109 protein-coding genes and 1 other annotated feature (2 of these 110 cut by a window edge) are annotated in these 115,343 nt (G+C 58.9%); of the genes, 29 read left to right on the top strand and 80 right to left on the bottom strand.

Translation table 11 applies throughout. The features are described 5' to 3' along the window. A protein-coding gene (locus GT019_RS21540; protein WP_161745253.1) for a carbon-nitrogen family hydrolase crosses the window boundary here: on the bottom strand, positions 1-525 show its 5' portion. 273 nt of this gene lie to the left of the window's left edge; only the first 525 of its 798 coding nucleotides appear in the window; its start codon is at positions 523-525; its stop codon lies off the left edge, out of view. Between the two features lie 156 nt (positions 526-681). Here GT019_RS21540 and GT019_RS21535 point away from each other — a divergent pair, with 156 nt between their 5' ends. The 8 genes from GT019_RS21535 to mtnB all read left to right on the top strand — a co-directional run bounded on the left by GT019_RS21535 (position 682) and on the right by mtnB (position 8,767). Further along, positions 682-1,131, top strand: coding sequence for a hypothetical protein (locus tag GT019_RS21535; RefSeq protein ID WP_161745252.1), 450 nt, complete (start codon positions 682-684; stop codon positions 1,129-1,131). A gap of 84 nt (positions 1,132-1,215) precedes the next feature. Further along, positions 1,216-2,406: a pyridoxal phosphate-dependent aminotransferase gene (locus GT019_RS21530; RefSeq protein ID WP_161745251.1), complete on the top strand. Its 1,191-nt coding sequence runs from the start codon at positions 1,216-1,218 to the stop codon at positions 2,404-2,406. A gap of 399 nt (positions 2,407-2,805) precedes the next feature. Beyond that, positions 2,806-3,921, top strand: coding sequence for a glutamate 5-kinase (gene proB / locus GT019_RS21525; protein ID WP_161745250.1), 1,116 nt, complete (start codon positions 2,806-2,808; stop codon positions 3,919-3,921). 24 nt (positions 3,922-3,945) lie between these two features. Further along, positions 3,946-5,193, top strand: a complete 1,248-nt coding sequence (locus tag GT019_RS21520) for a glutamate-5-semialdehyde dehydrogenase (RefSeq protein WP_161745249.1) — start codon at positions 3,946-3,948, stop codon at positions 5,191-5,193. Positions 5,194-5,322: 129 nt separating this feature from the next. Beyond that, positions 5,323-6,204 (top strand): pyrroline-5-carboxylate reductase, encoded by an 882-nt coding sequence (gene proC, locus GT019_RS21515; protein WP_161745248.1) that lies wholly within the window; start codon positions 5,323-5,325, stop codon positions 6,202-6,204. Beyond that, positions 6,201-7,430, top strand: coding sequence for a 2,3-diketo-5-methylthiopentyl-1-phosphate enolase (locus GT019_RS21510; protein ID WP_161745247.1), 1,230 nt, complete (start codon positions 6,201-6,203; stop codon positions 7,428-7,430). Before proC ends, GT019_RS21510 begins: the two co-directional genes overlap by 4 nt. 23 nt (positions 7,431-7,453) lie before the next feature. After that, positions 7,454-8,119, top strand: coding sequence for a 2-hydroxy-3-keto-5-methylthiopentenyl-1-phosphate phosphatase (locus GT019_RS21505; protein WP_161745246.1), 666 nt, complete (start codon positions 7,454-7,456; stop codon positions 8,117-8,119). A 3-nt stretch (positions 8,120-8,122) separates the two neighbouring features. After that, positions 8,123-8,767: a methylthioribulose 1-phosphate dehydratase gene (mtnB, locus tag GT019_RS21500; RefSeq protein WP_161745245.1), complete on the top strand. Its 645-nt coding sequence runs from the start codon at positions 8,123-8,125 to the stop codon at positions 8,765-8,767. Between the two features lie 56 nt (positions 8,768-8,823). Here the strand turns inward: mtnB and GT019_RS21495 are convergent, their stop codons facing one another. Beyond that, a complete protein-coding gene (locus tag GT019_RS21495; protein WP_161745244.1) occupies positions 8,824-10,146 on the bottom strand; it encodes a DUF2515 family protein in 1,323 nt (440 codons plus the stop codon). A gap of 136 nt (positions 10,147-10,282) precedes the next feature. Between GT019_RS21495 and GT019_RS21490 the strand changes: the two genes are divergently transcribed. Then, positions 10,283-10,963 (top strand): SOS response-associated peptidase, encoded by a 681-nt coding sequence (locus GT019_RS21490; RefSeq protein WP_161745243.1) that lies wholly within the window; start codon positions 10,283-10,285, stop codon positions 10,961-10,963. A 31-nt stretch (positions 10,964-10,994) separates the two neighbouring features. Here the strand turns inward: GT019_RS21490 and GT019_RS21485 are convergent, their stop codons facing one another. The 5 genes from GT019_RS21485 to GT019_RS21465 form a co-directional block, all read right to left on the bottom strand. Continuing rightward, complete coding sequence (locus tag GT019_RS21485) at positions 10,995-11,282, bottom strand: stage VI sporulation protein F (protein WP_161745242.1); 288 nt, start codon at positions 11,280-11,282, stop codon at positions 10,995-10,997. Positions 11,283-11,394: 112 nt separating this feature from the next. Further along, positions 11,395-13,443, bottom strand: coding sequence for an ATP-dependent DNA helicase RecG (gene recG, locus GT019_RS21480; RefSeq protein ID WP_161745294.1), 2,049 nt, complete (start codon positions 13,441-13,443; stop codon positions 11,395-11,397). A gap of 10 nt (positions 13,444-13,453) precedes the next feature. Next, a complete protein-coding gene (locus tag GT019_RS21475) occupies positions 13,454-14,308 on the bottom strand; it encodes a DegV family protein (RefSeq protein WP_161745241.1) in 855 nt (284 codons plus the stop codon). Positions 14,309-14,319: 11 nt separating this feature from the next. Next, positions 14,320-16,125 (bottom strand): DAK2 domain-containing protein, encoded by a 1,806-nt coding sequence (locus GT019_RS21470; protein WP_201755503.1) that lies wholly within the window; start codon positions 16,123-16,125, stop codon positions 14,320-14,322. A gap of 55 nt (positions 16,126-16,180) precedes the next feature. Further along, positions 16,181-16,540, bottom strand: a complete 360-nt coding sequence (locus tag GT019_RS21465; RefSeq protein WP_161745239.1) for an Asp23/Gls24 family envelope stress response protein — start codon at positions 16,538-16,540, stop codon at positions 16,181-16,183. A gap of 220 nt (positions 16,541-16,760) precedes the next feature. Between GT019_RS21465 and rpmB the strand changes: the two genes are divergently transcribed. Further along, a complete protein-coding gene (gene rpmB / locus GT019_RS21460) occupies positions 16,761-16,949 on the top strand; it encodes a 50S ribosomal protein L28 (protein WP_161745238.1) in 189 nt (62 codons plus the stop codon). A gap of 152 nt (positions 16,950-17,101) precedes the next feature. Here the strand turns inward: rpmB and spoVM are convergent, their stop codons facing one another. The 21 genes from spoVM to GT019_RS21355 all read right to left on the bottom strand — a co-directional run bounded on the left by spoVM (position 17,102) and on the right by GT019_RS21355 (position 39,740). Continuing rightward, positions 17,102-17,182 carry a stage V sporulation protein SpoVM gene (gene spoVM / locus GT019_RS21455; protein WP_040711006.1) on the bottom strand — a complete coding sequence of 27 codons (81 nt, stop codon included), beginning with the start codon at positions 17,180-17,182 and terminating at the stop codon, positions 17,102-17,104. Positions 17,183-17,397: 215 nt separating this feature from the next. Further along, a complete protein-coding gene (locus GT019_RS21450) occupies positions 17,398-17,664 on the bottom strand; it encodes a hypothetical protein (protein ID WP_161745237.1) in 267 nt (88 codons plus the stop codon). A 12-nt stretch (positions 17,665-17,676) separates the two neighbouring features. Further along, a complete protein-coding gene (gene rpe / locus GT019_RS21445) occupies positions 17,677-18,321 on the bottom strand; it encodes a ribulose-phosphate 3-epimerase (RefSeq protein ID WP_161745236.1) in 645 nt (214 codons plus the stop codon). 2 nt (positions 18,322-18,323) lie between these two features. Continuing rightward, positions 18,324-19,259, bottom strand: coding sequence for a ribosome small subunit-dependent GTPase A (rsgA, locus tag GT019_RS21440; RefSeq protein WP_161745291.1), 936 nt, complete (start codon positions 19,257-19,259; stop codon positions 18,324-18,326). Continuing rightward, positions 19,240-21,435, bottom strand: coding sequence for a Stk1 family PASTA domain-containing Ser/Thr kinase (gene pknB, locus GT019_RS21435; RefSeq protein ID WP_161745235.1), 2,196 nt, complete (start codon positions 21,433-21,435; stop codon positions 19,240-19,242). The genes rsgA and pknB overlap by 20 nt, the downstream gene beginning before the upstream one ends. A gap of 5 nt (positions 21,436-21,440) precedes the next feature. After that, positions 21,441-22,190, bottom strand: coding sequence for a Stp1/IreP family PP2C-type Ser/Thr phosphatase (locus tag GT019_RS21430; RefSeq protein WP_161745234.1), 750 nt, complete (start codon positions 22,188-22,190; stop codon positions 21,441-21,443). A 12-nt stretch (positions 22,191-22,202) separates the two neighbouring features. Next, a complete protein-coding gene (gene rlmN / locus GT019_RS21425; RefSeq protein ID WP_161745233.1) occupies positions 22,203-23,249 on the bottom strand; it encodes a 23S rRNA (adenine(2503)-C(2))-methyltransferase RlmN in 1,047 nt (348 codons plus the stop codon). Between the two features lie 147 nt (positions 23,250-23,396). After that, a complete protein-coding gene (rsmB, locus tag GT019_RS21420; RefSeq protein WP_328804015.1) occupies positions 23,397-24,950 on the bottom strand; it encodes a 16S rRNA (cytosine(967)-C(5))-methyltransferase RsmB in 1,554 nt (517 codons plus the stop codon). Beyond that, a complete protein-coding gene (gene fmt / locus GT019_RS21415; RefSeq protein WP_161745231.1) occupies positions 24,947-25,894 on the bottom strand; it encodes a methionyl-tRNA formyltransferase in 948 nt (315 codons plus the stop codon). The genes rsmB and fmt overlap by 4 nt, the downstream gene beginning before the upstream one ends. 4 nt (positions 25,895-25,898) lie before the next feature. After that, a complete protein-coding gene (def, locus tag GT019_RS21410) occupies positions 25,899-26,384 on the bottom strand; it encodes a peptide deformylase (RefSeq protein ID WP_161745230.1) in 486 nt (161 codons plus the stop codon). A gap of 42 nt (positions 26,385-26,426) precedes the next feature. Then, complete coding sequence (priA, locus tag GT019_RS21405) at positions 26,427-28,955, bottom strand: primosomal protein N' (protein ID WP_161745229.1); 2,529 nt, start codon at positions 28,953-28,955, stop codon at positions 26,427-26,429. Beyond that, positions 28,952-30,172, bottom strand: coding sequence for a bifunctional phosphopantothenoylcysteine decarboxylase/phosphopantothenate--cysteine ligase CoaBC (gene coaBC, locus GT019_RS21400; protein WP_161745228.1), 1,221 nt, complete (start codon positions 30,170-30,172; stop codon positions 28,952-28,954). Before coaBC ends, priA begins: the two co-directional genes overlap by 4 nt. Positions 30,173-30,306: 134 nt before the next feature. Next, positions 30,307-30,519 (bottom strand): DNA-directed RNA polymerase subunit omega, encoded by a 213-nt coding sequence (gene rpoZ, locus GT019_RS21395; protein ID WP_161745227.1) that lies wholly within the window; start codon positions 30,517-30,519, stop codon positions 30,307-30,309. Positions 30,520-30,535: 16 nt separating this feature from the next. Beyond that, positions 30,536-31,153: a guanylate kinase gene (gmk, locus tag GT019_RS21390; protein WP_161745226.1), complete on the bottom strand. Its 618-nt coding sequence runs from the start codon at positions 31,151-31,153 to the stop codon at positions 30,536-30,538. 14 nt (positions 31,154-31,167) lie between these two features. After that, complete coding sequence (remA, locus tag GT019_RS21385) at positions 31,168-31,428, bottom strand: extracellular matrix/biofilm regulator RemA (RefSeq protein ID WP_020615370.1); 261 nt, start codon at positions 31,426-31,428, stop codon at positions 31,168-31,170. A gap of 286 nt (positions 31,429-31,714) precedes the next feature. Continuing rightward, positions 31,715-33,580: a bifunctional homocysteine S-methyltransferase/methylenetetrahydrofolate reductase gene (locus tag GT019_RS21380; protein WP_161745225.1), complete on the bottom strand. Its 1,866-nt coding sequence runs from the start codon at positions 33,578-33,580 to the stop codon at positions 31,715-31,717. A gap of 24 nt (positions 33,581-33,604) precedes the next feature. Then, positions 33,605-34,435, bottom strand: a complete 831-nt coding sequence (dapF, locus tag GT019_RS21375; RefSeq protein ID WP_161745224.1) for a diaminopimelate epimerase — start codon at positions 34,433-34,435, stop codon at positions 33,605-33,607. A 599-nt stretch (positions 34,436-35,034) separates the two neighbouring features. Next, entirely contained in the window at positions 35,035-35,736 is a 702-nt protein-coding gene (locus GT019_RS21370; RefSeq protein ID WP_161745223.1) for a class I SAM-dependent methyltransferase, read from the bottom strand. Positions 35,737-35,798: 62 nt separating this feature from the next. Continuing rightward, the gene (locus GT019_RS21365; RefSeq protein WP_161745222.1) at positions 35,799-36,452 is read right to left on the bottom strand and encodes a class I SAM-dependent methyltransferase; all 654 of its coding nucleotides are present in this window, start codon (positions 36,450-36,452) and stop codon (positions 35,799-35,801) included. Continuing rightward, positions 36,440-36,802 (bottom strand): MerR family transcriptional regulator, encoded by a 363-nt coding sequence (locus tag GT019_RS21360; RefSeq protein ID WP_268896076.1) that lies wholly within the window; start codon positions 36,800-36,802, stop codon positions 36,440-36,442. The genes GT019_RS21365 and GT019_RS21360 overlap by 13 nt, the downstream gene beginning before the upstream one ends. A 139-nt stretch (positions 36,803-36,941) precedes the next feature. Further along, on the bottom strand, positions 36,942-39,740 hold the full coding sequence (locus GT019_RS21355; protein WP_161745220.1) for a calcium-translocating P-type ATPase, SERCA-type: 2,799 nt from the start codon (positions 39,738-39,740) through the stop codon (positions 36,942-36,944). 159 nt (positions 39,741-39,899) lie between these two features. Between GT019_RS21355 and GT019_RS21350 the strand changes: the two genes are divergently transcribed. Beyond that, on the top strand, positions 39,900-41,753 hold the full coding sequence (locus tag GT019_RS21350) for an Rqc2 family fibronectin-binding protein (RefSeq protein ID WP_161745219.1): 1,854 nt from the start codon (positions 39,900-39,902) through the stop codon (positions 41,751-41,753). Positions 41,754-41,819: 66 nt separating this feature from the next. Here the strand turns inward: GT019_RS21350 and GT019_RS21345 are convergent, their stop codons facing one another. From GT019_RS21345 to GT019_RS21305, 9 genes are all read right to left on the bottom strand, one after another. After that, entirely contained in the window at positions 41,820-42,677 is an 858-nt protein-coding gene (locus GT019_RS21345; RefSeq protein WP_161745218.1) for a PHP domain-containing protein, read from the bottom strand. After that, a complete protein-coding gene (locus GT019_RS21340) occupies positions 42,668-43,579 on the bottom strand; it encodes a selenium metabolism-associated LysR family transcriptional regulator (RefSeq protein WP_161745217.1) in 912 nt (303 codons plus the stop codon). The genes GT019_RS21345 and GT019_RS21340 overlap by 10 nt, the downstream gene beginning before the upstream one ends. A gap of 117 nt (positions 43,580-43,696) precedes the next feature. After that, the gene (locus tag GT019_RS21335) at positions 43,697-44,134 is read right to left on the bottom strand and encodes a hypothetical protein (protein ID WP_161745216.1); all 438 of its coding nucleotides are present in this window, start codon (positions 44,132-44,134) and stop codon (positions 43,697-43,699) included. 180 nt (positions 44,135-44,314) lie between these two features. Beyond that, positions 44,315-44,578 carry a YlbG family protein gene (locus GT019_RS21330; protein WP_161745215.1) on the bottom strand — a complete coding sequence of 88 codons (264 nt, stop codon included), beginning with the start codon at positions 44,576-44,578 and terminating at the stop codon, positions 44,315-44,317. A gap of 24 nt (positions 44,579-44,602) precedes the next feature. Continuing rightward, the gene (locus tag GT019_RS21325; protein WP_235948881.1) at positions 44,603-45,028 is read right to left on the bottom strand and encodes a YlbF family regulator; all 426 of its coding nucleotides are present in this window, start codon (positions 45,026-45,028) and stop codon (positions 44,603-44,605) included. Between the two features lie 193 nt (positions 45,029-45,221). Further along, positions 45,222-47,078, bottom strand: coding sequence for a helicase-associated domain-containing protein (locus GT019_RS32515; RefSeq protein WP_161745213.1), 1,857 nt, complete (start codon positions 47,076-47,078; stop codon positions 45,222-45,224). Then, positions 47,075-48,802, bottom strand: coding sequence for a DNA repair helicase XPB (locus tag GT019_RS21315; protein WP_161745212.1), 1,728 nt, complete (start codon positions 48,800-48,802; stop codon positions 47,075-47,077). The genes GT019_RS32515 and GT019_RS21315 overlap by 4 nt, the downstream gene beginning before the upstream one ends. Before the next feature lie 146 nt (positions 48,803-48,948). After that, positions 48,949-49,392, bottom strand: coding sequence for a CBS domain-containing protein (locus GT019_RS21310; protein ID WP_161745211.1), 444 nt, complete (start codon positions 49,390-49,392; stop codon positions 48,949-48,951). Positions 49,393-49,505: 113 nt separating this feature from the next. Continuing rightward, positions 49,506-50,648 (bottom strand): M20 family metallopeptidase, encoded by a 1,143-nt coding sequence (locus GT019_RS21305; protein WP_161745289.1) that lies wholly within the window; start codon positions 50,646-50,648, stop codon positions 49,506-49,508. 271 nt (positions 50,649-50,919) lie between these two features. Between GT019_RS21305 and GT019_RS21300 the strand changes: the two genes are divergently transcribed. Then, the gene (locus GT019_RS21300; protein WP_161745210.1) at positions 50,920-51,264 is read left to right on the top strand and encodes a YugN family protein; all 345 of its coding nucleotides are present in this window, start codon (positions 50,920-50,922) and stop codon (positions 51,262-51,264) included. An 18-nt stretch (positions 51,265-51,282) separates the two neighbouring features. Beyond that, entirely contained in the window at positions 51,283-52,470 is a 1,188-nt protein-coding gene (ftsW, locus tag GT019_RS21295; protein WP_161745209.1) for a putative lipid II flippase FtsW, read from the top strand. A 42-nt stretch (positions 52,471-52,512) separates the two neighbouring features. Here ftsW and GT019_RS21290 read toward each other — a convergent pair whose 3' ends face one another. Continuing rightward, complete coding sequence (locus GT019_RS21290) at positions 52,513-52,896, bottom strand: Asp23/Gls24 family envelope stress response protein (protein ID WP_161745208.1); 384 nt, start codon at positions 52,894-52,896, stop codon at positions 52,513-52,515. 164 nt (positions 52,897-53,060) lie between these two features. Here GT019_RS21290 and cax point away from each other — a divergent pair, with 164 nt between their 5' ends. Continuing rightward, positions 53,061-54,122 carry a calcium/proton exchanger gene (gene cax / locus GT019_RS21285; protein WP_235948833.1) on the top strand — a complete coding sequence of 354 codons (1,062 nt, stop codon included), beginning with the start codon at positions 53,061-53,063 and terminating at the stop codon, positions 54,120-54,122. A gap of 97 nt (positions 54,123-54,219) precedes the next feature. Here the strand turns inward: cax and GT019_RS21280 are convergent, their stop codons facing one another. The 5 genes from GT019_RS21280 to GT019_RS21260 form a co-directional block, all read right to left on the bottom strand. Continuing rightward, positions 54,220-54,501, bottom strand: a complete 282-nt coding sequence (locus GT019_RS21280) for a YlaN family protein (protein ID WP_161745206.1) — start codon at positions 54,499-54,501, stop codon at positions 54,220-54,222. Between the two features lie 142 nt (positions 54,502-54,643). Next, the gene (locus GT019_RS21275; RefSeq protein ID WP_161745205.1) at positions 54,644-54,883 is read right to left on the bottom strand and encodes an HPr family phosphocarrier protein; all 240 of its coding nucleotides are present in this window, start codon (positions 54,881-54,883) and stop codon (positions 54,644-54,646) included. A gap of 78 nt (positions 54,884-54,961) precedes the next feature. Then, positions 54,962-56,077: an aminopeptidase gene (locus GT019_RS21270; RefSeq protein ID WP_161745204.1), complete on the bottom strand. Its 1,116-nt coding sequence runs from the start codon at positions 56,075-56,077 to the stop codon at positions 54,962-54,964. An 80-nt stretch (positions 56,078-56,157) separates the two neighbouring features. Next, a complete protein-coding gene (locus GT019_RS21265; protein ID WP_161745203.1) occupies positions 56,158-56,877 on the bottom strand; it encodes a hypothetical protein in 720 nt (239 codons plus the stop codon). A 127-nt stretch (positions 56,878-57,004) separates the two neighbouring features. Continuing rightward, positions 57,005-58,786: a sensor domain-containing diguanylate cyclase gene (locus tag GT019_RS21260; protein WP_235948830.1), complete on the bottom strand. Its 1,782-nt coding sequence runs from the start codon at positions 58,784-58,786 to the stop codon at positions 57,005-57,007. A gap of 470 nt (positions 58,787-59,256) precedes the next feature. On the opposite strand from GT019_RS21260, the gene rpsD reads away from it, so the two are divergent. Next, positions 59,257-59,856, top strand: a complete 600-nt coding sequence (rpsD, locus tag GT019_RS21255; RefSeq protein WP_161745287.1) for a 30S ribosomal protein S4 — start codon at positions 59,257-59,259, stop codon at positions 59,854-59,856. Positions 59,857-59,930: 74 nt separating this feature from the next. Here rpsD and GT019_RS21250 read toward each other — a convergent pair whose 3' ends face one another. Next, positions 59,931-61,034 carry a glycoside hydrolase family 172 protein gene (locus GT019_RS21250; protein ID WP_161745201.1) on the bottom strand — a complete coding sequence of 368 codons (1,104 nt, stop codon included), beginning with the start codon at positions 61,032-61,034 and terminating at the stop codon, positions 59,931-59,933. Between the two features lie 121 nt (positions 61,035-61,155). Here GT019_RS21250 and GT019_RS21245 point away from each other — a divergent pair, with 121 nt between their 5' ends. Beyond that, a complete protein-coding gene (locus GT019_RS21245) occupies positions 61,156-62,031 on the top strand; it encodes a helix-turn-helix transcriptional regulator (protein ID WP_161745200.1) in 876 nt (291 codons plus the stop codon). On the opposite strand, the gene GT019_RS21240 is transcribed toward GT019_RS21245, so the two are convergent. From GT019_RS21240 to tyrS, 5 genes are all read right to left on the bottom strand, one after another. Beyond that, a complete protein-coding gene (locus GT019_RS21240) occupies positions 62,007-62,843 on the bottom strand; it encodes a phytanoyl-CoA dioxygenase family protein (RefSeq protein WP_161745199.1) in 837 nt (278 codons plus the stop codon). The genes GT019_RS21245 and GT019_RS21240 overlap by 25 nt on opposite strands. A gap of 134 nt (positions 62,844-62,977) precedes the next feature. Next, a complete protein-coding gene (locus GT019_RS21235; protein WP_161745198.1) occupies positions 62,978-63,751 on the bottom strand; it encodes an AraC family transcriptional regulator in 774 nt (257 codons plus the stop codon). A 230-nt stretch (positions 63,752-63,981) separates the two neighbouring features. Beyond that, entirely contained in the window at positions 63,982-65,517 is a 1,536-nt protein-coding gene (locus GT019_RS21230; RefSeq protein WP_161745197.1) for a flotillin family protein, read from the bottom strand. A gap of 27 nt (positions 65,518-65,544) precedes the next feature. Next, positions 65,545-66,072 carry an NfeD family protein gene (locus GT019_RS21225; RefSeq protein WP_161745196.1) on the bottom strand — a complete coding sequence of 176 codons (528 nt, stop codon included), beginning with the start codon at positions 66,070-66,072 and terminating at the stop codon, positions 65,545-65,547. Positions 66,073-66,261: 189 nt separating this feature from the next. Then, positions 66,262-67,515 carry a tyrosine--tRNA ligase gene (gene tyrS / locus GT019_RS21220; protein ID WP_161745285.1) on the bottom strand — a complete coding sequence of 418 codons (1,254 nt, stop codon included), beginning with the start codon at positions 67,513-67,515 and terminating at the stop codon, positions 66,262-66,264. Positions 67,516-67,565: 50 nt separating this feature from the next. Then, positions 67,566-67,853, bottom strand: a binding site (T-box leader). A gap of 185 nt (positions 67,854-68,038) precedes the next feature. On the opposite strand from tyrS, the gene GT019_RS21215 reads away from it, so the two are divergent. Further along, positions 68,039-71,146, top strand: a complete 3,108-nt coding sequence (locus GT019_RS21215; RefSeq protein WP_161745195.1) for a transglycosylase domain-containing protein — start codon at positions 68,039-68,041, stop codon at positions 71,144-71,146. Positions 71,147-71,215: 69 nt separating this feature from the next. Here GT019_RS21215 and acsA read toward each other — a convergent pair whose 3' ends face one another. Next, positions 71,216-72,940: an acetate--CoA ligase gene (acsA, locus tag GT019_RS21210; protein ID WP_161745194.1), complete on the bottom strand. Its 1,725-nt coding sequence runs from the start codon at positions 72,938-72,940 to the stop codon at positions 71,216-71,218. 264 nt (positions 72,941-73,204) lie between these two features. Here acsA and GT019_RS21205 point away from each other — a divergent pair, with 264 nt between their 5' ends. Together GT019_RS21205 and GT019_RS21200 are read left to right on the top strand one after the other, a co-directional pair. Then, complete coding sequence (locus GT019_RS21205) at positions 73,205-73,837, top strand: GNAT family N-acetyltransferase (RefSeq protein WP_161745193.1); 633 nt, start codon at positions 73,205-73,207, stop codon at positions 73,835-73,837. Between the two features lie 38 nt (positions 73,838-73,875). Beyond that, a complete protein-coding gene (locus GT019_RS21200) occupies positions 73,876-75,054 on the top strand; it encodes an acetoin utilization protein AcuC (protein WP_161745283.1) in 1,179 nt (392 codons plus the stop codon). Positions 75,055-75,138: 84 nt separating this feature from the next. On the opposite strand, the gene GT019_RS21195 is transcribed toward GT019_RS21200, so the two are convergent. The 4 genes from GT019_RS21195 to GT019_RS21180 all read right to left on the bottom strand — a co-directional run bounded on the left by GT019_RS21195 (position 75,139) and on the right by GT019_RS21180 (position 77,710). Further along, positions 75,139-75,843 carry a 5'-methylthioadenosine/adenosylhomocysteine nucleosidase gene (locus GT019_RS21195; RefSeq protein WP_161745192.1) on the bottom strand — a complete coding sequence of 235 codons (705 nt, stop codon included), beginning with the start codon at positions 75,841-75,843 and terminating at the stop codon, positions 75,139-75,141. After that, positions 75,840-76,847 (bottom strand): catabolite control protein A, encoded by a 1,008-nt coding sequence (ccpA, locus tag GT019_RS21190; RefSeq protein ID WP_161745191.1) that lies wholly within the window; start codon positions 76,845-76,847, stop codon positions 75,840-75,842. The genes GT019_RS21195 and ccpA overlap by 4 nt, the downstream gene beginning before the upstream one ends. Positions 76,848-76,920: 73 nt before the next feature. Further along, positions 76,921-77,277, bottom strand: coding sequence for a bacillithiol system redox-active protein YtxJ (ytxJ, locus tag GT019_RS21185; RefSeq protein WP_161745190.1), 357 nt, complete (start codon positions 77,275-77,277; stop codon positions 76,921-76,923). A gap of 16 nt (positions 77,278-77,293) precedes the next feature. Continuing rightward, positions 77,294-77,710, bottom strand: coding sequence for a hypothetical protein (locus GT019_RS21180; RefSeq protein ID WP_161745189.1), 417 nt, complete (start codon positions 77,708-77,710; stop codon positions 77,294-77,296). Positions 77,711-77,960: 250 nt separating this feature from the next. Between GT019_RS21180 and GT019_RS21175 the strand changes: the two genes are divergently transcribed. After that, entirely contained in the window at positions 77,961-78,482 is a 522-nt protein-coding gene (locus tag GT019_RS21175; protein ID WP_161745188.1) for a type 1 glutamine amidotransferase domain-containing protein, read from the top strand. Positions 78,483-78,563: 81 nt separating this feature from the next. On the opposite strand, the gene ptsP is transcribed toward GT019_RS21175, so the two are convergent. The 6 genes from ptsP to GT019_RS21145 all read right to left on the bottom strand — a co-directional run bounded on the left by ptsP (position 78,564) and on the right by GT019_RS21145 (position 85,553). Continuing rightward, on the bottom strand, positions 78,564-80,324 hold the full coding sequence (gene ptsP / locus GT019_RS21170; protein ID WP_161745187.1) for a phosphoenolpyruvate--protein phosphotransferase: 1,761 nt from the start codon (positions 80,322-80,324) through the stop codon (positions 78,564-78,566). Continuing rightward, complete coding sequence (locus tag GT019_RS21165; protein WP_161745186.1) at positions 80,321-82,204, bottom strand: glucose PTS transporter subunit IIA; 1,884 nt, start codon at positions 82,202-82,204, stop codon at positions 80,321-80,323. Before GT019_RS21165 ends, ptsP begins: the two co-directional genes overlap by 4 nt. Positions 82,205-82,361: 157 nt before the next feature. Continuing rightward, positions 82,362-83,087 (bottom strand): hypothetical protein, encoded by a 726-nt coding sequence (locus GT019_RS21160; protein WP_161745185.1) that lies wholly within the window; start codon positions 83,085-83,087, stop codon positions 82,362-82,364. Between the two features lie 114 nt (positions 83,088-83,201). Then, positions 83,202-83,636 (bottom strand): CoA-binding protein, encoded by a 435-nt coding sequence (locus tag GT019_RS21155; RefSeq protein ID WP_161745184.1) that lies wholly within the window; start codon positions 83,634-83,636, stop codon positions 83,202-83,204. A gap of 56 nt (positions 83,637-83,692) precedes the next feature. Continuing rightward, positions 83,693-84,991, bottom strand: coding sequence for a 3-phosphoshikimate 1-carboxyvinyltransferase (aroA, locus tag GT019_RS21150; protein WP_161745183.1), 1,299 nt, complete (start codon positions 84,989-84,991; stop codon positions 83,693-83,695). Positions 84,992-85,010: 19 nt separating this feature from the next. Continuing rightward, the gene (locus GT019_RS21145; RefSeq protein WP_161745182.1) at positions 85,011-85,553 is read right to left on the bottom strand and encodes a shikimate kinase; all 543 of its coding nucleotides are present in this window, start codon (positions 85,551-85,553) and stop codon (positions 85,011-85,013) included. 144 nt (positions 85,554-85,697) lie between these two features. Between GT019_RS21145 and GT019_RS21140 the strand changes: the two genes are divergently transcribed. Continuing rightward, positions 85,698-85,997 carry a hypothetical protein gene (locus tag GT019_RS21140; protein WP_161745181.1) on the top strand — a complete coding sequence of 100 codons (300 nt, stop codon included), beginning with the start codon at positions 85,698-85,700 and terminating at the stop codon, positions 85,995-85,997. On the opposite strand, the gene gndA is transcribed toward GT019_RS21140, so the two are convergent. The 4 genes from gndA to GT019_RS21120 all read right to left on the bottom strand — a co-directional run bounded on the left by gndA (position 85,978) and on the right by GT019_RS21120 (position 89,228). Further along, the gene (gndA, locus tag GT019_RS21135) at positions 85,978-87,390 is read right to left on the bottom strand and encodes an NADP-dependent phosphogluconate dehydrogenase (protein ID WP_161745180.1); all 1,413 of its coding nucleotides are present in this window, start codon (positions 87,388-87,390) and stop codon (positions 85,978-85,980) included. The two genes, GT019_RS21140 and gndA, sit on opposite strands and share 20 nt — an antisense overlap. 213 nt (positions 87,391-87,603) lie before the next feature. Then, the gene (locus tag GT019_RS21130) at positions 87,604-88,200 is read right to left on the bottom strand and encodes a hypothetical protein (RefSeq protein WP_161745179.1); all 597 of its coding nucleotides are present in this window, start codon (positions 88,198-88,200) and stop codon (positions 87,604-87,606) included. 280 nt (positions 88,201-88,480) lie between these two features. Then, positions 88,481-88,681, bottom strand: coding sequence for a hypothetical protein (locus tag GT019_RS21125; protein WP_161745178.1), 201 nt, complete (start codon positions 88,679-88,681; stop codon positions 88,481-88,483). A 121-nt stretch (positions 88,682-88,802) separates the two neighbouring features. After that, a complete protein-coding gene (locus tag GT019_RS21120; RefSeq protein WP_161745177.1) occupies positions 88,803-89,228 on the bottom strand; it encodes a hypothetical protein in 426 nt (141 codons plus the stop codon). 153 nt (positions 89,229-89,381) lie between these two features. Here GT019_RS21120 and GT019_RS21115 point away from each other — a divergent pair, with 153 nt between their 5' ends. Genes GT019_RS21115 through GT019_RS21095 form a run of 5 tightly spaced genes read left to right on the top strand, consistent with a single transcriptional unit; the run spans position 89,382 to position 91,488 of the window. Next, positions 89,382-89,618, top strand: a complete 237-nt coding sequence (locus tag GT019_RS21115; RefSeq protein WP_161745176.1) for a spore germination protein — start codon at positions 89,382-89,384, stop codon at positions 89,616-89,618. Then, positions 89,618-89,818, top strand: coding sequence for a spore germination protein GerPB (locus tag GT019_RS21110; RefSeq protein ID WP_161745175.1), 201 nt, complete (start codon positions 89,618-89,620; stop codon positions 89,816-89,818). Before GT019_RS21115 ends, GT019_RS21110 begins: the two co-directional genes overlap by 1 nt. An 18-nt stretch (positions 89,819-89,836) precedes the next feature. Then, a complete protein-coding gene (gerPC, locus tag GT019_RS21105) occupies positions 89,837-90,709 on the top strand; it encodes a spore germination protein GerPC (protein WP_161745174.1) in 873 nt (290 codons plus the stop codon). 18 nt (positions 90,710-90,727) lie between these two features. Next, the gene (locus GT019_RS21100) at positions 90,728-90,982 is read left to right on the top strand and encodes a hypothetical protein (protein WP_161745173.1); all 255 of its coding nucleotides are present in this window, start codon (positions 90,728-90,730) and stop codon (positions 90,980-90,982) included. Next, the gene (locus GT019_RS21095; protein WP_161745172.1) at positions 90,979-91,488 is read left to right on the top strand and encodes a spore germination protein GerPE; all 510 of its coding nucleotides are present in this window, start codon (positions 90,979-90,981) and stop codon (positions 91,486-91,488) included. Before GT019_RS21100 ends, GT019_RS21095 begins: the two co-directional genes overlap by 4 nt. Before the next feature lie 340 nt (positions 91,489-91,828). Here GT019_RS21095 and GT019_RS21090 read toward each other — a convergent pair whose 3' ends face one another. From GT019_RS21090 to GT019_RS21055, 8 genes are all read right to left on the bottom strand, one after another. Continuing rightward, positions 91,829-92,278: a GyrI-like domain-containing protein gene (locus GT019_RS21090; protein ID WP_328804017.1), complete on the bottom strand. Its 450-nt coding sequence runs from the start codon at positions 92,276-92,278 to the stop codon at positions 91,829-91,831. Positions 92,279-92,423: 145 nt separating this feature from the next. Next, on the bottom strand, positions 92,424-94,343 hold the full coding sequence (gene thrS, locus GT019_RS21085) for a threonine--tRNA ligase (RefSeq protein WP_161745170.1): 1,920 nt from the start codon (positions 94,341-94,343) through the stop codon (positions 92,424-92,426). A gap of 894 nt (positions 94,344-95,237) precedes the next feature. Continuing rightward, positions 95,238-97,223 carry a glycoside hydrolase family 15 protein gene (locus GT019_RS21080; protein ID WP_161745169.1) on the bottom strand — a complete coding sequence of 662 codons (1,986 nt, stop codon included), beginning with the start codon at positions 97,221-97,223 and terminating at the stop codon, positions 95,238-95,240. Beyond that, positions 97,205-98,668: a glycogen synthase GlgA gene (gene glgA / locus GT019_RS21075; RefSeq protein ID WP_161745168.1), complete on the bottom strand. Its 1,464-nt coding sequence runs from the start codon at positions 98,666-98,668 to the stop codon at positions 97,205-97,207. The genes GT019_RS21080 and glgA overlap by 19 nt, the downstream gene beginning before the upstream one ends. Positions 98,669-98,733: 65 nt before the next feature. Beyond that, positions 98,734-99,846, bottom strand: coding sequence for a glucose-1-phosphate adenylyltransferase subunit GlgD (gene glgD / locus GT019_RS21070; RefSeq protein WP_201755488.1), 1,113 nt, complete (start codon positions 99,844-99,846; stop codon positions 98,734-98,736). After that, entirely contained in the window at positions 99,843-101,009 is a 1,167-nt protein-coding gene (locus GT019_RS21065; RefSeq protein WP_161745167.1) for a glucose-1-phosphate adenylyltransferase, read from the bottom strand. The genes glgD and GT019_RS21065 overlap by 4 nt, the downstream gene beginning before the upstream one ends. 54 nt (positions 101,010-101,063) lie before the next feature. Then, a complete protein-coding gene (gene glgB / locus GT019_RS21060) occupies positions 101,064-103,013 on the bottom strand; it encodes a 1,4-alpha-glucan branching protein GlgB (RefSeq protein ID WP_161745166.1) in 1,950 nt (649 codons plus the stop codon). A 148-nt stretch (positions 103,014-103,161) separates the two neighbouring features. Further along, a complete protein-coding gene (locus GT019_RS21055) occupies positions 103,162-103,635 on the bottom strand; it encodes a MarR family winged helix-turn-helix transcriptional regulator (protein ID WP_161745165.1) in 474 nt (157 codons plus the stop codon). Between the two features lie 222 nt (positions 103,636-103,857). On the opposite strand from GT019_RS21055, the gene GT019_RS21050 reads away from it, so the two are divergent. Next, positions 103,858-105,024, top strand: coding sequence for an iron-containing alcohol dehydrogenase (locus GT019_RS21050; protein WP_161745164.1), 1,167 nt, complete (start codon positions 103,858-103,860; stop codon positions 105,022-105,024). 102 nt (positions 105,025-105,126) lie between these two features. On the opposite strand, the gene GT019_RS32510 is transcribed toward GT019_RS21050, so the two are convergent. The 6 genes from GT019_RS32510 to nrdI all read right to left on the bottom strand — a co-directional run bounded on the left by GT019_RS32510 (position 105,127) and on the right by nrdI (position 110,853). Then, on the bottom strand, positions 105,127-105,414 hold the full coding sequence (locus tag GT019_RS32510) for a hypothetical protein (RefSeq protein ID WP_328804011.1): 288 nt from the start codon (positions 105,412-105,414) through the stop codon (positions 105,127-105,129). Positions 105,415-105,419: 5 nt separating this feature from the next. After that, positions 105,420-106,433, bottom strand: a complete 1,014-nt coding sequence (locus GT019_RS21045; RefSeq protein WP_328804010.1) for a UDP-N-acetylglucosamine 1-carboxyvinyltransferase — start codon at positions 106,431-106,433, stop codon at positions 105,420-105,422. Continuing rightward, positions 106,420-107,232 carry a DeoR/GlpR family DNA-binding transcription regulator gene (locus GT019_RS21040; protein WP_161745163.1) on the bottom strand — a complete coding sequence of 271 codons (813 nt, stop codon included), beginning with the start codon at positions 107,230-107,232 and terminating at the stop codon, positions 106,420-106,422. The genes GT019_RS21045 and GT019_RS21040 overlap by 14 nt, the downstream gene beginning before the upstream one ends. 187 nt (positions 107,233-107,419) lie before the next feature. After that, positions 107,420-108,382 (bottom strand): class 1b ribonucleoside-diphosphate reductase subunit beta, encoded by a 963-nt coding sequence (gene nrdF, locus GT019_RS21035; protein ID WP_161745279.1) that lies wholly within the window; start codon positions 108,380-108,382, stop codon positions 107,420-107,422. Between the two features lie 40 nt (positions 108,383-108,422). Next, positions 108,423-110,507, bottom strand: coding sequence for a class 1b ribonucleoside-diphosphate reductase subunit alpha (nrdE, locus tag GT019_RS21030; RefSeq protein WP_161745162.1), 2,085 nt, complete (start codon positions 110,505-110,507; stop codon positions 108,423-108,425). Beyond that, positions 110,494-110,853 (bottom strand): class Ib ribonucleoside-diphosphate reductase assembly flavoprotein NrdI, encoded by a 360-nt coding sequence (gene nrdI / locus GT019_RS21025; RefSeq protein WP_161745161.1) that lies wholly within the window; start codon positions 110,851-110,853, stop codon positions 110,494-110,496. Before nrdI ends, nrdE begins: the two co-directional genes overlap by 14 nt. A gap of 417 nt (positions 110,854-111,270) precedes the next feature. On the opposite strand from nrdI, the gene GT019_RS21020 reads away from it, so the two are divergent. Continuing rightward, positions 111,271-112,095 (top strand): DUF2332 domain-containing protein, encoded by an 825-nt coding sequence (locus tag GT019_RS21020; RefSeq protein ID WP_161745160.1) that lies wholly within the window; start codon positions 111,271-111,273, stop codon positions 112,093-112,095. An 83-nt stretch (positions 112,096-112,178) separates the two neighbouring features. Here the strand turns inward: GT019_RS21020 and GT019_RS21015 are convergent, their stop codons facing one another. Continuing rightward, complete coding sequence (locus tag GT019_RS21015; RefSeq protein ID WP_161745159.1) at positions 112,179-113,072, bottom strand: helix-turn-helix domain-containing protein; 894 nt, start codon at positions 113,070-113,072, stop codon at positions 112,179-112,181. 267 nt (positions 113,073-113,339) lie between these two features. On the opposite strand from GT019_RS21015, the gene cysC reads away from it, so the two are divergent. Beyond that, a complete protein-coding gene (gene cysC / locus GT019_RS21010) occupies positions 113,340-113,951 on the top strand; it encodes an adenylyl-sulfate kinase (protein ID WP_328804008.1) in 612 nt (203 codons plus the stop codon). 69 nt (positions 113,952-114,020) lie between these two features. On the opposite strand, the gene GT019_RS21005 is transcribed toward cysC, so the two are convergent. Then, on the bottom strand, positions 114,021-115,343 hold the 3' portion of the coding sequence (locus GT019_RS21005; protein ID WP_161745158.1) for an ABC transporter ATP-binding protein. It continues 480 nt past the right edge of the window; 1,323 of the gene's 1,803 nt are visible here — the last part of the coding sequence; the start codon falls outside the window, past its right edge; the stop codon is at positions 114,021-114,023.

The raw sequence follows: 115,343 nt of genomic DNA, 5'->3' as shown, positions 1-115,343 counted from the left end.
GGCGGGAACGAACAGCGCCTGCGCCCCGTTCAAGGCAAGCTTGCGGGCAAGCTCCGGGAACCGGATATCGTAGCAGATCATCATGCCGGCCTGTATTCCCCCCGCGGTCAACGTCCCGAGCCGTTCCCCCGCTTGCAGGTATTTCTCTTCGTCCATCAGCCGAAACAGATGGATTTTGGAATAATCGTCCGTCAATTCCCCGCATTCGTTGAACGCATGAATCGTATTGTAAACGCCGCCCGCCCGTTTCTCCGCGATAGAGCCGCCGATGACTTGCACGCCGTGCTTCCGCGCGAAACCGGACAACAGCGCTTTCGCGCGCTCCCCTTCGGGATCCGCGATCGATTCGATTTCCTCAAGGGCGTAGCCCGTATTCCACATTTCCGGCAGCATGATCAGATCCGGCTTCGTTTCGCCCGCGACCGCTTCCGCGAGCCGCTCCTCCAGCCGTTCGAAATTCGCTTCCGGATATCCCGCGTCCACGTGCATCTGCACCAACGCCAACCGCAATTTATTTCCGCTCATTCCAATGCCTCCCGTTTCTCATGGCGGCAACCGCCGCAACGGCGCGCGTATCCCTGATCTGCGCAGTTTTACCTAATCATAACGTCTCATGCTCGGCTGTCAAGATGGGCAACGTAAGTACGAAACGAATCCATTCCCATCAAAGGAGCCCATGAGATGAAAATACGGAGCATTAATATTATCGCCGCTTTCGCACTTCTGCTTTATTTGTTGATTCCGACGTCCGCCAACGCGGCAGCCATTAACGACCATCACCAAGCGGATCAGCGGCCGGTTCAGGCCTTTGACGTCGTCGAAGGCAAAGTCGTCAAAACGATCCCCAATAGCCCGCAATTCCAGGATTACGCCAAGGCTTGGCTTAAAGGCGTAACCGGCTTGTCGCCCAAGCTGCAGGCGGAAGATAAATGCGGCTACGTATTCCGCATCCCGCTCGATCAGCCGACCGCGGTCAAAGCAGGTTCCGAGCAGGTCATGACCCAGGACGTATTCTTGTTCTACTGCCCGAAAAAACCGCAGCTGCTGCTTATTTTCGACGAAAACCGCAAACCTTATTTACTGAAATTCAAAGCCAACATCAAACCGTTCCTGAAGGCGATGGATCTGTAGCCCAAAAGGCCGCGCCAGCCAACGCTCGACACTTATTCGGTCATTATGCTACATTTAGGCAGAGAATAAGGGTGGAGGCTTACGATGGAACGCATACGATCATTTCAAATCAATCCGGCGGCCCGCATGACGGGTTTGCCGGCTCAATTTTTCGCCGCCCTCGTGCGCAAAGCGAACGCGCAGGCGGCCAAAGGACGCGACGTCATCAATTTGGGGCAAGGGAATCCGGATCGGCCGACGCCGTCCCATATCGTCGAAGCGCTGCAAGAGGCCGCGCCGAATCCGCTTTACCACAAGTATCCCCCGTTCAGCGGCTTTCCGTTTCTGAAGGAGGCCGCCGCGCGGCGGTACAAGGAAGATTACGGCGTGGAGCTCGACCCCGAGAAGGAAGTCGCGATCTTGTTCGGCGGCAAGACCGGTTTGATCGAAATCAGCCAATGCCTGCTGAACCCGGGCGATGTCTGCCTCGTGCCGGATCCCGGCTATCCGGATTACTGGTCCGGCGTCGCGCTGGCGGGCGGCGTCATGGAATACATGCCGCTCAAGGAAGGCAACAACTTCCTGCCGGACTACGATGCCGTCTCCGCGGATGCCGCGAATAAAGCGAAGCTGATGTTCGTCAATTACCCGAACAACCCGACGGGCGCGACGGCCGGACCCGAATTCTACGCGAAAACGGTCGAGTTCGCGGCGAAGCACGGCATCGTCGTCGCGAGCGATTTCGCTTACGGCGCGATTGGCTTCGACGGCAACGCGCCGGTCAGCTTCCTGCAGACGCCGGGAGCCAAGGAAGTCGGCGTCGAATTTTACACGCTGTCCAAAACGTACAACATGGCCGGCTGGCGTGTCGGCTTCGCGCTCGGCAACCCGGAAGTCGTGTCGCTGATCAACTTGATTCAGGATCACTACTACTGCAGCTTGTTCGGCGGCATCCAAGCCGCGGCCGCGACGGCTTTGACCGGTCCCCAGCAATGCGTCGCGGAGCTGACGGCCGCTTACGAGAGCCGCCGCGACGCGCTCTTCGCCGCGATGGGCGAGATCGGCTGGGAAAGTCCGAAGCCGAGCGGCTCCTTCTTCTGCTGGCTTCCCGTGCCGAAAGGACATACATCCATATCGTTTGCGGACCACGTCCTGGAGCATGCGGATGTCGTCCTGGCCCCGGGCGCGGGCTTCGGGACGCATGGCGAAGGATATGTAAGACTTGGACTGCTGGCTCCGGAGGAAAGGCTTCAGGAAGCGATCCACCGCATCGGCAAGCTGCATTTATTCGGTTAACCTGCGCCCTATCGGCCCGCAAAGTCCGTCTTTGCGGGCCTTCGCTTGCTTTACAGCGCGGCGCCGAACATGGTATGCTTGCAGTAATTGAACACGAGCAACGTCTTGACGGGGCTAAGTATGCAATCCGCGACGCGACCAGAGAGTAAATTCGTACGCTGCGAGAATTTACCGCGTTCGCTGCAGAAACCCACCCCTGAACGGCCGGCGACGAGTCGGACAGCGGCCTGCTGTTATCAGGTCTTTAAGCCGAACGGCATGCGTCCAGTCTTACTGGAACGGCATGGCGTTAATAAAGGTGGTACCGCGGAAGTCGAACTTTCGTCCTTTGTTTCTATGACAAGGACGGAAGTTTTTTTATTTGCCCGTTGTCCAATCAGGGGAAAGGTTGAGCGCGACATGACAGATACCATTGTAGTCAAAATCGGCAGCAGCTCGCTGACGTCGGAAGAAGGCGGACTGAACCGCGAGCGCATCGCTTTCTTCGCGCACGAGTTGGCGGCCCTGCACGAGTCCGGCCATCAAGTGCTCCTCGTCACGTCCGGCGCCGTTGCGGCCGGGTTCCGGAAAATCGGCTATGCGGCCCGGCCGAAGATCGTGCACGAGAAGCAAGCGGCGGCCGCGGTCGGCCAGGCTTTGCTGATGCAGGCGTACCAGGAGGCGTTCGCGGCCTACGGCAGCCGGGGCGGCGTGGGCGTCGCGCAGATCCTGCTCACGCGGGCGGACTTCTCCAATCGCAAGCGGATCCAGAACGCGCAGATGACCATCGAGGAGCTGCTGAAGCAGCGCATGGTGCCGATCATCAACGAGAACGACACGGTGGCGACGGACGAATTGAAGTTCGGCGACAATGACACCTTGTCGGCGCTCGTCAGCAACATGGTGAAAGCGAAGCGTCTGGTGATCATTACCGACATGGACGGGCTTTATACGGAAGATCCGCGGGTTAACCCGAATGCCCGCCGGATCGATCGGGTCGATCAAATCTCGGACGATATACTGAGCATTGCCGGCGGGGCCGGATCCTCGGTCGGGACGGGCGGGATGCGATCCAAGATCGAAGCGGCCCGAATCGCGATGCGAGGCGGCATCCCGGCGTTCATCGGCAGAGTCCTCGAGCCGGGCGATCTGATTCACGCCGTCCGCGGCGACGGCAGAGGCACCTATTTCGACACGAGCCTGCATAACCTGCCCATGAAGAAGCAGTGGCTGGGCTTTCATTCCATGCCGCAGGGCCGCATCGTCGTCGACGAAGGCGCGGAGCGTGCGCTCCTGCAGGGCGGCAAGAGTCTCCTTCCCGCCGGCATCCGGTCGATCGAGGGCGATTTCCACCCCGGCGACGTCGTGGAGGTATTCAATTTGCAGGGGCAGACGCTCGGCCGCGGCGTCGTCAATTATGCGGCGTGGCAGGCGCAAGCGGCGGCGGGACTCAGCTCGGAGGAAGTGCGCAAACGGGTCGAGGTCGCACGCATGGAAGTCATACACCGGGACGAATGGGTTTCGCTAAAAGCATGAATGATACAGAAAGAAGGGGTAACGATGAGCGAAGCACGCGAGAAAGCCGCGCTGGCCAAGCAAGCCGCGCAAATCATGAACCGCATGACGACGGAACAAAAGAATCAAGCCCTGCTCGCCATGGCCGAAGCGCTGATCGAACAGCAGGAATCGATCATCGCCGCCAATGCGCTCGATATCGAGCGCGGCAGAAGCAACGGGACGAGCGAATCGCTGCTTGACCGGTTGAAGCTGACGCCGGCGCGGATCCAAGGCATCGCCGAGGGCTTGCGCCAGGTCGAAGCGCTGCCGGATCCGACCGGTCTGACGCTGGAGTCGTTCCAGCGGCCGAACGGCTTGCGCGTCGAAAAAATCGCGGTACCTCTCGGCGTCATCGGCATGATCTACGAGGCGCGTCCGAACGTCACGGTGGACGCCGCCGGACTTTGCCTCAAGACGGGCAACGCCGTCGTCCTGCGCGGCGGATCCGCGGCGCTGGAATCCAATCGCCGGATCGTCGAGGTGCTCCGCGGCACCTTGGCGGGCTCTTCCCTTCCGGCGGACGCGCTGCAGCTGATCGAGGACCCGTCCCGCGCATCCGTCGACGAGATGCTGAAATTAAACGGCCTGCTCGACGTCGTTATTCCGCGAGGCGGGGCTTCGCTTATCCGCACCGTCGTCGAGAACGCGACGGTGCCGGTCATCGAGACCGGCGCCGGCATCTGCCACACTTTCGTTGACGAAAGCGCCGGCTACGATATGGCTGCCGACATCGCCTTCAACGCGAAGGTGCAGCGTCCGTCGGTTTGCAATTCCATGGAGACGCTGCTGATGCACGAAACGTTCGCGGGCAAGCATTTGCGGGCATTGGCGGACCGTTTCCTGGCGGCGGGCGTCGAACTTCGCGGCTGCGAACGAACCCGCGCGATCGTCCCGGAAGCCGCCGCCGCAACGGAAGCCGATTACGCCACGGAATACAGCGATTATATCTTGAACATCCGCGTGGTTGATCATCTCGACGAAGCCTTGGAGCATATCGCCCGGTACGGGACGATGCATTCCGAGTGCATCGTGACCGAGGACGACGGGAATGCCGCCGCGTTCATGCAGCGCGTCGACGCCGCCGCGGTCTACCGCAATGCGTCTACCCGCTTCACCGACGGGTTCGAATTCGGCTTCGGCGCCGAGATCGGCATCAGCACCCAAAAGCTTCACGCGCGCGGTCCGATGGGACTGCCCGCGCTGACGACAACCAAATTCCGCGTATTCGGCAACGGCCAAATCCGCGGTTAAACGCGGATTGGTTTGCATGCGAAGCCAAAGCTCCGCATGCAGCATTCCGCGACACACGCGGATTGGTTTGCGTGCGAAGCCAAAGCTTCGCATGCAGCATACCGCGATCAGAAGGAGGCTCACGGCACTATGACTACCCTATCATCTTCCGGAACGGCGCCGGAAATCGCTTCGCTTAACATTTGCTTCTACGGCGCCGGTTCCATGGCGGAGGCGCTCGTGCGCGGCCTGCTCGACCGGGGCTTGACGGAGCCGGGACGGATCGGCATGATGAACCGCCAGAACGCGGAGCGAATGAACGAGCTGTCCGGCCGGTACGGCATTAACGGCGCGCTGAACGACGCGGACAAAGAAACGATGCTTCGCGAGGCCGACATCATCTTCCTGGCCATGAAGCCGAAGGATGCCGCTAAGGCGATCAAGCGCCTGCGGGACCTGCTGCACCCCGGCCAAATGATCGTCTCGCTCATTGCCGGCATGACGATCGCCACGCTGGAAACGCTGCTCGGCGTGCCGATGCCGATCGTGCGCACGATGCCGAACACGTCCAGCACGATCGGTCTCGGCGTTACGGGCATCAGCTTCTCGGCAAACGTGAGCGCCGATCGCCGTGCGCTCGCGGACGCGATCTTCCAAGCCGTCGGCTTGACGACGATCGTCGAGGAGCCGATGCTTGAAGTCGTGACCGGCCTCTCCGGCAGCGGACCGGCTTATATTTATTACATGATGGAAGCCATGATCGCCGCAGGCGCCAAGCTCGGCCTGACCGAGGACGCCGCGCGCGAGCTGACGATCCAAACGGTACTGGGCGCCGCCCACATGGTAAAAGCTACGGGTGAAGATCCGGCCGAGCTCCGACGCAAAGTCACTTCGCCGAACGGCTCCACCCAGGCAGCCATCGAGAAACTCGACGCTTACCGATTCACGGACGCCGTCCTGAGCGCCATCACGCGCTCCGCCGAACGCGCCGTGGAAATGGGAGCCGAAATCGAAAGGAATGCGAAATCATGAGTCAAGCGGTATGCACGGCCACTTATCGGAGCTACGACGATAAAGCCGATTTTCAGAAAAAAGCGCTCGGCATCGCGGTCGGCTTGACCGTCGGGAGCTGGACCGACCTGCCCGAAGCCCGCAAAGCCGAGATGGAGAAGCATCTGGGACGCGTCGTGTCCGTCGATGTACACGAAGGCACGGAACCGGGCACGCGTTATGCGGATATCGTGATCGCCTACCCGGACGTGAATTTCAGCCGCGATATTCCCGCCCTGCTCGTCACCGTGTTCGGCAAGCTGTCGATGGACGGCAGGATCAAGCTGCTCGACCTCGACTTCTCGTCGGACTTCCTGTCCGCATTCCCGGGACCGAAGTTCGGCATGGCAGGCATCCGCGATCTGCTCGGGGTCCAGGATCGCCCGCTTCTGATGAGCATATTCAAATCCGTCATCGGGCATGACCTTCCCAACCTGCGCGATCAGTTTTACAAGCAAGCGCTCGGCGGCGTCGATCTGATCAAGGACGACGAAATCCTCTTCGAGAATCCGCTCACGCCGCTGCAAAAGCGCGTCGAAGCGTGCATGGAAGCCGCCCGCCAAGCGGAAGCCGAGACCGGCCAGAAGCTGCTCTACGCCGTCAATCTGACCGGCCCGACCTCGAAGCTCGCTTCGCAGGCGAAGCTGGCCATCGCGGCAGGCGCCAACGCCCTGCTCTTCAACGTGCTCGCGTACGGCTTCGACGTGCTTCACGAGCTGAGCAGCGATCCCGAGATCACGATTCCGATCGCCGCGCACCCCGCCATGGCCGGCGCATTCTATCCGTCGCCGCACTACGGCATCGCCGCTCCGCTGCTGCTCGGCAAGCTGATGCGGCTGGCCGGCGCGGATCTGGCGCTCTTCCCGTCGCCGTACGGCTCCGTCGTCATGCCGCGCGAAGAGAACCTGGCCGTGCAGGCCGCCTTGATCGATCCTGCCCTGCCCGTTCGCCCGAGCTTCTCCGTTCCCTCGGCCGGCATTCATCCGGGTCTCGTGCCGCTCATCCTTCGCGACTTCGGCACGGACGTCGTCGTCAACGCGGGCGGCGGCATCCACGGCCATCCGATGGGCACGGCCGCCGGCGGACAAGCGTTCCGTCAGGCGATCGACGCGACGCTGAACGGCATTTCCCTGCCGGATGCGGCCGCGCAGCCCGGGCATGAAGCGCTCCGGGCGGCAATCGACAGCTGGGGGTTCAAACAGCCATGACCGACAACGAGGTACAGACAACCATGAAGAAGCAGAGAGTCATCTTTTGCGATTTTGACGGGACCATTACCGAGAACGACAATATCGTCGCGATCATTCGTCATTTTAACCCGCCCGGCTGGGAAGCCATCGTGAACGCGATCGTCAGCCAGAACAAACCGATCAAGCAAGGCGTAGGCGAGCTGTTCCGCCTTCTCCCGACGTCGCGGAAACGGGAGGTCGTCGATTACGCGATCTCCAATGCCCGCATTCGCGAAGGCTTCGCGGATATGCTGGCGTATTGCAAGGACAACGACATCCAGTTCTACGTCACGAGCGGCGGCATCGACTTTTTCGTATTCCCGCTGCTCGCGCCGTTCGGCATTCCGGAAGACCATATTTACTGCAACGGCAGCGATTTCTCGGGTGAATCCATCGAGATCACTTGGCCGCATCCTTGCGACGGCGAATGCCAAAACGACTGCGGCATGTGCAAGACGACGATCATTCGCAGGTTCCCCGCCGAGCGGTACGAACGGATCCTGATCGGAGACAGCGTGACGGACTTCGAAGGCGCGAAGCTGGCCGACGTCGTCTTCGCCCGCTCGCACCTGACGCTGAAATGCGCGGAGCTCGGGCTGCCGTTCCATGAATACGCGACGTTCCACGACGTCATCCACCAATTGAAGCTCCAGGAGGCGAAATCATAACCGATGACCTTTGCACAAATTCCATTAGAGCATAAACAACGGGCGCTCGCGGAGCTCACGGACGTCAAGCGCCTCTTCGCGAACCGCGGCTGGTTCCAGGGCACGAGCGGCAACCTGTCCATTCGCGTCGGCGATTACGCGCCGGACGATTTTCATTTCGCCATCACGGCGAGCGGCAAGGACAAATCGTTGTCCACGCCGGAGGATTTCCTGTTCGTCGACCGGGAAGGCAAGCCCAGCGAGCCGACGATGCTGAAGCCATCCGCCGAGACGCTGATCCACTGCGAGATTTACAAGCAAACGGGCTGCGGGGCGATTTTCCACGTGCACACGGTGTTCAACAACTTGGTATCCGAGCTGTTCTGGGAGCGCAAATCGATCCCCGTGGACGGCGTCGAGCTGATCAAGGCGTTCAACATCTGGGACGAGGAAGCGCAGATCGACATTCCGATCGTATCCAATTTCGCCCATATCCCGAGCATCGTCCCGGAAGTGACGGAACGCTTGGATAAACGGATTCCGGGCATCATGCTGCGCAAGCACGGCATCTACGCTTGGGGAGCCAACGCGTTCGAGGCGAAGCGCCATCTGGAAGCGTTCGAATTCCTGTTCGAGTACGTGTACCGCTGGGAGCTGCTGAAGCGCTGAGTATCCCCGCGAGAATACGATAAAAGGCGATAACCCGGCCGATCGCTCAGCCGGCGTTATCGCCTTTTTCCGTTGAGTCCGCCGAAGCGCTGCTTCGCCTGTACGGCAAGCTCCAGCTTGTTGAACGCCATGCAGTGCTCGAACGTGATCTCGAAGATCTCCGGCAGCGGCAGCGCTTCGAAATACGGCAGGATGGATGGCGCATCCTCCAGCCAATCGATGCGCTCCGGCAGCTCCGCGGGCACATCCGCCCAGGCGGCCGCGAGCTCGGGGCTGAGCAGCTTCTTGGCGCCTGTCAGCAGACTGCAGCCCTCGAGCCGCTCCTTGTAAGGAGCGCCGCCCGCGCCTTGCGCGCCTTCCCGTTCCTTCGTGAACAAATGCGGCGCATAATCCGCCCGCGAGCCGGTGTGATGCACCCCTTTGACGAAAGCCGTGACGCCCGCCAATACTTCCGGCACGCGGAGCAGGATCGCGTAGAGCCGTTTGCCGAACTCGATGCGTTCATGAAGGCTGCTGAAATGCTCCAGCACCAAGCCGGCCAGCATCATATCCCCTCCGTTGACCTGCGGCGCGCCGTACGGCATGACGACCGTGTTCGTTTGCAGCGGGATTTGGAGCAGGAACGGCGTCTTTTTCAGCACATGCGCCTTAAAGTACTCGCTTTGCACGAGCGGCTGCTCGATGACATGCTGTTCGTTCACGATCAGCGCCGTCGTCAGCATAATCGCGTCCCGGCGCTGCCAGAACTGCGACCAGACCGGGAGCATAAAACGCGATACGCCGAAGCTTGGCAGCAGCGCCGACAGATCCCGCCCTTCCTTCCGGGACGCTTCGTAGAGCAGCAATTGCGGGTAGGCGTCATGGAAAATAAGCGCGTTGATGCGCTCCAGCAGGATAAAAGCATGCAGGCGGCTTTCCTCGTCCATCAGCTCGGGCAGCAGCTCGCCCTGCAGGTCCGTCATGTTCCAGCCGCCGTTCCGGGAGACGAGATGGGCCAGCAACGCCCACTGGAGCTCCGGACACCGGTAGTATACGGCGCGGTAAGCCTCCGTGCGCGTGACGTTGTTCCGGTTCGCGGTCTCCGTCTCGTGGCGGATACGGTGGATGAGCGCGCGTTCGCGCTCGGCGCGTTCCGCGGAGGTCCTGGCGTGCGCCTCCCCGCCGGGCGCGGCGTCGCCTTGCGCTTCGGACTGCAGCGCCGCGAACAGCTCGTGCACGAGTTCTTGGCGCATGGAGGCGGGCAGCGCATGCTCGGCCAGCTCATGCGACGCTTTTCTGGCATCCCTCTTATGAACCGCGTAATTCCGCACGAACCGAAACGCATGCAGCAGCCAGCCCAGCAAAGAAGGCCTGCCGCGGTCTTTGCCCCTCTGCGACATGTCCGTTTTCCCTCCTTCATCGCGACGTAAACCAGTATCATTTAGTATCGTCATCTCTACCTTCGATTAGCCGCTGTAGTATACTATAGCTAATGCAAGATAGCCTGATTTCGGAACTCGAGGAGGCATGATGGCCATGTGCGGCCGCTATACGATTACCGTGACTTTGGAGGAATTGATGCTGCATTACTGGGTCGCCGAGACGAACGTCCCGTTCCAGCAGCCCAAATACAACGTGGCCCCCGGCCAAATGATCCTGGCGGTCATCAACGACGGCGAGAAAAATCGGCTGGGCGAGCTCAAATGGGGGTTGGTCCCTTCCTGGGCGGAGACGATGAAGCTCGGCGCCAAAATGATCAATGCGCGATCCGAAACGGTGTGGGACAAGCCCGCCTTTCGCAAATTGATCGACCGCAAGCGCTGCATTGTCCCGGCCGACGGCTTTTATGAATGGCAGCAGGAAGAGCACCGCAAGCAGCCGATGCGCATCGTCAAACGCGACCGCAAGCTGTTCAGCATGGCGGGACTGTACGATACGTGGACATCCCCGGAGGGGATCAAGCTCAGCACCTGCACGATCTTGACCACCGCCCCCAACGCGTTGATGGAACCGATCCATAACCGGATGCCGGTCATCCTGCAGCCCGAGGACGAGGCGGCGTGGCTGGACCGCTCCCTGCGCGATCCTGTCCGGCTGAACCGGCTGCTCCAGCCTTTCCCGTCCGAGCTGCTGGAAGCCTACCCGGTCGCCGGCGCTGTCGGAAACGTCGCCAAAGACGACGAATCCTGCATCGCCCCACTCCGGGCGAACGGCTGAACAAGGCAAAAAAAACGCCGATCCCGGAGGATCAGCGGAACATCGCCCAGAGGCGGATTAAATGGAGCGTATTGTTGGGGTCGATCTTTTGCGCGATCACGAACGCGATCAGCTGCTCTTCCTGCTGTTCCGTCAGATTCTCCTGCATGATGCCGGCCGACATGCGGACGAGCTTGCGCACCTTCGCGCGATCCTGCAGGTCGTATTTGTTGACGCCGTTCAGCAGCATTTTGACCCGGTCTTTCACGACCGGATTTTTCATTTTCGCTTTGACGCGCTCGACCAGCTCGGGCCGAATGCCGAATTTGGTGTAGCTCATTCCGGTTATAGCACCTCCGTCCGGCTTTAAGAGGCCATGGCTATCCGAAAATAGGGCTGACCTCGAAACCATCCTCTAGATGTACTATATGCCGGGCACTCGGCTTTAAAAACTAGTCCAGAAGCTCCCCTTGAAAAAGTTGCTCCTTCCGCAGCATGTCCCGCAGGCGCGCGTAGGCAGCCTCGCTCCAAAAATCCGCATTGGCCGTGATCTCCGCCGCGTCGTCCCGCGCCTCTTCCAGCACCGCGAAATCCACGGCCATGTCGGCCAGCTTGAAGTCCGGCACCCCGCTCTGCTTCGTGCCGAAGAAATCGCCAGGCCCGCGCAGCTCCAAGTCTCTTCGCGATACCTCGAAGCCGTCATCGGTCTCGGTCATGATGCGCATCCGCTCCCGGCCGATGTCCGACTTCGGATCCGCGATGAGCACGCAGTAGGACTGATGTCCGCCGCGACCCACGCGTCCGCGCAGCTGATGCAGCTGCGACAAGCCGAAGCGCTCCGCGTCCATGATGATCATCAAGGTGGCGTTCGGCACGTCGACGCCGACCTCCACGACCGTGGTCGCAACCAGCACGTGCACCTCGTTCGCGCCGAAGGCGCGCATGACCTCGTCCTTCTCCGCCGCGGAAAGCCTGCCATGCAGCAGCCCCACGCGCAAGTCCGGGAACGCCTGCTGCATCTGGATATGCAGGTCGATGGCATTTTGCACGTCCAGCTTGTCCGATTCTTCGATGAGCGGACAGATGAAGTAGCACTGCCTGCCCGCTTCCACCTCGCGGCGGATGAAGCCGAGCACGCGTTCCAGCATGTTGTGCTTCACCCAATTCGTCTGGATCGGCTTGCGTCCATGCGGACGCTCCTTGAGCGTGGACACGTCCAGATCGCCGAAGGCCGTGATCGCCAGCGTGCGCGGGATCGGCGTCGCCGTCATCGTGAGCACGTCCGGGTTCAATCCTTTGCGCCGCAGCACGCTGCGCTGATTGACGCCGAAGCGATGCTGCTCGTCGGTTACGACGAGGCCGAGGCTGCGGAAGAACACGCCGTCTTGAATGATCGCCTGCGTGCCGACCACGACGTCGATCAAGCCCATTTGCAGCCCGGCGAGCAGCTCGCGGCGCTTCTTCTCGCTCACGCTGCCCGTGAGCAGCGCGACCTGCATGCCAGCGGCCCCCAGAAGCTTCTCCAGCGAACGGTAATGCTGCTCCGCCAGTATCTCGGTCGGCACCATCAGCGCGCCCTGGTGGCCCGCTTTGAAGGTCGCGAACAGCGCTATGGCGGCCACGACCGTCTTGCCGGAGCCGACGTCCCCTTGCAGCAGCCGGTTCATGCAAGCAGGAGACCGCATGTCGATCAGGATTTCATTGACGACTTTCTTCTGCGAATCCGTCAGCTCGAAGGGCAGCGTCCGCGAGAAAGCGCGAATCGATTCGGCGTCCACGACATGGGCGATGCCGTCCATCCGTTTGCGGTTGAGCGAGCGGTAAGCCTGCAGCTTCAACTGGAAGAGGAAGAGTTCCTCGTACACCAGCCTGCGCCGCGCCGCCTGTCCTTGCGCGATGTCCTCCGGCTGATGGATGTGCCGCACGGCCTCCCGCCGGAGCATGAAGCCGTACTTGTCCATCAGCTCGACCGGCAATATTTCTTCCACCATCGTCCCGTATTGCAGCAGCGCCTGCGCGATCGTCTTGCGCATCCACGGCTGCGTGACGCTGCCGCCGACGGAATAGACGGACTGGAGGGTTCCGGACCGGGACGTCCCTTTATCGGGAAATTCCGACTCCGATACCGTGATTTGCAGCCGGTGCTGCTCCCATTTGCCGGTCAGCACGATATCCCGCCCGGGCACGAGCTGCTCCTGCAGAAAATGCCGGTTGAACCAGACCGCCGTCACGAGCACGCCGTCCACGGCTACCTTGCAGGTCAATCTCGTCTTCGCCCGGCCGTAGCGCTGCAGCAGCGGATTGCCCATGATTTTGCCTTCTACGGTCGCTTTCTCGCCGTCTTTCGCTTCCCCCAGGCTCCGAATGCGATAGTCCTCGTATCGAAACGGAAAATAGTCCAGCAAATCCGCGATCGTTTGAACGCCAAAGGCGTGAAGCTCCAATTCCTTCTGAGCGCTCACGCCTTTCATTTGCCGGACCGGTAGTTGATCCAGCTTCATATCCATTACCTCACACCCGCGTTATAAATAATGCCGCTGCTCCGGGACCGGCATGCGTGCCGATCACGGCGCCGATCTCCGTCTGCCTGATATTGCGCACGTTCAGCTGCCCCTGCGCCAGCGCGGCCAGTTCCAGCGCGAGCTCGCGCTTGCGCGTCCAGCCGACCGTCATATCGAGCGGATCGCTGCCGTATTCGTCCTTCAACAGGTCGATTATGCGCTGCATCGCCTTCTTGGTGCCGCGCACCTTGTCGACGGCGGATACCTCGCCCTCGGGGTCGATCGTCAGAATCGGCTTGATGTTCAAGATCGAGCCGAACAACGCCGCGGCTTTGCCGATCCGTCCGCCCTTCTGCAAATACTCGAGCGTATCGACGAGGAAATAAATCTTCTTATCCCGCGCCATCGCTTCGACGGCCGCGACGATCTCGTCTTTCGAGGCGCCTGCGGCAGCCATCTCCGCGGCTTTGACCACGAGCATCCCGAGGCCGTACGACACGGTCTTCGAATCGAGGACGGTCACGTCGCCCTGCTCCTCCATCAGCGTCGAACCGAGAACCGCCGATTGATACGTCCCGCTGAGCGCGGATGAGATATGAATGGATAGGATGGGCGAATCCGGATATTGCTTGCTCAGGCGTTGGTAGGTTTCCGTAAATTCCATCGGCGAAGGCTGCGAAGTCGTCGGCAGCGTGGCCGAGGATACCAGCCTGCCGTAAAATTGATCATTGGTCAGCGATATGCCGTCCAAGTACGATTCTTCTCCGAACATGACCTTCAACGGAATCATTTCGATGCCGTATTGCTCTCTCACGCGTTTCGGGATATCTGCCGTACTGTCCGTAACGATTTTAACTCCGCTCATCTCCGCACCCCCTATTCGACCGCGATTAAGTATGGATACAGCGGCTGACCGCCCGCATGAACCTCGAACTCCGCATCCGGGAACGCTTCCCGGGCCCAAGCCGTCAATTCCGCGGTATCCGACGATTTCGCCTGTTCGCCGGTCAGCACGGTGACGAGCTCGCCGCCGTCCTCCAGCATCCGCGCGAGCAGCTCCCGGCAGGTTTCCTGAAGGCTCGCGGAAGCGGTGACGATCGTCTTCTCCAGAATGCCGATATAATCGCCTTCTTGGATGGTGATGCCGTCGATCGACGTATTGCGCACCGCGCTCGTCACTTGGCCGGAGCGCACCTGCAGCACGGCATCGTTCATGGCCTGCGCGTTGACGTCCGCCGACTCTTCTTCCCGGAAAGCCAATACGGCTGCGAGGCCCTGCGGAATGTTGCGCGTGCCGATGACGGTTACGCTGCGCCCGCTCAACTCCGCCGCCTGCTGGGCCGCCAAAATAATGTTGCTGTTATTCGGGAGCACGAAGATATGTTCCGCGGGCAGCGTCTCGATCGCGTTGACGAAATCCTCCGTCGACGGATTCATCGTCTGTCCGCCCGACAAGACGACATCGACGTTGTTGTCGAGGAAGATCGACCGAATCCCCTCTCCCATGGCCACGGCGATCAGTCCGAAGGCCGCCCATTCATGGGCGTGCTCCGCGGACAAGGCATCCGCCGGCGTCCCCGTGAGCACTTCGGATACGGCGAGGCCGAGCGCGGCCTCTTCCACGACCGCCGTCTCCGGCAGTTCTTCGGCGGATCCGATCGGAACCGCGCCCGCGATCGCCGCGCCTTGTTCCTCCTGCAGCAGCTCGCGATGCTGCTCGCGCATGTTCAGGATATGGATTTCCGTCAGCTCGCCGTACGGCAGCGCGTAATTGAGCACGTCGCCGGGCTTGCGCGTGTGGACGTGCACCTTGACGATGTCGTCGTCCACGATCACGAGGATGGAATCGCCGTCCCTGGCCAGCATGCCTTTGAACAACGCTTCGTCGAAACGAAGACCCGTCCGACCGGTCTGCTTGCGGTTGATGAAGAACTCCATGTCGTACAAGAACTCGATATGCTCCGTCTCGAGCTTGGATTGGGCGCTGACGGGCTGAAACGCGGCAGCTCGCTGCGGCGGCCCGACCGCCGCGCTCGGTGCCGACGGGAACACGCCGGCAACTGCCGATTCCGCGCCGATATGATTCTCGGCCGCGCTTCCGCGCTCATCCGCCAAGGCGCTCAGGAATCCCTCGTAGATGCAGACAAGCCCTTGTCCGCCCGAATCCACGACGCCGACCTGCTTGAGCACCGGAAGCAAATCCGGCGTGCGCGCCAGCGACTCGTTCGCCCGGGCAACCACCTCCTGCACGAGCTGAACGATGTCGTTGTTGCGCTTGGCAAAGGCCACGGCATGCTTCGCCGTATCTTTGGCGACCGTCAGGATCGTGCCTTCCACGGGTTTCACGACCGCCTTGTAGGCCATATCGACGCCGTGCTGCAGCGCCGCGGCGAACTGCGGGGCGTCGATCTGCTCCTGGCTCGCGATGCTTTTGGAAAACCCGCGGAACAGCTGCGACAAAATAACGCCGGAATTGCCGCGCGCCCCCATCAGCAAGCCTTTAGAAAGCGCTTCCGCAACTTTGCCCACTGCTTGGCCCTGGTTTTTCTGAAGCTCACGCTTTCCGGAGGTCATCGTTAAATTCATATTGGATCCCGTGTCTCCGTCCGGAACCGGGAATACATTCAATGCGTTGATGCGCGATTCGTTTCGCTGCAAGCTTTCCGCTCCGCTCAGGACCATGCTGGAGAAATCCGGGCCGTTTATAAAGCGTTTGATCAAGCTAGATTACCCCTTCCTACCGAGATACCCGTACGCCTTGGACAAAAATATTGACAACGTCAACCTTGACGCCGACGACCTCATTCATCACATATTTCACTTTTGACTGGATATTATGAGCGACCTCGGATATTTTCGTGCCGTAGCTTACGATGATGTACAAATCAATGTGCAAGTAATCGTTCTCTCGGTGGACTTCGACACCGCGCGACAGATTATCACGACCCAGCAGCTCGGCGATGCCGTCCTTGAGCTGCTTCCTTGTAGCCATTCCTACCAGTCCATAACAATCCATCGCTGCTGACCCGGCAAGGACGGAGATCACATGATCGGTTATATGTACGCTTCCGAATTCGGATTGAATCTGCAGAGGCATGGAAAACCACTCCTTCACCGTTTTATTATGGACTAATGCACATTGTACTATAAATTTGAACGATTTTGAAGTCCAGAGGCCTATTCCCGACTATTTTCACGCTTTTTTAAGCGCTAGCCCGCGATAACGGCGATTGACAAACCCTTGATGAATGCCCAGACATATGCTATTATATTGTAGTCTGTTTGTTTGGAGCGATTCTTAAAGGGAGGTGTATTTCATGTCTCGCAAATGTTTCATCACGGGCAAAGGTCCCGGCACAGGTAACAACGTTTCGCACGCTAACAACAAAACCCGCCGCACTTGGGGCGTTAACGTTCAGAAAGTAAGAATTCTGGTTAACGGCAAACCGAAACGCGTCTATGTCAGCACGAAAGCTCTTAAATCCGGAGCCGTTACTCGCGTATAAGGGCATTGAGCCATGGACAAAAAGCACCTGATGTGATCAGGTGCTTTTTTGCATGCCGAAACGCGGAAGACCATCGCTGCTTCGTGCGTTCTTCCGTGCTCGGAAACCTTCTTGCCGCGGGGCCGTTCCAGGGGCAGCCGGTCGCAATTGTGTCAGCTCTTCTGAAACGTATTTAAGATGGCTTTCACGAAACCACCCAAAAACTTCGGCAGCTTGATCGTATAGAATTTCATGCTCCACCCCTCCTAAGAGTTTGCTGGTACTTCTTTGAAAGAGCTTCTGCAGGCAGAAAACTCAAGCATAAACATCCGTAACGGTTCCGCGCCTCGAAAGTGCCCACAAAAAAAGGCTACAGGAACGTTCGTTCATGTAACCATCCTATGCATCGCAAGACTGTCCTATTCCAAACCTCCCGGAGCCGGGGCAACGCCATTTCTCCCGGCGCTGCCTATGCGCCTACGGTCCCATTCCGCGCGGCCGTGATCACCGCGTACACCAGCACGAAAAACAGAAATCCGAGAATCGCCAGCACGACGAACGCGATTCGCGAGCGGAGCGAGGAGAACAGCTTGAAATAATGAATCGCGATGAGAATCGCCAGCAAGGAAAACAACAGGTTCGCCGGACTTTTGACGATCGTGAACACGGTCAGCATCAGCCCGCATCCGGCACTGTACACAAGCAGCAATAACCCTTTCTTCAGACGCTGGCCCATACCGTCCGCCCCTTAACGCAAAGCAGCGATCGCCGCGGCCCTGTCCTTCTCGTTGAAAACGGCATTCCCCGCGACGAATACGTCAGCTCCCGCTTCCCTGATCAGCGGGGCGGTCTCCGCGTTAACGCCGCCGTCCACTTGGATCAGCATGCCTTCGCGTCCGCGTTCCGCGAGCATCGCGCGCGTTTGACGGATCTTGTGCAGCGACTGCGGAATGAATTTCTGGCCGCCGAAGCCGGGATTGACGGTCATGATCAGGATCATGTCGATATCGTCCAGCACGTTCTCCAGCGCGCCGACCGGCGTCGCCGGATTAAGCGCCACCCCCGCGGGCAGGCCGGCTTCCTTGATCTGATGGATAACGCGGTGCAGGTGCGTGCATGCTTCCGCGTGGACGGTGATCCGGTCCGCTCCCGCCGAGACATAGTTCGGTATATGCAGCTCCGGCCGTTCGATCATCAGATGCACGTCGTAGACCAGCTTCGATGCAGGCCTCACGGCTTGAATGATCTGCGGACCGAACGTCAGCGTCGGCACGAAATGGCCGTCCATGACGTCGATATGAATCCAATCCGCGCCGGCACGGTCCACGTCTTGTATTTCTTCTCCGAGCGCCGCGAAATTCGCGGACAGGATCGATGGTGCAATGATAGACATTTTCAGTACCTCCGCTTCTTCTCTTTCATTTCCGCCATGAACAACACGTAGTTGGCATGCCGGCTCGGCGCGATCTCGCCGTTCGCGAGCGCCGCCAGCACCGCGCATTCCGGTTCATGGATATGCGTGCAGCCGCGGAATTTGCAGGAGGAAGACAGCGCCCGCATTTCCTTGAAGCAGCTTCCCAGCTCTTCGATGCCGAGCTCCGCGAAATCGAGCTGGCTGAACCCCGGCGTATCCGCCACGAAGCCGCCGCCGATATCGATCAACTCGACATGCCGCGTCGTATGTTTCCCCCGTCCGAGCCGGTTGCTGATTTCGTTCGTTTCGAGCGTAAGCCCCGGAACGAGGGCGTTCAGGAGCGACGATTTCCCGACGCCGGATTGCCCGGCGAACACCGCCAAATGCCCCTGAAGCCGTTCCTTGAGCGCCGAAGTGCCCGCTCCCCGCTTCGAGCTGGTCACGAGCACTTCATACCCGATCGGCTCATAGATGCGCACGACCTCGTTCATCGCCTGCTCCGCTTCCGCCGATTCCTCGCCGTTTTCCGCCAAATCCTGCTTACTTAAGCATAGTATCGCGTCGATGCCGGCATGCTCGATATGCACAAGAAATTTGTCGAGCAGCTGCAGATTGAGCGCGGGCTCCGTCACGGAGAAGACCAGCACGGCCAGATCCACGTTCGCCACCGGCGGACGGATCAGCTCGGTGCTTCGGGACATGAGCGCGTTGACGGCGCCTTCGCCGTTCTCGGTCTCCTCGAACTCGACGACGTCGCCGACCAGAGGCGATTCGCCCCGTTTCTTGAAGATGCCGCGTCCCCTGCACTGAATGTCCGCCGCTCCCGGAGGCGCATCGAACGGACGCACGTAATAATAGCCGCTGAGCGCCTTGACGATTCGTCCGGACTTCGCGTCCTTATTGCCCGGCTGCGTCATCGGTGTTTGTGTCCGCGTTCGTACTGCCATTCGTTGGATTCTCCTCGGTGTTTGCTGGTAGATCGGCAGGCGGCGGATCCAAGCCCGGCACGTTCTCCGGCGTTGAATCGGCGCCCGATTTCACGTCGTCGTACGTCTTCGAGAACGTATCGGTATCTTGTCCGTCCCGGAAGATCTTGACCCTGGCTTCCGTATTGGGCGCGAGGATGACCTTTACCGGGAACGTCTGCGTATCCTTGATCGTCCGTTTGCCCCAATCGATGTCTTCCCCGGTCGCGTCGGTATACGTAATCCGAATCTCGCTCGATTTGCCCGCCTGCGCCGGCGATATCACGATATTAAAGGTGTATTCCAGCGCGTCGTCCGGCAGGCCGGAGCTGACGGTAAGCGTAATCGCCGCGCCTTTGGCCACCTGCGCGTCGGGATCGTACGGATATTGGGCGACGACCTCGCCGGTCGGCTTGTAGCCCGGTTCGCGGACGATGTCGGCCTCGTTGATGACGAGCCCTTTGGAACGCAGCAGGGCAATGGCTTCGCTTTCCTTCATGCCGATAACCTTCGGCATCTTGAACGTTTCCTTGCCTTGGCTGACCGTGAAGGCGAACTCGGCTTTCTTCGGATCGAACTCGGCGCCCGCCTCCGGCGTCTGATCGAGAATCGTTCCCGGCGGTTCGTCGCTGTAGTCGTCTTTCTTGGAAATACGGTCCTCGCCCACGCCCAGGGCGACGAGCGCGGCGACGGTATCCTCGTAAGACTTGCCGACGTAGCTGTCGGCCTTCTCCAACTTCGGCCCCGTGCTGACGTACAGCTTGATGAACGACCCCACCTTCACCCGTTGGTTGGGCTTCGACTGCTCGTAGACGATGTTTTTGGCAACGCCTTCCTTGTCCATGTATACCGGCGGATCTTCCACCTTCAGACCCGCCTTCTCCAACGTGCTGCGGGCGTCGGTCTCGTTCATGTTGACGACGTATGGCACGTCGACCTCTTCGATGTCGAACCAGCCGAGCACGGTCATGGCGCCCCAATAGACGAGCGCGATCACGATCAGCGTCGAGGCGACCGTCACGACGGGCTTGACCCATCTGCGCCTGCGCTTCTCCTCCATGCCGCTTGCGTCCCAGCGGTCTTCCGGCTCGTCCGGCGCCTCCGCTTCCGCGGCGGCCGCGGAAGCGGTCTGACGAGCGGGGGCTTGCCTCTCCCGCTCGGAGCGATCGGCGATCGGGACCGATTTGTCGGCTCTGCCCGCAATCGTCGAATCGTTCAGCGTGCCCGCGATGCTGCCGCGAATGGCGGGCATGACGCGCGTCTCGTCGAGATCGGGATTATTGAACTCGATTTTGGGCTCCGTCAACCGGTCGGGATGCAGGCAGGTTTCGAGATCCTTCAGCATCTCGGCCGCCGAGCGGTAACGCTCGTTCGGATTTTTGCGCATCGCCTTCAGAATCACGTTCTCGACGCTCTGCGGTATGTACGGATTGAGCTCGCGCGGTTCCTCGAAATTCTCCTGCAGATGCTTCAGCGCGATGCTGATGGGGCTTTCGCCGAGAAACGGCAGCTTGCCCGTAAGCATCTGATAGAGCACGATGCCGAGCGAATACAGATCCGACTTCTCGCCGGTCGCGGTTCCCTTCGCGTGCTCGGGCGAGAAATAATGCACCGAGCCTACCATGGAACCGGTTTGCGTGATCGTCGACGACGTCACCGCGCGCGCGATGCCGAAATCCGTCACCTTCACGCGTCCGTTCTTGCCGATGAGAATATTATGCGGCTTAATATCGCGATGAATGATTTGATTATGATGCGCGTGCTCCAGAGCGTCGCATATCTGGACCGCGATCCTGACCGCTTCCTCGGCCTGCAGCGGCGCGCGTTCCTTAATGATTTCGTTCAAATTGTGGCCTTCGACGTATTCCATGACGATATAGTGCGTATCGTCCTCCTGGCCCACGTCGTAGATGCTGACGACGTTGGGATGCGAAAGTGCCGCCGCGGACTGCGCTTCCCGTCTGAACCGCCGAATGAATTCTTCGTCATGCACGAATTGCTGGCGAAGCACTTTGACCGCGACGAACCGGTTCAGCAGCACGTCATGCGCCTTGTAGACGAGCGCCATGCCGCCGCCGCCGATGCGCGTGATGATTTCGTACCTTCCGCCAAGTTCATGTCCTATCATGTCGATCACCTCTCAAGCTCTGTGTCTTCGGCATGATGCAGCAGCACGACGGTAATATTGTCGTCCCCGCCGGCCTGCAGCGCGAGTTGAACGAGCCTGTCCGCCTTCTGGTCCAAATCCAGCTCGCTTTGCTGCAGCGTCTCGACGATCGCGGCCGCGCTGATCATGCTGGAAAGACCGTCGCTGCAAATCAGCAGCAAGTCGTCCTTCATCCAGGAAATGCCCCTGATGTCGACCTCCACTTGCTCGTCCGTGCCCAACGCCCGCGTCAGGACGTTGCGGCGCGGGTGCCGCTCGGCTTCCTCCGGCGTGATTTGGCCGGATTTGACCAGTTCGTTCACGAGCGTATGGTCTTCCGTCAACTGCGTCAAGCTGCCGTCCCGCCATTGATAGGCGCGGCTGTCCCCGATATGGCCGATGACGCCGTTGTCCTCGGTCAGCAGCGCCGCCACGACCGTCGTGCCCATATTATGGTACTGCTCGTTATTGGATGCCGTGTCGAACACGACTTCATTGGCCTGCAGAATCGCTTGACTGATCAGCGTCCTGCGCTCTTCCAGCGTAAGGGCCTTCGTCGTGCCCTGCAACGCTTCGCGAAACGTATCGACGGCAAGCTTGCTTGCCACGTCGCCAGCCTGGTGGCCGCCCATGCCGTCGGCCACGATGGCAACGACAAGACCGGGTTCCAGTTCCTCGGACCAGCCCCGGTCTTCATTTACGAGTCGAATTCTTCCGATGTCACTCCGCAAAGCCATTTTCAAGACTCATCACCCCGCCGTAGACTCCATATGTTTAGCGCGTAGTTGTCCGCAAGCCGCTGCGATGTCGTGACCCTGTTCTCTGCGGATGGTGGCATTGATTTTGTTTTTCTCCAGTATGCGATGGAACTCGAAAATTTGCTCGCGCGGCGTACGCACGTAATCCCGCTCCGGCACATGGTTGACCGGAATCAGGTTGACGTGGCACAGCATCCCTTTCAGTACCTGCGCCAGCTCTTCCGCGTGCTCGTTCTGGTCGTTCACGCCGCCGATCAAGGCGTATTCGAACGTAATCCGGCGTCCCGTCTTCGCGATGTAATTCCGGCAAGCCTCCATCACTTCCTCGAACGGGAAGCGGCGGTTGACCGGCATCAGCTTGGAGCGAAGCTTGTCGTTGGGCGCATGGATCGAGATCGCCAGATTGATCTGCGTGTTCTCTTCCGCGAACTTGTACATGCTCGGCACGATGCCGCTCGTGGACACCGTGATGTGACGTTGGCCGATGTTGAGGCCCTTCTCATGGATCATGTTGCGAAGGAACGTCATCGTGGCGTCGTAGTTCTCGAACGGCTCGCCGGAGCCCATGATGACGATGCTGGAGACGCGCTCTTCCGTCGCATCGAGCATTTGCTGGGCGACGACGACCTGGGCCACGATCTCGCCGGCGGTCAGATTGCGCTTCAACCCGCCCAGGGTCGAGGCGCAGAACGTGCAGCCGATGCGGCAGCCGACCTGCGTGGTCACGCAGATGCTGTTGCCGTAGCTGTGGCGCATGATGACCGTCTCGATCGCATGGTTGTCGTGCAGGCCGAACAGAAACTTCACCGTGCCGTCCTTGGATTCGAACCGGGTGATCTCGCTGAGCGTGACGAATTGAAAATGGTCGTGCAGTTTTTCCCGAAGCGCCTTGGAAAGGTTGCTCATGTCTTCGAAGCTGTTGACGCGCTTCACGTAGAGCCATTCGAACAGCTGCGTGCCGCGGAATGCGGACTCGCCGTTCTCTTTCATCCAATCTTGCAGCTGCTCCAGCGTATAGTCGTAGATGAACGGTTTCATCGGTTAAACACCTGTTTCTCTGGAAAATGTTTTCATGGGGTCCTTGTAGGCGAACCGCCACCGTTTATTTTACCACAAACGCCCATAGCAGGCCACTTTCGGCCGCTACGGGCGTTTGGGCTTCCTGCGGGCAGTCCGTTCGCGGCATTACGTCGCCAGCCGTTTGAGACGGGCGATGAAAAAGCCGTCGCTGCCGAAATGCTGCGGAAGCAATTGAACCATGCCTTCGAATTCGTCCCCGATGATTCCGTTCGTCCGCAACGGGTGAAGCACGCGCGCGGGCCATTCGGCATCCAGCTCATAGGATTCGTGGCGAGACAAGAATTTCAGTACCTGCTTCTCGTTTTCTTCCTGTTCGATCGTGCAGGTGCTGTAGACGAGCGTTCCCCCGGGACGCACGAGCTTGGCGGCCTCGTCCAGCAGCTCCGCCTGCAGGGAAGCGATCGCGGCGACGTCCGCCTCCGACTTCGTCCACTTGATCTCCGGCTTGCGCCGTATGACGCCGAAGCCGGAGCATGGCGCGTCCAGCAGCACGAGATCGAAGCTTCCGGGCGCGAAACGTTCCGTCAGTTTGCCCGCGTCGCCGACGACGGTAAGCACCGAACTCAGCCCCAGGCGGGCGGCATGTTCGTCAATTAACTGCTGCTTGTGGGGATGGATGTCGTTGGCGACGACCTGCCCCCGGTCTTCCATCAGCTCGGCGAGCTGCGTCGCCTTGCCGCCGGGCGCGGCGCAGCAATCCAGCACGTTCATGCCGGCCTCCGGCGCGCACGCGTCCGCCACGAGCATCGAGCTTTCGTCCTGCAAGGTCCACCAGCCGTCGCGATATCCATCGGATTGAGCAAGGTTGCCGCCGCCGCTGACGACGACGCCTTCCGCCGCAAGCTCGGACGGCTCCGCTTCAAAACCGCTTGCGGCGAGCAGCTCCAGCGCTTTCTCGCGCGACAGCTTCAGCGGGTTGATTCGAAGGCTGGCATGAGGCCGTTCGTTGCCGGAGGCGCAAATTCGTTCGGCGATTTCTTCGCCGTAGCCGTCGATCCAGCGCCTCACCAGCCAATCGGGATACGAATGCGCGATGCCGATTCTCCGCACCGGATCCGCGAGCTCGATCGGCTGCCTGAGCTCGTCCAAGCTGCGCTCCATATTGCGAAGCACGCCGTTGACCATGCCGGAGATGCCGCTGTGTCCGCGCCGCTTCGCGATGACGACGGCCTCGTTGACGGCCGCGTGCGGCGGGATCCGGTCGAGCAGCAGCAGTTGGTAAGCGCTCATGCGAAGCAGCGCCAGCACCCAAGGCGTTAATTTGGCGAATCCTTTCGTGATCAGCGCGTTCAGCCGGTCGTCGAGCAGGCGCTGGTGTTGGATCGTCCCGTACACCAGCTCGGTCGCAAGCCCGGCATCCGCCTTGGAGAGCCCCGCGTCCTGCAGCGCGCGGTTCAGCTGCAAATTGCTGTACGCGCCCGCTTCCATGACGCGCACGAGCGTGTCGAGGGCGACTTCACGAGCCGTCTTGCGCCTTGGCTCCGGCTTGGGCTTCGGCGCCGGTTTGGACGCGGCTCCGGCCCTGAATCCATGCCGCTTGCCCGTTTGTCCGGGCTTCGTCGGCGCCTTTCCCGGCCGCTTGCCGCCTCCGGGAGCCGATTGCTTCGCGCCGGAGGCTTGTCCGTTCGCCGATGGCCCTTTGCCACCGCCGACGCTCACGCTTCCCCTCCGCCGCCGAAGCTCGCGCCCGGCGTCAGCCGCGCGCCTTTCAGCCATTCGGCTGCGCCCATCGCCTTCTTGCCCGCCGGCTGAATGACCGTCAGCAGCAGCGCGCCTTCGCCGGTCTGCACGACGATGCCGTCGTCGGACGCATCGAGCACCGTTCCCGGCTCGTCCGCCGAAGCGCCGCGCTGGATCGGCGAACAGCCCCATACTTTGAACGGTTCGCCGTTCCACAGCGTGAACCCGCCCGCCATCGGCGACAGGCCGCGCACTTGATCGTAGATGCCGCGGGCCGTGCGGCCCCAGTCGATGCGTTCGTCGTCGCGGGTCAAATTCGGCGCGTACGTCGCCTCGTCATGATTTTGCGGCGTTGCCGTCGCGATCCCCGCTTCGATGGCGGGCAGCGTCTCGGCCAGCAGCTTCGCGCCGGCGACGGTCAGCTTCGCGAACAAGGTCCCCGACGTATCGTCATCGGCAATCGGCACTTCCACCACGCTGATCATGTCGCCGGTATCGAGGCCTTCGGCCATATACATGATGGTGACGCCGGTCTTCGTCTCGCCGTTCATGATGGCGCGCTGGATCGGCGCCCCGCCCCGATAGCGCGGCAGCAACGAGCCGTGCACGTTGATGCAGCCGAGCCGCGGCACGTCGAGCACGGCCTTGGGCAAAATCTGCCCGTACGCCGCGGTGACGATGAGATCCGGCTTCAACGCGGCAATGCGGTCGACCGTTTCGGATTTGCGAAGCCGCTCCGGCTGCGCGGTCTCGAGGCCGCGAAGAAGCGCCGCTTCCTTGACCGGAGGCGGCGTCAACGTTTTTTTTCGGCCTTTCGGACGGTCAGGCTGGGTGACGACCAACTCGACCGTATGCCCAGCTTCCAGGATCGCTTCCAGGGATGGCACGGCGAATTCCGGCGTGCCCATGAATACGATGCGCATCGACTCACTCACCGTCCTGGCGCGGGCGATTGCTGATGTCGTAGATCGATTCCGCGATATCCGTAAACAGCACCCCGTTCAAATGGTCGATTTCATGCTGAAACGCGCGGGCCAGAAATTCGCTCGCTTCCAGCTCGATCGGCGCGCCGTTGCGGTCAAAGCCTTTGACCTTGATATGCAGCGCGCGGCGAACGTCGCCGTTCAATTTGGCGATGCTCAGGCAGCCTTCCGGTCCGAGCTGCTCGCCCGACGCTTCCACGATCTCGGGATTGACCATTTCGATCAATCCGCGATCATCCCCCACGTCGACCACGATCACGCGCTTGGAAATGCCGACCTGCGGCGCGGCCAAGCCGACGCCGTCGGCATCGTACATCGTTTCCGCCATATCGTTCAGCAATTTATGCAAATTGGCATTGAATTTCGTCACTTCGATCGCCCGCTCCCGAAGCACCGGATCCGGATCCTGCACGATTAATCGAATTGCCATAAAAAGAAACCTCCCAGTTTATACCAGCTCTATGGGTATACGTTATAATATCACTTGCGGATCGACGTCCACGCTCATCGTGACGGGCGGCTGCCCGTTCGTCCCGGAAAGCAGCGAAATCGCTTGTTTCAACAGGTCCGAAGCGCCGACATTTCCCCGATATTTTATCATACATTGAAAACGATAGCGATCTTTCATCCGCGGGATCGGCGAGGCGACGGGCCCTAAAATGTCGATAAACCGGCTGCCGTCCCCGTCGTCGGAGCTCTTCACCCCGGCCGCCCGCGCGAGATCGCGAAGCGTCGAAGCGAGCTTCTCCCCCTCCGAGATCAGCAAGGCCAACTGCTCATGCGAGAGGGTCACGAGAATCAGCCTGCAAAACGGCGGATACGCCATAAACCGGCGGTGCTTCAGCTCCTCCTGCACGAAGGACGAATAATCGTGATGCTGCGAGCTCACGATGGCATAGTGCTCGGGATTGTACGTCTGCACGACGACTTCGCCCGGCAGCTCGTGCCTTCCCGCGCGGCCCGCGACCTGCGTCAGCAGCTGGAACGTCTTCTCCGCCGCGCGAAAGTCGGGCAGATGCAGGGACGTATCCGCGGCAATGACGCCCACTAACGTAACATATGGAAAATCGAGCCCTTTGGCGACCATCTGCGTGCCGAGCAGCACGTCCGCTTCGCGGTTGCCGAACTGCGTCAGCCACTTCTCGTGCGAGCCCTTCTCCGTCGTCGTGTCCACGTCCATGCGAATGACGCGGATGCCCGGAAACAGCTTGGCGAGTTCCTCTTCGACCCGCTGCGTGCCGGTTCCGAAGAACCGGATATGCTCGCTCTCGCAGGAGGGGCACACTTCCGGCGCTTGCTCGGCATGTCCGCAGTAATGGCAGCGAAGGGCTTTCGATTTCTGATGGTAGGTGAGCGAGATGTCGCAGTGCGGACATTGCGCGGTATAGCCGCAGGAGCGGCACATCACGAACGTGGAATATCCCCTGCGGTTCAGCAGCAGCACGGATTGCTCGCCCCGTTCGAGCCGCAGCAGCAGCGCTTCGTGCAGCTGCCGGCTGAACATCGACCGGTTGCCGCCCTTCAGTTCATCCCGCATGTCGATCAGATGGACCTTCGGCAGCGGTCTGCCTCCGACCCGGTCCGGCATGGGCAGCAGCGTCGCGCCGCGCTTGACCGACGGGGACGCGTTGCCGTCCGCCTCTTGGCCCCGCGAAGCGGAAGCCGCCACGAACGATTCCAGCGACGGAGTCGCCGAGCCCAGCACGACGAGCGCGTTATGCTGCCTCGCCCGCCAGACGGCCACGTCCCGCGCGTGGTACTTGGGACTCTCTTCTTGCTTGTACGACGATTCGTGCTCCTCGTCGATGATGATAAGGCCGATCCGTTTGAACGGAGCAAATACGGCCGACCTCGCGCCGACCGTGACTTGCGCGCGCCCTTCGCGGATCTTGCGCCATTCGTCGTAACGCTCGCCGCTCGACAGCCGGCTGTGCATGACGGCGACGGAATCGCCGAACCGGCCCTTGAACCGTTCCACCATCTGCGGCGTCAGGGCGATTTCCGGCACGAGCACGATCGCTTGGCGTTCATCCTTCAAGCAGCGTTCGATGGCCTGCAGGTATACTTCCGTTTTGCCGCTGCCCGTAACGCCATGAAGCAGGAAGACCCGCGACGATTCGTTATCGAGCGCCTCCGCCAGTTCGTCGTACACGGCCTGCTGCCCCTCCGTCAGGCTGAGCGGCTCCGTCCGCCGAAAGCCGCGTCCCGCATACGGATCGCGCTGCTGCACCGTTTCGCGGATCAAGATCCAGCCCTTTTCTTCGGCCCCGCGGATCGTCCCCGTCGTCATCGACAGCGCTTGCGCCAGCGCGGCAAGCGGAATCGGCTCACGATGCTCGAGCATATAGCGCGCCACTTCCTGCTGCTTCGCCGCCCTAGATGATGCAGCCGCAATCGACGCCTCGGCTTCCGCCGGATTCTCCGGAGGGAACACCGTCAACACCTTGCGGACCGCCAGCCGGTCTCGGATCGATACCCGTTCCTCCAGCGTGCCGCGCTGAATCGCCGCCTTGATGCTCGCCGCGGCACCAGGAAAACGCTCCTGCAGCAGGGCCAAACGAACCTCGCCGCCGCTTTGGCGGACGTAATGCAGCCAAGGCTCATCCGCGACTTCGATCAATCTGCCGTCGCTTGCTTCGGCTTCTTCGGCCAGCGTCACGACGGAATCCGCCTTGCCTTTCAAGGCCGACGGAATCATCGCCTGCAGCGCCGTCGTTAAAGCGCAGCAGTATTTATCGCTGATCCACTGCGCCAGCTCCACGAGATCGGGCGACAGCGGCGGCAGATGATCCAGCAGCTCGGCGATCGGCTTCAGCTTCTTGCTGTCCACTTCCGCGAACGGCACGATCGCGATGACGAACCCTTGCAGGACGCGCCCGGCGAACGGCACGCCGACGCGGCTGCCGACCTCCACCCAGCCGCTCATGGCATCCGGGATGCCATAATCGAACGGCCGATCCGTCGCGCGGCTCGGTACGTCCACGATGACTCTGGCGATCATTCCGCGGCCTCCTTGGCCGCTTTTTCCCGCATCCGCAGCACGATCCGCGAAAGCAGGCGCTCCGCCACTTCCCGCTTATGCAGCATGGGCAGCGACTCGATCAAGCCTTCTTCGCCGAACACCTCCACGACGTTCGTGTCGCCGTTGAAGCCCGCACCGTCCCGGGACACGTCGTTCGCGACGACGAGGTCGCAGTTTTTCCTGGCGAGCTTGTCCATGGCGTACTGCGCCAGCTGTTCCGTCTCCGCGGCAAAGCCGACGAGAAATTGATGCGTCTTGCGCTCGCCGAGCGTCTTCAGGATATCCGTCGTCCGTTCAAGCTCGATGACGAGCCGCTCGTCGCTTTTCTTGATCTTGGCGGCTGCCTGCGCGACCGGCTGGTAGTCGGCGACGGCTGCCGCCTTGATGACCAGATCGGCGGAATCGTAGCGCTCCAGCACCGCTTCCAGCATCTGTTCCGCCGATTCCACGCGCACGAGCTTGACGCCTTCGATCGGCGGCGCCGTGGTCCTGGCCGCGATCAAGGTCACGTCCGCGCCGCGGTTCGCCGCGGCTTCCGCCAGGGCAAAGCCCATTTTGCCGGATGAATCGTTGGTCAAGTACCGGACGGGATCAAGGCGCTCGACGGTACCGCCGGCCGTCACGAGCACGCGCTTGCCCGCGAGTTCCGTCCGCGACGCGAACCACTGCTCCACGGCAAACACGATCTCTTCCGGCTCCGCCAAACGGCCTTTGCCGACATACCCGCAGGCGAGCAGCCCCGTTCCCGGTTCCACGAAACGAACGCCGCGCTCCGCGAGCAGGCGCATGTTCCGTTCCACGGCGGGATGCGCGTACATATGCACGTTCATTGCCGGCGCCACGATCACTTGAGCCGTCGCCGCCAACAGGGTCGTGCTCAGAAAATCGTCCGCGAGCCCGTTTGCCATCTTGCCCAGGATGTTCGCCGTCGCCGGAGCGACCAGGACCAGATCCGCGCTGTCCGCCGCGTCGATGTGCGCCACGACCGACGGATCGAATTCGTCGAACGTGTCGAGATAGACGGAATGCCGCGATAAAACCTGAAGCGTTATCGGCGCGATGAACTTGGTCGCCGATTCCGTCATGATGACGCGCACCTTCGCGCCCGCCTGCGTAAGCCTGCTGCAGATCGTCGCCGCCTTATAAGCCGCTATGCCGCCGGAAATCCCAAGCAGAATCGTTTTGCCTTGAAGCATGGCCGTCTCTCCTCTCAATCTCATGTTTGCGTCGCGCGCCCGACCTTCCGGTCGGATGAATACCGCCCGCCGCTCAGCGCCAAATCTGTCTGGGATTAAAAAAATAACAACCGCGAGGGTTGTTATTCAGTCCTTCATTCGTCTTTCTTGTTCAGCGTGCTCTCGACCACCAGGATATCCTGGTAGATCTCCTCCAGCGCAATGCCGACGTATTTGTGCGACTTCGGATTGCGAATCTCGCTCTTGCCTCCGTCACGAAGTTTGCGCGCACGACGCGAGGCCGCGACGACAAGCGAATACTTGCTGTCCACTTTCTTCATCATTTCATCGATCGATGGATACAACAACGTTCCTTCACCCCACTCATGCTTTCTCGGAAGCTTCCTTCACTTCTTCGAGTTCTTCGATAAATCGCTCTCTGCGGCAATGTTCCGCGACGATGATGCTTTGAATGCGGTGGCATGCGGCATCGATCTGATCGTTCACGACGGCATAATCGTAATAATGAATCAAATTCATCTCTTCCACCGCCACGTTCATCCGGTGGTCGATAATATCGGCATTCTCCGTACCGCGGCCCGTAATCCGCTGTTTGAGCACGTCAAGAGACGGCGGTACCAAGAAGATAAACACGCCTTGAGGGAATTTTTCTTTTACTTTGAGCGCGCCCTGCACTTCGATCTCAAGAATGATGTCCTTGCCCGAAGCGAGCGTACGCTCGACGAAATCGCGCGGCGTTCCGTAATAATTCCCGACGTACTCCGCGTACTCCAGAAGCGCGTCGCGCGCGATCATGTCCTGAAACTGTTCCTTGCTCTTGAAAAAATAATTGATGCCGTCGATTTCCCCTTGGCGAGGAGCGCGCGTCGTGGCCGATACGGAATAAACCAAATCGTTCTGCTTATGCCGAAGCTCGGAACAGACCGTTCCCTTGCCTACGCCGGAAGGACCGGACAATACAATCAACAATCCTCTTTTCATATGACTCCCCGTTACTATTCGTCGTGATCGTCATCCTTAGTCGATAGACGATGCGCAACCGTTTCCGGCTGTACTGCGGATAAAATGACGTGGTCGCTGTCCGTGATGATCACGGCGCGGGTGCGACGTCCGTATGTCGCGTCGATCAGCATGTGCCGGTCGCGCGCTTCTTGAATGATCCGTTTGATCGGCGCCGATTCCGGGCTCACGATCGAAATGATCCGATTGGCTGAAACGATGTTGCCGAAACCGATATTGATGAGTTTGATGGCCATGGTTATGTTCCCCTCCGGTATCTCTCGTGCATGATTATGAATAGTACACGATATATCGATAAGCGCAAGAATGATGAAAACTGCGAGAGGCAGAATATTGCACTATTCTTGACGAAAAAAGTCCGGAGCATACGTTCGACCAGCCGAACGCCTATGCGACGGCAAGGGATATGAGCCCCTTATTCTAGCGCATCGGAGGCGGCTTGGCAAGTGCATCCAAAGTCTATATTAATTCATTTTCATCGGACGAACAAGTGTCAAAGCGAAAACGGGAGAAAAAACGAGGTTATCTCGTCAAACTGCCTGTTTTTCGCCACACGTAATCCGTCAGCTTCACCGTCATGTCGTAGAACATGAACGGCGTAATCAAATAGATGCCCTTGAAGTATTCCAGCGCCGTATCCAGCAGCTCCTCCGCGATGCGGACGCCTTCCGCCCGGCCCGACTCGCCCTCGAGAGCGGCCATTCGCTTGCGGACTTCGTCCGACAGTTGGATGCCGGGCACCTCGTTATGCAGGTATTCCGCGTTTCGCCCGCTCGCCAGCGGCATGACGCCGATGAAGATCGGCACCTGCAGGTGCTTGGTCGCTTCCGCGATCCGCGCGATCAGTTCTTTGTCGTAAACCGGCTGCGTCATGATATAGTCCGCGCCGGACTCGATTTTCCGTTCCAGCCGGGCGACGGCTTTGTCCAAATATTTGACGTTGGGATTAAACGCCGTACCCGTAATGAAATTCGCCCGCTGCTTCAGCTGCTTGCCCGAGAAGGCCACGCCTTCGTTCAGTTGCTTGATCATGCGGATCATCTCGAACGAAGTCAGGTCGTAGACCGAGCTCGAATCCGGCAGGTCGCCGAACCGGGCGGGATCGCCCGTGACCGCCAGCACGTGATCGATGCCGAGCGCGTCCAGCCCCATCATGTGGGACTGCGTGCCGATCAGGTTGCGGTCGCGGCACGCGATATGCACGAGCGGTCGGATGCCGACCTGATGCTGCACGAGCGAAGCCAGCGCGATGTTGCTCATCCGCGTGACGGCCAAGGAATTATCCGCCATCGTGACGGCGTCCGCCTTGATCGCCTTCAGCGCCCTCGCGCCTTCCATGAATTTATGGATATCCAGATCGCGCGGCGGATCCAGCTCGACGATGACGGTATGGCGGGCTTTCACCAAATCCACGATCGTCGGCTCCGATTTCGGCGTGCGTTCCGGCGCTTTCGTCTCGCGTACGCTGAGCCGCTCCAAGGGTGCGGGATGCAGCCGATCGGCCGGATCGACCGGCTGCGGGACGTAACCATCCAGCGCCGCCGCGATCGCCGCGACATGCTCCGGGGTCGTGCCGCAGCAGCCGCCGATAATGCGCGCCCCGCGGTCGGCGAACTTGCGCGCCGATTCCGCGAAGTACTCCGGCGTCGACGTGTATTGGTACTTACCGTCCACGTAATCGGGAATCCCGGCATTCGGGAAGACGGACAGCGGCAGCTTGATATCGCCTGCGATGGAATCGATGGCGCGCAAGATACCGTTCGGGCCGCTGCGGCAGTTAAAACCGACGACGTCCGCGCCTTCCGTCCGCAGGCTCTCGAATGCCAGCGCGATCGGCTTGCCGTCCAGCGTGACCGCTTCCTTCTCGACCGCGAATTGGCACATGACCGGCGTATTGGACAAGCCGCGCACGATCCGGAGCGCCAGCAGCGCTTCTTCCAGATCGTAGAACGTTTCCAGCAGAATGCCGTCCACGCCCTCGCTCAGCAGCGCTTCGATCTGCTGCCGGAACAGATGCTCCAATTGGATGGGCGAGATGTTCTTGCGCTTCCCCGCCCGGATGGAGCCGACCGCTCCGACGACGTACGCATCGCTGCCTACGGCGTCCCGCGCAATGCGAACGCCTGCCTTGTTGATCGCTTCCACGTCTTCGTCGAGCCCGTAATTCGTCAAGCTCATCAAGTTGGCCGAAAACGTGTTCGTCTCTATTAATCTTGCCCCGGCTTCGTAGTAGCGGCGATGTACGTCCGCGATGACCTCCGGCCGCAGCAAGTTGAATTCTTCGTAGGAAACGCCGACAGGGAACCCCATCCCGTACAGGTAGGTTCCCATCGCGCCGTCGCCGGTCAAGATGCGCGCACGCAGCGCTTCCCTTAAGTCCGGTTTCATTGTCATGACTCCTTCATCCGTTGCTTAAACCGTTCCGCGGTACACTTCTTCGGCAGGTCCCGTCATGAACACGAAGTTCGTCGCTTCGTCCCACTCGATGAGCAGGTCGCCGCCCTTCAGCGAAACCGTCGCCGTCCGGTCCGTCAGTCCGTTCAGGACCGAAGCGACGACCGTCGCGCATGCGCCCGTGCCGCACGCCAGCGTCGGGCCGGCGCCGCGTTCCCAGACGCGCATGTCCGTGAAGTCCTTCGACCGCACCGTGACGAATTCCACGTTGATTTTGCGAGGAAACAGCGGATGGACTTCCAGCTTCGGCCCCCATGTCGCCAGGTCGAAATTGACCGCGTCGTCCACGTAGATGACGCAGTGCGGATTGCCCATCGAGACCGCCGTGAATTTGAATTCGCGGCCGTCGACTTCGATCGACTGGTCGATGACCGGGTTGGCGTCGATCGTCGTCGGCACTTTCAAGCCTTCGAGAATCGGCTGGCCCATGTTGACGCGCACTTTGCGCACTTGGCCGTTATCGACGGTGAGCTGCACTTCCTGCACGCCCGCGCCGAGCGTCTCGATCGTCAGCGTTTCCTTGTCCGTGAGGCCGTTGTCGAAGACGTACTTGGCCACGCAGCGGATCGCGTTACCGCATTGCTCCGCCTCGGAGCCGTCCGAGTTGATGATGCGCATCCGGAAGTCCGCTTGCTCCGAAGGCAAAATATAAACGAGTCCGTCGGCGCCGATGCCGAAGAAACGGTTGCACAGCTGTTCTGCCAGCTGCGCGGCGTTGTCCGGTAGTTTCGATTCGCCGGCGACCACGATAAAGTCGTTGCCGAGTCCGTGCATTTTGGTAAAGTTCATCGTCCCTGCTCTCCTCTGTTTGAAGCGCACTCCGCCTCATTCTAAAATGCTTATTAAAAAATAGTTTACCTTAGTCGTGTTGATCTGTCGACAGTTACTATTCCACCCCCTAAATCCCCCTTCTCCAAGGGGGACCCCTATGGCTCCGCCCTCTGGACACCCGAATGGTATAACGTATGAGCTGCAGAGAAGCGCACCCGAGCCGATGCCAGCTAGGCCCGCTTTCGTCCCGTTCGGGACACGCTTTGACATTTGGCGGTTGTGAGCTGCCTGCTGTCCCTTGCGGGACCATGAGAACGCGATGCGGGACAGAGCCGCGCGATACGGTTCAGCGTGCTTGGCTCGCTTTCGTCCCGTTCGGGACACGCTTTACTTTAGGCGCGGGGACTGGATTGCCAGGGCTTCGCTGCTCTCCGGCAATTTCGGGCCGCCGGGTTCTTGGCGGCGAAGTTGGTTTTTGGGGGATTGCCAGGGCTTCGCTGCGCTCTCCGGCAATTGGGGGCCGCCGGGTTCTTGGCGGCGAAGTTGGTTTTGAGAGATTGCCTAGGTTCGCTGCGCTCTCTGGCAATGCCTTTTTGCTGCGCGGCGCTTTGACTAGCCTAAAACCTTTTCCACCAGACGCCGGTGCATTCCGGAACTATTCGGGATTGCGTACGGACGACTTCCCGACTGATGTCGCTTCCGAAGAAGAAGTCGGTCAGCTCCGCCGCTTCTTCCGGGCTTTCGAATTCATAATCGGTTCGGATGCAGGCGTGATCGAAGCCGTAGTCTTGCTCGAGCTTGCAGAAGTACGCTCGCAAAAAATCCGGCGGATTCGGTTCGCTTGCGCCCGTGCCGTAATTTTCGAACAGGATGGCCGTGCCGCCAAGCTTCAGGACTCTGGATAGTTCATCGACGATCCGAGCCAGATTTCCCTCCCAGTCCGGGATATTGGAGCTGGCCGAGTAGCAGATCGTCCAGCCTGCGGTAAGCAAGTCGATGCTTTTATCCGCGATTGGCAGCTTGTCGTTCGTGCCCGGAACGGTTTTCCAATTATCAGTGCCCGCTTCGGCGCGTAAATGCATGGCCGCGATGTCGAGCATGGCCTGCGAGGCATCCGTGGCGAGAATGGATCGGACGCGAGGCGCCAGCATTCTGGCCAGCCTGCCGGTGCCCGTTCCGATATCTGCCGCATTAAGCCGGTCCAAGTCCGGCGCAACGGCCCGGATCATGCGCATCAGATTGCCTTCGCGATCCTCCCTGGCGATCATTCTGTCGTAACGCTCCGCTTCGCTTCGATAAATCCTGTCGTGGTCCATCATGGCTATTCCTCCCGATTCGTGGTCCTCTTCAGCTTGAGGGCTGACGCCGGGTGAAGGTCAAGTCAATGTTTGCGGACGGCATACAGCATGCCGACATGCGGATTGACCGCATAATGAATCGTGATGTATCCGCGCTCCTTGAACCAAGAAGCCATTTCGCCTCGGTTGACGGCATGCTTCGAAGGCTCTCTCCGTTCCGCGGGCGTTCCGTCTTCCGTCATCAGCCCGGCCAAGCAGATTCGGCCGTTCGGCTCGAGCACGCGGTCCATTTCCGCCAACCCCAGCAGCTGCTGGCTCCCGTTCATGAAATGAAACGCGAAAGCGGACACGACGAGGGAGAAGCTGCCGTCCGCGAACGGAAGCGCCAGCGCGTTCCCGAGCTTGGCCGATACCAGGGGATGCTTCTTCCGGCACATCGCCAGCATTTCCTTCGACTGGTCGACGGCCGACATTCGCGCCCCGTTCGCGGTCAGCAAGCCCGCAAGGTTGCCTGTCCCCGTTCCGACGTCCAATCCCTGCTCGCCCGCCATCGGCGCCGTCCATTGCAGCATCATGTCCAGCACTTCGTCGTATTCGGCCTGCGATAAAGCCGGTCCGGCGGAAAACATCGCGGATGAGCGGTCGAAGCGGGCGGCCAGCTCGTCGAATCGCCACGTATCCATCCATGACGCTTGCTGCTGCCGGATTCCCTTCAGCCGGTTCGTCAGCTGGAACAATCCGCGGCGTCCAACCTGCCTTTGGCCTCAAGGCGGCCGATCAGCTCGTCCAGCATGTCGATCGCGTATTTTCCCTCCACCCATTTGGCGGCGACCGCCATCCGCTGCAATTCCAGATCATGGTGCACGGTCGCGGAGTCGCCCCGATCAAGCTTATCGATCATCGATTTGATCTGTTCCAGCCCGAATCCGACGGCGCGCAGCGCGGATATCGTTTGCAGCCGCAGGGCATCGCTCTCCGAGAAGCTCCGGTAGCCGTTGTCCGATTCGCGCGCCGGCGCCAGCAATCCTCGCGCTTCGTAAAGTCTGATCGCCCGCGGGCGTGATCGCAAGCCGCTCGGCGATTTCATTGATTTTCATGCGTCGAACGCCTCCATCCGCTCATTATAAACGATGACGCCGGGTCAAGGTACACGCGATGCCGATCGCGCAAAAGACCGCCGGGGCAATCCCGGCGGTCCGATCCGTGCCTATGCAGCCGGCGCCTCTTTAGCGCATGGCCGTTTTCTGGCCGCCGAGCGGCCATTTCGAGTTTTTCTTCTTCTTGTCCGTCGTGCCGAGCACGCTGCCGATGCCCATGAAGAACGTCGGGATGCCGGCGGCGACGAGCACAAGGCACCAGTCGCGGAAGCTGAGCGGGACGGTTTTGAAGATCGGCTGAAGAACCGGCACGTACAGGACGGCGAGCATCAGCACGACGGAAGACAGCACCGCGAACAGCAAATACTTATTTTGCAGCATGTTGCGGTGGAAAATCGATCTCGAGCTGCGGCAGTCGAATACGTGAATCAGCTGCGCCATGACGAGCGTCGCGAACGCTACCGTCTGCGCGTGGATCAGGTTTTGCGGATCGCCCGGCTTGATGCGCAGCGTAATCCAGAACGCCGCGAGCGTGAAGACGCCGATCAGGATGCCGCGGCTGATGATTTTCCAGCCCAGCCTGCGGGCGAAAATGTTTTCCTTCGCCGAGCGCGGCTTCTGCTGCATGAGGTCCTTCTCCGCTTGGTCGACGCCGAGCGCCATGGCCGGCAGGCCGTCCGTCACGAGGTTGACCCACAGGATCTGAATCGGCACGAGCGGCAGCGGCAGGCCGGCCATCATCGCCAGGAACATCGTCAAGATTTCGCCGACGTTGGAGGCCAGGAGGTACCGGATGAATTTGCGGATGTTCTCGTAAATGCCGCGCCCTTCCTCGATCGCCGATACGATGCTGGAGAAATTGTCGTCGCTCAGCACGAGCGAGGAAGCTTCCTTGGATACGTCGGTGCCCGTGATGCCCATCGCGATGCCGATATCGGCCGCTTTGATCGCCGGCGCGTCGTTGACGCCGTCGCCCGTCATCGCCACGACATGTCCTTTGCGCTGCAGCGCCTTGACGATCCGCAGCTTATGCTCCGGCGAGACGCGCGCATAGACGAAAATATTATCCGCCAAACGGTCCAGCTGCTCTTCCGACATCTCGTTCAGCTGCTGGCCGCTGACCGCGATGCCGCCCCGCGGCATGATGCCGAGCTGCCCTGCGATCGCCTCTGCCGTCAATTGATGGTCGCCGGTGATCATGACCGTCTTGATTCCCGCGCGCCGGCAATTCGCGATGGCTTCCTTCACCTCGCGGCGCGGCGGATCGATCATGCCGGACAAGCCGACGAAGATCAGCTGGTTCTCGACGTCGCTCTCCACCTCCGAAGCATCATGCGGCCGAAGCTCGCGGTAAGCGAACCCGAGTACGCGCAGCGCGCCCGCGGCCATCCGCTCCCCCGCATCGGCGACCTTTTGCTTGAGCGTGGCCGTGAACGGCACGACTTTTCCGTCCCATAACACGTAGAGGCACTGATTCATCAGCACGTCGGGCGCGCCTTTCGTGCAGACCAGGCGCCCGCCTTGGTGATGGACGAGGACGGACATCCGTTTGCGCTCCGAATCGAACGGATATTCCTTCACCCTTTTGTAAATTCCTTCCATCGACTTGGCGGAGACGCCGAGCTTCGATGCCAGCACCGTCAGCGCGCCTTCCGTCGGATCGCCCTTCAGCACCCATTCGTCCTGCACGACGACGCCCTTGCCCTTCTTGCGCTTCGCCGGGTCGGCTTCCGGGTCCAGCTTCGTGACGCTCGCGTTATTGCACAGGGCCGCGATTTGAAGAAGCCGGCGCAGCGATTGGTCGTGCTTGACGTCGACGACTTTGTTGCCCTCCAGACAGCTGCCGGCCGGCTCGTACCCTTCCCCGGTGATGTCCAATCCGCGGCCGCCGATCCAGAGTCTCGTGACGGTCATTTTATTTTGCGTCAGCGTACCCGTCTTGTCGGAGCAGATGACGGACGCGCAGCCGAGCGTCTCGACCGAAGGCAGCTTGCGCACGATCGCGCGGCGTTTGATCATCCGCTGGACGCCGAGGGCGAGCGCGATCGTGACGATGGCCGGCAGTCCCTCCGGGATCGCGGCGACTGCCAGGCTGACGCCGGCGAGGAACATTTCGTAGGCGGGTTGTCCGTGCAATATCCCGGCGACGACGACCATGACCGTCAACGCGAGCGCGACGATGATCAGGATTTTGCCGAGCTGCTCCAGGCGGTGCTGCAGCGGCGTTTCCATGGATTCCGTTTGTTGGATGAGATTGGCGATCTTGCCCATCTCCGTGTTCATGCCCGTCCGAACCACGATCCCCTTGGCCGTTCCGCGGGTGATCATCGTTCCCATGAACCCGATATTGCGCATATCGCCGAGCGGCAAATCGGCAGCCTTGATCGGGTCGCAATGCTTCCCTACCGGCACCGATTCCCCCGTGAGCGCGGATTCTTCGGCGTAACAGCTGTTCGCTTCGATGAAACGGATATCGGCCGGGATACGGTCGCCGCTTTCCAGCTCGACGATATCCCCCGGCACGAGCTCGCTGGCCGGAACGATGACGATTTCCCCGCCGCGCAGCGCTTTGGCCAGCGGCGCCGATAAAGCCTTGAGCGCGCGCAAGGATTTCTCCGCCCTGAATTCCTGCACGAAGCCGAGCACGGCATTAATGACGATAATGGCCACGATCGTGATCGCGTCCAAATATTCGCCGAGCAGGCCCGATATTAATGTCGCCCCCATGAGCACCAGCACCATGAAATCCTTGAATTGACCCAGAAACAGCTTCAACGGGGAAACTTTCTTCCCCTCCGACAGCTCGTTGCGCCCTGCTTGGATCAATCGCTCGGCGGCCGCGCCCGGCGTAAGCCCGGCGTCCAAATTCGCATCAAGCGCCTTGGCCAGCTCGGCCGTTTCCAGCCCATGCCACATTCCCTGTTCCATTGCTCCGACTCCCTTCCGATACTCGCCGCCTGACGGACAGCCTCTATGGGCTAAATGTATTCGGACAAACCCGAAAATATCCCAGCCCGGGACTTAAGTTTTTGATCCGGTTATGGCATGATAGGAAGATGACTCACAAGCAAAGGGGAATTTTACGTCATGGCCTTAGATGGAATCGTCACCCGCGCCGTCGCCGACGAGCTACAAGCCTGCATCGGCGCGCGCATTCATAAAATTCACCAACCGACTCCGCATGACCTCGTCCTGCAAATCCGCGGCGGCGGCATCCAGGGCAGGCTGCTGCTCTCGGCCAACCCGACTTATCCGCGCGTTCACTGGACGGAGCAGTCCTATACCAACCCGATGGAAGCGCCGATGTTCTGCATGCTCATGCGCAAATACTGCGAAGGCGCCGTCATCGAAGCCATCCGGCAAGTCGGCAACGAGCGCATCCTCCATATCGACGTCCGCCAACGGGACGAGCTCGGCGACACCTTCCAGAAGCGGATCGTCGTCGAGCTCATGGGCCGGCACAGCAATATTATCTTGCTGGATGCCGCATCCGACGCGATTCATGACGGCATCCATCACGTCACGCCGTCCATCAGCAGCTTTCGCGTCGTCATGCCGGGCACGCCCTACGTAGCGCCGCCCGAGCAAGGCAAGCACGACCCGTTCGCGGTGAGCGACGAGCGGGAATTAGCGGAGGCGCTTCATGTCGCAGGTTCCTTGCTGCTGCACCCGCCCGTGCCGGACGAGGACAGCATTCATTTCGGAACCGCGCCGAAGCCGGTCCCGGCCGAATCGCTGACGCCGGAGAAGCTGATCGTCGCCGCATACAGCGGCGTTAGCCCGCTCCTGGCCCGCGAAATCGTATTCCGGGGCACGCCGCGAGCCGAGGGCAGCCTGCCGAACGGGCTGGACGAGCTGCAGCGAACCGCCGGCGCGATCTGGCCGGTTTTCCGCGAGATGATGGAGCGTTTCCGGCTGCGCGACTACGAGCCGCAAATCGTGACCTTGAACGGCGGCAGCGGCAAGTCCGCTTTCTCGGTTACGGCGCTCACGCACTTGGACGGGGAAGCGGCCGGGTTCGACACGGTCAGCGCCTGCCTGGAAGCCTTCTACGGCGACAAGGCGCAGCGGGATACCGTCAAGCAGCGGGTATCGGATCTGATCCGCTTCCTTCAGAACGAGCGAGGCAAGAACGAGAAGAAGCTGGAGAAGCTGGAGGATTCGCTGCGGGAAGCGCAGGATGCCGATAAATTCCGCATGCTGGGGGACTTGTTGACGTCCAACCTGCATCTGATCCAGCGGGGAGACACGTCCGTGGAGCTCGTGAATTATTACGAGGAAGAGATGCCGAGCGTCACGTTGCCGCTCGACCCGCAGCTGACGCCTTCCCAGAACGCCCAGCGGCTGTTCAAGAAATACGCCAAATTCCGGAACAGCCAAACCTTCGTCGCCGAGCAGATGGCCAAAGCCCGCGAGGAAATCGATTACCTCTCGTCGCTCTTGCAGCAGCTGGACAGCGCGTCCTTGGCGGATATCGAAGAGATCCGCGACGAGTTGGCGGAGCAGGGCTACATGCGGCAGCGCGAGAAGCGAGGCGCCCGCAAGAAGAAGCCCAAGCAGCCCGCGCTCCTCTGCTATACGTCCAGCGAGGGCCTGCCGATCTACGTGGGCAAGAACAACACGCAAAATGATTTCCTGACGAACAAGGTCGCCGGTCCGGGCGATACGTGGCTGCATACGAAGGACATCCCGGGCTCGCACGTGGTCATTCGAGGCACCGGTTTTAACGATCGCACGCTCGAAGAAGCGGCCATGCTGGCTGCCCAATTCAGCCAGGCGCGTTCCTCGTCCATGGTGCCGGTCGATTACACGCTCGTTCGGCATGTCAAGAAGCCAAGCGGGGCCAAGCCCGGCTTCGTCATCTACGATCACCAAAAGACGCTGTTCATCACTCCGGACGAGCAGCGCCTTAAGGAACTTCCTTCTCAAATCAAAACGTAGCATTCTCGCTGCGACTATCATAACGGCACGCGTAGTTTACGTCTCGGACGCAAGCTGCGCGTGCCGTTATTCGCGCTGCCTCGAAGCCGGATTCAACTGCTCCAGCGCGGTAATATCGACGGAGCGGCTCCCGATCTCGCCATGAAAGACCACGCCTTGGCGTTCGCCATGGAAATCCGACCCGCCGGTCACGATCAACCCATGTTCCCGCGCCAGCTTCAAGTAACGCGCTTCATCCGCTTCGTCGTGGTCGGGATGGTACACTTCGATGCCCTGCGCGCCTTTGGCGATGATGGCCTTCACGAGCTCGTCGTTGCGATAGAGTCCCGGATGCGCGATCACGCCGGTTCCGCCCGCTTCGCGAATCCATTCCAGCGCCTCGAACGGATGCAGCCGCGGCGGATTGGCATAAGCCGCCCCGTCTTGTCCGAGATACCGGTCGAACGCTTCCTGCATGGAGGCTGCGTAAGCCTTCTTGACCAGCACGGCAGCGATATGGGGACGCCCCATGGAGCCGCCGTCTTTGCCCTGCGCCTTCGCTTCTTCCAGCACTTCCTCCCACGAAATCGCAAGTCCGAGCTCATTCAGCTTCCCGATGATCATTTCATTGCGCAGTTCTCGCGATCCCTGCAGACGGCTCAGCTTCCCCCGCCATTCCGCGTTATCCCACGCCATATAATAGCCCAAGATATGAATGTCGATGCCTTCCGCGACGGTACTGATCTCCACGCCGGGAACGACCGTGATGCCCAGCCGTTCGCCGGCTTCCAGCGCTTCCGCGATTCCGTCCACCGTATCGTGATCGGTGATGGCGATCGCCGCGAGCCCCCGCGACTTCGCCATCGCCACGTTATCCGCCGGCCGCTGCAGTCCGTCGGATGCCGTTGTATGCGTATGCAAATCCGCTTTGCCGATTAGAGCCATTGCTGCAGATCCCTCTCTCTCAGAAATGTCAAAAACGTAACGGCCGAGATCGGCAAAAGCGCCGATTTCAGGAAAATGGCATAAAATTGCCGTTTGAACCGCACGTCGCGGATCGGAATCGTCTGAATCAATCCCAGCGCCACCTCGTGCTTGACCGACGAGGCGGACACGAACGAGATGCCGAGGCCCGCTTCGACCGCCGATTTGACGGCGCCCGTGCTGCCGAGCTCCATGACGATTTTCATGTCGGCGATGTTCATGCGCTTCGCCCGAAGCTGCTCTTCCATGACGAGCCGCGTCCCGGAGCCCTGCTCTCTCAGCACGATCGGGAACTTCATCACTTCCTCAAGCTCGACTTCGGCGGAGCCGGCAAGCGGATGCGATTTGCCGACGATCAGCTTCAGCTCGTCGCTCATGACCGCTTCCATATGCATGTCCGGGTCGTTGACCGGCGCTTCGATCAAGCCGAAATTCAGCTGATGATTGACGATTTCTTCCATGATCTGCGCCGTATTCATCACTTTCATGCTAATCGCGATATGCGGGAATTCCTGGCCGAACGGACCGAGCAGCCGCGGCAAAATATATTCGCCGATCGTCAGGCTCGCGCCAAGGTGCAGCCGGCCCTTCAGCTGCTTCGTGAATTTGGACATGTGCATATCGGTATCGCGGATCAAATCGATGCTCCGCTGGGCGAACGGCATCAGCGCCCTGCCCGCTTCCGTGAGCTCGATCCGTTTGGTCGAGCGCTGCAGCAGCTTCGTGCCGAAATAATCTTCCAGCGACTGGACCTGCATCGTCACCGCGGGCTGCGTCATGTGCAGCGCCTGCGCCGCCGCGGAAAAGCTTCCGCGCTCCGCGACGGTATAAAAGATATGGAGCTGATGAAAATTAAGCGCCATGAAGGGCATCCCTTCCTTTCTCTCGCCATTATTATACATCAAACGCCCCGCAATTCACCGTCTCATACAGAAAAAGCATGAGCTGCCGCAGCCCATGCTTCGTGTCCCCTAATCGCGTTACTTGCGTTTCCGGCTGTTTTTGATCAATGTCATTCTTCGCGAATGACGCAGCCAGGAATAATAAGATTTCAAATCGCGTAGTTCTATAGTCTCAGACATTCTTCCTAGGAATGTGACAACGATCATTTTGTGCAGCGGATTGCCGGCCAGATCCGTTTCCTTCTCCAGCACGGCGAATTCGGCCACGAACACGAGATCGTCGTCGATCAGATAAACGTCCTGCTCATTTCGGTAATAAGGCTCGATACGCCCCTGCTTCAGGCATTGCCACATGAAATCCGCAATATCCTCAAAGCCGGTGCGCTCGCTTTCGACCCGGTCTGCCCAGCGGCTTTTGGCGTGGTTGGTGATGACGATATCCGCCACCTTCTTGTCACCGAGTACGACATGAAACGACTCGTACGTGTTCCAGCGATCCGTCATTTTGTCTTTCATTCGCGATCCACCCCTCCCCTGAGTAGGCCTTATTATCTATATGTACTTTCCATATTATTGTAGCATGCATGTCCAGTTTTTCAACATAAAAATAAAGTCGCCCCAAATATGGTTATTAATGGATGTTGGACTTATGAAAAAAGGCCCCCTGTCCGAATGCGCCGGCCGGGGGCCATGTCCTTACAAGCTGTAAAAACGGGTTTTGTCAGGCACGCCCTGCGTATACTCCGTTTTTATTTCATTTCGGTAGGAGCGTTCGATGCGTTTCACGAAGGGCAATCGCCCCATGTTTCGCACGACCTCGTCCGCCCGGTCGGCATTCATATACATCACCACATAATGCATTTTACGTGACATGTAATGAACCGTTCCATATTTCTCTAACGTACGTGCGGCTTTAAGATCGCTGACCCAAACAATGTATCCCACGCGTTCCGAAAACATGAATGCCCCCCGTTCTCCTCTCTCTTAACCGCAGCCGCCGCTTCCGCAGCTGCACGATCCGCCGCTTCCGCAGCCGCCGCCTTTGGGCATCGGATCGTTGCTTGGCACCTTGATCGTATCCGACACGGCTCCCGCGATCTGAACGGCGATCGCGTGCAGCAGGTCGTCCACCGCCTGCTCGGCTGCTTTGAAGCGGCTGACGCAGTCGACCTCGTTCAGCTCGCGCTGCACGGCCTCTACCTTTTCCTTCGCCGTGTGGAAGTCCGGATGAAAGCGCCCGAACCGTTCGCAATCCACGAATTGTTCCTTTGCTTTCGCGAATTGTCTCACTAGCTGACGCACTTGTTCGTTGTCGTCGACAACGGATTTCCAATATGCATATTCGGCAACTTCCGCCGATTGGTTAACCAAATCGCCAATTTCGTAGGCGCGCAGCAGCAGCTGCCCCATATCGAGCGATGAAGGACCTTCCGTCTCATAGGAATCGAAAGATTCGTAGAGCGGTAAACCCAGTTCAAGCGCCGCGGGGTCCGATAACGGCAATGTTTCCATTATTTCTGCCCCCTCTATGATCAATAGGCTCTTCTGCCTTACAGGTATCATACCATACCCTGCACGGAAAAAGGTAGAGCCGCCTGCGATTTCAAGGCTGCGAACCGCCGAGCGGGCCCGGCAGCACGAGCATCATTTCGTCCCACATCTCCGGATAAAGTTTCAAGGGAGCGGACTCCGGTTCCACCTCGGCCTGCCTGTAACCGGCAACCGCCCACTTGCCCGCCTCTTCCACGATGCGCTCGGGCACGAAAACGGAAACGACGCCGTCGCAATTCAGCTTGACCGTCGTCCGCCAAGTCAAGGCTTGCTCCATCAACTCTCGCCTGGTCGAATGATGATACGCCCGGAATTGCTTTAGCCACATGGACGGCACGTCGTCGATTCCGGCAAACAAATGCTTGACGGAAATCCGGTCATGCAGCAGCTCGTACGCGCCGTCATCGGATTGCAACGCATGCGAATCGAGCCGATCGCCAGCCTCGGAACGCGCAATGAGCCGCACGGCTTCAGCGGGTTGACCGATATCGTCTCGGTGCTCCGAATTCCCCGCATCGCCGCCGTGCGCCTCCATCCCGAGCAAAATCATGGAACGCACCGTTGCCGGAAGGGGTTCTTGCGTGAATCGTTCGATTTCGTTCGCGAGTCCATCGGCGGTATACCCCGACAGGGCGGCGCGTTTAAAGCTCTTCGCCTCCATGCGGTAAACCGTCATATGGTCCGTCCGGCGGCGCTCCGCGATATGTTCAAGCTGCCATCTGACGTCGTAGGGACAGTTCTCCCGCACGTACAAATCCCCGTCAGGCGTGATTTGCGCCGTTGCTTCCGGCGACGAGGACAACGGGATTCCGTCGGACTTATTGTGACCTTGATATCGCGACATGAATCGTCGTGCTTCGATTCGCCACTTGAACGTCTTATTGCCGCTGCCGTCCCGCGCTTCCTCCATCCAGCCGAATTGACGAAGCAGCCGGCACCAGGCTTCGAGCGTCGAAGGCAGCGGATTGCCCAGCGGTTCCTGCGACTGAATGAAGGAAGCTTCCGCATCCGGCATCCGATACCATTTGCCGGCTTCGAACCGTGTCAGCACGGCTGCGCCTTGCGCCGCCGCCGCGCTGCCCGCGCCGATTGTCCCCAAGACATGCCCCAGCAGCTCGCTTTCCCTGGCGGCCGCTTCTTGCGTCAACCATGCGTGCCATGCCTCGGCATCAAGGCGATACGCTCCATTCCGTTCAACCAGCCAACCATGACGCAATGCAATGTCCAGCATGAGACGTAAGGAGAGCGGGTATTCGCTGTCGCCTAATCCCTCGCTTGGAACGCCCAGCGCCCGCAACGACTCGTCCCGGACGAACAGCTGCTCCGCTCCCTTGCCGACCGTTCGTTTCGTCAAACTGCGTTTGACGGTCAGTTTAAGTCCCGCATCCGCCATTCGGGCCATCGCATGCACGATCTGCATGCTGAACGGCGGTATGTAGCCGACTTCGTCAACCGCTTCCACCGCGTAAGGGTCCACTTCTTCGATTAGCCGTCCCTCGACGCCCATCTGTCCATAGCCGCGACCGTTCATGACCGTGCCGTGCCAGGGAAAAAAGCTGTCCTGCGGCAGGATGTGCAGCTTCTCTCCCCAGCCCCTGCGAACCGCGAATACGATACCCGCTTCCGTCAGCCGCAGCAATCCGAGCCGCAGCTCGGCTCCCGCGATACCAGGACGCGCGGCCTGCAGCAGCTGCTCTTCCTTGAAGGGAAGCGGTCCGAAGCCGCATACGATCAACGCGAGGGCATTGGCCGCTTCCTTGGATAAGCATGGCCATGCCACTTCCAGACAAGACGGATTCCTCAGCGTATCCGGCCAATATACAGGTTGGCCTGCCTGCCATATCGGCTGCTCGCGGAATCGGCGCCTTTGCTCGTCCGACAATTTGGACGCGATATCATTGACGTTCACTGAGCCGCCTCCCGTTTGACGGCAGCCGCAGTTTGGATCTCGCCTTGCAGCTCCGACCACTCCTTCAGCGCGTAGCGGTAGCCCTGCTCCAAGAGGAACAGCTGCCGCCTGCCCGCAAACTCCGTTTCCTTCGTCCCTTGCGTGACGACCGTATAGAACCAGGCCTCGTTATCCCCGGCCTTCGGCCGCAATATCCGTCCGATGCGCTGCGCTTCCTCTTGCCTGGAGCCGTAGCTGCCCGACACTTGAATCGCGACGGCCGCCTCCGGCAGGTCAACGGCGAAATTAGCGACTTTGGACACGACAAGCACCGATATATCGCCGGATTTGAATCGGCCGTACAATGTGGCACGTTCCTCATGCGGAATTTCCCCCGTAAGTACAGGCGCGTTCAACGCCTCCGCAAGCGCGTGAAGCTGCGTCAAATATTGCCCGATAACCAATATCGGTTTGCCGGCGTGCAGCTGCAGCAGGCTACGGACGACGTCGATTTTATCCTTGTTTTCGCCGGCGATGCGGATCTTGGCTTTCTCCTCCGACGCGACGTAATTCTCCAGTTCGTCATGAGCCAGCGGCAGCCTGATCTCGGTGCAGGTCAAGGAAGCGATCCAATTGCGCTGCTCCAGCGTTTTCCACGGCAGGTCGAATCGTTTGGGACCGATCAGCGAGAAAACGTCTTCCTCCCGGCCGTCCTCGCGGACCAACGTCGCGGTCAGCCCAAGCCGCCGCGTTGCCTGAAGATCCGCCGTCATGCGAAATACGGGAGCCGGCAGCAGATGAACCTCATCGTATATGATCAGTCCCCAGTTGCGCTGTCCGAACAAGCGCATATGCGCGTACTCCTCGCTCTTCTGGCGCCGGCTCGTCAAGATTTGGTAGGTCGCGATGGTCACGGGCCGGACCTCCTTGGACGAAGCGGCATACGTGCCGATTTCTCCGTCCGTGAGCGACGTTTTGTCGAGCAGCTCCGACTTCCATTGGTGGACCGAGGTCACGTTGGACGTCAGGATAAGCGTATCGCACCGAAGCCGCGCCAGCGCCGCGATCCCGATGATCGTCTTGCCCGCGCCGCACGGCAAAACAAGCACGCCGCTTCCCCCGTCGGCCTGCCCTTCCCGGTAAAACAAATTGACGGCCCGTTCTTGATAGTCCCGCAGCTGGAACGCCCGCCCGCCTCCGGCCGTCTTCGTGCGAAGCTCGACGTCCAGCGCTTCCCCGTGCCGGTATCCGGCCATATCCAAGACAGGGTAACCCAGCCTGACGAGCTCCTGCTTCAATAAACCGCGTGCCTCCGGTCTTACGGGCCGGCAGCCGTCCTGATGCTCCGGCAACAGCGTCGAGGCAATGGCCGGCTTCTCGCACAACGCGGTCAGCAGCGCCTCTTCGCCCAATAGCAAGAGCCGGCTATCCGGCGCTTGTTGCAGCTTGAGCTTGCCGTAGCGCTCGCCCAGCTTGCGAATGGAGCTGACGACCTGCAGCGGCAGTTCATACGAACTGTATTGATCCAGCGCAAGGACGATGTCCTCCGGCGGGATGCCCGCCGAAGCCGCATTCCACAACGACATCGGCGTAATCCGGTACGTATGAATGTGGCCCGGGCGCTTCGTCAGATCGGCAAACCGGCTCAACAGCTCGCGCGCCGCTTCCGCCAGCTCGTGCCTGTCGTCCAGCAATACCGTCAAGTCGGCCTGCACGTGCAGAGGCCGGTTCTCTCGTTGCAGCATGATCCCAACTCCCGATTACAAGATAATATGTCAGTATGAAGGAATCTGCCCTTTTTTATGCATCTTGTTCAATTCTCCAAGGCTTCGCGGCCATGGCAAAAGAAAAACGCCATCCGGATACGGATCGCGTTTTTCTGCAACTCCTATTAATGATAAGCGTGCGATTCGGGTTCTCCGGCTTGGGAGATGCCGCTGAGCGCGGCGCCGGCTTCATTCGCGAAGATCTCGCGCACCGCCAGATCGCCGATCGACACGATGCCTGCGAGATTGCCGTTCTCCACGACCGGAAGCCGCCGGATTTGATTGTTCGCCATCACTTTCGCGGCCTCGTCGACCGACGTATCGGCGCCGATCGTCTTCAGATCCGTCGTCATGACGTCCGACACGGCTGCGGAACCGGAATGCTTCGCCGCATAACCGCGGATGACCAAATCCCGGTCCGTCACGATTCCGATCAGCTTCTTCCCTTCCACGATCGGCACGAACCCGATATTGTGGTCTCTCATCAGAACCGCAAGTTCATATACATTATCCAGCAGCGTCGCCGTCACGCAATCCGTCGTCATCAAATCTTTTACCTGACGTGCCATCGTCGAGTTCCTCCCTTGAGATGCGAATTTCATCCCTTAGATTGGCCTCGCGTAACGAAGTTCATGCGCGATGCGCGTACAGCAACTGTTGCCATTCTTCGTTGCAACCGCGATTATTCGGAAATCGATTCCGCGGCGAAGTTCTCCGCCATCGCGATCATCAGCTTGGCCGATTTCAGCATGGCGCGCTCATCGATGTCGAATCTCGGATGATGATGAGGAAACGTCGCGCCGCAGTCCGGATTGCCCGCCCCGACGAACATGAAGCAGCCCGGCACCTCGCGCAAATAATACGTGAAATCCTCGCCCGCCATGATCAGCGTGGACTCCCGCACCTCGCCCTCGCCGAACGTCTCGGCGGCGACTTTGAAGAAACGCGCCGCTTCCTGCGCGTCGTTCACGACCGTCGGGTAGCCGTTCCGGTATTCGAGCTCGGCACTGGCTCCGTACATCGCCGCCGTGTGGCTGACGATCGCTTCGAGCCTCTCCTGCGCCAGGGCGCGCACTTCGTCCGAGAACGTCCTCACCGTGCCGACCAGCTTGCAGCGCTCGGCGATGACGTTGGCCGTCGACCCGGCATGAAACGAGCCGATGGTAACGACGGCCGGATCGAGCGGATTGACGCTCCGGCTGACGATCGTCTGCAGCGCCTGCACCATCGCGGAGCCGACCATGACCGCATCGATCGTCTCGTGCGGCAGCGCGCCATGCCCTCCTTTGCCGGCGATATCGATATAAATCTCGTCCGGTGCCGCCATGAACGGGCCCGACCTCGTCGCCACCAAGCCGTACGGCAGCGGCGTCCAGAGATGAACGCCGTATACGGCGTCGATGCCGGTCAAGGCGCCGTCCGCGATCATGCCGATCGCGCCGCCGGGCGACACTTCTTCGGCCGGCTGGAAGATAAACCGCCGTTCTCCGGCCAGCTGATCCTTGTTGGCTTGATAACATGCGGCAATCGCGAGCATGGTCGCGGTATGGGCGTCATGACCGCAGGCATGCATCACGCCGGGCACTTTCGATGCGTATTCCGTCGTCTTCTCGTCCTGGATCGGCAGCGCGTCGAAGTCCGTGCGCAGCGCGATGGCCGGGCCCGGCATGCCGCCGCGCACGGAAGCCACGATTCCGTAGCCGCCGACGCCCTCCCTGACCTCGCAGCCGATTTCGCGCAAACGCTCGGCAATCCAACGCGAGGTTTCCTTTTCGTGAAAAGACAACTCCGGGTTCTGATGCAAATAGCGGCGCCAGGCCACCATATTCGGATAAGCAGTTTGCAGCTGTGGATCCAACTTCGCAATCAAGCTCACGCTTACAAACCCCCTATAGTTCAATTATTTCGCTATCTCCTTATTGTAGCAGAAGTCGAGAAGCGGACGAAAGTTTTTTGCCAATAAAAGAGAACATTTTTCGTAAAGCTGTCACTTTTAACGCGGGAGGGCGATCGGACGAAGGCTTGCACTGCCTCATGAAAACGACTATCATGAATGAAGAAGCACACCTGCTCTAAAGCTTGAAGGAGGATCACCGATGATTATTGAGAACACGGGCTTGAACGGCATGAGTAGCGACCTCGGGCATCTCGACGAGTCCGCGGAGAAGCTTGGATTCGTTCGCTGGCAGTGGGAATATTACCGCGCTACATACGACTTGAAACTGGAAGACCGTACAAATCGGGAAGACTACTTCTTGCGCTTCAACGTCCGCGCGATTGAAGGCAAGCTGGAGTCCGCTCACGCCGTGCTGCAAGTGGAATCCGTCTATATCGGACGGGCTACGTTCCCTCACGGCCTCGATTACGAATCGCCAATCCCGCAGCCGATCTTGAACGCGGCGACGCAGCGATTGCAAGAACTGAAGAAACTTCTAGCCTAATCCACGATGGGTCCACAAATGAAACCAAAGACGAACGGCCTGCGCGGCAGGCCGGATTTCTTGCTTCTCGTGCTCACGCTCCTGCTTGTCGGCTTCGGATTGATCATGGTGTTCAGCGCCAGCTCCAACACGGCGGTCATTTCCAAGAGCAATAATTTCGACGCCCTCTTCTTCACGAAACGCCAGCTGCTGTTCGCGCTGCTCGGCACCTTCAGCATGTTCGTCGCGATGAACATTCCCTATACGGCCTATAAGAAGGGACACATCCTGTACTTCATTCCCGTATTGATCATGCTCATCCTCGTTCCGTTTATCGGCAAAAGCCTCAACGGGGCGCGAAGCTGGTTCGGCATCGGTTCGCTGGGCATACAGCCCACGGAGTTCGCGAAGCTTGGGCTCGTACTTTATTTAGGCGCTCTGATTGCCAAGAAAGGCGAGAAGTTCCGAGATTTCAAGAAAGGCCTCGTTCCTGTCTTTACGATTATCGCCCTCATTTGCGGACTTATTATGCTGCAGCCTGACTTGGGAGCCTGTATTGTCATTGCCGGCACTTCCCTGATCATAATCATTGCCGGCGGCGCGAACCTGAAGCAATTGTTCTTGTCCGGCATCATCATTTCGGCTATCATGGCCGCGTTCGTCAGCATCTCCATCCTGCACGATCCGAACAGCTGGTCTTACCGGATCAACCGGTTCACCGCATTCATGGATCCCACGTCGGACATGCAAAATACGACCTACCATTTATCCCGTTCGCTCGAGGCTCTCGGGCACGGAGGCATTACCGGCGCGGGCTTCGGCCATAGCGTGCAGAAGCTGGACTACATGCCATATCCGTACAGCGACTTCATCTTCTCCGTAATCGGCGAGGAATTCGGTTTTATCGGCAGCCTATTGTTCCTGCTCTTCTATTTGTTCTTCATCTGGCGGGGGATGATCGTCGCGCTCCGCTGTCCCGACAGCTACGGCACGATCGTAGGCGTGGGCATCGTCGCCCTGATTGCCGTGCAGGCGATCGTCAATATCGGGGGCGTCACCGGCGCGATGCCGCTTACCGGGGTCACGCTTCCGTTCATCAGCCATGGCGGCTCGTCGCTGATCGTTTGTTTGCTCGGCATGGGCGTGCTGCTCAGCATCTCGCGCGAGTACAATCGACCGGAGAAAGCGGCGCCGGCGCGCAAAACGACGCAGCGAATCGATCCATAAAAAAGGCATGCCCCAGCGCGGGACATGCCTTTTTTATGTCGCTTACTTGAGGCGGGCCGCTTCTTCGGCCGCCGTCTCTTCTTCTCTGAACGCGACGCCTTCTACTTTGATGTTCACTTCCACGACGTGCAGCCCCGTCATGTTCGCCACCGTTTCGCGAACGTTCTCTTGCAGCTGCCGGCAAACCTCCTGAATCGGAATGCCGTATTTCACGATAATGCGCAAATCGATCGCCGCTTCGAGCTGACCGACTTCCACCGATACCCCTTTTTGAGCGTTCTTGCCGCTGAGACGCTTCGCAAGGCCTTCCGATATGCCCCCCGACATTGCAGCAATGCCAGGAGTTTCAAGCGCAGCCAGACCCGCGATTGTGGCGACTACATCGTCTGATATACGAATAATGCCGGTTTGAAGTTCTTCTGTCATGCCACTCACTCCTCGTTCACCTTATGTTTCCATTGTAATTGAAGCTTACATTTGAAGCAAGGCATTCGATGATCGCACTTCCAAGTTTACACAAATGACTTTTTCGGCTATAGTGTTTACAGATTTCCAATTCCCAAATGCGTATAAACGAGGTGCCTGGAACATTGAATCAGAAATTGTTTTTTAGTTTGCTTATCGGGTTATTTGTACTAAGCGGGATCGCCCACTATGCCCATTTCGGAACCATCGCGGAATTCATCATTTCCGCTCTCGCCATCCTGGTGGTGGCCGGCTTCCTGGGGAAGGCGACCGAAAGCGTCGCCCACTATGCCGGACAGCGGCTGGGCGGCTTTCTGAACGCCACGTTCGGCAACGCGGCCGAGCTGATCATCGCGATCTTCCTGGTGCGCGAAGGCCTGTTCGATATGGTCAAGGCGAGCATCACGGGCTCCATTATCGGCAACCTGCTCTTGGTGCTTGGCGCCAGCGTGTTTCTGGGGGGACTGAAGTACAAGGAGCAGCGGTTTAACGTGCAGCTGGCGAGCCACAACTCGTCCTTGATGATTCTGGCCGTCATCGCGCTAGGCATTCCAGCGATCTTCATTTCCACGCAGCATTTCTCCGCGCACAAGTCGGAGCTGCTCAGCTTGACCATTGCCGGTCTCTTGATCGTCGCCTACATATTGTGGCTGGTGTTCTCCATGATTACGCACAAGGATATTTTAGCCGACATCGAGGAGGCGACGCCGGATCACGGCGAGGAAGCCGCCTGGTCGAAATCGACCTCCATCCTGTTTCTCGTCCTGGCGACCGTCATGACCGCTTTCGTCAGCGAATGGCTTGTCAGCACGCTGCACACGTTCACGGCCAAATTCGGGTTCTCGGAAGTATTTATCGGGGCCTTCCTGATCGCGATCGTCGGCAACGCGGCGGAGCACAGCGCGGCCGTCATGCTCGCCATGAAAAACAAGATCGGCGCGGCCGTCGAGATCGCGGTCGGCAGCAGCCTGCAGATCGCCTTGTTCGTCGCTCCGGTGCTCATATTGGTCAGTACGTTCTTCGGGCCGACGATGGATATCATCTTCACGCCGATCGAGCTCGCCGCTATCGCCGTCTCCGTCTTTATCGCCAAATCGATCTCCAAGGACGGCACGACGAATTGGTACGAAGGCGCGCTTCTCCTCTTCGTCTATATCATACTCGGCATATCGTTTTATCTCGTATAACGGCGAATGCCGCCGACTCGGACGCTCCTGCGGGGGCGTCTTTTTCCGTTCCGGCTGGATTTCGCGCAAAAAAAAAGCAGCTGCACGAAGATCGTGGCTACTTCTCCAACGCTTCATACAGCTGCGCTAAATTCCGTTCCAACTTGCTGATGATGTCCTTGCCGACAATCTCGGATACAAGCCCTGCACGAATCGCGAAATCGATTTCTCTGGAAAAGCCATATATTTGAGTATCCAGCACCTCTTCATAGAGCGGACATTGTCTCGTCGTCAAGTTTTCCATTTGGACTTCGATTAACTTCTCGATTTTATTGGCATCTTCGTGAAGGAGATTGAGCGCTTTTTGATGCAAGTGAATAAGAACATCGGATGAAGACATCGAACTCCTCCTTGTGCAAAATCCTAAATCGTCTTATATCCTTTATATTAGTCGAAAACAACGGATTGTACAAGGTCAAAACAAATAAGCGCCCCACCGATTATTCGGTGAAGCGCTTTCCTTGTCTCCTAGAACGAAAAAGCTATTCGATTACGCTAATATTCAGATTGTGCTTCGCGAATACTTCGGACATGGCCGCTTTGGCTTCGTCCGCATCCGGTCCGTGGACGTGAAGCTCGTAGGAGTTACCGCCGACCAATGTCGTGAATAGTCCGAGGATGCTTTTGACGTCGATGTATTTATTCTCGGCTTGAAGAACGATGGACGACCGGAACTTGTTGGCCGTTTGGGAGATGTCTACGATTGCCGCATTATTGGACATGGGAATCCCTCCATTTTTAGGTTGTGTAGGCTAGCTTCAATCATCATAACCCGATTTCGATCATCCGGCAAGGGGCTTTTACTTTAAATTTTCGGGATTCAAACCGAGCAATTCCGGGACCACGAACAAGCCGTCTTTGCGAATCAGCACGTCGTCGAAATAGATTTCCCCGCCGCCGTATTCCGGGCGTTGAATCAAGACCAAGTCCCAGTGAACCGCGGAACGGTTGCCGTTGTCGGTCACCTCGTAAGCCTGTCCCGGCGTGAAGTGAAGGCTTCCGGCGATCTTCTCGTCGAACAGCGTATCCTTCATCGGGTGAAGAATATAGGGATTAAAGCCCAGGCTGAATTCGCCGATATAGCGGGCGCCTTCGTCCATGTCGAGGATTTCGTTCAGCTTCTCCGTGTTGTTGCTGGTCGCCTCGACGATCTTCCCGTCTTTAAACGTAAAGACGATGTTTTCAAACGTGACGCCGGAATATACGGACGGCGTGTTATAGGAAATCGTGCCCTGCACGGAGTCCCGGATCGGGCAGCTGTACACTTCGCCGTCCGGAATATTGCGTTCGCCGGAGCATTTGCTGGCGCCGATGCCCTTGATGGAGAACGTCAGATCCGTTCCCGGCGCGACGATCCGCACGCGGTCCGTCCTCTTCATCAACGCGTCGAGCGGGTCCATCGCTTTGTCCATTTTGGCGTAATCCAGATTGCAGACGTCGAAATAAAAGTCCTCGAACGCTTCCGTGCTCATGCTGGCAAGCTGCGCCATCGAATTGTTCGGATAGCGCAGGACGACCCACTTCGTATGCTTGACGCGCTGTTCCGAATGGATCGGATGGCGGTACAGCTTATCGTAGAGGTTCATTTTGTCGCTCGGCACGTCAGCCAACTCATTGACGTTCTCGCCCGAACGGATCGCGATGTATCCTTGCATGGCTTGCATTCGCTTCAAATCGAAGGAAGCCAACAGCTCGATCTGCTCTTCCGTCGCGTTCATCAGCATCGAACGAAGCACGGAACGGTCGCTGGTCTCGACGAACGGACGTCCGCCCCGCTTCGCCACTTCTTCGACGAGGCATTTGGCCAGATCTCGCTCGGAGCCGATCATATCGATGAGGATGTTCTCTCCGGGTTGAACGTTGACGGAATAACCGACCAGGTTTTCCGCAAGCTTTTGAATTCTTGGATCGCGCATAATACCATACCTCCACATTAGTTCATACGATAACATCCTACCATGTTTGAATGCCGGATGCACGGACATGCCATCGCCTGTCAGGATCGCTCGAAAGATAGGTTCATGCTGCGGTTCTCGCTTCTATTTTCTCCGCCCGCTTGATAACGGAAATCCGTCCGTTGCTCGAGCGATCGCGGCAGCATCCTTTTCCGATCGATCACGAGCTTGCAGACGGAACGCACCTGCATCGTGGATAGCATAACTTCCAGCTGCTTCTTCGAACCGGCAAGCTCCTTGGACCATTCCTCTTGAAGCGCGGACCGAGCGGCAGCGTTCAGCGCGCGTTCGCCTTTCCCTCGAGCGACTGTTCCCTCAGGGACCTTCTTCTCCAGCATGGCGAGTTCGCTCCGCAGCCGTTCGGCCCAGACCGCGGCCGCTTTCTTCGGATCGGCCGTAATGCGCAGCACGGCCCGCTGCTTGTCCGATTCCTCGGGAACGAGCTCCGTCTTGGCAGCCGTGGCTTCGATTTCGTTCAGCAGCTCCAGCGGATGAATAGCTGTCGCCGACGTATTCGGATCTATCGAACGCATGCTTACTTGGTCGTGGTTTTCTACCGTTCCCCGAAAACCGACCGGATTGCCGGCGGCCCGACTGTTCGGCCCAATGCCGGCATTGCCCTGAAACGCATAACGGTCCACGCCCGAAAGTCCTGACACGGCGAGCGACAACAGCTCCTCGGGAGAGCGGTTGGAACTGCGCGCGCAGCCGGCCATTGCCAGCAGCAAGCAGCAATAGATCGCGATTCGGCTTGCTCTCATTCATGCTCACCATCCTTTTTTCGCCTCGAAAGGCTTGCTCGGATAGCGTCTGTTCGAACTCCGCTCTTTATGTACACGGCCATAAAAAAGACGGCCCATAAGAGCCCCTTGCGTCGACATCGTCGGTTCAACCGACGCAGATCCGGTTTCGTCCGTTTTTCTTCGCTTCGTACAACGCCATGTCCGCTCTGTAAAACAACGATTCGACGCTGATCTTCTCTTCTTCGGAGGTCCACTCGGAGATGCCGCAGGACACCGTCACCGCCGGGCTCGTATGCGTCTCCACCATGACGCGGATTCGCTCCGCGATGCGATACGCTTGTTCGGCGCGAATCTTCGGCAAGTAGACGGCAAGCTCCTCCCCGCCCCAACGCGCAGCGATGTCGGTGTCGCGGATGCATGAACGGATGGCATCGCTCACGATAACCAGGATGCTGTCGCCGATCAGATGCCCGTATGTATCGTTGACGCGCTTGAAGTGGTCGATATCGACCAGTACGAGCGACCCGCTGCGGTCCTTCCGCTGACGGGACTGGATCTGCTCGTTCAGATAATGCCGGGCGTGGAGGCCGGTCAAATTATCCGTAATGACCATGCGGCGCACTTCCGCGTGCAAGGAAGCATTGGAGACCGCAAGGCCGATGTGCGTCGAAAGCACCTGCAGGAGCTTGTAGTTCTCGTACGAGAAGTAGTTCGGGCTTCGATGCGATACCATGATCACCCCGACAACGCCGGTGCCGTCCATGACTGGCGCGGCAATCAACGATTTGGATCCCGTCATGTCCATCAATCGCGAGTCGACGACCCGCGTCGACGAATAATCGGAGATGATGAGCGGTTCCCCCGTGCCGTAGACGATCCCGCAAAATCCGTATTCCGTGGAATACGTCTCGTTCGTCGCGGCCGGCAGATTGCTCGACACGACCCGAAAACCGCTGCCGTCCGAGCTGAGCTGCAGCAAATTGCAATAATCCGCCTTGAAAATATGCAAAAGCTCGGTCATCGCGAATTCGAACACCTCGTTCAACCGGAGCGACTGGTTCAACCGCTTCGTCAATTCGTTGATCAGCTGCAGCTCGCCGATCAGCAGGTTGGACTGCTCGAACAATTTGGCGTTCTCGAACGCGGAACCCGCGGTATCGGCCAGCATGACCATCGACCGCTGCTCAAGCTCATCCCATTCTTCCCGCGGCAGCTTCAAGCTCAGCACGCCGTATACGGCTTGCTTGCCCCGCATCGGGATCGCCACGTTGATCCTCCCGGAATCGCCGTCGAGCGAAGAAACCGGTTTGCCCGACAGAAACGCGTTCGCGTTCGAATCCTCGTTCGCGTTGCGCAGCATCAGCGGTTTGACCCGGGGATCGCCGTTAATGAAATCCTGCGACAAATACAAGTTCGCTTCAGCGTTCGGGTACATGTGCTCAACGTCGTCAAGCAGCACGTGAAGCACGGAATAGACGTCGTTCTGATCGTGAAGACGCTTGGATACCTGAAACATATTGTCCCTGCCGCGCGCTTCTTTATCGTTGATTTGCTGCTGCTTCATCATCTGACGGACAGCCAGCAGATCGGAGGTGTGATCGTAAATTTCGCGCATCATGAGAGCCGCCGCTTGCAACAAAGGAAGGTAGGTTTCGCGGCTTGCGGCCGTCTCGAATCTTAACTTCGCCAGGACGGACGACTTGTTCTTCCGGCTGCGGACCGTCTCTTCCAAAACGTGCATATGGGAAATCGGGTTGTCGCTCCCCCAGCGGGCGACGACATCGCCTCTCGCGTTCAATAATCGCAATCTATGATCCAGCAGCGGCGACGACATCTCCATGGCTTCCGCAAGCCAGTCGCTCCAGGTTTGCTTCAACACGGCGTTGACCCTAAGCTCGTCGTCGATGCGAAAATCGCCTTGAGGCAACCAAACGTCAGGCTGCTGCGCTTCTAATAAATCTGTAACCCAACGATCAGCGGGATTCGGCAAATTCATATCTCTGGAACTCATCATACGCAGCATCACCCCGTCCTCGTCGTACCAACTACGTCTCTATAATGTTTCTATTCTTTAACTATACTTGAAAACTAGATTGAATGCACTAGAAATGATGGAATATAATAGGACTTTAGATTCACTTTTTCATTTTCTACTCATTTGGTTCCGTTTCTCGTATCCTAAACCGATTGAATCGCTTGACAAAGAGCTGTGAATTTATATAATATCTATAGTTGAATACATGGGAACGGTTTTGTGTCACCCTCAAGAGACTGTCGCTAACGGGACTGCGGCTGAACATTCCGGTTAGGCTTTCATCGCGCGCGATGAAGCGGAGACAGCACTCGGCGAAACACCCATTTTCAAACATCCCATTTGAAGAAGGAGTTTTACGACACATGTCAAGATATACAGGCCCTAAGTTTAAACTAAGCCGCCGCCTCGGCATCTCCCTGAGCGGAACGGGCAAAGAATTGAAACGCGCTTTCCCTCCCGGTCAACACGGTCCCGGACAACGCAAAAAAATGAGCGGCTATGGCGTTCAATTGCAAGAGAAACAAAAGCTTCGTCACATGTACGGCGTGAACGAGAAACAATTCCGTAACCTGTTCGACAAAGCATCGAAACAAAAAGGTATCGCCGGTGAAAACTTCATGGCCCTCCTCGAGAGCCGTTTGGATAACTTGGTTTACCGTCTTGGTTTCGCAAACTCCCGTGCGGGTGCTCGCCAACTCGTATCCCACGGCCACGTAACGGTTAACGGCAAGAAAGTCGACATCGCTTCGTACACGGTTTCCGTAGGCGACGTGATCGGACTTCGCGAACGCAGCCGTGCATTGAAATCGATCAAAGAAGCCGTGGAAGGCCGCAACTTCCTTCCTAACTACCTGGAATACAACGATGCCGCGCTTGAAGGCAAATTCGTTCGTCTTCCGGAACGCGCCGAGCTTCCGCAAGAGATCGACGAGAAACAAATCGTCGAGTTCTACAGCCGTTAATAGTCAAGAGGTCCAAAGCAAATGCTTTGGACCTCTTTTTTTGCCTAGATCGCGGCATCCGCTTCCTCGCGACCTTATCTCGGCCATCTTCGGTTAACCGGAGGCAGTGCCGGGAACGCCGCATGGGGCTCCATCTGGTACCAATAGGCGACGGACGAGATATCGTCCGCGCGCTCGAACAATTTCGTATGGTCATGGCCGATTTGCTGAATCGTCACCCGCAGGTCGCTTTCGAAGCGGATCGGATCCGGCAAGTGCCAGCGGTACATGCCGTGCATCGGCACGTTATGCCCGTACCAGGCGTCAATGTCGGTCGTCTCGCGGTAGAAATGATAGCCCAAGTATGGCGTGGAGTAAGATTCCGGCTCGTTCGTGCGCATATTGTTGAAGCACCAGGCTCCCCCGACGTAATCCTCGGTACCCGTGCCGCAAATCGTCGGCCACTCCTCGTCCCCGTCCATGTAGAACTTGATCTCGCCTTCGCCCCACCAATTCCGTTCCAGCGCCGCCCATGCAAGGTAAGTGCCGATGTATTGACCGGAGCCTTTGACGTTATCGAGAATCGTGTAGTCTTTGCCAAGCTCGGTTACGGCCTCCCTGCGCCACTGCGCATGGAAATACGCCGTGTTCTCCGGCAGCTCGTCCACGAGCGCGTAATTGAACGCATAAAAGAAACCGCCGATATCCGAGGCGTGCTGGTTCACGATCGCGACTTTCGCGGCTTGCCGAAAAGGCATCGGGATATAGCAGTTCATCCCGCCCGTCGGAACGACGGAGATCGGAAGCGAATTGACGTTCGTACGCACGCCGAAGCCATTGCAGAAGAAATCGCCGAGCGGCGCTTCGACCGACGGTTCCGTCTCGCCGTCCCAATACATGCGGAGAACGAGGTCCCGGAGCACGTACTGCCCTGCATGTCCTTTGCCGGTTTGATCGGCGACGGTGATCCAGAAATGCTGGATGATTCCCGTTCCTTGAATCTGGGCGATGACCGTCTCCTCGCATTGCTTCAATGTGATGGCCGGCCGGCCTTTTCGACCGGCGCCAAGGTTGCTTGCTTCCTTGCCTCCCTGTCCCTTCTCGCCGTTCGGATTCTCCGCCGTGATCGATCTCGTGCGCGCTTTCGTAACGAGCGGCGCGGTCGACAGCCCCAAGCCCAGTCTTTGATTTTGCAGCATGCATGATCACCTCATGTATCTATTGTTGTGCTGAATCGAACCTATTATATAATGGGAAGGATAGGTTTCCTTTAGCTTTTATTGCGGAGTTGTTTATCAATTGTTGCGGAGGTGGCCAACCTTGCATGTAGACGGTCTTTCCCCGTTTGTCCGGGTCGCAATGGACAGCGTGCTGGATGCATCATGGAAATTGGACGAACGGGTTCTCTGGGATTACGAGCTGCTGTATTTGATGGAGGGACAACTGTCGGTCACCGTGGAGGGCGAGGTGCATCATGGAAGTCCGGGGGATTATTTCTTTTTCAAACCGGGGCAGCGCCATTCGATTCGGGTGATCGGCGAGACGCGCATTCGCCAGCCTCATGTTCATTTCGACCTGACCGCGCTTCCCGACAGCACGGAGGTCGGCGTGTCGTTCAAGCCGCTGGAGCAGATGAACGCGAAGGAAAGAGGATGGTTTCGGACGAACGAGCTGAATGACCGGCCCTATTACGTGCCGAATCGCTTCCGTCCGATCGATCCGCTTCCGCTGGAGCAAGCCTTGTTCGAGCTGATCCGGGAATTCGAGACCAAGCCTCCCTTCTACGAGCTCCGCATGAAAAGCTGCCTGCTGGCCATCTTGTCTCAAATCATGCGCGAGCAATGGTGGGGAAGCCAAACGAAAAACGACGGTCAGCTGGAGATGCTGGCCGAGGTCCGCTCTTATATCGATCACAATGCGCATCGAAGCGTGCAGCTGGACGAGCTTGCCGAACGGTTTCATCTCAGCAAGTTTTATATCATTCATCTGTTCAAGCAGGTCTTCCAATTGACGCCGATCCAATATCACCAGCGAATCCGGATGGAGAAGGCCAAGAACATGATTCAGTATACCTTCTTGCCCATGCAGGAAATCGCCGAGCAGCTGGGCTACTCGACGATTCATGCGTTCAGCCGCGCCTTCAAGACGTACGCCGGCTGCAGTCCCTCCGACTACCGCGCTGCCGTCTCCGGCTGATGCTCCTTCAGCCATCCTCGCAGGGGAACATCGGCATCCGTCGGGGTGTAGTGGCCGTTGCAGTTTACCCCGGCGCCGAGCAGCTGACGGCGAATGGGATCGCTGCGATCCCATAGATGCTGGACCGTCATATCGTCCTTCGTGCGGATCCAGCGGTAGCCGTAGCCGTAAAACAACACTTTGCGCGTCAGATCGGACCAATTCGGCGTTCCCGCATGCCACAGCCGCCTGTCGAAGAACACCGCCGAGCCCGGCTTGACGCGGACCGGCATCGCCCCTTCCGGCTGTCCCTGACGATCCGCGGGCATTTCGAGTTCATCCTTCAAATGGCTTCCGGGCACGATCCAGAAATTGCCGCGGTCCGGCTCGGACACATCCGACAAGAAGTAAGCGACTTTGAGCGACAAACGCGGCCGCGGATGGGATTCCATCTCCAGATTGACGCGCCCGCTGTCTTGATGCCAGCCGAACGTGGCATCGTTCTTCGCTTGGCCGTTCGGCGGCGTCGAGATCATATGGGCATGGTACAAATAAATGTTCCAGCCGAGCAGCCCCCATACTTTCGGCAGTACCTTCTCATAATCGACCAGGTCAAGAAAAACATCGTGGTCCGGAATGAAATTTGGATAAAACAGCGCCGTCTTCGGGTCGTGTCCCTCGTTCAGCTTGGCCTCGTAAATCCGGTCGAATTCCCTCGTGAGCTCCGCGATCTGCTCCGGATTCAGCGCGTCCTCGATGATCAAATATCCGGTATCGTTGAACGTTCTTCGCTCTTCTTCCGTCAAAGCATACTTCAAGCATGATGGATCCACTCGCAATTCCCTCCCTATGATTCGTGCGCTTCCTGTCTTAATCATAAGAGGTAATCGGCGGCCGATCGAGTAACAATCCGGTTTTCTTTTGTACGATTCCACGATTTGGTTGACAACGCTATCAAGCGCGCCGATCAATCCGTCCGTCCCTTCAGGAATGCGGTCGGCGAGCAGCCCGTCAGCTTCTTGAACACCCGGTTGAAATACGCCTGGTCGCAAAAACCGGTCTCTTCCGCGATTGCGCTGATCGGCAGCATCTTATCGAACATCAGCTCTTTCGCCTTGGAAATCCGGACATGGTGCAGGTATTCGATCGGCGACTGCCCCGTGACGGATTTGAACACATGCGAGAGATGATTCGGCGTCCTCCCGGCATACGCGGCCAAATCGTTCAACGTGACGGACTCCTTGTAATGATCAAGCAGGTATTTCTTGATGTCTTCCGCCATATCGACTTTTTTGGCCGGGAATTTCCATTTGTCCCGCTCGTAATTCACGATGCCGAGCAGCTCCAGCAGAACGGCGTAGCACGACGTTTCCGAATACGGTCCCCGCATGAGCCAATGATGCTTCAACAACAGGAAGCGCTGCTTGAAATACTCGAATCCGGCGATCGTCGTTTTGCTGTAATGCTTTTCCCGCAGGATCGGCAGCAGGGCCGCGTCATGCTCCGCGAAGGTGAAATGCGTCGCGTACCGCTGATGCTCTTCGATGGACGTCCCTCCGCGGATCGACCCGGCCGGTATGAAGATGACGTCGCCCTTCTGCAAAAAAACGGTCTCGTCGTTGACCCAATAAAGGATCTTGCCCTTCGTCACGACAAGCAGGATGTGATACTGCGCGACGCTCTTGCCCATCTCCCATTTGCCGTGAAAGTCCTTCACGTAACACGTATGCAGCTTGATCAATTGGAATCGCCTCCCGCTCGCGAAGCTTGCTGCTATATTACATTCGCCGTTCAACCGGGCGCTCCTGTCGCGGCGACGACCAATGACGGCTTGCGACCGTCGATCATGCCGAAGAACCCGCTCCATGCGGAGCGGGTTCTTCGGCCCGTTGTATGCTCATGCCAATCGCATGGATACACGGGCCAATCTCACAATCTGATCGCGTTAAGCACGCGATCATTGGATCTTCTTCAAGCCGGGTCGTCCTTCGCCTTCGGCTCGGCCGCCAATGCGGCGCCGGCTGCCGCAGTCAGCATCCCAGCTCCGGCCGCAGCCGGCAGCCCCCTGTTCGTCAGCCCTCTCACCAGCTCGCCCAGATCGATGCCGGATACGCTCTTCAGCATTTCCGGCGCGGTCGCCATGAGCGAGGTGACGTAATTGCTGACGCGCGCGGCGCCTTCGCCGCGACCGGTGTCGACGACGGTCAGTTTATCGATGGCTCCGATCGGCGCGGCAACCTTGCCGGCCAGCTCCGGAAGCATTTTCACGATAATATCGAGCACCGCCGCGTCGCCGAACATTTCGAACGCTTGGGCAAGCTTCTCCTTCGCCTCGGCTTCCGCCAGACCGCGAAGCCGGATGACCTCCGCTTCGGCCGTCCCTTTGGCCCGCTCCGCGTCCGCGATCGCAAGACCGTCCAGCCGCTTCTGCTCGGCGTTCGCTTTCGCTTCCGTCTCGATTTGGTACTGAGCCGCTTCCGCCTCGCGCATCCGCTTGACCCTGTCCGCTTCCGCCGCTTGCTCCACCGCATAACGGTCGGCATCGGCCTTCTTCTTCACCTCGGCGTCGTACTGCTTCTCGCGGCGCAGGATTTCCCTGCCTTCCAGGTCGATCTCCCGCTCCTTGCGGACGAGTTCGACCTGCATCTGCTCCTCGACGACGCGCTGCTTCGAACGCGCCTCCTGGATGGCGTACGCTTGGTCGGCCTCGGCTTTGGCGGAATCCTGATCCTTCTTGAAGGATGCCACCTTCAGCTCCTTCTCCTTGGACGCCTCGGCGATGTTCGTGTCCCGCAGCAGCTCGGCTTTCAAGCCCTCTTCCTCGGCGCGCGCCTTCTGGATTCGCGAATCCCTGACCGCCTCCGCCTCGGCAATGTCCGCATCCCGCTTGACGGCGGCGATGCGCGGCTTGCCCAGCGCTTCGAGATAGCCGTGCTTGTCGCGCAAATCCTTGATCGTGAACGACACGATCTGGAGTCCCATTTTCTTCAGATCCCGTGCCGCGACGCCCTGTACCTCTTGAGCGAATTTATCGCGGTTCCGGTAGACTTCCTCGACGGTCATCGAGCCGAGGATCGCCCGGAGATGGCCTTCCAGCACTTCCTGGGCTTCGCTCTTGAGCGAGTCCGTCGGCTTGCCGAGGAATTGTTCCGCAGCCGTCCCCACGTCCTCGACGGAACCGCCGATCTTGATGATCGCGACGCCGTCGCATATGACGGGAACGCCCTGTTCGGTATAGACCTCGGGCGTCGATACGTCCAGCTTATGGGACAACAGCGACAAGAAATCCGCCTTCTGGAAGATCGGCAGTATGAACGCGCCGCCCCCGCGCACGATCTTGTTCTTGCGTCCGGATTCGTCTTCCGCGACATTCCGGCCGCCGAGAAACGACCCCGTGACGATCATCGCTTTATCCGGACCTACCGTCCGGTATCTTGCCCAGAAAGCCAGCCCGAGCAAAATCAATACGCCGACAACGGCTGCCGGAATCACTAAATAATCTGGCATGTTTGCAAATTCCCCTCTCTTGCGCGATTAAAGCTCCAGCTTGGATACGAGGAGCGTATGCGAGTCGACCCCGATGACGACGACGCGAACGCCGGATGCGATCTCGGTGCCGTCGAAGCTTGCCGCGATATGATTCGTCAAGCCCGCGCCGGCCTTCACCGTCACCTCGCCGAACCCGATCGCGGGAATCGGCACCGACACCTCGCCGATCATGCCGGTCAATTCTTTCATCGAATACCCCGTCGAATTTTCGCTGCGGTCCATCGGCCGCACGTACAGATAATAAATGCCGATCGCGGCGGCGATCGCGCACAGGATCGCGATGATCACGACAAGCGCGATTCCGAGCGAGCTGTGATGCTTCAAGAGCAGTCCCGCGCCGCCGAAGACGGTAATGCCGCCGACGACCGCCATCGGCTGCAGCACGGGATGACCGTCCAACGACAGGAAATCGAGCATCCCGTCCAGCGCAAGACTCAACCAGTCTCCGAGCACGACGCTCACGATCGCGAAAAAAACGCCGCCGAACAAGCAGCCGAGAAATAGTCCCTCCAAAGCCCTCCCTCCCGTCTACAAATTCCATATTTTTGAATTACACCCGTTATTTATTACGTCACAACGTCAGAGAAGTTTCGCTCCGTGCCGCCGCCGATTTCGAACCTTGCCGATCAAGATGCTTTCAAAACGCAGCAAAAAAGCTTACCGCGCGAAGTCATCGCACGATAAGCTTGTTGCGAACGTTCGTTATCGAAGAACCACTTTCGCGAATTTCCGTTTGCCGACTTGAATAATATCGCCGTCGGCAGGCGCGATCTCGGCGGACCAGTCGTCGATCTTCTCTTCATTGATTCGCACCGCGCCCTGCTGCACGCTCCGCTTCGCCTCGCTGCTCGAGGCTTGGAGACCGAGGATCGTCAGCAGCTTCAAAATGCCGATGCGGCCTTCTTCCAGGTCGGATGCTTGCAGCGCCGCTTCCTGAATATCGTCCGGCAGCGCGCGCTTCTGGAACACCGCGATGAAATGCTGCTCCGCCGCGGCTGCCGCCTCTTCCCCGTGGTAGATGCGCACGAACGTGCGGGCAAGCGCCATCTTGGCATCCCGGGGATGGGTGCTTCCGTCCGCGATCGCGGACCGCAGCGACTGCAGCTCCTCCAATCCGATATCCGTCGCGAGCTCGTAGTATTTCAGCATCAGCTCATCCGGAACGGACATCGATTTGCCGTAGATTTCGTTCGGCTCCTCGTCGATTCCGATATAGTTGCCCAAGCTCTTGCTCATCTTGTGCACGCCGTCCAAGCCTTCGATGAGCGGCGTCATGATCGTCGCCTGCGCCGCCTTGCCGTATTCCTTCTGCAGCGTGCGCCCCATCAGGAGATTGAACTTCTGATCCGTGCCGCCGAGCTCCACGTCGCTCTCGAGCGCCACGGAATCGTAGCCCTGCATCAACGGGTAGAAGAACTCGTGAATGCTGATCGGCTGGCCGGACTGGTAGCGCTTCGTGAAATCGTCCCGTTCCAGCATGCGCGCGACCGTTACTTTGGCCGACAGCGTCACGACGTCCGCGAAGCTCATCGGTCCGAGCCATTCGGAATTATAGTAGACCGTCGTTTTGGCCGGATCGAGCAGCTTGTAGATTTGCCTTTGGTACGTCTGCGCGTTGCGCTTCACGTCGTCTTCGCTCAGCTGCTTGCGAGTTTCCGATTTCCCGGTCGGGTCCCCGATCCGGCCCGTGAAGTCGCCGATGATCAGCTGCACGTCGTGGCCGAGCTGCTGGAACTGCCTCAGCTTGTGCAGCACGACCGTATGGCCGATATGGATGTCCGGCGCGGACGGATCCAAGCCCAATTTCACTTTGAGCGGCTTCCCGGTCGCGACGGCGTTGACAACCTTCGCCTTCAGCTCGTCCTCCGGGACAATCTCGGCGACGCCCCGCCGGATGACGTCCATTTGACGCTCCACTTCCCGCCGTTGATCGTCATCCAATTGTTCCCATGTCACCATAACCGTCTTCACTCCCGTCCGAAAATAGAAAAAAATCCTTCTCGTCCTCAAGGGACGAGAAGGATTTGCTCGCGGTACCACCCTCGTTAGAGTCGCCGGGCGCCCCGCTGCAAGCTGCGCGGCACGCCAATATAAGCGGCTCTCACTTCATTATCATAACGGATATCATCCGGATGCAGACTACTGGAACGATTTCTCGCAGTTGCGGGAAACCCGTGTTCGTCCGATCAGCTCGGGGCGGTAATTCGAATTGCGGCGCGTACCGGTTCGCACCTCCCACCGGTTCTCTGGAATCGACGGCCCGCATTCCTACTGAAGCCCTTCAACGCGTTGCGATATGGACTTTTCTTGCTAACGTTTATAACACACCTCCCTCTGTAAAGTCAATGATTATTCGCCGCAACGGTGAACAAAAAGGGAATTATGGCGAAAGCTGGTCAAATTCGTCTGCCAAAGCCTCCAATTCGAATGGCGATTTATGCTATAATAATGCTGTTAATCGGAGGAGGCTAATCATTTTATGGATCAAGACCGTCAACAGAAAACCAAAGGCTACAGCAAATGGCGGACCTTTGGTATCGTGACGCTCGTTACGTTCAAATGGCTTTTTATATTCGGCATATTAATCGGATTGTTTGCCGGGGCGGCCATCGCCGGCTACGTGGCCTCTTTCGTCAAAGATGAACCCGTTCGCCCGCGCGAAGAGATCGAAGCCAAGATCAACGAGAACTCGATCACCGGCTTCGTGTATTTTAACGATGGACAAACCCCCGTCGGCCAATTGCGGACGGAAGAAGACCGGCGTCTTATTAAACGGGAAGATATTCCCCCGCAAGTCATAAATGCCGTGCTCGCCACGGAGGACAATAATTTCTACAAACACATCGGGGTCGACTTCAACGGTCTCGCCCGCGCGGTCAAGCAGAAGCTGCTGAACGAGGACACGCAGACCGGCGGGAGCACGCTCACCCAGCAGCTCGCCCGTCAGGTGTTCCTGACGCTCGACAAGACGGACAGCCGCAAAGCCAAGGAAATCTTCCTCGCGCTGCGGTTGGAGCGATTCATGACGAAGGACGAGATCCTGACGGCCTACTTGAACAAAGTGCAGTTCGGCACCGGGAACAGCGGCTACAACCTGTACGGCATCAAAGCCGCAGCCAAAGGGATATTCAACATTACCGACCTGACCAAGCTCAATATCGCGCAGTCCGCCTATCTGGCAGGCCTGCCGCAGCGCCCTTCGGCGTATACGGCTTTCACGAGCAAAGGGAAATTCAATCCGTCCGGCTTCAAGCTCGCGATGGACCGCCAGCATATCGTGCTGAAACGCATGCTCGATACCGGCCGCATCAGCCAGGAACAGTACGACGAGGCGCTAAGTTTCGACGTCCAGAAATCGCTGGCGAAGCCGACGGAGAAAGCCTACTCGACGTTCCCGTTCCTCATGCTGGAGTCCGAACGACAGGCGGCGGGATTGCTGCTGCTCGCGGAGAATCCGAGCATGAAGCCCGAGGACGTCAACAAGGAAGAAAACGCGCAGCTGCTCGAAGAAGCGCACGAGCATCTGTTGAACGGCGGTTACCACATCTATACGACGATCGACAAGAAAGTGTACAACGCCATGCATAAGGTCGGCTCGGATCCCAACAACTTCGAAGCCGACAGCAAAGAGAAAGGCATGGAACAAACCGGCGCCATCATGCTGGATCATAAAACCGGCGCGATCCTGGGCATGCTGGAAGGCCGCGATTTTTATACGGAGCAGCTCAACCATGCCACGCAGATGACGCGCCAGCCGGGCTCGACGATGAAACCGATCGCCGCCTACCTGCCCGCCATCGAGAAAGGCCTCATTCAACCGGCCAGCGTCATCGACGATTCGCCGATCGTCATGAAGGACGGCCAGAAGGGCTTCCATATTCCGATGAACGTCACGAAGAAGTTCTATGGTCTCGTGACGGCCAGGGACGCGCTGAACCGCTCCCTCAATATTCCGGCGCTCAAAATTTTCAACAACCTCGTCACGATTCCGGAAGCCTGGAAGTTCGCCCGCAAGCTTGGGATCACGACGATCCAGCCGGAAGACGATTATGCGCAAACCGGCGTTATCGGCGGTCTCAGCATCGGGGTGTCCGTCGAAGAGCTGACGAACGCGTACGGCGCCATCGCCGACAAAGGCGTCTTCAACGATGCGTACATGATCAGCAAAATCACGGATGCGGACGGCAAGATCGTCTATCAGCACGAAGCGAAGCCGCTCCGGGCGTTCTCGGAACAAACGGCCTTCCTGATGACGGACATGATGCGCACGGTCATCTCCGATCCCGCGGGATCCGGTCACAGCGTAGCTTCCTTGTTCAAAAATTACGGCAAAATCCCGGTCGTCGGCAAAACCGGTTCGACGCAAAGCTACGGCGACGTCTGGTTCATGGGCTTCTCGCCGGACATCACGCTTGGCGTATGGGTCGGCTACGAGAAACCGATCTATACCCTGTCCAAGGAAGGCCGCAGCCGGGCGCGGATCATCTGGTCGGATATCATGAACGAGGTGACGGCCCAGCGGCCGGAGCTGTTCCCGACCAAGCAGTTCACGATGCCTTCAGGAATCGTCAAATCGACCGTCTCGAGCCTGAGCGGCAAGCTGCCGACGGATCTCACGCGCAGCGAGGGCAAACTGGTGACCGACTGGTTCAACACCAAATTCCTGCCGAAAGAACCGGACGACGCGCTCGTCAAAATGTCCGTCATCTCCTACAACGGCATCAACTATATCCCGAAACCTACCACGCCGTCGGATATGGTGCACGACCAGCTCGTCGTGAAACGGGAGAAACCGCTCGACGAGCTGATGAAAGAAATCGAAGCCGCGCAGGCGAAGCTGCCGGCGGACACCCGCAAGCCGATGAGCGTGTTCGTGCCGGCCGATGCGGGCCGGGATGCGCCGTCCCTCGTCGATCCTCGGGTGGACGACGGCAGAGCGCCTACGCCGCCTTCCAATCTCGGCATCGAGGCCGTATCGACCGGGAACGCCTACCGGATTACGTTCAAGGCCTCGCCGGATAAAGACGTCGTCGGCTATCGCCTGTATCGCGCCGTCAACGACGGAACGTTCGCGAACATGAACACGACGGTGTTGACGGGACAAGACTTGCGCTTCGTGAACTACGTCGCCAACCAAGGCGCCTATTCCTACTACGTGACGGCCGTTGACGTCGCGGGCAAGGAGTCGGCTCCGAGCCTCTACGTCACGTCGGGCGGCGGAACGTACACCTCTCACGATCAAGACACGGATACGGGCACCGACATCAATATCGGCATGCCGAACGATAACGGAAGCCCGGCGGGAACGGAAAGCGGGCTGACCGCTCCTTCCACGCCGATGAATATCTCCGTCGAAACCACGGATCTCGGCATTAAGCTGACCTGGACCGATAACGCGACTGCCGAGCAGGTGACGGGCTACAACGTATACTACAGCTCGAACAGTACCGGCGGATTCAAAAAAATCGGTTCCACCAGCGAAGCGAGATTCGAATACGTCTCCCCGCTGACCAGCGGATTCTTCCAAGTAACGGCCGTTAACGATGCGGGAGAATCCCCCGCGTCCGCGTCGATCGCCATTCAATAAACAGCAAAAAAACTTCCAGCGCTTGATGCGATGGAAGTTTTTTTGCTGTTACATTAGCGTTAACGGACTCTAATCTTCGATCGTCGACAAATCGCCCGTCGGCAGGTTCAGTTCCCATGCCTTCAGCACGCGGCGCATGATTTTGCCGCTGCGCGTCTTCGGCAGCTTGTCTTTGAATTCGATCTCCCGCGGCGCGGCGTGCGCGGAGAGGCCTTCTTTGACGAATCGCGTAATGTCGGCTTTCAGTTCGTCCGTGGCCGTATAGCCTTCACGGAGCGCCACGAACGCTTTGATGATCTCTCCCCGCATCGGATCGGGCTTGCCGATGACGCCCGCTTCGGCCACGGCGGGATGCTCGACGAGCTTGCTCTCGACCTCGAACGGCCCTACTCGCTCACCTGCCGTGTTGATAACATCGTCGATGCGGCCTTGGAACCAGAAATAGCCGTCTTCGTCGCGATACGCGGAATCGCCGGAGATGTACCAGCCCGGGATACGGAAATACTCTTCGTACTTGGCCGGGTTGTTCCAAACCTTGCGCATCATCGACGGCCAAGGGGTACGAATCGCCAGATTGCCCATCCGGTACGGCGGCAGTTCGTTGCCGGCATCGTCGATGATCGCCGCTTGAACGCCCGGAATCGGTTTGCCCATGGAGCCTGGCTTGATGTCCATGCTAGGGTAGTTGCAGATCAGCTGACCGCCGGTCTCCGTCATCCACCACGTGTCGTGGATGCGCTGATTGTACACCTTAAGCCCCCACCGGACCACTTCCGGGTTGAGCGGCTCGCCGACGCTAAGCACATGACGCAAGCTCGACAGGTTGAATTGACCGACGACGTCGTCGCCGGCGCCCATCAGCATGCGGAATGCCGTCGGCGCGCTGTACCACACGGTCACGCCATAGCGTTCGATCGTCTTGTACCAATCCTGCGGGCTGAACCGCCCGCCCCGGATGACGTTCGTCGCGCCGTTCAGCCATGGCGCGAAAATACCGTACGAGGTACCGGTGACCCAGCCTGGATCGGCCGTGCACCAATAGATGTCGTCCGGCTGTAAATCCAGGACGATCCGTCCCGTGAAGTAGTGCTGGATCATCGCGTTTTGCACATGGAAAATGCCTTTCGGCTTGCCGGTGGAGCCTGAAGTATAGTGAAGAATAAGTCCGTCTTCGCGTCCAAGCCATTCGATATCGGCGGAATCGGACACGGCTGCCATCTCGGCTGTATAATCGACGATGCCGTCGCCCGCTTGCACGTCGTCGCCGAAAACGATGACATGCTTCAAGTCGGGCAGCTCGCCGCGCGGGATGCGCGACAGCAGCGCAGGCGTCGTGACGATCGCCGTAGCGGCGCTGTCCTGCAGCCGGTCACGGACGGCCGTTTCCATGAACGCTTCGAAAAGCGGTCCTACGACGGCGCCGATCTTCAGAGCGCCGAGAAGGCTGAAATACAACTCCGGCGTACGGGGCATGAAGATGAAGACGCGTTCGCCTTTCCCGATGCCAAGCCCCCGGAGCACGTTGGCGAACCGGTTCGACTGCTTCGCCAGCTCTTCGAACGTATACGATTCATCCCTCGCGTTATCGCTATAATGGAGAGCAATCTTGCCGCCTCGTCCTGCTTCGACGTGACGGTCGATTGCTTCGAAGGCCATGTTTGCTTTTCCCGTCTCGTGCCAGGAGAATCGCTCCTCCAGCTGGTCGAAACTAAACTGTTCATAGGTGTCGTCATAGCTTGTCATGTTGGAGCCGGACGCCGCTGCCGGAATCCGTTCTTGATGCGTGTTGCTCATCGTTCATCATCCTCCTACCCATAGTAAACCGTTCTCATTTCTCTCTTCGAGACGCACTCGAATACGCTTTCATATTATATCATGACTGCCGTTGGCGAGGCCATGCTTTTCATTCCAACTTTTTTTTGATATAAGTAGGGTAGCACAAGGTGAAACGGTTGCCGCTTTTCTTACCGGGAGGGCAAGCTCGTTTCATTCCGGCGAAATATAAGCATGGCTATCGCAACGTTAGCGCCTTGTATTTTGCGAAAGGAGCCGACTTCTTTGGAACACCGCAAACAGCTGCATACCGAACTCATCCCCTTTCGCGAACGGGAAATCGTCATCGAAGGCCCGCTTCCCGCCGAACGGCTCGCCGGTCTGAAGCTGCATGCCCAGCTGGATGCGTTCAGGCGGCCGCCCGAGCAGTTCCAGGCGCTCGTGGAGATCGCCGGGCTTCCCGAAGGCCGGATCATCGCGGCCAGGGACGGCGATACGATCGTCGGTTACGTGACCTTTCATTACCCCGATGAACTGGAGCGATGGTCGGAAGGCAACATGGAAGATCTGATCGAGCTCGGCGCGGTCGAGGTGGCGGACGATTATCGCGGGTTGGGATTGGCCAAACGACTGATTCTGCTCGCCTTTCAAGACGGCCAATTAGAGAACGCCATCGTATACACGACCGAATATTACTGGCACTGGGATCTCGAAGGAACGGGATTGAGCGTCTGGGATTACCGGACCATGATGGAAAATTTAATGAAAGAAGCCGGCATGGTCTGGTTTGCGACGGACGATCCCGAGATCTGCGCCCATCCCGCCAACTGTCTCATGGTTCGCATCGGCCGGGAAGTGCCCCTCAGCTCCGCGGAGCAATTCGATCGCGTCCGCTTTCGGCAGCGATTCATGGTTTAGCATAATCGAGCGTACGCGCAGAAAGGCAGATGAACAGCATGACGGCCAATGCCGTGTTTATCGATTCCCCCGATGCGAAACGGTATAAATTCAACCAGGAGCATCCCTTCAACCCGATTCGCCTGACGCTTGCCCGGCATCTGTTGGAAACCGCCGGCGCCTTGAACGAGACCGACATCTTGGAAGCAGCCCCGGCAAGCGAGGCTGAGCTGGGCCTCGTGCATCGCCCGGATTACATCGAAGCCGTACAGCATCTCAGCCTGGCTCAACCGGCGCACGAAGCGGCCGGCCGCGCGGATCAATACGGCTTGAGCACCGAGGATACGCCGTACTTCCCGGGCGTGCACGAAGCCGCCGCCGCCATCGCCGGCGGTTCCATCCTCGCGGCGGACGTAGTCATGCGCGGTCAAGCCAAGCATGCCTACCATATGGCCGGCGGATTGCACCACGCCTTTCCCGACCGCGGCTCGGGCTTCTGCGTCTATAACGACGCCGCCGTCGCCATCGCGCATATCCGCAAGCAATACGGCGCTCGCGTGCTCTATATCGACACGGACGTTCATCATGGAGACGGCGTCCAGTGGACGTTCTATGCCGATCCCGAGGTGTGCACGTATTCCATCCATGAGACCGGCAAATACTTGTTTCCCGGCACCGGCTTCGTCTCCGAGCGCGGCACGGACGCCGGCTTCGGCATGAGCGTCAATGTCCCGATGGAACCGTACACCGAAGACGATTCCTGGCTCGAAAGCTTCCGCGCGACAGTGGAACGGGCAGCAGAGGTCTTCCGGCCCGACGTCATCGTGAGCCAACATGGGTGCGATGCGCACGCTTACGATCCGTTATCGCATATCCACTGCAGCATGCGCATCTACCAGGCCATGCCGATGATCATACACGACCTTGCCCATCGTTACGCGGATGGCCGCTGGATCGCGCTCGGCGGAGGCGGATACGACATCTGGCGCGTCGTCCCCCGTGCTTGGGCGTTCGTCTGGCTCGCCATGACCGATCATGCGATGATGGACCGCCTGAACGACGACGGCGCGAACGAGCCGCTGCCGGCGAGCTGGCTGGAGCAATGGGCTCCGCGCAGCGAAGATCCGCTTCCGGGCAGCTGGCTGGACGATCTCGCGTCTTGGGAGCCGATGCCAAGGCGGCAAGAAATCGAGTCGCGCAACAAAGGCACCATGAACCTCGTATTGGATCAGCTATAAACGAAAAAGGCACCCGTACGCTTCTCCGCTTGGAGAGCATGTACGGCTGCCTTTTGTTGTATAACGCCTGCAAACCAGATCGGCTTACAGATGTTTGAGCATATCATCAATGATCGCATGCGAGTTGATGGAAGCTTGAATCGTGAATTCGACAAAATTCACATGCGCCGATCCGTCCGCTTTATCCGACATGGAACGAATGACGACGTACGGAACTCCGTTCATCGCGCATACCTGCGCCAACGAGGCGCCTTCCATCTCGGTACAAGCGCCGCCAAGCTCTTCATAGAGCCCGCGGACCGCATCGCGGGATGCGATGAATTGATCGCCGGAGAGCACTTTGCCCTTCAGGCTCCGTCCCGGGAACAAACGCTCGCTTGCCGCGCCGGCCAGCTCCACGAGATCCCGATCCGCTTGAAACTCCCAAACGTCCTGGTACGGAATTTGTCCGCGCGCGAATCCGAGCGGCGTCACGTCGAAATCATGCTGCAAGCACGAGGTCGAGATGACGATATCGCCGATATTCAAGCTCGGCGCAACCGCGCCCGCGACGCCCGTAAACAGGACGCACTCCACCCCCGCATCGATCAACAGCTGCGTGCATACCGCCGCGTTGACCTTGCCTACGCCGGATTTGCAGAAAACGACTTGGTGGCCGTGCAGACTGCCTTCCGTATATTCGATGCCCGCTATGATGAACGAGCCTGTTTTCGCGACATGCTTGTGAAGCAATTCGATTTCTTCTGCCATGGCGCCTACGATGCCGATTTTGCCATACGCCGTCGTCATTCGATGCTGCCTACCGATTGTCGGGTAACGATTTCATACGGCAAGACGACCTTCGGGTTGTCGACGGTTTCTTTCTTCATCAGCTTCGTCAGCAGACGCATCGATACCGCGCCGATATCGTACATCGGCTGAGCGACGGCGGTCAATTGGGGACGTACCATGGAAGCCATGCGGCTGTTGTCCACGCTGATGACGGAAATATCTTCAGGCACCTTCAAGCCGGCGTCCTGGATGCAGTGGATCGCCCCGATCGCCATTTCGTCCGTCGCGGAGAAGACCGCGGTCGGCCGGACCGGTTGCTCCAGGAAGTATTTCATCGCATCGACGCCGGATTCATACCGGTAATTGCCGATGCGCACGAGGTTCTCGTCGTAGGTCAAGCCGGCCGTCTCGAGCGCCCGCTTGTAGCCTTGGAAACGGGCGTAGCCGTTCGCCGGATCCTGCAGCGTGCCGCCGATCATCGCGATCGTGCGGTGTCCGTTCTTGATCAAGGTTTGCACCGCCTCGAACGCCGCTGCCTCGTGATCGATATCGACGGAAGGAATCGTGCCGTTCTCGTCGGTCGTCGCGCAGAGCACGATCGGCACGTTGGCCGTCTTAAACGCTTGCAAATGCTCTTCCGTCACGGCGCCGCCCATGAACAAAAGACCGTCGACCTGCTTCTCCAGAAGCGTGTTGATGACGCGAATCTCTTTATCTTTCTTCTTATCCGCATTGCACAGGATAATGTTGTAGTGGTACATATTGGCAATATCTTCGATTCCCCGCGCCACTTCCGCGAAGATCGCATTGGAAATATCGGGAATGACCACGCCGACGGTCGTCGTCTTCTTGCTCGCCAGACCGCGGGCAACGGCATTCGGGCGATAGCCGAGCCGTTCGATGGCTTCGAATACTTTCTTGCGTGTTTGAGGTTTTACGTTGGGATTGTTGTTGACGACACGCGACACAGTCGCCATCGACACGCCTGCTTCTCTTGCTACATCATAAATGGTTACCGTCACAGTCCTACTCTCCATTAGTTCAAATTTTTCTCGCGCCCCATAACACCTTATCGTTTAATGATACGACAAAATATTACTTTTCGCAATGCGTGCCGAGATGCTCGTCTAATGTTGAGTAGGTAATCCGCCAGTGCGAAGCATGCCACGACACCTTGCCGCCTTCCACCAGAATCAGCTGAGGCGATTCATGCTTGAGATTCAATCGCGCGGCGATCGCGTCGGATACGTCGCGGTTGTCCGGAACGAGCACCATGATCGGCTTGAGCGTTAACGTCACGGCATCCTCCAGCCAGTTGGAGAGCTCCTCGTAAGCCCCGCTGCTGATGGAGCATTGCGTGCTGTGCTTGAACACGAGCAGCGGCTGGCGCGATGAGCCGCCGAAGGCTTCCTCCCAGCTCGCGACCGTCGTTATCGGAAGAGGCATTTCCATCCCGGCACTTCCTTCGTCATCCGTATTGAAGCATGCTCCTGCTCAACTGGGTCAGCCGCTTATGTATTTCAGCCGTCCACTCCTCATCGCCGGAAGCTTGCGCAACGGATAACAAGTCAAGGAGCATGTCGATTCGTTCCTCCGTCATCCGCCTCACGAACGCGGGGTCGGAATGTTTATGTTCATAATAAGCCTCTACTAACAGCTTTGCCCATTCATTCCATTCGTTAAACAAAAAGGTTTGTTTTACGGGTTGCGCGCCCAATTTTCCGATCAAACCGGTCAAATCCGGCTTGACTTCGGGAAACACTTCGCTGCGGTTGCAGGAAGGGCATGAGTAAATGGGAACATTATCGATTTCAACCTTGTTGGAATAAATAACGGTACGCAGCTTCATTGGCATCACATCGCCGCAAGAACAGCGCTTTTGCAAAATCGCCCACTCCTTCTCCTAAAAAAGCAGCCTACCTTGAAAGCGCTCTTTCAAAGGCGCGGCTCGACGATAAGATATTCGACTTTTTGCATTAAAGTCCTTCTTGCGACAGGGTTGTAATTTTTGCATCTATCGGATTAAACCGCCAGCCGAAGCACCCTGCCCGTTGACGGTTTGCTTCATGGAATCCCCTTCGATTATGATGGAGGATAGCGTTCGATAACGCGCTTCATCTGGAGGAGGAACGGCAATGACGCTTCAAGGAAAAACGATTATTTGCCTGCTGGACGACGAATTCGAGGACCTCGAATTGTGGTACCCCGTCTACCGCGTTCGCGAGGAAGGCGCGACGGTCCTGTTCGCCGGACCGGAGAAAGGCCGTACGCATATCGGAAAATACGGCGTGCCCGCCACGGCCGACGTTGCGTACGACGAGCTGGACAGCGCCGCGATCGACGGACTGCTCGTACCCGGAGGCTGGGCGCCGGACAAAATCCGCCGCTATCCGAAAGTGCTGCGTATCGTCCGGGAGATGGACGCGGCCGCCAAGCCGATCGGACAGATCTGCCATGCCGGCTGGGTATTGATATCCGCCAAGATTCTTCAAGGACGCAAGGTCACGTCGACGCCGGGTATCCGCGACGATATGGAGAACGCCGGCGCGACCTGGATCGACGAGCCGGTCGTCGTCGACGGACACCTGGTCTCCGCGCGTCGTCCGCCGGACTTGCCGCCCTACGCCAAAGCGTTCGTGGACGCGCTCCGGAAGTGATGAATCCCCAAAGGAAAAGGCGGCAACCCTTGCGGTTGCCGCCTTTTCCTTTTCCTTTTCTTTTTCCTTTTCCTTTTCGTTTCAGGAGCTTTTGAACAAATCCGGCAATTCTTCCGCCGCCTGCTCCTCCGCCGTCCTGAGCTTCAGCAGCTCGTGGATCTCCGCGCTCGTTCGGCAGCCGAGGATCCGATCGAATAGTTCGCGGCTCTCCTGCTGCCGGAGCGACAGCAGCCGTTCCTTCACCGGCAGGATGGAATGCGCGGACATGCTCAGCTCGTCGACGTCGAGCGCCAGCCAGATCGGCAGCGCCTTGAGGTCCCCCGCCATTTCCCCGCATACCCCGACGTGGATGCCCTTGCGTTTTGCCGCTTCGACCGTCAGCTTGATCATGCGCAGCACGGACGGATGAAACGGTTCGTACATGTGCGAGATCCGCTCGTTCATCCGGTCGACCGCGAGCGTGAATTGGATCAGGTCATTGGTGCCGATGCTGAAGAAATCCACTTCCTCCGCCAGCATATCCGCGATCAGCACGGCGGCCGGCAGCTCGACCATGATCCCGACCTGAATGTCTTTCGCATACGGAACGCCCTCGGCGTCCAGTTCTTTTTTGCATGCCTTCAACAGCTCGTTGGCCGCCCGCACTTCGTCGACGGACGAGATCAAGGGATACATGATCTTGACGTTGCCATGGTGGCCGGCCCGCAAAATCGCCCTCAGCTGGGTCTTGAACAGGTCGGTTTTGTCCAGGCAAATCCGGATGGCCCTGTAGCCGAGAAACGGATTGTCTTCCGCCGGCAGCTCGAAATAGTCCAATTGCTTATCTCCGCCGATGTCCAGCGTCCGTATGATCAGCGGCTTCGGACCCAGCTTCTCCGCGACGCTCCTGTAAACCTCGAACTGCTCCTCTTCGCGCGGCAGCCGGCTGCGGTCCATGTACAGAAACTCCGTCCGGAACAAGCCGACGCCGTTCGTGCCGCTGGACAATGCCACGTCGAGCTCCTTCAGCGAGCTGATGTTGGCGCTCAGCTCCATTTCTTTGCCGTCCTGCGTGACCGGCTTGAAGCTGATGATGCCCTTCAGCTGCTGCTTCTTCTCCCGCTGCAGGATTTGCTTGCCGGTGTAATAATCGACGAGCGACTGCTCCGGATTCAGATGCACCATCCCGAGCCCCCCGTCGATAATCAGCGAATCGCCGGTCTGGATCGGTTCCTCCAGCTTCGCCTCGATGCCGATGACGAGCGGGACGCCGAGCGCCCTGGCCATAATCGACGAGTGCGAGGTGATGCTGCCGGCCAGCGTCGCGATGCCGAGTACATGATTCGGATTCAGATGCGCCAGCTGGGACGGCGACAGCTCCTTGGCGATCAGGATGAACGGCTGCGTGTCGGAAGGCAGCGTGATCTCGGGCGCGCCCAGCAGATGCTTGAGCAGCCGGTTGCCGACGTCCTTGATGTCGAGCGCGCGTTCTTTCATGTATTCGTCGTCGAGCAGGTCGAACATGGTGACGAAATGATCGATCGCTTCCTTGACGGCCACTTCGGCGGCTTTGTACTGGCGCTGGATGATGCCCTGAATCTCGTTCATAAACACCGGATCGTCCAGGATGGCGAGATGCGCGTCGAAAATATAGCTTTCCTCCGCGCCGACGACTTCGCGAAGCTCATCCTTCATTTGTTCGATCTCAACCTTGGACGTGCGAATGCCCTCGTACAGCCGATCGAATTCGCGTGCCAGATCGCCGACGTCGATCTTTTGTTCCGGCAGATCCCACTCCCAGTTCGGAAGGACGAACGCTTTGCCGATCGCAATGCCTGATGAAGCTGCAATTCCTTGAATCACGCTGTTTCCCCTCCACCGCTTCTCTCTTTTAGAACGACCGACATGACGGACGCCTGTCCCCGCTTCACGCTTTTGAACGGCGCGAAGCTCCAGGAGCTGACGCGATCCGAGTTCGTGATGACCATCGGCGTCGCGAGCGACTTGCTGCCTTTCCGGATTTTCTGCATGTCGAAGGTGATCAGCAGCTGGCCCGGCTTCACTTGGTCGCCTTCCTTGACGACCGCGGAGAACCCGTGTCCCTTCAGCTGCGACGTATCGATGCCGATGTGCAGCAGCACCTCCAGCCCGTCGGGCGTCCGAATGCCGATCGCATGCATCGACGGATAGACATGAATGACCTTGCCGAGCACGGGCGATACGAGCTCGCCCTTCTCCGGCATGAACGCGACGCCGTCCCCGACGAGCTTGCCCGCGAAGATCGGATCGGGCACTTCGCTGAGCGGCATCATCCGGCCTTGCACCGGCGAACAGAAGAGCACCCTGGATATATCCCTTCGGATGGCTTTGTCCATTTCCTCCCGTATCAGCTCGGAATAGGTGCCGAACACGATCTGGACGTTCCCGCCGCCAAGCCGGATGACGCCGGCGGCACCGAGATGCTTGAGCGCGTTGTTGTCGATCAGCTTGTCGCTGCCGACCTTCAAGCGAAGCCGGGTGATGCACGCTTCCATCTGCACGATGTTTTCCTTTCCGCCGATCGCCTGCAGAATCAGCGGCGCGCGGTAAGGAATATCGCCGGCCCATTCGTCCAGCTGCGAGCCTTCCTCGCGGCCGGGCGTCGGAATTCGGAATCGGCGGATCGCCCAGCGGAACATCACGTAATAGATAAGTCCGAACACGATGCCGATCGGGATGATCAGCCACCCCCGGGTCGCAAGATGCTCGTTGATCAGAAAATCGATCGCCCCCGCCGAGAACGAGAAACCCGTCCGGATGCCGAGCTCGTACGTGAGCCACATCATGAAGCCGGAGAGCAGCGCGTGAACGACGAATAAGTACGGCGCGACGAACAGGAAAGCGAATTCGATCGGCTCCGTCACGCCCGTCAGGAACGAGGAGAGCGCGGCGATCGTGAACGTTTTACGAATCGTCGGTTTCAAGTCTTCGCGCGCTTCATGAATAATGGCGAACGCGATGGCGGGCAGCGCGAACATCATCGTGGGATACAAGCCGGCCATAAAACCGCCTGCCGTCGGATCTCCCGCGAAAAAGCGCGGCAAATCGCCGAACACCATATGCCCGCCGGGAACCTGATAGCCCCCGACTTGAAACCAAAAGACATGGCTGACCAAATGATGCAGGCCGAAGACGACCAATATCCGCAGCACGAAGCCGAACAGGAAGACGCCGAAGCCGCCTCCGGAATTCACGATATCACCCAGCTCGATCAGCGCGTTGTGGATCGTCGGCGCGATCTGCACCATGACGATGGCCCATAGCGTCGAGAACACGCTCACGATCAGGGGCACGAAACGGGGCCCTCCGAAAAATTGTATATATTCGGGAAGCTTGATAGACTTGAATTTCTCGTTCAGAATGCTGGTGACGATCCCGATAATAACGCCGGTAAACACGGTCGGCTCCAGCTCGTAATGGCTGGCATTGATGATGCTCGTATAAATAAACATGCCGGCGATGGCGGCCAGGCCCGCCGTCACCGCGTTGCTCGTCATCCCCATCGCCACGCCGAACGCGAACAAATACGGCAGGAACACGAATAGCGTCTCGCCGGCCGTCTGCAGATGCGTATGTATGCTCGGCATGCCCATCGATGCCCACGGCAGCCCGCTCAGGGCGAGAAAAACGGCCGCGGCGGGCAGCACGATCGTCGGCAGCATCAGCGACCGTCCGAGCTGCTGCAGGTGCCCCATGACGTTCATAAGCTTCCCTCCTCTCTATATGAAAACATCTGATCGCTCGGGCTATTGCTCTTTATTGATCGTAAGGGTTTCACCCCCGGTTGTCAAAAAGAAAACGGCGGACCTCCCGGGTCCGCCGCCTTCCGTTTGCCTTTCGCTTCGTCCGGCCGCAATCCGCTTAGAATTGCTGCTGATTGTTGAAGCCCGTCGCGGACTGGTTGTTCGCCGCGTAGCCATGGCGCGAAATCACCGGTCCTTGGTTCGAGAAGCCGGCATTTTGCAGCACCGGCGTATTGCCGGCTTGGCTTGTGAATTGCGTTGCGCCATAGCCGTTGCTGCCGTTCATGCCGTAGCCGCCGCGGTTTTGCGCGCTTTGCGCTTGATAGCCGCCAAAGTGCGAAAGCACCGGCTGCGATTGGTTCATGGTAGTCATCGACGATTGGTACGGCTGCGATTGCTGCGCGTTCTGAGCTTGATAGCCGCCGTAGTGCGAGATGACCGGCTGCGAATTCGACATCGAGGAGCTGCGGCCTTGCTGCGCATTCATCGTCTGCGATCGCTGCATGTTTTGCGCTTGGTAACCTCCGTAATGCGAGATAACCGGTTGCTGCGAACCCGCATTGATGGAGCTTCCGCCAAAGTGCGAAAGCACCGGCTGCGCATTGCCGTACCCGTTGGAAGAGGACGAATGCATGGCGGAGGACTGGCCGTACCCGCCGTTTTGCGCCGAATACCCGACGCGGGAGATAACCGGTCCCGTATTCGATTGCGCGGAGATGCCGCCAGGTTGTCTGGAAATGCCTTGGTAATGGGATTGCACATAACCGGAAGGCTGGTATTGGTTCTTCTGTTGGTTCATCCCAGACATGTTCCCGCCGAAGCCCTGCTGTCCGAATTGATTCATGTTGATTGTTGTCCTCCTAGAATGCATGGATTAGCCCAAGTGCTTCGAAGCTTGCTTGCTTCGGCCCTCAAAAGCCTCCTTTATTGTTGGAGAGACGCCGCGTTTTTATGATTGTTAGGATTTGGACTTGCCGTGGGGCAGCAGAATCGAATCCTCGACCTTGATGCACCGGTCCATGATTACGTTCAAACCGCCTTGCAGGGCGATCTCCGCCGCTTCCTCGCTTACGACCCCGAGCTGAAGCCACAGCGTCTTCGCTCCGATCGCCACGGCTTCCTCCGCGATGGGCGGCGTGAATTCGCTGCGCCGGAACACGTCGACGATATCGACGGGATACGGAATGTCTTTGAGCGACGGGTACACCTTCTCGCCCAGAATCTCCTCGGCATTCGGGTTGACCGGGATGATCCGGTAGCCCTTGGCTTGCAACGCTTCCGCGATCATGTACGAAGTCCGCTCCGGATTATCCGATAACCCGACGACCGCGACCGTGGACGTTTCCTCTAAAATGCGTTTGATATCATCCCGCGAAGGGTTTGCGAACGCCATCCGAAATCCCATCCTTTCCTTCTGGACACTAATCACTGCCTTTGAACTAGCGTGCCTTAATTCGGCGCCACCCATTCCACGTTCGCGCCGAGCGCCTTCATATGGTCGAAGAAAATCGGATACGATTTGGCCACATGATGCGCGTCGCGAATCCGAATCGGGGCTTTGGCGCGAAGTCCGACGACCGTGAGCGCCATGATGACGCGGTGATCGTAGTGCGCGTTGATCTCGACGCCGCCTTCGACGCCCTCGGGACGGCCGTGCACGATGATCTCGCTGCGGCGCTCTTCCACGTTGGCGCCGGCTTTGCGCAGCTCGTTCAAGAAGTCGGTAATGCGGTCGCATTCCTTATAACGAAGGTTCTCGACGTCATAGAAACGGGACGTGCCTTCGGCGAACACGGCCGCCGCCACCATCGCCAGCACCGCGTCGGTCGCTTTGTCCCCGTCGAACTCCAGCGCCTTGAGCTTGCCGTTCCCCTGCACGTGAACGACGCCGTTGTCGTGGGTCAGCGGCACCTCCATCAAGCGGAGCACGTCGACGATCGCGCGCTCGCCCTGCTTGCTGTTCTCCATCAGGCGATGCAGTTTCACGTCCGACCGCGTCACTGCAGCCGCCGCGAGCACGGCGGCCGAGCCCGGGTAATCGCCCTGCACGACGTATTCTTTCGCCGCGTATTTCTGACCGCCCTTGACGCGGTAGCGCATGAGATCCTCGCTCGCTTCGATGACGATTCCCGCCTGCTCCAGCACTTCGAGCGTCTGGCCGACGACGACCTTGGACTTCAGGTCGTGAAGCACTTCGATCTCGCTGTCTTCCTGCAGCAGCGGCGTCAGGAACAGGAGCGCGCTCAGGAACTGCGAGCTGACATTGCCGGATACCTGGATTTTGCCGCCTTTGGCCGCCCCGCCGCGGATCGTGATCGGCAGCTTCCCGTCGTTGTGCCGAACGTCCACGCCGATTTGGCCGAGCGCATCGATCAGATCGTCATGCGGACGCTTGCCGAGCGAATCCGGATACCGGTTGATGAACGTCACGCCCGGCGCGAGCGCGGCGATCGCCATCAGAAACCGCAGCACCGCGCCGGCATTGCCGACGTCCAGCTCCTTCACGTCGCGCGGACGGGAACCGAAGCCGGTGATCGTCATCTTCGTGTCGTCCTCTTCGATCACCGCGCCCATATCCCGGATGCAGCGGCGCATCGCATCGCTGTCTTCGCTGTGGGCAGGATAATAAATCGTGCTGGTGCCTTCCGCGAGCGCGGCTACCAGCAGATAGCGCGTCGTGTAGTTTTTGGAAGAAAGCGCTTGTAGCTCGCCTTGCAGCCTGGGTGTAGGAGTAACAAGAACGTCCATGGTTGCGTAGATCCCCTTCTTAAATGGAATGTTGGCTGATACTGCGTATGAATCCTTGCGCGATCCGCTCCACAACCTCGTCGACGCCGAGATGCGTCGTGTCGATGGTCATATGGGCGAAATCATAAGCGTGCTTCCGATCCTCGAGCAGCTTGTAGACCCGCTCGCGCAGATCGCCTTGCAGCAGCGGGCGATTCTCGTCCTGGCTCACGCGCGCGATCACTTGCTCGGGATCCGCGGTAAGCGCCACGACGAATCCGTGCCGCAGCATCAGTTCGCGGTTCTCGGGGGACAGCACCGCTCCCCCGCCCGTCGCGACGACCAGCGTGTCGTCGGCGCCGAGCACCGCGCCGAGCGCGGCCGTTTCCGCGGCGCGGAACTCGCGCTCGCCCCGGTTCGCGAAGATCGCCGGTATCGCTTCCCCTTCGCGCTTCACGATCTCGGCGTCCACGTCGCACGCGGCGCAGGCCAGCCGTTCCGCCAGCAGCCTGCCGACCGTCGATTTGCCCGTGCCCATGAACCCGATGAGTACAATATGCCGCAGCGGCTTTCCGTCGCGCATCGACCGACACCTTCCTCTTGCGTCTTCACACGCTAAACATGTTTCATGATTATAGCATTTTCTGAGATTAGCGGGTATAAAAAACTTGTTTCTACCGTAGAGTTGTTAGTACTGATGCTACCAAGAATAAAAGGAGTGACCTCCATGGCTTCATTGCCCGAACCCTTCTCCGCCCGGTATCGCGTGGAGCGGATCAACGATCCCGATTACCCGTTGTCCCGCGAAGACGTGATCTGGACGCTGGCGTTCGTGAAAAAGAAAATGGCTGACGAAGCACCCGATCTCATCGGTCTCCCCCAGCCACTCTTATTAAGGAAATTTCAAAGCTTCGCCGAAGCTTCGCTCCTGCTGTTGAAGCAGCGCAGCGGATGCGGTCCGGAAGCGGACCGGCTCCGCGCCTGCCTGCAGGAAATCATCGCGGGTCTTACGATTGAATCCAATTGAAGTGGAACGTGCCTTCTTTGTCCACGCGCTTGAACGTGTGGGCGCCGAAGTAGTCGCGCTGCGCCTGCAGCAGGTTGGCGGGCAGACGCTCCGTGCGGTAGCTGTCGTAATACGCCAGCGCGCTCGAGAACGCGGGAACCGGAATGCCCTGCGTGACGGCCGTCGCGATTACTTCGCGCCAAGCGCCTTGGTACGATTCCACGATTTCTTGGAAGTATTCGTCCAGCAGCAGGTTGGTCAACCCCGCGTTGCGGTCGTAGGCGTCCTTGATGTTTTGCAGGAAGCCCGCGCGGATGATGCAGCCGCCGCGGAAGATCATCGCGATGTCGCCGTAGCGGAGGTTCCAGCCGAACTCGTCGGAAGCCGCGCGCATTTGGGCGAAGCCTTGCGCGTACGAGCAAATTTTGCTCGCGAACAGCGCTTTGCGCACCGCTTCGATGAAGGCCGCTTTGTCGCCCTGGTAAGGAGCGGCTTGCGGTCCCTTCAGCAGCTTGCTTGCCGCGACGCGCTCTTGCTTCAGCGCGGACAAGAAGCGCGAGAACACGGATTCCGTGATGATGGACAGCGGCACGCCGAGATCGAGCGCGCTTTGGCTCGTCCATTTGCCGGTGCCCTTTTGGCCAGCGGAATCCAGGATCACGTCGACCATCGGCTTGTTCGTGTCCGGATCGTATTTGGAGAAGATGTCGGCGGTGATCTCGATCAGGTAGCTGTCGAGCTCGCCTTTGTTCCATTCCGTGAAGATCGCTTGAAGCTCTTCCGTGCTGACGCCGAGCACGCGGTTCAGCAGGTCGTACGCTTCGCAGATCAGCTGCATGTCGCCGTATTCGATGCCGTTGTGCACCATCTTGACGTAGTGGCCCGCGCCGTCCGGACCGATGTACGTGCAGCAAGGGTCGCCGCCGACTTTCGCCGAGATCGCCGTCAGGATCGGTTCGACCAGCTTATACGCGGATTCTTGGCCGCCCGGCATGATGGACGGTCCTTTCAGCGCGCCTTCTTCGCCGCCGGAAACGCCGGTGCCGATGAAGCGGATGCCGCGCGCTTCGAGATCGCGGCTGCGGCGGACCGTATCCGGGAAGTAGGCGTTGCCGCCGTCGATGATGATGTCGCCTTGGTCGAGCAGCGGCACGAGGGCGTCGATCGTCGCGTCCGTGCCTGCGCCGGCTTGGACCATGATGAGGATTTTGCGGGGTACTTCAAGGGATTGCACGAATTCTTCGATCGTGTATGTACCGACAAGGTTTTTACCGGCGGCTTCGCCGATGAGGTCGTCCGTTTTCTCGCGGGAGCGGTTGAACACGGATACCGTAAAGCCGCGGCTTTCGATATTCAGGGCCAGGTTTTTTCCCATGACGGCAAGACCGACGACACCGATTTGCTGTTTAGACATTGAATTCTTCCACACCTTTTCTCTGTTATAGTGGTAAAGCACCATGCCGCGACGCTTGGCACGGGTGCGCGAACAATACCCCTAGTTTACTCTTTTTGCCCGGCAAAGAAAACCATGCCCGCCAGAAATTTGCCGTGCCGGCCCCAAAAGCAAAATAAACCCCCGGCGCGCGTTCGGCCGGGAGTTTATTTCATGCGTTCAAGCCCTTGGTTTTCAAAGCTCAAGCTGTATCATCTCAGTTCTCAGGGATTGCAGCCTCTCTTTGGACTGCGCCGTCTCGGTCTCGCGCCCTTCCGTGATCGCTTCGTGGAGGACGGACAATTCGTAATCCAGCTCGTAACGGAGCACCGATGCGCGTTCCTCGGCCCGCTTCGATTGAAACGCCTGAATCACTTCTTCGACCGTGACGAAAGGTTTCTTTTGATAAATGATCCGATGTTCCATGCCGGACACCTCCACAAGTCGTATGATTTCGCCGAACATGATGCTTTCGATGACGATTTGCCTGTCCTTGAACCGTTTGACCACCGCATGACCGCGCGAATCGTTGATGAGCTTCTCCAGTAAATCCGACAGCTTCTCGTCCTTGATCAAATAATCGCCGACGATCTTGTAACGGTTGCGCATCCGTTGGAAACGAAGCTTAACCAGCTTGCGGCCGCTCCGCACGGAGATGAGAAAATAAACTTCCGTTTCGCTCCAATAAAGCGAATAACCTTCCTGGATCAAATCCCGAATGAGATTTTGGATTTGCCGGCGGTCGAATCGCAGCTCCAAATTGCAATACTCCACTTCATAGCTCTTGTTCATCGGCAAGCCCTCCCCTCGAATGGACTCATTAACGAAATGTTCTGAATATTCTCTCATATCATTATCTTATACTCCATCTTATGTTCTGGCAACTTGGATTATTGACTATTTTTAAACATGCCGCCCCGATTTGGACAACAAATTTCTTTGCGCGCCCCGCCGTATGCCCAAGCAGGCCGCAGACCCTCCCGGCCGGACCCGTTCGCTAAAAAAAGCCGTTCCCGCCTGATGCTCAGGCGCGGGAACGGCTTTGTTATTCGTATGTAGACGCATGGCGGCGTCAGACGAACCATGTCTTAAGAATGATGCCGAACACGACGCCGCTCACGACCGCGCCGATGAAGCTGTACGCGCCCGCGCGGTATTTCAACTGGAACATCCTCAGCACGCCCAGGCTGAGCAAGGAAAAGAACAGCATGATGAAAATCGCGCCCGTAATGAACAACGCGGCCGAGATTTGACTAACATCCACCAGTGTCACGGAAAACACTCCCTATGCAAGGTCTTACTTGCATTATAAGGAAAGCCGCCGTCAATAGCCACCCGCCCGCCGGGGGAAGTTCGGACAAATTGGTGACAGTTGTGTGAAAAGACGCGTCCGGCTACAGCCCTTTGATCGTCGCGATATGCGTCCGCTTGCTCGGCGGCCGTTTGCGCAGCCGGATCTTGAGCACGGCGCCGTCATAGTCGGCTTGGCAGGTCCTGGGAAGCACCAGCTTCGGCAGCCGGATCGTCTCGCTGCCGCCGCCCGGCAGTCCGCTCAGCTTCACCAGGTCTTCCTTGACCAGCAGCCGGACCGCCGACAGGTCCGCCGATTCCCCGAGGGGATACGTGACGATCACGTACCGCTTCGTCTCCACCGCGTTCGAATTGCTGGTCTGGAACGCCGAAGAAGCCGCGGGGATCGCTTTGTTCATCATGTTCCGCACGTAGTTCTCGATCCAATCCGATTGCCGAAACACGTCGAAGCCCTTGGGCAGCTGCTGATTCTCCATCCACTTCTCCAGTTCCTCCCAATTCGATGCCATCCCGGTCCCCCCGCTTCGTATCCCTGCTTCCTATATATGCGTTCGCCCATGGTTCCGACACACCGCCGGACACCGCGGAAAGTAACCTCTGGGCGAATGCCGCATAAGATGTAACATCTGCTCGCCGCAAATCCAGATAAGGAGTGACTCGTCATGCCCGCAATAGTCGGCTTCGTCAAAGTCATCAGCGTCGGTTCAGGCTCGATCGTGCAGTTCGGCGATTCCGTTCAGCTTTCGCCGGCGAGTTCTTCCAAAACGTACGCCGGTTCCGGCTCCTTCCTGACCGGCAGCCTGGCGAACTCCAATACCGCCGTCAGCGCCACGAACACCAGCGATCCCGACGTTCAGGACAACACGGAAAACAATCTCGCGAACGGAGTCAACGTCTAATGAATCTCACGGTTCACCAGACGATCACGGTTTACCAGCTTCGAGTGGACAGCGTGTCGAACTCTTCCGTCCTGCAAGTCGGGACGGCGGGTTCCATCGCTTCGAACGCCCAAATGTACAACACGGGAGGTTTTACGGGACCGGCGCCGCAGCTTGAAGAGAACCCCGTCAACTTCGTGCCGCTGCCCAATCCGAATTAATGCCGGAGGTGCCTGCATATGCACAATGAACCTCAAAGGACGCCGTCCCCTTGGCAGATGGTCATGGGTCTCAATCAATACGTCCAGCAGCTGCAGTGCCAAGTGAACGACCAGCAGGCGCTTATCGACCGGTTATGCCAGCAGCTCGAAGCGTTGAACGAACGAATGAATGCCGCGGAAAACAAACCGTATTACCATGTGGATACGATTCAATATCATTTTGACCAGTTGAAGGTGGAGAAGCTGTCCGGCACGCTCAACATCGGCATGTCCGCGCCCAGCGACGAGCAAATCAAGGAAATCGGCCAGCTGGTCATGCCCGTCAACGGGGGCAATGGGAACGGCAGCGGGAATGGCCAGGGCAACGGCAGCGGCAACGGAAATGGAAACGGAATTGGCAACGGGATTGGTATCGGCAATGGCATCGGGAACCAAGTCGGCCCCGGCGTCGTGAACGAACCGAAAAAATCGCCCGAAGCGGGTATGGACCCCCAAGCGACCAATACGCCCCACCAATTCCCGGCGCCGTCCGCGCTCGGCGTTCCGCCCGCCGTCTCTCCGCCTTATCCGTACCCGGAGATCCGGCATGCCATCGACTGTTATTTGGATCAGAACGCGCCACAGCAGCTGCGGCAGCTCGAGGCCGAGACCGGCATCGCGCTCGACCCTTACCATCAAAGGCTGATCATCGAAGATATCCGGAAACAGATGAGCCAGCGCATCCAATTTTATATCCAGACGGGCGTCCGCGAAGCGGAGAAGGGCGACGGCAAGCACGGCGGGACCGCTGCGGCCGGCCCTGACTTGCAGGAACAGGTCATTCGCAAGACCGAACGCGATATCGATATGGCTTTGCGCAATTACGTGGGCCGTTTACTCGGCAATCCATAAACGAAGAGGAGAATGACCGTGCAGCTCAATGTCGTGAATCACGTGCTGGCCGTCGGCTGCATCCAATTGACGGCCGTCGCGAGTGCCTCGATCCTGCAGATCGGAGATACGCAAACGATCTCGCTCGTGTCCATGTTCGACACGCCGCCGGAATCGGTCATCGTCGGGCCGCTCGCGCCCCTCGAAGAACCCGAGGGCTTCATGACGGCCGAAGGAGAAGGCGCACTGGAGCAGGAGTCGGAAGAACGGCAGAAGCCGGTTGACGGCCGATGAAGCGAAATGACGGCTTGACGGCTTCCACCGGCGAAAATGCGGACTACCCCGTCCGCGTATCGGAGGTCGGAGGCGTCTACTTGACGAGCATCGGCAGCGCGTCCATCGCGCAATTCGGGGACCGCGCGGACGTCAATGCCTTGCTCCGCGGCGTTGCCGTGCAGCGGGAGTCCGACCATCTCACCTCGAACGACGTTTATTTCGAAGCCTACGATATCTTCTCGCAGCCCGTCCCTCCCCTGAGCCCGTTCCTGGCGTTCGCCGCGCAATTGAATCCGCTCGAGATGCGCACGACGAACCGCGAACCGCGCATCAGCGTCGGCTGCATCGAAATCATCGCCGCCAGCAGCTCGGCCATGCTGCTCGTCGGGAACGGCGTGAACACGAGGGCCGAATCCCGCATCAGCAACATCCGGCAGTTCGCGCGGCCGCCGCTGCGTTACTACGGAACCGGCTATTGTCCCCCCGCGGCGCCCCGGGCGCAGAACGGACGGGATTCGGTATAGGCGAATGCATAATTATGAATGACCCCCGTACAAACGTCCAATCCCATCCCTTGCGCCAACATATATTAGCAATGTGATAAGAAACATCACAATCAACCACTCAGGAGGTATGTACAGTGGGATATGGCGTAGGCGGCGCAGGCCTCGGATGCGGCCCGGTATTCGGAACAGCTATTGGCGTAATCCTTGTTCTTTATATTTTGCTCGTAATCGTTCTTCGCGGCGGCTTCTTCTGAGCAACTGACAATCCGACAAAACTCCAAACAAGTCCTGCCCGAAGGCAGGACTTGTTTGGGTTTTTCGCGCCGATTCCACGCCGGACCGCACGATCGGTTCTCCGTTATCCGCTGCCCAGCAGCGGAATGTACACGTCGACCTCGTCCGGCCATGCCGGCTTGTGCACGTTGTACTTCTCCAGCGCCAGGCCGCGCTTGTTGTTCTGCAGCCCCTTCGCCCTCAGGTAGCCGTGCAGCAGATCGTAGGGATCCGTCCCTGCCGCCCGCACCGTCGCGTAGCGCTGCGCGGGAATCCGGAAGCCGATCATCCCGTCCGGCACGACGTCCAGCTGATCGACCTCCATGCAGAACAAATACGTGAACAGCTGCTCGCACACGAACGAGGGGCACACGTAATGTTCGGCATCCACCATGCCCTTGATCTCGAATCGCCGGCTGATGAACAGCTTCTGCAGCTGCTCTACGCGCTTGGGCTCATGGGAAGCGAAGACCGACGTGATCGCCATGCCGATATAGCCGCGTTCCGGAAGCGATACTTCCTTCACATCCTCCACCGTGCTCAAACGAGAACCCTCCTTTGGCCTTCGCCGACTATGCATCTCGCGCGCAATCTTCGCTGTCAGCAATAGCCTATGCCTCGGCGGCCTTCCCGTCAAGCGTCGATTCGCGGTACGGATAAGCGGGCCTACGGCATGACGGTCAACGTCTGGCCGCGACCTCCGCCAGCAGTTCCGCGATCAGCTCCCGCACCGTACGGGAGCCGATATCCCCGTCGCCGCGCTTGCGCACGGATACCGTGCCGGCTCCTCGTTCCGCCTCGCCCAGCACCAGCATGTACGGCACTTTCTCGAGCTGCGCCTCCCGGATCTTGTATCCGAGCTTCTCCTGCCGGAAATCCGCTTCCGCCCGCAAGCCCGCTTCTTCCAGCATGACGCGGATATCGCGGGCGCGATCGGCGTCGGCTTCGGAGACCGGAATGATCTTCGCTTGGACGGGCGCGAGCCAGAGCGGGAACGCGCCGGCGTAATGCTCCGTCAGAATGCCGACGAAGCGGTCGATCGAACCGTAGACGGCGCGGTGGATGAGCACGGGCACATGCTTGCCGCCGTCCTCGCCCGCGTAGACGAGGCCGAATTTCCCCGGCATTTGAAAATCCAGCTGCACCGTCGCGCACTGCCAGCTTCGGCCGATCGCGTCGCGGATATGAAAATCGATCTTCGGTCCGTAGAACGCGCCGTCCCCGGGATTGACGCGGTAGTCGACGCCGCGGCTGATGAGCACCTGCTCCAGCGAGCGTTCCGCGCGGTCCCAAAGCTCCTGCGCCCCCATGGCGTCCTCCGGTTTCGTCGAGAGCTCGATCCGGTAAGCGAAGCCGAACACCGCGTACATCTCGTCGATCAACGCGATCGCGCGGCCGATCTCCTCCTCGATCTGGTCCGGGCGCACGAACAGATGCGCGTCATCCTGGCAGAACGTCCGCACGCGCATCATGCCGTTCAACGCGCCGGAATATTCGTGGCGGTGAACCTGGCCGAACTCCGCCAGCCGCAGCGGAAGGTCGCGATACGAACGCAAGCGGTTTTTGTACACGAGCATATGCCCCGGGCAGTTCATCGGCTTCAGCGCGAAATCCGCCTCGTCCACCTTCGCGAAGTACATATTGTCCTTGTAGTGGTCCCAATGGCCGGACTGCTCCCAGAGCCGCCGGTTCAGCATGAGCGGCGTCCGCACTTCTTCGTAGCCTCCCTTGCGTCCGAAGACGCGCGAGAACTCTTCCAGCTGCGTGCGCACGACCATTCCTTTCGGCAGATAGAACGGCATGCCGGGCGCTTCCTCCGAGAACATGAACAGCTCGAGTTCCTTGCCGAGCTTGCGATGATCGCGTTTCTTGGCTTCAGCCAGGAGCTCCAGATGGCGGTCCAGCTGCGATTTCTTCAGGAACGCCGTGCCGTAGATGCGCTGAAGCACCGCATTCGCCGCATCGCCGCGCCAATAGGCACCGGCGACGGACAGCAGCTTGAACGCCTTGATCCGCCCCGTCGAGGGGAGATGCGGCCCCCTGCACAGGTCGAGGAATTCTCCCTGCGCGTAGACGGAGATCTCCGCGTCATCCGGCAGATCGCGGATCAGCTCGAGCTTCAAGCGTTCCCCCCGCTCTTCGAACAACGCCGATGCTTCCTTCCGGCCGACGACCCTGCGGACGATGGGCAGGTCTTCTTTGGCGATCGCCTCCATCTCTTTCTCGATGGCGCGCAGATCGGACGGCGTCAACGGCTCGGCGACCGCGACGTCGTAATAGAATCCGTCTTGGATGACGGGACCGACCCCGAGCTGCACCGCATCGCCGCCATAGAGGCGCTTGATCGCCTGCGCCATCAGATGGGCCGCGCTGTGCCGATACACCTCCAGCCCCGCTTCGCTGTCGAGCGTTACGATTTCCACCGCGCAATCCTCCGCGATGGCGAAGCTCAGATCCACGAGCCTGCCGTTCGCCAAGCCGGCGACGGCGTTTTTGCGAAGCACGGGGCTGATGGCCTCCGCCAGCGTCGCAATCGACTCCCCTTTGATGCAGCGCCGTTCCGAACCGTCCGCTAATTTTACGTTGACCTTGTTGTCCATGAGCCTTCCTCCGTTCGATCGAATTGCGGCGAGCCGCTTGTCGCTGCCCCGTGGCGGCCGGGCGCGTCTCGTACCGCGTGAACGCAAAAAAAAACGCATTCTCGCCCAAAAGGGACGAGTGCGTTCGGCTCGTGGTTCCACCCTAGTTCGACCTTGTCTCCGCGCGCTTGTCGCGCAGCGAATCCAAGATCCTTATTGGAATCCGGTAACGGGGATGAATCGGCTCCGTTTACAACCGCGACACCGAGTCGGCGGGTTCAACGTGACGGCTGCAAAGTGGTAATTCGCATCTCAGGACGGAAGGGATTCGCAGCAATCATCCCTCTCTCTGCGCAGCCTGACTATGGGAACCGTGTCTTTGGTTTTCGCCAAGTATGAATCTGTGTATTCATAATATTCAGGAAGCTACGGAAAAGTCAAGAGGCGAGCGGCGTTTTTTCTTGGCGGCGACGAAAACGCATCGTGCCTTGGCGCTGCACGCGCACCCGTGCGAGTGTCAGGTTTATTTACACGACATGTCGCAGTGAGAGCTACCAACGAGCCTTTTACGTGCGAACGACTTGGCGTCTGCAGACATTACTCCCCAGGAAAACGCCTGTACAGGCGAACGACTCGGCGCCTGCGCGCAGGCAAAGCTGCGCAGGAGTGAGCCTTCCTAGACGACCGTCATACGATGCGATACGATACAATGCAATACGATACAATACGATGCAATACGATACAATACGATGCATTACGATACAATACGATGCGATACGATGCGATACGATGCGATGTGTGCGCGCGCAACGCATCGCCGCACGGCATCACGACCGAGAAGCCGCGCCATTCGCTCGCCGCCCCGGTAACGCAAAAAAGGCAGCGGAAGCTGATCGCTTCCCTGCCTTCATCCTGCTATATCGCCGTCGCGCTCTTCTCCGCCGACGAAAGCTCGGCGTATTTCTGCGCGTACCGGGTGACGCTTTGCACATAGGTCGCATGCGACCAGGTGAGCGGCGCGACCGAGAGCGGGCTGCCGTCGTTCGGATGCAGCTGCTCGGGCAGCAAGCCGCTCGAGAGCGCCGTCTTGACGACCCATTGCAGCGTATCCCGCGGCTTGACGAGATCGGCGAGCGTCTTGGCGGATTCGATCTCGAAATTGGCGACCCAGAGCGTGCAGATGACCCACGGGTTGCCGGGCACGTTCTCGATATCGCCCGACTGCTGGAAATAATAGTCGTTCGTATACCGGGCCACGCCGCCGACGCCGGTCTTGACCGCCAAGCCGTCGCGAATGGCGTGCATGGTCTTGATTACCCGCTCGTCCTCGACGGGCAGGACGCCGAACTCCCAGACGCCGAACATACTGCTCTCCAGCGTCATGTCCTTCACCCAGCGGTTGTCTTTCTGGATCAAGCCCCTTGCGAAGCGGCCGCTTTCCTCGTCCCACAATTGCGTCAGGATGCCCTGCTTGATCCCCTCCGCGGTATTCCGGAGATGGTCGCTGCGTTCGTAATCCCCGAACAGCTCCGTGAAGAATGCCGCCGCCATCAGTCCGCCGTAGACGGAAGCGGACGTATACGTCCAGATGCCGTAGCGTTCTTCCCACAGGTCGTAGCTCGGTTTGGGCAGGGACAGCGAGTGCTCGATATATTGGCTGAGGAACAACGCGCCTTTGCGAATCAAATTGTTGTACAACGCCTGCGGCAGCTCGATGACCTGATTGCGCGTGTAATCCTTCCACAGCGCGAACAGCACGAGCGCGGTCTCGTCCTCCTGAATCGGCAGCCGCCTGCTGCCCTGGACGATGTACGGATGCCAGCTGGAGCCGACCGTTCCGTCCGGGTTGTATTTGTGGAACAGGTACCCGTCCGGCGACAGCGCTTGGGCGCAGAATTGGAAGAACGGCGAGATGACGCTTTGGAAGCCGGCGGCCGACATGGCGTCCGCGATGAGGGCGCCGTCCCGCGGCCACATATAGCTGTAATGATCGCGGTTGTACTGCAGGATATCGGTGTCGTTCGCGGCGATGATCGCCCCCCGCTCGTCGGTCTGCGTGCGCACGATCAGCAGGCTGAGGCGGAACAGGTTGATGGCTTCCGGCGACAAATCGCCGAGATTCTGCTCCGCGCGCTGCAGCCAGTGGTTCCAGTAGATGACGATCCGGCTGAGCAGCTTCTCCGGATGGCTCTCTTGGACGTATTGATTCAGCGCCTTGACTTCCTCGAGGTTCTTGCCGATCGACATCCAGTAATAGACCGTCTTGTCGCCGCCCGGCGGCACGACCGTGCGGAAGCTGATCGTGCTGTCGACGGAGCCCTGCGCGATGGAATTGCCCATCAGCGTGCCGTCCTCCGCGTCCCGCCAGGTGCCCTCCGCGGACTGGAACCGCTTGATGCCCGTCGTATACTGCATCATGCCCCCCTCGTCGGAGAAGCCGTTGAACATGAAATACGAGGAGCGCTTGTAATGGTAGAGCGTATGGTTCTCGGGATAGTACGCCGCCGTATCCCCGACCTCGGAGCCGTCGATCATCAGATCATGGTGAAAGAACAGCCGGCATTCGCGGGATTCCGTGCCCAGATTGCGGACGAGGACGCGTTTGATATAGATGCTTTCGCGCTGGTGGATGCCGTCGTTCAAATGCAGCTCGATGGCCAGCCTGTCGTTGCGGGCGATGACGTTCGTCACGAGCGAATCCGCCACGTACGAGAGCTGGAATTGCCATTCCGGATCCTCCAGCCAGGAGAACTGGCCGGCGACCCAAATGCCGAAGCGGCAATATTGGCCGCCGACGTGATTGAGCTGTCCGACGAACGGATAGTAAATATCGCGTATGTAGCAGTTGTCGTCCAGATTCATCAATATTTTGCCGTTGCCGATTACGAGATGACGTGCCATGACGGATTCTCCTCTCTTTGCGGCACGAGCGAGCCGTACAGCGCCAGGTAAGCCTTCGCCGAACGATTCCAGCCGAAGTCCTCCTTCGCGCCGTTCGCGACGATTCGCTGCCAGGTTTCCTGGTCGCGGTAGAAGCGGATCGCCCGCTGCACCGTATACAGCAAATCATGCGCGTTGTAATTCGCGAAGCTGAAGCCGTTGCCCTCGCCGGTAAATTCGTTGTAGGGCTGGACGGTATCCCGCAGGCCGCCGGTTTCCCGCACGATCGGCACGGACCGGTACCGGAGCGCGAGCAGCTGGCTCAGGCCGCAAGGCTCGAATTGCGAAGGCATGAGGTACATGTCGCTCCCCGCGTAGATGCGCCGCGCAAGCCCGTCGTTGAAGCCGAACCACGTGGATACTTGACCGGAGCGGCGCTGCTCCGCTTTGCGGAACATCTGCTCGTAATTCCAATCGCCGGAACCCAGGATGACCAGCTGAACGTCTTCGGAGAGGATCTCCTCCAGCACGGCCGCGATCAGGTCGAAGCCCTTCTGGTCGACGAGCCTCGACACGATGCCGATAAGCGGCGTCTCTTCCGATTCCGTCAAGCCCAGTTCGCGCTGCAGCGCGAGCTTGTTCTTTCGCTTGCGCGGCAGCGAGCCGCGGTACGGCGTGGACAGCGCCGGATCGTTCATGGGATCGAACAGCTCGGTATCGATGCCGTTCACGATGCCGGACAGATCGCCCGTTCGCCAGCGAAGCAGCCCGTCGAGCTTCTCGCCGTAATATTCCGTCTGGATCTCGTTCGCGTAGGTCGGGCTGACCGTCGTCAGCTTGTCCGCGTACCGCAAGCCGCCCAGCATGCAATTGCCCGCGCCGTAGAAGTCGATGCCCTCGGTGCCGAAGAGCTCGTCGCCCGAGCCCAGCAGATCCTTCAGCAGCTCGCGCCCGAAGACGCCCTGATAGCGCAGATTATGAATCGTATACACCGACTTCATGTCCCTCGTGCCCGGCTCGTACCGGTATCTCGTCTTCAGCAGGAAGGGAATGAGTCCCGTCTGCCAATCGTGGCAGTGGATCACGTCCGGATGGAAATCGGAATGGAACAGCGATTCGACCACCGCGTAGCAGAAGAACACGAACCGCTCCGCGTCGTCGTCGTACCCGTACAGCCCGCTGCGTTTGAAGTAGGATTCGTTGTCGATCGCGTAATACACGATGCCGTCGATCTCCGCCTTGAGCAGACCGCAGTACAAGTCCCGCCAGCCCATTCGCACCGAGAACGTCGAGACGGTCTCGAACCGCTCCGCCAATTCCGCCGGAATCGAGCCGTATTTCGGCAGGATCACGCGAACGTCCGCGCCTTTCGCGAGCAGCGCCTTCGGAAGCGCGCCGGCCACGTCGGCGAGACCGCCCGTTTTCACGAGCGGCACCGCCTCCGATGCCGCAAACAATACTTTCATCATAAGATTCACCTCGAATATGGTCATGTCCGCCACTCGTCCATGACCATGTATTATCGAACCGATTAGATGACCTTCCGCTTCATCGCGATAAACGGCGACGCCTCCGCGCCGTATAGCTCCCTGCCGCGCTCCACCGTGACGTCCTTGTCCAAAATCACATGATTCACCGCGCTGTTCTCGCCGATTATGCCGTTCTGCATGACGATGCTGTTGCGGACGACCGCCCCTTTGCGGACGTGCACGCCCCGGAACAGGATGCTGTTCACGACCGTCCCTTCGATGATGCAGCCGTTCGCGATGATCGAGTTGCTCGTCTTCGCCCCGTCCGCGTAGCGGGCCGGCGGCTCGTCCTTGACCTTCGTGAAGATCGGGCCGGGCTCGAAGAACAAGCTCTTCCACACGTCCGGCCGCAGCAGCTGCATGCTGTTCTGATAATAGCTGTTCAGCGTATTGACGATGCCCAGATAACCGTCGAATTTGTAGCATTGGATATGCAGCTTGTCGACGCGGGACATGATGGCATGGCGGACCAGGTGATCCTGGCCCTGCGCGAGGGACGTGTCGACCATCTCCAGGAGCAGCTCCTTGCGCATCAGATACATCTCCATCGAGATCAGATCGCTCTCCAGCCGCCCGAAATGATCCTGCATCGCCGTGACGCGGCCCTTCTCGTCGACCTGCACCTTGCGCGCCCGTCCGCCGAGGAGCTCAGGCTGCTCCTTGCAGATGACGGTGATGTCCGCGCCGCTCGCTTTATGCGAGGCCAGCACGCCCTCGAAGTCGAGGTTGCTGATCATATGGCTGCGCGTGATCAGCACGTACTCGTGCGTGCTGCGCACGAAGAAGTCCCGGTGCTGGTAGAAATGATAGAGATCGCCGCGGCGCACCTCGTTGACGTCGTCCGTGACGGGCGGCATGATGAACAGCCCGCTTTGGCGGTGATGCAAGTCCCAGTGCTTGCCGGAGCCGAGGTGGTCCATCAGGGAACGGTATTTGGTCTGCGCGAACACGCCGACCTTGTTGATGCCGGAATTGACCATGCTGGACAGCGTAAAGTCGATCAAGCGGAAGCGGGCGCCGAACGGCACCGTGGCGAGGCAGCGGCTCGCGGTCAGCGATTCCATCTCGTCCGCCTCGTGAATCAGATTGATGACGCCAAGTATGTTGGAGTTCATGTGCGCTCTACCTCCTGCAGCGAATGGTTGGCGGTGACAAGCTCGTCGCTCGCGATGACGGTGACGTTCTCGCTGTTCGGACTGCCGATGACGACGCCGTCCCCGATGATGGCGCCTTCCCCGATGATGGATTTATAAATGCGGACGCCTCTGCCGATCTTGACGTTCGGCATGATGACGGATTCGCGGATCTCGCTGTCGATGCCCGACTGCACCCCGTGGAACAGGACCGAGCGCTGCACGAGACCTTCGACGATGCAGCCCTCCGTGATGAGCGAATCCGCGATCTCCGCGGTCGCCGCCGCGTAGTGGGCAGGGCGGTTCGGATTGACGGAATAGATCCGCCAGTTGCGGTCGTTCAAGTCCAGCGCCGGACGCTCGGAGAGCAGATCCATGTTCGCTTCCCACAGGCTCTCCAGCGTGCCGACGTCCTTCCAATAGCCATTAAACGTATACGACTGCAGCTTAACCCCGTCCTGCAGCATGGCCGGAATGATATCCTTGCCGAAATCGTTGCCCGAGAGGCGGTTCGCCTCGTCGCGGATCAGATACTGCTGGAGGACCGGCCACGAGAAAATATAAACGCCCATGGACGCCAGGTTGCTCGTCGGCACCTTCGGCTTCTCCTCGAACGCGGTAATCCCGCCGACGTCGTCCACGTGCATGATGCCGAACCGGCTCGCTTCCTTCCAGTCGACCTCGATGCAGGCGATCGTCACGTCCGCGCCCTGCTCCTCGTGTTCCCGCAGCATGAGCTCGTAATCCATTTTATAAATATGGTCGCCCGAGATGACGAGCACGTAATCCGGATCGTACCGGTCGATGAAGCCCATATTCTGATAGATGGCGTTCGCGGTCCCTTTGTACCACATGCCGCCTTTCGATTTCACGTAAGGAGGGAGAATCGCCATGCCGCCGTCGCGCCGGTCCAGCCCCCACGGACTGCCGATACCCAGATACGTATTCAGAACGAGAGGCTGGTATTGCGTAAGCACGCCGATCGTGTCGATGCCCGAATGAGCGCAATTGCTTAAAGTAAAATCGATAATGCGGTACTTCCCGCCAAAATGGACGGCCGGTTTGGCCACGTCTTTCGTCAAGACGCCCAACCTCTTCCCTTCTCCTCCGGCAAGCAGCATAGCTATCATTCTTTTTCTGCCCATGGACACCCTCTCCTTCTCGGCTGCAGCTGCCTGCCGCAGCTCAAAAATGTTCCCTTACGTCATGCCATGCAAAGCGGAAAAGCGTTCGCTGCGGCCAGGTTTCCCTGCGGCAAACACAAGCAGTTGGAACGTAAGCGGCGGAAGGTCGATCGTCAGGCTGCACGGCCTTCCATGCCAAGCTGTCTTGGTGCTATATAGAACTTCCGGCACGTGCGCCATGGCACCGCCGAAAGCTGCCGCCTCACTGTGCAGAGCCAGCCGGTATTGGCCGTGCTCCGGTACGCCGATGCGATATTCGGGATAATGGCGATTGGAGAAGTTGCAGACGATGACGGAAAAGTCGTGCTCCGCGTGTCCGCGGCGCATGAACACGATGACGCTTTGGGCAGCGTTGTGGACGTCGATCCACTCGAAGCCGCCGGGGTCGCAATCCCGCTCCCAGAGCGAGGATTGTTCGCCGTAGACACGGTTCAGCGCCTTGACGTATTGGTGCATGCTGCCGTGCTTGGGATAATCGAGCAGCTGCCAGTCGAGCGACTCGTCGTATTTCCATTCGTCGAACTGCCCCCATTCGCTGCCCATGAAGAGGAGCTTCTTGCCGGGATGCGTCATCCAATAGCCGTAAAACAAGCGCAGCTGCGCGAATTTCTGATCGTAGGAGCCCGACATCTTGTTCAAGAGCGAGCGTTTGCCGTGCACGACCTCGTCGTGGGACAGCGGCAGGACGAAATTTTCCGAGAAGGCGTAAAGAAGCGAGAAGGTGATCAAATTGTGGTGGCGCATCCGTTCGCCCGGATCCAGCGCCATGTAGCGGAGCATGTCGTTCATCCAGCCCATGTTCCATTTAAAATTGAAGCCGAGTCCGCCCATGTACGTCGGAGACGTAACGGCCGGCCAAGACGAGGAGTCCTCCGCGATCATGAGCGCGTCGGGATAATAGTGAAAGACCGTTTCGTTCAAGCGTTTCAGAAAGCGGATGGCGTCGATGTTCTCCGTTCCGCCGAAGGCGTTGTAAGTGAACATCTCGGGGGGTTTGTCGAAATGCAGGTCGATCATGCTCGCGACGGCGTCCACGCGAAGGCCGTCGATATGAAAAACATCCATCCAATAGATGGCGTTGGAAATAAGAAAGCTCTGTACTTCCGTGCTGCCGAAGTCGAATGCCAGGGTGCCCCAGAGCGGCTTCTCCGCCAGCTTCGCGTTCGGGCCTTCGAAGATCGGCGTGCCGTCGAACAGCCTAAGCCCGTGATCGTCCTTGCAGAAGTGACCCGGGACCCAATCCAGAATGACGCCGATCCCGCGCTGATGGCAGCGGTCGATCAGGTACATCAGCTGCTTGGGGCTGCCGAACCGGCTGGTGGCGGCGTAATAGCCGGTCACCTGGTAACCCCAGGATTGGTCGAGCGGATGTTCGGTGACGGGCAGCAGCTCGATGTGGGTGTAGCCCATCTCGACGACGTAATCGACGAGTCCGTCGGCGATCTCTTCATAGGTCCAGAACAGCTCCCTGCCCCAATTGCGCCAGGACGAGAGATGAACCTCGTAGATGAGCATCGCTTCATGGTAGGGGCTGACTTCCTGCTTCTTCCGCAGCCATTCGCCGTCGTGCCAGTCGTAATTAAACACTTCGGACACGATGGACGCGGTGCTGGGGCGAAGCTCGGATTGAAACGCGAACGGATCGGATTTCACGAGCCTCTTGCCGTCGGACGTAAGTATCTCGTACTTGTAAATCGTGCCTGGACCGAGATTGGGTACAAAGAGGCTCCAGACGCCGGTTTCGCCGATAAGCTCCATGTCGTGACGCTCGCCGAGCCAACCGTTGAAATCGCCGACGATCCGGACGCGCCGGGCATGGGGGGCCCACACCGTGAAACGCACGCCGTACTCGTCGGCAAGCCGAATCGGATGCGCACCAAATGTGCGGTAGCTATGAAAGAGATTACCTTTATTGAATAAATACAAATCGCGCAGAGAGATTCCGATCGTTGCCGCATTCGCCATAAAGTGCCATCCACCTCCTGAATGTCGCTTCTTTGTAAAGGATTTGTCAAGAATACTAACGCAGGCGCGATTATTCTCCCATTATACACGTACCGCTCCAAGATCGCACTTGTTTTCAGAAAATTCTTGAAGCTCGGAAACCGCGCCGTTACGCCAGTTCCGCGTCGATATCGAAGCGGTGCAGCCCTTCCAAAATCTGCTTATGGGCGGCCAACAGCGCCTGGATCTGCTCGCAGTCCACCGTCTCGAGCGCGGCGGTCATCGCCCGGTAAGAGTAAGCCTGCCGGATCGACCGCTTGGCGAGCGCTTCGCCCTCCGGGGTCAGCTTGACGTTGATCTCCCTGCGGTTCCCTTCCGCCTGCTGGCGTTCCGCGATGCCTGCCTGAACAAGCCCCTCCACGCTGACGCTCAAGGTGCTCTTGGACGCATGCAGCCGCTCCGTCAGCTCCTTCAGCGTCAAGCCCGGCGCGCGGTACAGCGTGTTGACGACGGCCATGCCCTGCATCGTCAGACCCAGGCTCTCCGCGTTGCGGCGCGTAAAATCGGAGGCCGTTCGCGTCACCGCCATGAACGACTGCAGCACCTCGATCGCCTGCTCGACTTTCGGGTCGGTATAGTCCAATCTAATACCCCCTTCGCCTAATTCGACATATTCCGCATAGTTCGACAAAGAACAGTTCGTATATGAACAATATTAATAGAGTCCTGCCTGACCGTCAAGCTTAGAATTTCCGTTATTTCCCGCTTGCCAAGATCGAGCCCCGCATCCGGGAGCTTGACTTGGCGATTTTGATATCGCTAAGATAAAGGAGCAAGATCACATATCTTTTCGGAGGTGCAGGGCATGCAGGCATTTACTTACCAGAATCCAACGAAGATCGTTTTCGGCAAAGGAACGGTCGCGCAATTGGGCGGACTGATCGAACCTTTCGGCAAGACGGTTTTACTTGTATATGGGTCAGGCAGCATAAAAAGAACCGGCTTGTATGACGAAGTCAAGAACCAGCTCGAATCCATCGGCGCAACCGTCGTCGAATTGTCCGGCATCGAGCCGAACCCGCGCCTCTCGACCGTCAATCGCGGCATCGGGCTGTGCCGCAGCGAGGGCGTCGACTTCATCCTGGCCGTCGGCGGCGGCAGCGTATTGGACGCTTCCAAAGCGATCGCGGCCGGCGCGCGCTACGACGGCGACGTCTGGGATTTCTTCATGCACAAAGCGAAGATCGGCGATGCGCTTCCGATGGGCGCCGTCCTGACGCTCTCCGCAACCGGGTCGGAAATGAACGGCAACGCCGTCGTCTCGAATTGGGAGGCGAAGCAGAAGCGTTCGTTCGGCAGCATACATACTTACCCCCGCTTCTCGATTCTCGACCCAACCTTGACGTTCTCGGTTCCGCGCGACCAGACGGTCAACGGCGTCGTCGACATCATGTCGCATGTCTTCGAGCAATATTTCTCGCTGACGACGGACGTTCCGCTTCAAGAACGCCTGTGCGAATCCATTCTGCAGACGGTCATCGAGAACGCGGAGATCGCGCTCGAGAATCCGGAAAACTATGAAGCGCGCGCCAACCTGATGCTGTGCGGCACCTTGGCGCTGAACGGCGGGCTGATCAGCGTCGGCATGACCAACGACTGGGCTTCCCACGGCATCGAGCACGAGATCAGCGCCATCTACGATATACCGCACGGCGCAGGCCTCTCCATCGTGTTCCCGAACTGGATGAAATACGTCTACAACGAACGGATCGACCGGTTCGCGCAGTACGCGGAGCGCGTATGGGGCATCGAGCGCGGCGCCAAATCCGACGAGGAAATGGCCCTTGCCGGCATCTCCGCGACGCGCGCCTTCTTCACCCGCATCGGCGCCCCGGCGACGCTGTCCTTCTACGACATCGGCGAAGAGCATCTGGACGTCATGGCGCGGGAAGCCGTCTTGTTCGGGCCGATCGGCAACTTCAAGAAGCTGAATCGGGACGACGTGAAGGAAATCCTGGTCATGGCGCTGTAAAGCATTCGAGCAAACAAAGAAAAGAGGCTTCGTTCTGTCCGGTCAGCCGGAACGGAATGGAAGCCTCTTTTGTCATGTCGTTCTATGCGGGCGCACGGAATGCTACCCGAGAAAAATGCTGCTTCGCCGAGAAACGTCCATTGCCGATTCTTCATCGGAGTCGTATGCGGCGATATTCGCGCCGAGCGCCCGGAAGGAGCCCACGACGTCCTCGTAGCCGCGGTCGATATGCTGCACGCCGGCGATGGTCGTCGTGCCTTCGGCGCAAAGTCCGGCCAGAATCAGGCAAATGCCCGCCCGGACGTCCGAGGCATGCACCAAATTCCCCTGCAGCGGATGACCGCCGTCGATGATCGCGACCCCGGAACGAACCTTGATCTTCGCCCCCATCCGCATCAGCTGATAGGCATGATTGAACCTTCCGGATAAATGCGCTCGCCGATCAGGCTTCTGCCGCCGGCCTGCGTCAAAAGCGCGGTTAGCGGCTGCTGCAGATCGGTGGCGAAGCCGGGGTACATCGCCGTCCGCACCCTCGTCGCCCGGAGCATTCCCGCATACGAAGCCGTCATCGAATGTCCGTCCGTTTCGATCTCCAAGCCGATCTCGCGAAGCTTGGCGACGCAGGAGGACAAATGTTCCGGGATGACGTCTTGGACGGTCACGCTTCCGCCCGTCGCGCCGGCCGCCATCAAGAACGCGCCGGCAATCAGCCGGTCCGGGATGACGGTATGGGTGCACCCCGTCAGGGACGATACGCCCTCGATGCGGATCTGATCGGTACCCGCTCCGGTGATTTTCGCGCCCATGCGATTCAATAGATTCGCCGTATCCGCCACTTCCGGATCGCGCGCCGCATTGAGCAGGACCGTATTGCCTTTCGCGCGAACGGCCGCAAGCATCGCGTTGATCGTGCCGCCGGACGTGATCATGTCGAAGTAAATGGTCGCCCCCGTAAGCTCCTTGGCTTCGACCGTATAGTAGCGGTCGTAAAAGGAAAACGTGGCCCCCATCATCTTCAATGCTTTGATATGCTGGTCCATGGGACGGCTGACGAAGTCGTCCCCGCCCGGGTAGCCGACGGTGACGCTGCCGAATTTGGCCAGCAGGCCGCCGACGAAATAATAGGCGGCCCGGAACGAGGAAGACTTGACCGGTTCCAGCTCCGTTCGGTCGATGCGGCGCGGATCGATTACGATCGCGCCGTCCGGCCGGCGTTCGAAGCGCAAGCCGATTTCGGCGCCCAATTCGTAAATGACGCGCAGGTCGGCGATATCGGGAATGCCGAATAGCGTAACGGGCTCGTCGGACAGGCATGCGGCCGCGAGCAGGGCGAGCGAACTGTTTTTGGAACCGGATATTTTGACGCTGCCTCGCAACGGCGAGGATCGTTGGACTTTAATCGCCTTCATGGTTGACTCCTTCGCTTGAAAAATCTTCGTCCGCGACGACGACGTCGACGTTCTTGCTTTCGAATTCCCGAATGGCTTTCTCGGAAACGCCTTGATCGGTAATTAACAAATCGATCTGATGAAGCGGAATCGTGGCGGCAAACATCCGGACGCCGACCTTCTCGTGCGGCGCCAGGCATATCGTCCGCCTGGACGCCTCCGCAACCGCGCGCGTGAATGCCGCGCCTTCCGGCGTAGACGTGCTGACGCCGTTCAGCGCGACCCCGCCGCCCGTAATGAAGCCGATATCGAAATTGTACTTGCCGATCGTCTCCAACGCGATCGTATCGATCATGCTGTCTCCGATCGAACGGAGCTTGCCGCCGATCAAATAAGACTCGATCTGCGGCTGATTCCGAATCCATTCCGCGATCGTAAGCGAGTTCGTGATCACGGTGAACGGAATGTCGGCCGGCAAATATTTCAACATGCCGTAGTGAATGCCGGCGCTGCCGATAAACACGGTGTCGTTCTTCTGGATGAGAGACGCCGCATACTCGGAAATCGCATTCTGATGCGGGGCGCCTTCCCCGTAACGGATGGACCGGGGCTGGGCGAAGGTGCGCACCTTGGGCGGGAGAGACAGCGGTATGGCGCCGCCGTAGGTTTTCTGCAGCAATCCTTGCTCTTCCATAATGGTCAGGTCGCGTCTGATCGAATCGATCGAAAGCTGAAACTTGCCGGCCAGGTCCTTGGCGATGATTCTGCCCTCTCTGGCAAGCAGGTCCAAGATATGCTGCCTTCGTTCCTCCGCTAACATTACAACCCCTCCATGGCGTTGGCTTACGTGGTCTACTCACATCGTATTCCGTATTATTCATTGTTGTCAATTTCTTATTCGGTCTTTTTAACGTTTCTTAATGTTTTTTCATGATTCGGATCCGCCCATAAAAAACAGGCCAACCGGCAATGGCGGTTGACCTGTTAATAGAAGAGCTCCGTCGTGCTTAGTCGAAGATGAAATCGCGATCGTTCAGCGGCTCGACGTGGATCGTCCGCACGTAACCGTTCCCCTTCTTGGAGAAGAAATCATGCTGCTTCGTCTTCGTGCTGATTCCGTTGAATACGATCGGGTTGATGTCTTCTTCGGGGAACGCGGGATCGAGACCCAGATTCATCATCGCTTTATTGGCATTATAGCGAACGAAGGTCTTCACCTCGTCGACCAGGCCGACCTCCCCGTACAATTCCTCGGTGTAGGCCATCTCGTTCTCGTGCAGGAAATGCAGCATGCCGGCTAACGTATCGCTCGCTTCGCGCCGCTCTTCCCCGCCCAAGCCCGCGAACGTTTCCTGCGCGAGCACGCCGACGTAAACGCCGTGGATGCTCTCGTCCCGCAGGATCAAGTCGATGATCTCGCCGCTGCTCGTCATCTTGCCCTGGCCGGACAAGTATAACGGATAGAAAAATCCGCTGTAAAACAAGTAGCTTTCCAGCAGCACGGAGGCCGCCATCGCCAGATAGAGGCTTTTGCCCGACGTGATGTTCTTGTAGTAGCGGGAGATTTCCTCCGCCTTCGTCTGCAGGAGCGGATTGGCTTCCACCCAGCGAAAGACCTCGTCGATCTCCTCCGTCGTCGCCAGCGTCGTGAAGATGCTGCTGTACGATTTGGCATGGATCTGCTCCATCATCGCCATGAATCCGAGCACGGCCTTGCGCTGCAAGCCTTCCACATGCTCCAGGATCTTGGGCATGCCGACGCCCCCTTGCACGGTATCGAGCAGCGTCAGCCCGCCCAGCGCCTTCATATATAATGTCCGCTCCGCGTCGCTCAGCTCGAGCCAAGACATCTTGTCGTCGGACAGCGGAATCTCGTCGTCGGTCCAAAACTGCATAATATTCTGATTCCAAAACATGCTCGTAAAATCGTCGTCGGGACGATTCCAATTTACGGCTTTCATCGCGCACATGCGTGCCATTCTCCCCTCGTCGGCCCAATCGTCCTCCGGATCACACGGCGCAGCTGATGCATTCCTCGACGGAAAGCATGTTCGTCCGCGTGTAATAGAGCGACTTCAATCCCTTCTTGGCCGCGTAAACGTAGTACCGGGCAAGCTCCCGGGTCGAGACGTCGCTGTTGACGTGCAAAATCGTCGAGATTCCTTGATCGACATGCGTTTGAATCTCGGCAATGAGATCGATGACCTTGAACTGGTTCATCTGGTAGGCCGACTTGTAATAGAAGAAATTGTCCTTGCTCAAGTAAGGCATCGGATAATAGGTCGTCGAATTCGCGTACGTGCGCGTCTCGATCGGCTCGACGATCGGCATCACGCTGCTCGTCGCGTTCTGCACGTACGAGATGCTTTGCGTCGGCGCGACCGCCAGGCGGTAGGCATGGTACAAGCCGTCTCGCTCCACCAGCGCCTGCAGCGCGGCCCAGTCGTCCGGAGTCGGAACGTCCATGCCGGCGAAGAGCGCCCGCGCCTTCTCCGTCGACGGCCGGTAATCCGTCTGCTTGTACCGCTCGAAATATACGCCGTTGGCGTAATCGGAGCGCTCGAAGCCGGCGAAGGTCCGCCCTTTCTCGCGGGCGATCTCCATGCTGGCTTCCAGCGAGTAATAGTTCAGCATCATGAAGAACGTCCGGGCGAAGTCCAGCGCTTCGGCGCTCTCGTAGGCGATGCGGTTTTTGGCCAGGTAGCCGTGCAGGTTCATGGCGCCGAGACCGACCGAGTGCATCTCGTCGTTCGCCTTCGCGACGCCGGGCGCGTTGTCGATGTTCGTCATGTCGCTGACGGCCGTCAGCGCGGTGATCCCTTCGTGCACGGACTCGCGGATCTTGCGGAGATCCATCACGTTGACAATGTTCAGCGACGCCAAATTGCAGCTGATGTCGCGGCGAATGATGTCCGCTTGCCCGTAATCCGTTATTTCCGACGTCTCCTGGAATTGAAAGATTTCCGTGCACAGATTGGACATCTTGATCGTGCCGATGCCGCCGAGGGCATGTCCGCGATTCGCGTTCGAGCGGTTCATGATGTAAGGATAGCCGGATTCCAATTGAATCGTGGCGATCTTGGTCAGCATGTCCCGCGCGCCGAGCACGGCCTTCTTCTTCACGCGGGGATCCGCCAGCAGCGTATCGTACATCCCGTCCATGTCCATGTCGTCCAGATGCTCGCCGTAGGCTTTCAGGACCGAGTGCGGTCCGAAGACGTGCAGCGGTTCGCCGCGCTCCGCCAATTCATAGAACTTGTTCGGCACGATCAGGCCGATCGACAGCGTCTTGAGGCGCGTCTTCTCGTCGGCGTTGATTTTCTTGCTGTCCAGGAACTCCATGACGTCCCAGCCGAAAATGTTATAGTAGCCGGCGCCCGAGCCTTTGCGCTGTCCCATCTGGTCGGCGTAGGAGAATGCGTCCTCCATCAGCTTCAAGACGGGCATGATGCCTTTGGCCGCCCCTTCGACGCCCTTGATCGGCTCGCCGCGACCGCGCAATTTGGACAAGTTGACCGCGACGCCGCCGCCGATCTTGGACAGCTGCATGCAGGTGCTGAGGACGTAATTGATCGAATTCAAGGCATCGTCCATCTCGAGCAGGAAGCACGATACCAGTTCGCCGCGGCGGCTCTTGCCGGCATTGAGGAAGGTCGGCGTCGCCGGCTGCACGCGCTGCTCCATCATCGCCCCGGCCAATTTGATCGCCGTAGCGGCGTTGCCCCGGCCCAGATGAAGCGCGACGATGGCCACGCGATCCGGATAATGCTCCAGATACAGCGACTTGTCGTCGTTCTTCACGGCATAGTCGGTATAGAATTTCGATGCCGCCATATAGGATTGGAAGCGGAAATCGCTGGCGTGCGTCAAGGCGTATACCTCGTCCACTTCTTGCGCGGTGTACCGCTCGTAGACGTTCTCGTAGTAATCGTGCTCGATCATGTACCGGACCTTCTCCGCCGTGCTCGCGAACGTCAGGCTTTTGCCCGCGACGTCCGACATGAAGGCGTCGACCGCCTCAAGGTCCTTGTCCAATTGAAAAAATCCGTCCGCGTCCCGCTGCATCAATAGATTGTTGAGCTCAATATGCCGCAATGGTCTTCACCTCTCTCAGAAAGTTTTCGACGTCCCGGCCGGTGCCGGCCAACTCGAACTTGGACAGCACGGGCACGCCGTACAGGCGGGCGATATGATCCGCGCTCTTCGCGAAGCCGTCTCCCCAGTTCCGATTGCCGCTGGCCGATACGCCGAGCATATTCCGATGGTTTTTTTGAAGGAAAGACAGCACCTTCGCCGGCGGGCTGCCGAACCCCGTCGTATATGTAACGAGCACGAACGGATCTTCAAGCACCGTCGAATCTTCGATTTGAACCGAAGGGAGATCGATTTTTTGGATAAATCGCTTGACATTGCCCGTCCGCGAATCATAAGCGATCAGCATGATAGATTTCTCCTTTGCCTAGTAAGCAACAACAACTATATATAGAGTGTATTTAATAATCTATATCAATATATTGTGCTTGTCAAACAAAATAACGCGTCCACTTGTGACAGATTCCAAAACGGTCCGGCCCCGTTGGCGGAGATCCCCCATGCAGCCTGCAATGGCGCGGAAAAAAGATGACTTCGCATGGAAGCCATCTATCTGCGAAGCTATGAATGATGAAGACACATCACGTGAGACTGGCTGGAGAATGAGAACTTGAAGAAGGGAACAATCGGATGGATGCCGCGAGGTCGATCATCCTCGGCATTAACGATAAAATTAATCTATAATAAGAACAAAATATAAAAATTCCATTTATCGATTGCCGCGTATATACGACGGATAAATCCGAGGTTTAAAGGAGGTCCGCGCATGCATCCGTTATCGGACGTATTCCGCCGTTACGCCGTTTATCACTTCAGGACGTCCAGTCCGCTGTACGAATGCCTTTCGCTCGCCGCGGCGGACGATCACGGGCTGCTGGAGCTCGCCGCCCAGGCGGGACCCGGGCAACCCCAGCCGAATATGCTTTCCGGCGCCGTTCATTATTTGCTCCTGCGCGGCGTAGATCATCCGCTCCGGCATTTCTATCCGAGCCTGACGAGCAACCCCGGCGATCCCGCGCTCGCGTTCGCGCTGTTCAAGGATTTCTGCCGGGCGTACCGGGACGCGCTCCTCCCGCTGCTGCGCGGCAACCGCGTCCAAACGAACGAGGTGAACCGCTGCGCGTACCTGTATCCCGCCTTTTGCCGGATCTATCGGCAAACGGGCAGACCGCTGGCCCTGATCGAAATCGGCGCCAGCGCCGGGCTTCAACTGCTCTGGGATCAGTACTCGTACGCTTACGGAACGGGCGAAGTCTACGGCGGCGCGTCCGCCGCACTGCATTTGAGTTCTGAGCCGCGCGGCGGGATCGTGCCCGCGTTCCTCCGTCAGCTCCCTCCGATCGCCGACCGCGTCGGCATCGCGCTGCATGTCGTCGACCTGCAGCGCGAGGACGATTATGCGTGGCTGCAAGCGCTCGTCTGGCCCGAGCACCGGGAACGCCGGCTCAATCTGGAGAAAGCCGCGGGCTGCTTGAAGCGCCGTCCGCCGCGACTGATCGAAGGCGATGCCGTCGGGCTGTTCGCCGGCACGGCCGCGGCGATGCCGGAAGATGCAGCGTTAGGCAAGGAAAAATCAGGCAGGCAAATATAGTCATGGCAAAACAAAAAGGCACGGATTCATCATCCGTGCCAATGGCCGTGCCTGGAACGACGGGCCCCGCGCTCCGATGCCGCTCATTCTTCGAGCTCGTCGCGCTGGACCGGCTTCGAGAGCGAGGTGCCGGTGAACCGTTTCCGGTAGGACAAGGGCGTGATGCCGACATGGTCGGCAAAGGAACGCGAGAAATGCGGCGTCTGCTTGAAGCCGGTCTCGTCCGCGATCCGCGAGATGGGCCAGTTCGTCTTCATCAGCATCAGCTTCGCTTGATCCATCCGGTAAGAGAGCAAATATTGCTGCGGCGTGCAATCGAACACTTCGCCCATGCAGCGCGCGATATAATTGGGATGCAGGCCCATCGCCTCGCCGAGCTTGCTGTTCGTCACGGTCGTACGGAAGTTCATCTTCAAATAGGCGGCCGCTTCCTCCGCGACCGAGATCGGCGCTTTGGCGGCATCGCTGCGCCAGCCCTCGTCGAACAGCTGCAGCAGGTGAAGGAACCATTGCTGGCGCTGCCAGAACGCGGCATGCGACGTGCCGAGCGCCGCGTCGTGCAGCTTGCCGAACAAGGAGATCGCTTCCTCCGGATACGCCACCGTCATCGTCTTGGGCAGCCGTATCGCGTAGGAATAATAATCCCCGCGAAGCGAGCCGCAGCTGCTGCCGTCGTGCTCTTCCCACGGGCCGGCCGTCTGGAAATGCACCCAGTCGAAGACCGTGTCTTCCGAGCAGGGCCGGGTCGGGTAATGCCACAGATCCGGCCGCAGGATCAGCATCTGTCCGGGTCCGATCTCCCAGGAGCTGGATTCCTCGCCGACATGCAAGGTGCCGCTGTGAACGAAAAGCAAATCGAACACGCCGATGTTCCGGCGATTCGGATGCTCGCCGCCTTTCGGATACGTTCCGCGATTGGACTCGATGAAATAAGGCAGCGGCGGAGATAAAAAGGTAAGCAGCGGTTCGGACGACAAGCTGAAAGCCTCCCTGTTGATCTGAGCGAAAGTAGTCGTGTTGCCCGTTTATTTTATCAGACATATCCGGCGCGAGGAATACTAAAAATACGCCATCCCCGTAAAATTTCCGGGAACGGGTCCACGGAACGAAAACCTCCGGGAGGACGACCGGTACGGAAGCCCCAATCTTGCGCGAGGCGGCCCTATGACCGGAACTCTATGATAGAATGGAGAGGGATTCGATAGAATCGCGACCAATCACGACATCGCAGAGGAGCTGGAACCGTGCAGCATAAAAGCAGCCATATCTCGTGGCAGAACTCCATGATCGCCAGGCAGGACCGTCAACTCAGAAATCGTCACAACAGCTGTACGCTCTGGTTCACGGGCCTCTCCGGCTCGGGGAAATCGACGCTCGCGTTCGCTTTGGAGCAGGCGCTTCACTCCCGGAACATCGCTTCCTACGTCTTGGACGGGGACAACATCCGGCATGGCCTCAATCGCGATCTGGGATTCTCGAGCGACGACCGGAAGGAAAACATTCGCCGCATCGGGGAGGTATCGAAGCTGTTCGTGGACGCGGGCCTGATCGTCTTGTCGGCATTCATCTCGCCGGACGAAGGAGACCGCCTGATGGTCAAGGAGATGTTTCAGCCGGGCGATCATATCGAGGTCTACGTGAAATGCTCGCTCGCGGAATGCGAGAAGCGGGATCCGAAGGGATTGTACAAGAAGGCAAGAAGCGGACAGATCAGCAACTTCACGGGAATCGACAGCAAATACGACGTTCCCGGCAGCCCGGATCTGATCATCGATACGGAGCATATGACGGTCGACGAATCGCTGGCCGCCCTGCTCGCTTATTTGGAGGAACGGAACTACCTCGCAAGCCCTTGACGGCATCAATGCCTCGGCCCGGGGATCGTTACCGATGATTAGTGGATGGATAAATGAAGAGGTGCACGCTTAGGCGTGCACCCCGGCTTGAAACTCCAACAGTTTGCTGAACGTCCCCTTGGTGTCCGCGGAGAGCTGCTGAAACCCGCCCCGCTGGATCACCTGCCCGTTCTCCAGGACCAACACTTGATCCGCGTTGCGAATGGTCGACAGCCGATGGGCGATGACGACGATCGTCGTTCTGCCCTTCAGCCGATCCAGCGCGGCTTGGATCTTGGCCTCGTTCTCGCTGTCGAGCGCGCTGGTCGCCTCGTCCAGGATCAGAATCGCGGGCTTCCTCAGGATCGCCCGGGCCAGCACGATCCGCTGCCGCTCCCCTCCCGACAGCCTCACGCCGCGGTCTCCGAGGACCGCATCCAGCCCCAAGGGCAAATTCCGCACGAATTCGGCCGACGCCGCGAACTCCAGCGCTTCCCACATCTGTTCCTCGCTTGCCTCGGGCGAGGCGATGAGCAGATTTTCCCGGATGCTGGCATGGAACAGAAACGGATCCTGCGAGACGTAGCTGACCGAGCGCCGCAGCGAGAAGCCGTCGTCATGGGCAAGGCTTTCACCGTCGACCAGCACTTCCCCTTCCTCCGGCTTGATCAGCCCGATCAGGATATCGATCAACGTGCTCTTGCCCGCGCCGGATTTGCCGACGATGGCCGTCATGCTGTTCACCGGGATCGACAGGTTAATGTTCCGGAGCGCGTAGGCGGAGCCGCCCGCGTCGTACCGGTAATGGATGCCGCGGCATTCGATGCCTTGCTTCATGCGCACGCGGCTGCCCTGCGGCACGCGGTCGAGATCGTCGAGCTCCCGCGCTTGCGCGCAATCCCTTTGCAGGTCCGCGAGGCTCTTGAAGGCGGGCAGCGATTGCGCGATCTGCTCCCAGTTCGCCTGCAGCGTCGAGAACTTCGGCCACAGCCGGGAGAAGATCACGATGATCAGCACGAGCTTCTCGGCCGGGATATGGAAGACCTCCAAAGACAAGAACACGAACAGCGAGATGAGCACGGCGGAGGCCACCTTGTAGACGTACTGGGAGGCCGATTGCGTCTTTCCGAACTGCACGAGATTGGTTTCCATTTTCTCGCACAGCGCGCGGAACCAGGTCAGGTGCTGCGCTTCCGTCATGTTGCTCTTGATATCCTTCATGCCGTTGAAATGATCGGTCATCCCGCCGATATAATTTTGCGCCAACTCCGAGGTTTCATCCCCGATGGATTTCGACCGTTTGATGAATTTGCTCGAGTAAAGCGCCACCGCCAAACCGCAGATCAGAACCATGGCCGTCAGCTGGACCGATAGCCACAGCGCAAAGCCAATCTGAACGGCGGTGAACAACAG

The organism is Paenibacillus glycinis (assembly GCF_009909185.1).
GTDB lineage: Bacteria > Bacillota > Bacilli > Paenibacillales > Paenibacillaceae > Paenibacillus_Z > Paenibacillus_Z glycinis.
The sequence above is the reverse complement of the archived record's forward strand: the minus strand, read 5'-3'. Positions and strand labels throughout refer to the sequence as shown.

Excerpts from the sequence above, each read along its gene's own strand:
- GT019_RS21020 (WP_161745160.1), top strand. The coding sequence starts at position 111,271 with ATGCATCCGTTATCGGACGTATTCCGCCGTTACGCCGTTTATCACTTC.
- glgA (WP_161745168.1), bottom strand. The coding sequence starts at position 98,668 with ATGAAAGTATTGTTTGCGGCATCGGAGGCGGTGCCGCTCGTGAAAACG.
- GT019_RS21310 (WP_161745211.1), bottom strand. The coding sequence starts at position 49,392 with ATGGCACGTCAGGTAAAAGATTTGATGACGACGGATTGCGTGACGGCG.
- GT019_RS21530 (WP_161745251.1), top strand. The coding sequence starts at position 1,216 with ATGGAACGCATACGATCATTTCAAATCAATCCGGCGGCCCGCATGACG.
- GT019_RS21040 (WP_161745163.1), bottom strand. The coding sequence starts at position 107,232 with ATGTTAGCGGAGGAACGAAGGCAGCATATCTTGGACCTGCTTGCCAGA.
- GT019_RS32510 (WP_328804011.1), bottom strand. The coding sequence starts at position 105,414 with ATGGGGGCGAAGATCAAGGTTCGTTCCGGGGTCGCGATCATCGACGGC.
- GT019_RS21495 (WP_161745244.1), bottom strand. The coding sequence starts at position 10,146 with ATGTCGCAGAGGGGCAAAGACCGCGGCAGGCCTTCTTTGCTGGGCTGG.
- GT019_RS21335 (WP_161745216.1), bottom strand. The coding sequence starts at position 44,134 with ATGAAAGACAAAATGACGGATCGCTGGAACACGTACGAGTCGTTTCAT.
- rlmN (WP_161745233.1), bottom strand. The coding sequence starts at position 23,249 with ATGAAACCGTTCATCTACGACTATACGCTGGAGCAGCTGCAAGATTGG.
- gmk (WP_161745226.1), bottom strand. The coding sequence starts at position 31,153 with ATGAAAAGAGGATTGTTGATTGTATTGTCCGGTCCTTCCGGCGTAGGC.
- GT019_RS21110 (WP_161745175.1), top strand. The coding sequence starts at position 89,618 with ATGAATCTCACGGTTCACCAGACGATCACGGTTTACCAGCTTCGAGTG.
- ftsW (WP_161745209.1), top strand. The coding sequence starts at position 51,283 with ATGAAACCAAAGACGAACGGCCTGCGCGGCAGGCCGGATTTCTTGCTT.
- GT019_RS21045 (WP_328804010.1), bottom strand. The coding sequence starts at position 106,433 with ATGAAGGCGATTAAAGTCCAACGATCCTCGCCGTTGCGAGGCAGCGTC.
- GT019_RS21200 (WP_161745283.1), top strand. The coding sequence starts at position 73,876 with ATGACGGCCAATGCCGTGTTTATCGATTCCCCCGATGCGAAACGGTAT.
- GT019_RS21370 (WP_161745223.1), bottom strand. The coding sequence starts at position 35,736 with ATGATGGACCACGACAGGATTTATCGAAGCGAAGCGGAGCGTTACGAC.
- acsA (WP_161745194.1), bottom strand. The coding sequence starts at position 72,940 with ATGAGCAACACGCATCAAGAACGGATTCCGGCAGCGGCGTCCGGCTCC.
- coaBC (WP_161745228.1), bottom strand. The coding sequence starts at position 30,172 with ATGCTTCAAGGCAAAACGATTCTGCTTGGGATTTCCGGCGGCATAGCG.
- glgD (WP_201755488.1), bottom strand. The coding sequence starts at position 99,846 with ATGAACTCCAACATACTTGGCGTCATCAATCTGATTCACGAGGCGGAC.
- GT019_RS21265 (WP_161745203.1), bottom strand. The coding sequence starts at position 56,877 with ATGAGAGCAAGCCGAATCGCGATCTATTGCTGCTTGCTGCTGGCAATG.
- GT019_RS21470 (WP_201755503.1), bottom strand. The coding sequence starts at position 16,125 with ATGGTCCTGAGCGGAGCGGAAAGCTTGCAGCGAAACGAATCGCGCATC.
- aroA (WP_161745183.1), bottom strand. The coding sequence starts at position 84,991 with ATGGACGTTCTTGTTACTCCTACACCCAGGCTGCAAGGCGAGCTACAA.
- ytxJ (WP_161745190.1), bottom strand. The coding sequence starts at position 77,277 with ATGGAAATGCCTCTTCCGATAACGACGGTCGCGAGCTGGGAGGAAGCC.
- pknB (WP_161745235.1), bottom strand. The coding sequence starts at position 21,435 with ATGATAGGACATGAACTTGGCGGAAGGTACGAAATCATCACGCGCATC.
- GT019_RS21270 (WP_161745204.1), bottom strand. The coding sequence starts at position 56,077 with ATGCGCGATCCAAGAATTCAAAAGCTTGCGGAAAACCTGGTCGGTTAT.
- GT019_RS21065 (WP_161745167.1), bottom strand. The coding sequence starts at position 101,009 with ATGGGCAGAAAAAGAATGATAGCTATGCTGCTTGCCGGAGGAGAAGGG.
- GT019_RS21145 (WP_161745182.1), bottom strand. The coding sequence starts at position 85,553 with ATGCGCGACGGAAAGCCGCTGCGGCATATTGTACTCATCGGGTTCATG.
- GT019_RS21520 (WP_161745249.1), top strand. The coding sequence starts at position 3,946 with ATGAGCGAAGCACGCGAGAAAGCCGCGCTGGCCAAGCAAGCCGCGCAA.
- GT019_RS21290 (WP_161745208.1), bottom strand. The coding sequence starts at position 52,896 with ATGACAGAAGAACTTCAAACCGGCATTATTCGTATATCAGACGATGTA.
- GT019_RS21305 (WP_161745289.1), bottom strand. The coding sequence starts at position 50,648 with ATGGTGGCCTGGCGCCGCTATTTGCATCAGAACCCGGAGTTGTCTTTT.
- rpmB (WP_161745238.1), top strand. The coding sequence starts at position 16,761 with ATGTCTCGCAAATGTTTCATCACGGGCAAAGGTCCCGGCACAGGTAAC.
- GT019_RS21475 (WP_161745241.1), bottom strand. The coding sequence starts at position 14,308 with ATGAGCGGAGTTAAAATCGTTACGGACAGTACGGCAGATATCCCGAAA.
- GT019_RS21535 (WP_161745252.1), top strand. The coding sequence starts at position 682 with ATGAAAATACGGAGCATTAATATTATCGCCGCTTTCGCACTTCTGCTT.
- proC (WP_161745248.1), top strand. The coding sequence starts at position 5,323 with ATGACTACCCTATCATCTTCCGGAACGGCGCCGGAAATCGCTTCGCTT.
- GT019_RS21275 (WP_161745205.1), bottom strand. The coding sequence starts at position 54,883 with ATGTCCAATAATGCGGCAATCGTAGACATCTCCCAAACGGCCAACAAG.
- GT019_RS21160 (WP_161745185.1), bottom strand. The coding sequence starts at position 83,087 with ATGAATCAATTCGGACAGCAGGGCTTCGGCGGGAACATGTCTGGGATG.
- GT019_RS21505 (WP_161745246.1), top strand. The coding sequence starts at position 7,454 with ATGAAGAAGCAGAGAGTCATCTTTTGCGATTTTGACGGGACCATTACC.
- GT019_RS21325 (WP_235948881.1), bottom strand. The coding sequence starts at position 45,028 with ATGGGGCAGCTGCTGCTGCGCGCCTACGAAATTGGCGATTTGGTTAAC.
- glgB (WP_161745166.1), bottom strand. The coding sequence starts at position 103,013 with ATGGCGAATGCGGCAACGATCGGAATCTCTCTGCGCGATTTGTATTTA.
- GT019_RS21510 (WP_161745247.1), top strand. The coding sequence starts at position 6,201 with ATGAGTCAAGCGGTATGCACGGCCACTTATCGGAGCTACGACGATAAA.
- def (WP_161745230.1), bottom strand. The coding sequence starts at position 26,384 with ATGGCAATTCGATTAATCGTGCAGGATCCGGATCCGGTGCTTCGGGAG.
- GT019_RS21330 (WP_161745215.1), bottom strand. The coding sequence starts at position 44,578 with ATGTTTTCGGAACGCGTGGGATACATTGTTTGGGTCAGCGATCTTAAA.
- GT019_RS21120 (WP_161745177.1), bottom strand. The coding sequence starts at position 89,228 with ATGGCATCGAATTGGGAGGAACTGGAGAAGTGGATGGAGAATCAGCAG.
- dapF (WP_161745224.1), bottom strand. The coding sequence starts at position 34,435 with ATGAACTTTACCAAAATGCACGGACTCGGCAACGACTTTATCGTGGTC.
- GT019_RS21465 (WP_161745239.1), bottom strand. The coding sequence starts at position 16,540 with ATGCCTCTGCAGATTCAATCCGAATTCGGAAGCGTACATATAACCGAT.
- nrdI (WP_161745161.1), bottom strand. The coding sequence starts at position 110,853 with ATGCTGATCGCTTATGATTCGCGGACGGGCAATGTCAAGCGATTTATC.
- GT019_RS21165 (WP_161745186.1), bottom strand. The coding sequence starts at position 82,204 with ATGAACGTCATGGGGCACCTGCAGCAGCTCGGACGGTCGCTGATGCTG.
- rpe (WP_161745236.1), bottom strand. The coding sequence starts at position 18,321 with ATGTCTATCATTGCACCATCGATCCTGTCCGCGAATTTCGCGGCGCTC.
- gndA (WP_161745180.1), bottom strand. The coding sequence starts at position 87,390 with ATGTCTAAACAGCAAATCGGTGTCGTCGGTCTTGCCGTCATGGGAAAA.
- priA (WP_161745229.1), bottom strand. The coding sequence starts at position 28,955 with ATGATCGCCAGAGTCATCGTGGACGTACCGAGCCGCGCGACGGATCGG.
- GT019_RS21095 (WP_161745172.1), top strand. The coding sequence starts at position 90,979 with ATGAAGCGAAATGACGGCTTGACGGCTTCCACCGGCGAAAATGCGGAC.
- proB (WP_161745250.1), top strand. The coding sequence starts at position 2,806 with ATGACAGATACCATTGTAGTCAAAATCGGCAGCAGCTCGCTGACGTCG.
- GT019_RS21355 (WP_161745220.1), bottom strand. The coding sequence starts at position 39,740 with ATGGAACAGGGAATGTGGCATGGGCTGGAAACGGCCGAGCTGGCCAAG.
- mtnB (WP_161745245.1), top strand. The coding sequence starts at position 8,123 with ATGACCTTTGCACAAATTCCATTAGAGCATAAACAACGGGCGCTCGCG.
- GT019_RS21380 (WP_161745225.1), bottom strand. The coding sequence starts at position 33,580 with ATGAAACCGGACTTAAGGGAAGCGCTGCGTGCGCGCATCTTGACCGGC.
- remA (WP_020615370.1), bottom strand. The coding sequence starts at position 31,428 with ATGGCCATCAAACTCATCAATATCGGTTTCGGCAACATCGTTTCAGCC.
- GT019_RS21215 (WP_161745195.1), top strand. The coding sequence starts at position 68,039 with ATGGATCAAGACCGTCAACAGAAAACCAAAGGCTACAGCAAATGGCGG.
- GT019_RS21155 (WP_161745184.1), bottom strand. The coding sequence starts at position 83,636 with ATGGCGTTCGCAAACCCTTCGCGGGATGATATCAAACGCATTTTAGAG.
- GT019_RS21430 (WP_161745234.1), bottom strand. The coding sequence starts at position 22,190 with ATGGCTTTGCGGAGTGACATCGGAAGAATTCGACTCGTAAATGAAGAC.
- fmt (WP_161745231.1), bottom strand. The coding sequence starts at position 25,894 with ATGCGCATCGTATTCATGGGCACGCCGGAATTCGCCGTGCCATCCCTG.
- GT019_RS21350 (WP_161745219.1), top strand. The coding sequence starts at position 39,900 with ATGGCCTTAGATGGAATCGTCACCCGCGCCGTCGCCGACGAGCTACAA.
- nrdF (WP_161745279.1), bottom strand. The coding sequence starts at position 108,382 with ATGTGCGCGATGAAAGCCGTAAATTGGAATCGTCCCGACGACGATTTT.
- recG (WP_161745294.1), bottom strand. The coding sequence starts at position 13,443 with ATGAAGCTGGATCAACTACCGGTCCGGCAAATGAAAGGCGTGAGCGCT.
- rsgA (WP_161745291.1), bottom strand. The coding sequence starts at position 19,259 with ATGACGCAGCCGGGCAATAAGGACGCGAAGTCCGGACGAATCGTCAAG.
- GT019_RS21250 (WP_161745201.1), bottom strand. The coding sequence starts at position 61,034 with ATGCTGCAAAATCAAAGACTGGGCTTGGGGCTGTCGACCGCGCCGCTC.
- GT019_RS21340 (WP_161745217.1), bottom strand. The coding sequence starts at position 43,579 with ATGGCGCTTAATTTTCATCAGCTCCATATCTTTTATACCGTCGCGGAG.
- GT019_RS21080 (WP_161745169.1), bottom strand. The coding sequence starts at position 97,223 with ATGGCACGTCATCTCGTAATCGGCAACGGCAAAATATTGATGAATCTG.
- GT019_RS21230 (WP_161745197.1), bottom strand. The coding sequence starts at position 65,517 with ATGCCAGATTATTTAGTGATTCCGGCAGCCGTTGTCGGCGTATTGATT.
- GT019_RS21130 (WP_161745179.1), bottom strand. The coding sequence starts at position 88,200 with ATGAACAAGAGCTATGAAGTGGAGTATTGCAATTTGGAGCTGCGATTC.
- GT019_RS21490 (WP_161745243.1), top strand. The coding sequence starts at position 10,283 with ATGTGCGGCCGCTATACGATTACCGTGACTTTGGAGGAATTGATGCTG.
- GT019_RS21360 (WP_268896076.1), bottom strand. The coding sequence starts at position 36,802 with ATGAAATCGCCGAGCGGCTTGCGATCACGCCCGCGGGCGATCAGACTT.
- spoVM (WP_040711006.1), bottom strand. The coding sequence starts at position 17,182 with ATGAAATTCTATACGATCAAGCTGCCGAAGTTTTTGGGTGGTTTCGTG.
- GT019_RS21450 (WP_161745237.1), bottom strand. The coding sequence starts at position 17,664 with ATGGGCCAGCGTCTGAAGAAAGGGTTATTGCTGCTTGTGTACAGTGCC.
- GT019_RS21140 (WP_161745181.1), top strand. The coding sequence starts at position 85,698 with ATGGCTTCATTGCCCGAACCCTTCTCCGCCCGGTATCGCGTGGAGCGG.
- GT019_RS21315 (WP_161745212.1), bottom strand. The coding sequence starts at position 48,802 with ATGCTGCAACGAGAGAACCGGCCTCTGCACGTGCAGGCCGACTTGACG.
- GT019_RS21195 (WP_161745192.1), bottom strand. The coding sequence starts at position 75,843 with ATGACGACGGCGTATGGCAAAATCGGCATCGTAGGCGCCATGGCAGAA.
- rpsD (WP_161745287.1), top strand. The coding sequence starts at position 59,257 with ATGTCAAGATATACAGGCCCTAAGTTTAAACTAAGCCGCCGCCTCGGC.
- GT019_RS21485 (WP_161745242.1), bottom strand. The coding sequence starts at position 11,282 with ATGAGCTACACCAAATTCGGCATTCGGCCCGAGCTGGTCGAGCGCGTC.
- gerPC (WP_161745174.1), top strand. The coding sequence starts at position 89,837 with ATGCACAATGAACCTCAAAGGACGCCGTCCCCTTGGCAGATGGTCATG.
- GT019_RS21300 (WP_161745210.1), top strand. The coding sequence starts at position 50,920 with ATGATTATTGAGAACACGGGCTTGAACGGCATGAGTAGCGACCTCGGG.
- thrS (WP_161745170.1), bottom strand. The coding sequence starts at position 94,343 with ATGGACAACAAGGTCAACGTAAAATTAGCGGACGGTTCGGAACGGCGC.
- GT019_RS21280 (WP_161745206.1), bottom strand. The coding sequence starts at position 54,501 with ATGTCTTCATCCGATGTTCTTATTCACTTGCATCAAAAAGCGCTCAAT.
- GT019_RS21345 (WP_161745218.1), bottom strand. The coding sequence starts at position 42,677 with ATGGCTCTAATCGGCAAAGCGGATTTGCATACGCATACAACGGCATCC.
- GT019_RS21175 (WP_161745188.1), top strand. The coding sequence starts at position 77,961 with ATGACGCTTCAAGGAAAAACGATTATTTGCCTGCTGGACGACGAATTC.
- GT019_RS21115 (WP_161745176.1), top strand. The coding sequence starts at position 89,382 with ATGCCCGCAATAGTCGGCTTCGTCAAAGTCATCAGCGTCGGTTCAGGC.
- GT019_RS21050 (WP_161745164.1), top strand. The coding sequence starts at position 103,858 with ATGCAGGCATTTACTTACCAGAATCCAACGAAGATCGTTTTCGGCAAA.